The organism is Brevibacillus sp. 1238 (assembly GCF_029892995.1).
GTDB lineage: Bacteria > Bacillota > Bacilli > Brevibacillales > Brevibacillaceae > Brevibacillus > Brevibacillus parabrevis.
This window is the reverse complement of the sequence record NZ_JARXWC010000018.1, coordinates 1-110219: the sequence shown is the minus strand read 5'-3', so window position 1 is coordinate 110219 and position 110219 is coordinate 1. Positions and strand designations below refer to the sequence as shown.

The window sequence follows — 110219 nt, the reverse complement described above, 5'->3', positions numbered from 1 at the left end:
GTCAACTGCTGCGCGCGGCAAAATTCGCGGAGCGCAGACGCTTGCTCGTCCGTCCACACAAACCGCCTCAGGTCGCCAGCAAAATGCTTGATCGGCGGACGGCGGTAATCGGTTGGCAAATCGAGCGTTTCGTAGCCGTCCCTGTACTGCTGCAGCCAGAAGTCCGCTTCCTTTTGCCAATCGGCTGCGTCCCGGCTTTGTTGCCAGACAGCGAAGTCTTTATACTGCCGCTTCGGCTCCGCCAGCGTCTGCCCGTCATAGTAAGCGAGGAAATCGCTGACCAGCCGTTCAATCGACAGTCCGTCGGAAATAATGTGGTGCATGTCGATCAGCATGACGTGGCGGTCGGGCGCAATGCTCACCAGGCGAATCCGCAGCAAAGGCGCTTCGTGCAGCGAGAACGGACGAATGAAGCCTTCCATCGCTTCTTCCACGCTCGCGCCCAGCATCTCCCGCCATTCAAGCGCAAAGGACGAAGCAACCGCAACAATCCTCTGCACCAACTCCTGCCCGTCCAGCTCAAAATAAGTCCGCAACGCCTCATGCCGTTGCAGCACCCCCTCACACGCAGCCTGCATCCGCTCCCGGTCGACCGTCCCGTGCAGCAAAAATACGCCCGGAATGTTGTACGCCGTGCTCGTTTCGTCAAACTGCTGCAACGCATACAGCCGTTTTTGCTGGGACGAAGCCGGATAGTACGGCGCTTCTGCCGCTTTCGGAATCACGACAGCCGCCTGCGGCGCTTTTTGCCGAATGAGCGGCACCAGCTCGCGGATCGTCGGATGCGCGAACACCTCGTGCATCGTCAGTTGCACCTGGAACGCATCCACAAGCTTGGAAATAAACGATACAACCTTGAGCGAGTCAAATCCCGCTTCAAACAAGTCCTCGTCTTCCCCTACATTCGGACCGCCGATGATCTCCCCTACTAACCGCGAGATCACGCTTCCCTCTTCGCTTGCAAACGTATGAACGACTGGAGCGGATTCGGCCACCTGTCCAGACAGTCGCTCCTGCGAATGCGCAGGCGAAAACGAGAGCGACGCCGCGGACTGTAGCGCTGCGCTTGCCAAGCGCTTGCCTTTCGCCCGTTTGCCAAACTGGCTGGTGTCAAAACGAAACGCATGGTTCCAGTAACGCTTTTTCGCAAACGGGTATCCCGGCAAAGAAATTCTTCTGCGCCGTTCGCCGTCGTAAAACCGTTTCCAGTCCAGGTCGACCCCATACAGCCACAATTGCGCCACCGTCTTCAAAAGCTGTTCGTCGTCCGCCACTTGCTTTCGCTCCACCCGGATCGTATCGAGCAGCTTTTGGTTGCGCTCAGGGCGCAAAAACCGCTGGGCGAGCATGCAAAGATTTCGTCCCGGCCCAATCTCGATAAATAACGTATGCTCCTGCTGCGCCAGCTTTTGCAGCCCTGCCACAAAGCGGACAGGCTCGCGCAAATGCCGCACCCAGTAGCCCGGATCGACCGCTTCCTCTCGCGTAATCGGATTGCCCGTCAAGCTGGACACAAACGGCAGCACAGGCGGCTGGAACGAAACGCGCTGTACGTATTCGCCAAATTCTGCCAGCATCGAATCCAGCATGTTAGAATGACCCGCGTGGGAAATAGCGAGCCGCATGCTGATGACCTTTTGCTCCTTCAACGCGGCTTCGAATCGGCTGATGTCCTCCTTGCTTCCAGCGACAATACACGATTCCTCGTTCACGGCTGCAATCGACAGCTCATGCGGCAAGATGGAAAGCAAAGCTTCCTCCGCCAAAGGAACCGTCAGCATGACGCCTTCCGGGAGCTTTTCCATGAGCCTGCCTCTGTGATAAGTCAAAATCAGGGCGTCTTCCAGCGAGAAAACTCCGGCTATGCACGCCGCGACGTACTCGCCGATGCTGTATCCGATCATGTTCGACGGGGCAGCGCCCCACTCCATCAGCATCCAGGCCAACGAATACTCGATGGCAAAATGAAGCGGCTGGGAAACGCTCTGCCTGTGTATCTCCCGCGCTCCCTGATCATCAGGCTGGTCGGGGTACAAATAGTCCTGATAGCGGACACCCGAGATGTTTTGCAAAATCGCGAAGCATTCATCCAGCTTCTCGCGGAAAAGCGGCTCGTGACGGTAAAGGTCCAAGGCCATATTCACATATTCCGCACCTTGCCCCGAAAACATGAACACAAGCGCAGGAGTTTGCTCGGAAGCGACAAAATCCCATGATTTCCGGGAGTTTTTCTCCGTCAAAACTTCAATCGCTTCCCGCACTTCTGTGCAAAGCAAGACAGAGCGGTGCGAAAAACGTTTGCGCCCTACCTTCAGCGTATAGGCGGCATCGGCCAGCTGGATGCTGTCGTCGCGCTTGAACCGCTCGCCAATCCGTCCCTTCATCTCTTTCAACGCTGCTTCGCTGTGAGCGGACAACGCGATCATTTGGTACCGCCTTTTCGCTGGCGTCTCGATCGCTGGCGGCGCTTCCTCCAAAATCACATGAGCGTTGCTGCCTCCTTGCCCGAATGAACTGACGCCTGCCCGCAGCGGAAACATGTCTTCGTTTTGCAAATCGAGCAGCTGCGTATTGAGGTAAAACGGGGAATTTTCGAAATCGATCTGTCCATTGACCTCTTCGCAATTGATCGTCGGCGGGATCATCCGGTTTTTGAGCGCGAGCGATGTTTTCATCAGTCCGGCAATCCCTGCCGCCGCTTCCAGATGCCCGATATTCGTCTTGACGGAGCCGAGCCCGCAGTAATTTTTCTTGTCCGTGTCGAAGGCCAGTTTGAGCCCTTCCACTTCAACAGGATCGCCCAATGCCGTTCCCGTTCCATGCGCTTCGACATAGTGAATCTGCGCCGCTTCGATCCCGGACCGTTCGATCGCTTTTTGAATCACGGCCGCTTGTCCTTCCGCACTTGGAGCCGAATAGCCCACTTTGCGGTTTCCGTCATTATTGACAGCCGTGGACTTCAAAACAGAGTAAATATGATCTCCATCTGCCAGCGCATCTTTGAGACGTTTTAAGACGACTAGCCCAACCCCGTTTCCGGTGACAGTCCCGGTCGCTTTCTTGTCAAAGGCGCGGCAATGTCCGTCTTTGGATAAAACCATCCCCTCCTGATGGACATATCCGGCTTCATCCAGCAAAGTAACCGCAGCCGCCCCTGCAACGGCGATGTCGCAGTCTCCAAAAAGCAAGTCCTTGTAAGCCCGATCAACTGCCACGAGCGAAGTCGAGCAGGCTGCCTGGACAGTGATCGCTGGCCCGCGCAAATTCATCCGGTAAGCAATCAGCGTCGCGAACGAATTGCTGTTGACGTGATAAATTTGGTATTGCTCAGAAGCGTAAAGCGATGGAGAGAACGTCTCCGGCACCCAATAAATATTGTAGGCAGAGCCGACGTACAAACCGATAGAGCCTGGATACGCTTCCGGCTCGTACCCCGCATCCTCCAGGGCATGCCACGCGCACTCATGCAGCAAGCGAATTTGCGGGTCCATCCACTCGGCTTCCGCTACGGTATAGCCAAAAAATTCGGCGTCAAAGCAATCGATATCGTCGAGCTTTCCTTTCGCCTTGACATAATGCGGATTGTTCCACAGTTCGCGATCGATGCCGAGCGCTTCCATTTCTTCATCGCTGTAAAACTTGATTGCCTCGTTGCCGCTGACGAGATTGCGCCAAAACTGCTCCTTGTCAGCCGCTCCCGGAAATCGGCCTGCCATTCCGATGATCGCAACATCGGTGTCTTGAATATCCACAGTGCGGGGCTTGGCCGCTTTGGGCTTTTCGGCTGAAGGCTTGGCCGTCCGGCTCTCCCCTGTTGCTTTTGCGTGGAAGTAGTTTGCCAATTCATGAATCGTCGGATAGGTGAAAATGGTCTGCACCGGAACGTCCGTGTTCATTTCCGCTTTCAACTCATTGCACAAGCGGATGACGTTGATCGAGTCGCCGCCGACATCAAAAAACCGATCGTGTATGCCCACCCGCTCGATTTCCAGCACGTTTTTCCACGTCTCAGCAATCTTCGCTTCCAGCTTGCTTTTCGGCTCGATCGTATGTTCCAACAAATGCAGCGGCTCTTTTTGCATTTGCACCAACGCTTTGCGATCCACTTTCAAATTGCGGGTGTACGGAATTTCCGGTATCCGGTAGCAAGCAGACGGAATGGCGTAATGAGGCAGCCTCGTTTTAAGAAACGCTTTGCAAGCTGTCCAGTTGAAACCGCTGTCGACCACCAAGTAGGCAGCCAGGGCTGACTCGTTCTTTTCTTTTATTTCGATGACGACGACATCTTTGACCGGGGAAAAATCCTTCAAGGCGCTTTCCACCTCGGCCATCTCTATGCGGTGCCCGCGGATTTTGACCTGATGGTCTTTTCTCCCGACAAACTGCAAGGAGCCATCCGGCAGCCAATAGGCGTAGTCGCCCGTACAATATAACCGCTCGCCCGGCTGAAACGGGTTGGCTATGAACTTTTCCGCAGTGAGCAGCGGCTGGTTCAAGTACCCCTTCCCCAGACCTTTCCCGAAGATGCACACTTCTCCCGGATAGCCAAGCGGGCGCAGCGTTCTCTCATTCGACAAAAGATAGATGCCTACATTGGCAATCGGCTTGCCGACAGAAATCGTTTCTTCAAGCCGCTGGATCGTAGACCATACTGTCGTTTCCGTCGGGCCGTACACATTGTAGATAGACTGCTTTGTAATCGCGCGCAACGATTTGTACAAATCTTCCGATAACGCTTCTCCGCCGATCAAAATCTTTTGCATCTGCTGCAGACTGCTCGCTCGCGCCGATTGCACAAGCAGCTTCATCCGCGATGGCGTCGCCTGGAGAATCGTCACCGACTCAGCTTCGATCAGCTTCATGATTTCATCCGGGTCCTTGAGCACCGCATCGCTCGCCAGTGTCATTTTCATTCCCCAGCAGAGCGGCGCCAATGACTCCAGGACAAAAATATCAAACGAGTAGGCAGCGAGCGCCAGAACGGTATGTTCGGGTTCAAAACCGATTTCCCGTTCCATTGCGTACAGAAAATTCACGACGTTTTCATGCGAGATCATGACTCCCTTGGGCACTCCGGTCGATCCAGAAGTATAGATCACGTATGCCAAATCATCGGAAGTCGCTTGAGGGACTGTTACCGCCACTTCCCGAGCGTATTGCTGCAAGTCGCGCAGACTGTACTCTGCTTCGCTTTCTGCCTGATCCATGCACACAACGGTTTGGAGTAGCGGACACTTGGTTTTAAGCCCAGCCAACACATCCGTGAATTTCTGGACGGACACCACCACATTGGCACAAGCGTCGGAAAGCATCGTCGCGCAGCGTTCCAGCGGCAGCGTCGGCTCCAACGGCAAATAAGCGCCACCGGATTTCAAAATACCGAGCAGCGCGATCACCAGCTCCGGCCGCCTATCCATGAACAAGCCCACGACCTGGTTCGGTTGAACGCCCGCGTCCTGTAATAAATTCGCCAACTGGTTCGCCTGCTCATTCATTTGCCGATACGTAAAAGAACGGCCTTCGTATGTCAGGGCGATGCGCTCAGGCGTTTTGTCCACTTGCTCTTCGAATAGCTGATGGATCGTTTTCCCCGTGGGCAGAGCCACTTTCGTATTGACCCATTCGCCCAGCAGCTTCTGTTTCTCTTCGGGAAACAGAAAGTCAACCGTGCGAATCGTTTCCAGTGGCTGCTCCACCAGATACGTCAAAATCATTTTGTAGCGCGCACAAAGCTCCTGCACGAACGCTTCGCTGTAGACGCGGCAGTCGTAGTCGACAACAAGCTCGATCGTCTCCCACAACGTAATAAAGATCGTGAGCGGATAATTGGTTTCTTCTCTATATGAAAAGGAATCGATGACGAAATTCCGATTTTTCGAATGCGGTTGAAGCGGATAATTTTCAATGACGAGCACCGTATCAAACAGCTCTTTTTCAAAAGGCAGTCCACTGTATTTTTTAATATCCCGCAACGGTGTGGAGCCATAATGCTTGCGGGCATTCATGGAAGCAAACACCCGCTCCAAAAATGCCTGGAGGGATTCGTCCGGGTCGATCGCCAATCGCAGCGGCAACGTATTGATGAACAAGCCCACCATCTTGTCTATGCCATCGAGAGACTCCTCCCTCCCCGAGACGGTCGTGCCAAAAACCACGTCTTTGCTGTCTGCATAAAAATAGTGGAGCAACGCCCATGCCCCGTACAGGTAGCAGCTGATCGCATGCTTTCCTTGGCGTTTGATTTCAGCATGAAGCGACTGCGGGATGTCCAGCCGGGCCTGTTTTTTCTCCGTGGTGTGCTTGCTTGCACGAGACTGATTGGCCGGGATAATCTCTTGCAACCAGAGCGGATTTACTTCTTGCAGATAAGTTTTCCAGAACGTTTCTTGCTCTGCCTTGTCTTTTTGCTGGACCGACTTGATAAAGTCTTTGAATTTTCGCTTCGCTGCAACGGTCGGCTGGCGCTGCTCCAGCAACTGCTGATACGTCTCCATGAACTCAGCCAAAAGAATGCCCGTGCTCCACCCGTCGAACAAAATATGGTGGTGACTCAGGATCAGCTGATAGTCCTCGTCTTTCAATTTGTACAAACTGACGCGAAACGCACCTTCCCGCAGATCAAACTTGTTTGCCCGATCTTCGTCCAGCAGGTTAGCCACAAACGTGTCGCGGTCCGCGGTCACCTGTGCCGATACATCCACATAGCGCAAAAAGTCCGGCAGCTCTTTGAGGATGATGAGAAGAGGCGCTTTGACCCCTTCCCATCGAAAAACGGCACGCAGCATCTCGTTGACGGAGACGACGTGCCGCCATGCCTGTTGAAATGCAGCGATATGGACAGCCGAGGAAACATGCAAGCTGATTTGCTCAAAATAGAGGGAGCTGTCCGGTTCTTTCAAGTAATGAAACAGCATCCCTTCTTGCATCGGACTGAGAGAAATGATGTCGCTGACTTGATTGGCATCTAATTTTTTCATACTTCCGTAATCCTTTTTGGCTGATAGTAGCGGTTCGCGCCGTGCATGGCGATGATTTGCTGCTGAATTTGCGAAGACCCTTCAATGATCTCCAAAATTTTCGCCTCCCGGAAAAGACGTTCGACTGGATACAGGTTGCAGCAGCCGTTCGCGCCGAGCACCTGAACGGCATCGGAGGCAACCTTGTTGGCTACTACCGAGGAAAAGTATTTCGCCATCGTCGTTTGCACAATCGCGTCCGGATGATTGTCGGCGCGCATGCGAGCGGCTTCCCGGCAGAGCGAGCGAGCAGCATGAACGTTCGTCACGGCGTCTCCGATGATGCCTTTGATCAGTTGAAAGTTGAAAATTTTCTGCCCGGACTGGTTTCTTTTGCGCGCATACGTAACCATCACTTCCAGGGCTTCCTGCGCCAGTCCGACGCCCATCCAGGCGACGTTAAACCGCCCCTGGTCGAGCGCGAAGTTGGCAATGCCCGTGAAGCCCATTCCTTCCTTGCCGATCAGCTTGTATGCGTCCACTTCCACATCGTGCAGCTCGATATCGGCAAGCTGGGAAGCTGCGCAGGAAAGCAGCCCTTCGATTTTGCGAATGTGGACACCCTCTTGCTCGCGGTCGACGAGGAAAGCGCTGATCGCGTTCGTCGTCGGATCGGAAGCAATGACGATAAAAAAGTCGGCGATCTCCCCAAACGAGATCCATTTTTTGCGCCCGGTAATCCGATACTTGTCGCCCGCTTTTTCGTAGGAGGTTTTCACATCTTTGGCGCCGCTTCCTACTCCCGGTTCGGTTAAAGCAAAAGCCCCGACCTTCTCGCCCCTTGCGATGGGCAGCACGTACTGTGCTTTTTGGTAGTCGCTGCCCCAACGGATGAGCGTTTCGCCTACCAGCCCGGTCGTAACCGTCAGCAGCATCGCGGCAGACAGAGCGCCTTTTCCGATCTCTTCAACCAGGTTCCCGTATTCGAGGGGGTGCAGTTGCAAGCCCCCGTACTGTGCTGGAAAGCTTGCAGCCAAGTAGCGCTTTTCCCCCATTTTTTTGATCAGCTCGCGTGAAAGCGCTTTTTGTTGTTCAAATTCGGCAGCAAACGGTCTGATTTCTTCTTCTGCAAACTGTTTTACTTCTTCCAGAATGCTGTGTGGGCTTGTTATTGTCATATTTATTCAATCCCCATCATTCAAAATGTGCTTCTGTCTACGATTTGCTTATTTGCATAAAATCGTCAAAAAATCGTAGACATAGCCCTGACTGACTTCTGCGCGAATCGGCTGCAAACCACTGGCTCTGAGCTGCTCCAAAGCGATTTTTTTGGTCAGCAGCTCCCGGTATCCCAGGTTGATTTCTGGGTGAACTTCGTAATAAGCACGCGTCAAAAAGCTATCCATCGGAACGATCAAAATCAAATATCCATCTTCCTTGCAAAACTGTTTGTGGATGGACAAGATTTCGGCCTTCTCTTTAAAATGTTCAATCAAACCAAAACTGCAAACAAGATCAAACGTTTCTGTCAGCTTCAGCGTGAACAAGTCTTCGAGCAAGTACGTAATGCGATCCGCATGGTTATGCGCGACTTGGTTATAGGCGTCGAAGGAGGTTTGGCAATTATCGACCAAAACCCCGCTTCCTTGGTACATCGTCAGCAAAAGCCGCGTCAAAAATCCGGTGCCTGCGCCAAGCTCCAGCACTCTCGGCTCGGGCTTGACCGGAACGTCTCGCAACAGCTTTCGAAGCACGTCGCCAAGCACCAAGCCGAGCAAGTGAGCATTTTCGCGCAAAAGTTCCCGGACGTTTTGAAAATATAGGTTTGCATCGACACCGGGTGTCTCTCCGCTGTTAAGCGTGGTAAAATACTCCGTCCAATTGAAATCAGCACTTGTATTTTTCGTCGTGTAAATCATCTGCTTCACTTATTTGTACACCGATTTGGACTGGATAAAGTTCACGATGTTGTTGATCGTATTGAAGTTGGAAATTTCCATTTCGTCGCTTTCAATCGTCAGCTGAAATTCGCTTTCGATAAACGTGACCAGCTTCATCGCGAACAAGGAATTGACGAAGCCCAGTTCAAAAATATTGTCGTCATCGCTAAATTCCACTTCATCGTCGAATACAACCAGATTGGCCAGAATAAAGTTGCGAATTTGTTCTTGAAGTTGCATGTGTAAACTCTCCTTTTTTGGGTTGGATAGTCATTCCTACGAAACGAGCACATCGATATAAGGCGGGAATTTTTGAATCTGGGTCAAATCGTTTTCCAAGATGACAAAGCCATCTTCTTCTTTGGAAACTTCCTTAAAGTTGGAAAAACGATAGGAAACGTACATCATTTTGTTTCTTTCCGTATTTTTAAAGTCGGCCAGCAATCGTTTGCCGGCTTGCTTGGCCTGCTGCATGATGTGTGCCAGCAATACGGTGCCAACGCCTCTGGAAATCACCCGGCAAGACATGATGAGCAATTTGATATGCCAGTGCGTCTCGTTCATTTCGACCAGGGCGATACCGATTTTTCCGTACGAGCCGTATTTATCGGTCAGCTCGCACACGAACAGCTTGTGGTCGGGCGAATGGCGGAAATAATTCAGCTCGTCGTAGCTGTATATCCGCCCCGTCGAGTTCAGCTGATTCGTGCGGACCGTAAGCTCCTCCGCGCGTTTCAGGCAATCTTCCTGCGCCTCGCTGATTATGAACTTCATGTCCAATGTTTTCAAAAACTCTTCGCTCGTGCCTGTGAAAGACTCTTCCTCCTGCTGACGCTCCATGTCTTGCAAATACATTAACCGCCGTTTTTTCGAGTCCTCCGTAATAAAAGCCGGAATCAGCGAAGGGTGTGTCAGCAGCTCGGTATAGCGCTCGGCGTGCAGGCAGTTGATCGAATCGTGCACGCTTTTCACTTCGTCCAGTTCAAAAGGCTGGTCATCGACGAACAACAGCGTGTCCATCCCGATGTTGATCGCCTGCTGGATCGCCCCGATGGATTTGGACTTCGGCTCCCAATGAATTTGCGGGTACAAAAAATAGTGGTCAATCTCAAACTCTTTCAGCTTGCGCATCGCGTCAGCGTAATTGTTTTTGCTTGCCACCGACTGCAAAATGCCGCGCTGATCGAGTTGTTCCATGATTTCCTTGATTTGCGGATAGAGGGCAACATCGTCTCCTTCCGACAAAACGCCCTTCCAGACCGTGTTGTCCAAATCCCAGACGACACATTTAATCCCGTTTTTCAGCTCCATTTGCATGTTCCTTTACATGAAATTTTGATCGGCTTCGTCCGGCACACGGCTTATCTGGCACTGTGCGCCAATGGAGACGCCGCCGTATAATCGAAAAACCCTTTCCCGCTTTTCTTGCCAAGCAGTCCGGCGTCGACCATTTTGACCAGCAGCGGGCACGGGCGATACTTAGGATCGTTGAAGCTCTCGTACAACACTTCAATCGAGTGCAAAATCGTATCGAGCCCGATCAAGTCCGCGGTTGCCAACGGACCCATTTTATGGCTGAACCCTAAGCGGAATATTTTGTCGAGGTCCTGCGGCGTCGCTACTTGGTCGTGAATCGCCCAAATACATTCATTAATCATCAGCATCAGCACGCGGTTTGTGACAAAGCCGGGCGAGTCGTTGACCAGCACAGGCTTTTTGTCGACTGACTTCAGGAAGCTTTTGATTTTCTCGATCGTTTGCTCGGACGTGTAGTAGCCACGGATGATCTCCACCATCTGCTTGAGCGGCACCGGATTCATGAAGTGCATCCCGATGACATTTTCCGGCTTGGGCAGCAGCGAGCCGACCTTCGTGATGGAGATGCAGCTTGTATTGACGCCATAAATCGTGTCTTCTGGGCAGTATTGTTTCAGCTCAAGGTAGACCTGCTTCTTGGCCTCCCAATTTTCGGTGATGTTTTCAATTACGAACGGCACGGCAGAAAAATTATCGTAAGTCGTGGTGAACAATACGTTGGCGAGCACTTGCTCTATGTCTTTTACCGGAATCTCTTTTTTCATCAGCTTGACCAGCTTGAAGTCTTCGCGCATCTTCTGCTTCGCTTTTTCCAAAATGTCGGGATGCAAATCTTTCAAAATGACGCGATATCCGTGACTAGCCAGGTCCAAAGCCAAATCCGAGCCCATTATCCCGGCTCCGACAATCCCAATCGATTCGAATGTTTTCATTTTCAGCAATCATCCTTTTCTCATAGTAGACAGCGTAACGAACTCATCCTATCCTGTGGCTTCTCTCATTTTGCGCTCTGCCGCCTCCCCTCCTCTCCCGCATTACCCAGAGATTCTCATGCATGTTGTTTCACATGTTCATGAGCGATCTGCCCGACTTCCATTTTCAAAAGCTGATCGGCTACATGGAAATACCTGTCGTCATGCGTAATCGCAATGACGCACTTGCCTTTTTGCTTCATCTCAGGCAGAAGTGTGTTGTAAAAATATTCTCTAAACTCAGGGTCCTGATCGGCAGCCCATTCGTCAAAGAAATAGATCGGTCGATCCTCCATGCAACTGACTAACAAGGCCAACCGTTTTCTTTGGCCCGTAGACAGATTGACCGTGCTGAAGCCGCCATTCTGGATGTGCAGCTTATGGTCGATGCCGAGTTTCAGCAAATATTCTTGTATTTCTTGTTCTTTTTGATTGACGTTGATGCCGTACAACTTCTCGAACAAGTGAAAATCGCTGAAAATGGCGGCAAAATGTTGCCCCAGCTCTTCCTGGCGCTGACCGTTCACCAACAGTTCACCCCGGTCGGGCTTGTACAATCCCACCAGCAGCTTGCCTAATGTCGATTTCCCGCTCCCGTTCCCGCCCGTAATGAAAGTGACCTGACCGGAATGGAAGCTCAGGTTGACCGGACCGACAGTAAACTGCTCGCCCTCGGCGTTTTTATAATGATATTCAACAGCTCTGGCCTCCAAATGAATGTCTTCGCCAGATGGAAGTGCCTCTGTCTTTTGCCCCTCCTGTTTGTCCTCACCGACTTCCAGCTGTCTCGATAGTTCATTCAACCGATTCCAGCTAATCCGCACGCGAATAAAATTCGGAATCGCATCCAAAACGCCGTGCACAGGGCCTGTCATATACAGAAACACAAAAATGTAGGCTCGCAAGGAACTGCTGGCAATATCCGTAAAGACGACAGGGAAAATGAACGCAACGACCCCGATCACGAAGGTGAACAGCAGCTCGCCCATCACAAACACGTTGGCGAAACTTAAATCCCCCTGAATCCGCTTGATCCGGTACGTATCGCAGCTTTGTTGCAACTCATGCTGGAATTGCCCTTTCTTTCCTTTGTGGATGCTCAGTTCCTTGAAACCGCCAATCATGTGATTGATGAACTTGAAAAAGGCATTTTGTATGTCCCTCGTCTCTTCCCACACGCGATTGGCATACCGACCTGCGAGAAAATAAAGCCCGGCGGCGACCAAAATCACGACAATGGAAATGAGCAGGCCATACAGATTGACCATGCCTAAGTAAATGAAGCAACACAGCAAAGTAACCAGACTGGTGACCCCGAAAATCAAGATGTTGGACACGCCGCTGATCGTTTCCGTATCGTTGTTCAACACGGAGTAGATGCGCTCTTTTTCGATGGCTTCAATGTTTTGGTACGGAGAGTTGAGAATTTTGTCGATCAACTCTGTTCTTTTTTGGAACACCATCTCGTTTGTGATCGTAATCAGTTTGGCCCTGACCAACCTTTGTCCGCACACGTAGATGAGGATGCCCATGATAAAAAAGGAAAACAAGCCGCCCTGAAAACGGTCAGTATGGTTGAGCGCCTCGTTGATGATAAAAATAATCAGCGCATTGCCCAATCCACTGACGGTACTGAGGACGATGATCGGAAAAAAGGTCCGGTCATTCGCTTTTGGAAACACAACCGTCATCCAGTAATAGACGGAAAACAGCACAATCCCCACAAACAAACTAAGGATGGCGACCACAAAGCTTGCAGGCGCCCAGACGTCGACGAAGCTCCAGGACAGCCCGTCAAACAAGACGGAAGGAATTTGCCAAAAACAGTATCCGCACAGCCCTAAACAGACGAGCAGCACGGCAAAGCGATACGCGTTTTTCACAAACCCTGCGGATGGACGCCGCTGTTTTCGGGCGATTTCGCCGAGCGCCTTGGCGGCAAACCAGGCGGTAACCGCAATCAACGGGATCGCGATGCACAAAATGACAACCGCCACCTTGTCGACACTGCTGTAAAGGTCGGAAACGTTTTCCGGCGGTTGCTTGCCTTGCAAAATTTCCATGATTCCCTGACCCATCGCCTGTGTGTGAGCCGAGTTGATATTGGTTAATACCGCTACTCCCAGCTGCTCGCCCGGGCGAATGACGACCGAGGAAGAGTAATTCGGGTTGCTTCCGCCGTGGGACAGCTCGCCGCTGCCTTTTTGGTAGACGAACCAGCCCGCAGCATACGAGGAGCCGTCGCCGCCCGGAAAAACAGAGCGATCCGGCTGATGGGACCGTCTAATCAGCTCGCTGCTCACCTGTTCGTTTGCTCCCGAACCGAGCTGCTTTTTCAGCCAAATCGCCATATCCTCGCTATTGGAAATGATGTATCCGGCTGGCGTATTGCCCCGATACACAGGAGCCTCGTATTCTCGCGCTCCCAAAAAGCCGATTTTATAGCCTTTGGCCATTTCATGCTGCTCGGCTTCCTGACGGAACAGGTAGGAATGCTGCATGCCGAGCGGCGTCAGCACGTTGTCTTTTGCCACTTGTTCAAAAGACTTCCCCGTCACTTTTTCTACGACCAATCCGAGGACATCGTAGTTGATCGACGCATACAGGAAGTGTTCTCCCGGAGAAAAATCGAGCGTCTGTCCTGCGGCTGCCCTGACTGTCCGCTCCAGCGCGTCTGCCTCTTCGCCTGCCGGAATCTCGCCAATCGAGCGGAACGGGATTCCGCTAGTATGGTGGAGCAATTGTTCCAGCGTAATAGGCGGCGTATTTCCTCTGGCATCCTTCATCTGAAACCACGGGAGATACTTTTGCACCGGGTCTTGTAAGCTGAGCAGTCCTTGTTCTTCCAGCGCCAGTATGATCAGGCCAGTAAACGCTTTGCTCGTAGAACCAAGCTCAAACAGCGTTTGTGTCGTCACCGGGCGTTGCGCGGCCACGTCCGCATAGCCAAACCCGCGGTTGTAGATCGTCTCTTCGCCTTTGACAATGACGACAGATACCCCCGGTATTTTGCCGTCCTGCATTTTTTCCTCGATCCAAGCTTCGATGGCTGCGATTTTTTGTTCGTCCAAACTGGTTGTTGCCGCTGTTTCTGCCTGTAATTTCCAGGGAAAAGTCATGGTGAGCAAAAGCAGGACAAGCCATGCCGCGATTCCTTTTCTCATACACTTAACCTCTCATCCCGAATTTTCCGCCGTCAAATGAACAAATTGTCCAACTCTTCTTGCGTAAGCTCTACCGTGTCAAAATCAGAAGGGGTAAACTCCTTCGCTCCGTGCTGGCTGCCATGCAGAATGATCTCGCCCAGATGGCGCTGGAAGTTGCCCAAAAAGCGCTGCATGCTGCTTTCCGTAAACTTGTTCCGGCTAAAGGCAAGCCGTATTTGCAACTGACCATCCAGAACAAAGCAGTTCACATCGATCAGGCAAGTGAGCGGGTTGTCCGGGCTGGTGTTTTGCTGAAAAGCGCCGCCGAGCAGTTTCACGTAGCCGCCGTCAAACGTTTGGGCAAACTCGCCCAAGTAATTAAACCTGACCGTCTGGGGGGCGTAGTCCGGGACAGTCTTTGCCAAATAGCGCAAAATGCCGTAACCAACTCCGTTGTTTGGTACGTTTCTTCGCGTCTCCTTGACATGCTTGATCTGCTCGGACAAAGCTCCGTCTGTGAGCGAGAGGCCAAACGGGTAGAGACTCGTGAACCATCCGACCGTCCTGCCGATATCCAGCTTTTCCGCAAGCTGTTCTCGCCCATGCCCCTCCGTCTCGATTACGATATCCGTCTGTCCTGTATGTTCGCGGATCGCGATGAATAAAGCCGTCAACAGCAGATCGACAGGCTCCGTATTGTAGGAAGCATTGGCTTCGGTCAAAAGTGCCAGCGTTTCCTGCTTGCCCAGCTCGGCAGAAAGGGTGCAGCTGACAGCCAAACGGTCTGCGCCGTAATCATGGTCAGTCGGAAACGGCACAAACTTTTGCAAGACCGCTTCCCAGTACTCTTTTTCTTTTTCTGCCCCCGCCTCTCTCTCGCTGCGCCAGTAGCCAGCCAAAGACTCTGCCCATTTTTGATAGGAATGCGTCTTCAAAGGAAGTTCCACCGCTTGTCCGAGACAAATTTGCTTGAGCAGCGCGTTCAAATCTTCCAGGATGATTCGCCAGGAGACGCCATCTACTAGCAGATGATGGGCAGACAGCAGCAAATGACGCGTGCTTCCGAGATGAATCAGGCAAGCTTTCAGCAAAAGGTCGCGGGACAAGTCTGTGCGCTCCGCCAGTTCATGCGCCACCTGCTCTAGCCTGTCATAGCGCTCGGAATGAGCAATGTCCGTAAACTCGCGCTGTTCGATTGGATACGGGGCCAGCAAGTGGTCATTGTTGTAGAACAAATCGCCGTGAGCAGCTCTGACGTTCATGCGCAAGCTGTCGTGGTGCTCCACAAGCTTGAACAACGCTCGTTCCAGCATTTCTACCGTAACGGCCGGGCTGATTTCCACGAAAACAGTCTGATGATAATGCTGCGGGCTGGGGAATGACCGGGCAAAAAACCAGGCAACGATCGGCGTAGGCAAAATGCTGCCCTCCGCCAGCCCTTGCTCGACAACAGTCAGCTGAACTTCTTCGACAAGCATGGCCATCTCCTCCATGATGGGGGTGGACAGCATCTCCTTGACCTTGATCTGGTAGCCTTTTCCACTCAGCCTGGAAGCGATCTGAATAGCTTTGATCGAGTCTCCGCCCATATGGTAAAAGTTGTGCTTGCGACCGATCTGCCGGACGCCAAGAACTTCTTCCACTGTCTGAATGAACTGCTTTTCTTTTTCGCTCGAATAAGCGTCATATTCGATGTGTTCCGTGCTTGGCAACTCGATCTCAGCCAAGGAGCGCGTGTCGACCTTGCCGTTGGCTGTGAGCGGGATTTCCTTTACCTCGATGAAATGATGAGGGACAAGGTAATCCGGCAGCTGCCGTGCCAAATGCTGTTTCAGCTCAAAACTGGCGATCTCGCCCGCCGCGACGTAATAGGCGCACAGCATCACGGTTTGCTGTTTGTCTTCCCTGTCGAGGACAACCGCCTTTTTTACAAGCGGGTGCTGGAGCAACTGGTTTTCGATTTCGCCCAATTCAACCCGGTAGCCTCTGATCTTGACTTGCTGGTCGCCCCTGCCCAAATACTCCAGCTTGCCATCCGGCAAAAACCTGCCAAGGTCTCCCGTCTTGTACATCCGCTCGCCAGGAACGAACGGGTCGTCGATAAATTTCTCTCTGGTCAGCTCCTCATTGCGAAAGTACCCTCTCGCCACTCCGTCGCCCGCAATATACATTTCCCCGACAGCGTAGGTCGGGACAGGAGCCAACTGTTTGTCCAGTACGTATATGCGGACATTGTCGGCCGGCTTCCCGATGGGCACAGCGGCTCTTGTGTCCGTCACGGGATCAAAAGCGTGAATCATGCACCCGACCACCGTCTCGGTTGGGCCGTACTCGTTGAGAATCTCGATGTTTCCTCCGAAGCTGTCATAGACGCTTTTGGCAAGGCTGACCTTCAGATTTTCACCGCCTACGATGAACCTTTTCACCGAGCTATTCCGATTGTCACGATCTGTTAACAAAGATAAATGCGATGGCGTAAGCTTGACGATTGTCGCTTTGTTCTCACGCAAAATGCGAAACAGCACATACTCGTCTTCTGTGTGGCTGTAGACCATGATCGTGCCGCCGCTAATCAGCGGAGTAAACACGGAGGTAATCGTCAGGTCGAACGCCAAAGACGAATAGAGCGGGAACACCTCGTCATCCTGCTTGACATACATTTTTTTCGCCCAGCAAATGTAATTGACCAGCCCGCGGTGTTCCACCATCGTGCCCTTCGGCCTGCCCGTAGAACCGGATGTATAAATCATGTAGACCATATCCGCAGGCGCGCTTTCAGCCTGCAAGTTAGTGGATGCATACGCTGTGCAGTCGACGTCCGGCAGGCGGATGATCTGTCCAGTGAAGCCCCACTCGTCCGCTGTGTCCACATTCGTCAGCAAAAGCTGGGTGCCGGAGTTTTGCAGCAAATAGCGAGTTCGCTCGGCTGGATTGTCAGGATCGATCGGCATGAAGGCGCCGCCCGCTTTTCCGATGGCAATCAGCCCGATCACGGTTTCCAAAGAGTGCGTGGTCAACAAGCCTACGATCGTTTCTCGTCCAACCCCTTGTTCTTTTAAATATCTGGCAAGCTGGTTGGCTTTCTCGTTCAATTGCTGGTAGGTCAAAAACTTTTCGCCATATTGGACGGCGAGCTTGTCCGGCGTTTTTGCTGCCTGCGCTTCAAAAAGCTGATAGATCGTTTGGTCGCGCGGATAAAAGGCATCTGTCCCGTTATACTCCACTACCAGTTTTTGCTGCTCTTCCTCGGAGAAAAGCGTAAGCTGCTTGATCGGCTCGTCGGGCCGGGCCACGATTTTCCGGGTCAAAGCGGTCAGACGAGCAAACAAATCCTCGATCTGCTCTTCCGCGTAGTCGCTCGTTTTGTAGTCAAAACTGATGCTGATGCGACCGGAGTCCGACCATTCCTTGATGACGAGCTGCATCGAATAAATTTGGTGCCCGCTGTAAAACTCGACATTCTCGACCGCGCAGCCGTCCCAATCCGTCTGGAGCGCTGTGTTGTAGTAATTGATACACACATCAAACAGCTGATGGTAGCCTCTTTTTTTCAGCTCCACGTCCTGGATCAGCAAGTCATACGGATAGCGCTGATGGAAAAAGCAATCCAAAAGCTCCCTGTTGACCCGAGCCACCATGTCCGCGACAGAACAGCGATCATCGATAGTAAAACGAAACGGCATCGTGCTGGTAAACATGCCAAACATGCTCTTTTGCTGCTTCCCGGATCGATTGAGCACCGGCGTGCCAATCACGAGATCCTCGCGCCCGGTAAACTTGTGTACATACAGCAAGTACAGCGCCACAAAAATGGTATTCAGCGACCAGTTGTTTACTTTTGCCCACTCTTTTACTTGGTTGGAAAGCTCGGCGCTCCATTCATGCGTGATGCGGTTTCCCGGCAATGTGTCTGAGCTTTTTTCCACATACGCGTCAGGAAGATCGCGGAATTTCTCGTTCCAAAACGTCCGGTTTTTCCAGAAGCGCTCCGACGAAAGATAGTCCCGCTCGTGGTCGATGTAAGCCAGGTAGCTCGGAGCAGGCTGATGGTCAGAGACTTCCTCTCCGCGCACAAGCTTGCCGTAATGTTCTCGAATATGCTCGGTCATAATGTTGATCGACCAGCCATCGGCGATCATGTGATGCAACTTGACCAGGTAGCCATGTTCCTCGTCCGAGATGCGAAACAAGGCAAAATAAAAAAGCCTCTCGTTTTCGATGACGAACGGCTTTCTCGCTTCCGCTTGCACCCAATCGGCAAAATCTTTTCGCGGCTCTTTGCCTGTTGAGAAATCGATATAGTCCAGTGGGAACGGGGCAAACGGACTCACGTATTGCTGCGGCTCTCCGCTGCGGTTCAAAACTCGCAGCCGCAAAGCTTCATGTTTTTCCATAAGCAGATGAATCGCTTTTTCAAGCGCGGGCATCTGTACAGTGCCTTTTATCATTACGGTTCCGCCAATGTTGTGCAAAGGAGTGTCAGGATAAATCTGCTCGATTGACCAGATTCTTTTTTGCGGATGAGTCAGTGGATAGTACGTGATTTGCTCCATGTCTGGCGATTCCTCCATCATCTTTGAAACTTCTTTCGCTTTTGAATGGCAAACATACCAAAAACGGCAATGCTTCGCCCTTTCATGTATCAATCTGCCGATACACTCCACTGCGCTGCATTGCCGTATGACCCCTTCATTCCTCTAAAGTGCCTAAGCTTCAATAGATTCACTCAGGTTGCTGTGCTATTAGATTCAAACGGGGCTTTTTCGAACGAATACTTCCCTGACTTCTCATGATCGCATGTTTGCTAACGTCCGTAATTCCTTTAGAAAAATTTTAATCCATCCGCCAGTCAATTTCAATCTTTTTCCACTTTTTTATAGAAATGACAAACTTGTGACGAGAAAATGTCGTGGCAATCTCTCAGGCGTCCATTGCGATACAAGCTCTGGTCGTCTGTGAGTTCCTTCCAACCGCTACCGACCTCTCCACTGCAAAATCTCATCCACCGCTTGCCGATAACCGCCTGCTCGTTGAAACGATTCGCTGACCGTTGCAGCAGCTTTGCGGAAGGACGGCTGCTGAAGCACCTGCTCGGCGGCTTCGCGCAGTTCGCTTGCGGTCAAGTTTTGCATGTCCAAAGCAAGCCCTGCCCCCAGCTTGGCAACTTGTCCGGCAATGACGGGCTGATCCGCGCCTTGCGGGAGAACAACGAGCGGCACCCCGTAGTAAAGCCCCTCGCTCGCACTGTTCATCCCGCCATGCGTAATAAACAGTTTGGCATGCTGGAGCACATCGAGCTGGGGAACATAGCTTTTCACCAGAAAGTTTTCAGGGATGTCTCCCAGATCAGCAAGCTGCACTCTGTTCCCGATCGACATGACAACAGCATGCTCTGTATTGCCGAATGCCTGAAAGCAAAGCTGATAAAAGTCAATCGAATGATTCACGATGGTGCCCAATGAGATGTAAATCGGACGCTTCTCTTTGATTTGCGCTAGATCGAAGCGATCTTGCGAGTAGCGCGGAGCGATCGATGGGCCGACAAATTTGTATGTATGGTCGAACGCTTCTGCAAAAGGTTGAAACTCCCTTGATGTGTAAACAATGCTCAATGGTGCCGGATTGCAAAACACTTCGTAAGGCGAATGAATCTGTACCCCGTACTTTTCCTGCACGCTGGCTGTCAGGCGTTGAAATTCAGCTTCGCTCGCTTCCCTCAACTCTAGAGGCATTTCGCGCGAAAGCTGCTCCAGCGTCTCCTCGAAAGAAGCTTTCGTCTGGGCAAAAGAAGTACAAGAGCTAATCGCCGGAAGCTGGAGCATCTCGGCAAGCAATCGGCCGCAGCCAAACATGGAGTCGTGAATGATATAATCAAACTGCTCGCCTTTTATCTGCTCCAAAACGCTCGGGATGACGATATCCGCTGTAAGCAAAAGTCCGTTGACTCTCTGCAGCAAGTAATTTCTGCCCCCTGAGATGAACGCCTGGATGAATTTTTGTCCGTCAAAAGTTCGTACCGTAGCGCCCGCCTGCTCCAAGCGCTCCCGATAAGCTTCAATCGCAACGTACGCGACCTCTTCCCCGCGCGAAACAAGCTCTTGGACCACGCCGACTGTCGGGTTGACATGTCCTTCCGAGCCGCCGTTAACGAATAAGACACGAGCCATATGTACCAGTCCTCTCCACCAACAATTATGTTTATCATAGCGTCCCGTCAAGCGTAATGCCAGTGAAGCGCCTTTTTGCGAAAATGCTTGCATGACCGAAATATGATATATTATTATAAGACGATTTAAAATTTTTTGATCGGAGACAAAAGCGATGAAATTAAATAACGCGAGTCACAAGCCGCTCTACCTCCAACTCAAGGAAGTCATCAAAGAAGATATCAATCGTGGTGTATACAAGTCAGGTCAGCAGCTCCCGCCGGAAGGAGAACTGTGCGAAATGTACGGGGTGAGCCGGATTACGACCCGCCGAGCCATCACGGAGCTGGTCGAGGCTGGCATTTTGCAGCGCCAGCAAGGAAAAGGCACGTTCGTCACGGCTACCAAATTGAAGCGTGAGCTTATCGCAGTCAACGGCTTTTCCGAGTTTCTCACCCAGACCGGGCAGTTGCCGCAGCCGCAAATTATTTCAACCGCGCTGATCGAGGCGGACGAAGCGATCGCGTCCCCTTTGCAAATAGCCGTTGGGACGCCGATCCTGCAATTGAAGCGGCTGCACTACGTCAACGACGCCCCGCTTGTTTGGGAAACCGTCTACTATCCGCTGACGCGCTTCCCCCAACTGGAAAAGTATATTGCCGAGTCGATTTCGACCTATCAGGTGCTGAAAAAATACTACCAGGTCGAGCCTGCCTCCAACCTGAAAACGCTGAATGTGATCATGGCGACCCAGGAAGAAGCCGAACTGCTGCGCTGTTCCATCGGCACGCCGCTCTACCAGATCGACAAGGTAGCTTACGATAACACAGGCAGTCCCTTCCACTCTTCCAGCTCGCTGATCCCGACCGATCGCGTCACGTTTACCATCAATACCGGGCAAAACCGCAGCCAATGACACTGGACGAAGCATCCAGTGTTTTTGTTGTGGACGGCTTCTTAGTAAATTTTTCGAAAAATCAGTTGATTGTCTGTTTATAAGATGTTATATATTGTTATATAACCAATCCATTCATTTCAAGGAGGTCTTCTCATGTTACATCCTCACGTTCAGCAAGCTTTGGATGCAATCAGCTCCCGCCCGATCGAAAACGTCTTTCTCGTCGCTTGCGGCGGATCATCTGCCTTGATGTATCCAAGCAAATACTGGCTCGACCGCGAAGCAAAAACGATCTACTCGGACTTGTACAGCTCCAATGAATTTATTCACCGCAACCCCGCCACGCTCGGCGCGAAGTCGCTCGTCATCTTGTGCTCCCACTCCGGCAATACGCCTGAGACGGCCGAAGCAGCCAAATTTGCCCGCAGCAAAGGCGCCCTCACCGTTTCCTTGACCCACGAACCGTCCTCCCCATTGGCCGAAGCATCGGAGCACGTCATCACGTACAGCTATGGCCCGGACGCGCCCGCTTTTGAAACCAACTACTCGATCATGTATCAACTCGTGACAGGACTGCTCTACGTCAAAGAAGAAAACGCCAAATTCCACCGCTTCATCCAGTCCCTGCAAAGCTTGCAAACCGTGTATGATCGGGCGAAAAGTCAGTTTATGGACCGGGCAAAAGCGTTCGGGGAAGCCAACAAGGACGAAAACATCATCTACACCATCGCCAGCGGAGCCAATTTCGGCGTAGCCTACTCCTTCGCGATCTGCATCCTGATGGAAATGCAGTGGATTCACTCGCATGCGATCCACGCCGGAGAATATTTCCATGGTCCGTTCGAAATTCTCGACAAAAACGTGCCCGTCATTCAACTGCTTGGGCTGGACGAGACTCGCCCGCTGGAAGAGCGCGTGCAGACGTTCAATCAGCAGTACGGCGAAAAGCTGATCACATTGGATGCCAAAGAGTTCGACCTGTCCGAAATCGCCGACGATCTGCGCGGCTATATCGCTCCGCTCGTATTGAATTACGTTTTGCGCCAGTTTGCCAATGAACTCGCAGATGCCCGCAACCACCCGCTTTCGACCAGACGTTACATGTGGAAAGTCGCTTACTAAGACGCGGAGAACATTTGTTGTTTGACAATTCTTAATTTTATATCATAATATAATGTCATAATATGATATAAAATTTTCCTGCACGATTCCTACAAGATAAAAGGGGGCAATGTCTTGAAAAGGATACTTCGGTTCGCCACTGGTCTTTTGCTCATTTTCTCGCTCGCAACTGGCTGCTCGACTGCTGATACGCCCAAGCAAGCTTCTGCAGACCCTGGCGGAAATCAAGTCTCCCCCGCTGCGGATCAGCAGGTCACCTTGCGTTTTTTCCACCGCTGGCCCAGAGACCCTGACAAAACCTACTTCGAACAAGTCGTCAAAGCGTTTGAACAGGAAAATCCGAACATCAAGATTGAAACAGAGGCGGTGCTAAACGACGCCTACAAGGAAAAAATCAGCGTCCTGCTCGGCACGGACAATCCCCCTGACATTTACTTTTCGTGGAGCGGCGAATACGCCTACAAGTTTGTGCGAGGCGGCAAAGCGCTCGATTTGACCAGCTACGCCCAGGAAGACAAAGCCTGGCATGATCAGCTGATGGAATCCCAGCTCGTGCCGTTTACGCTGGACAACAAGCTGTACGGCGTGCCACTCACGATCGACGGCAAAACGTTTTTCTACAACAAAGACATTTTCGCCAAGCTGAATCTCGCCGTCCCAACCACCTGGTCAGAGTTCCTCTCCACCCTGCAAACGCTAAAGGACAACGGCTATACTCCGATCACCTTCGGCAACAAGGCGCCATGGGCATCTTCCCACTACATCGGCACGCTGAACCAGCGCATGGTCGATGAAAGCACGCGGGAAAAAGACTACAACCGCGCCACCGGAACGTTTGAAGACCCAGGCTATGTAGAAGCGCTGAAAAAAATGCAGGAGCTAATCCCCTATTTCAACAAAGATGTCAATGGCCTGGATCATGAGTTTGCCAGACAACTGTTCATCGACCAGAAAGCGGCGATTTTTTACGCCGAGACCGCAGAAGTGCGGCTGGTAGAACCGAAGACGAAGTTTCCATGGGGATTCCTCGACTTCCCGGCGATCGAAGGCGGCAAAGGCAATCCGAAATTTTTGACAGGCGCTCCCGAGGGCTTCATGATTTCGGCCACCACGAAGCATCCAAAAGAAGCCGTGAAGTTCCTGCAATTTTTGACCTCGAAAGCGCAAGCCGAAAAATTCGTCAAGGATGTCGGCAAGTATAGCGCCGTCAAAGGGGCTGTCAACGCAAATACCGCCACTCCGCTCGGCATCGAGGCTGTAGAGCGCGTGAACGCAGCAGAAGGCTTGGCTTTGTGGCTCGATACCGATCTCGATATCAAAATTGTCGACGCCTATCTCGCAGGCACGCAGCAAATGCTCAACGGGGAAAAATCGCCGGAGGAAATCATGCAAGATGTTCGCAAGGCAGCGCAGCAGGTGCGGGAACAGTCCAAGTAACAAGGTAAGCGCCCAAAAAGCACGGCAGTGGAGTCCCGAGCGGCTCCACTGTCTCTTCATACACTTAGGGGGGAACGATATGCTCCAGCGAAAATATGCGGGTTACTTGTATGTCCTTCCAGGCTTTTTGTTGATCCTCCTCTTTATTTACTTCCCGATTGTGCAAAACATCCAGTTCAGCTTGTTTGAATGGAGCGCTTTCTCCGCAGACAAAACGTTCGTCGGACTGGCCCAATACGCGAAGCTGTTTCACGACCCGATCTTTTACCAGGCGCTTGTGAACAACATCTACTACGCCGTCATTTCTCTCATCTTTCAAGTTTTTGGCGGGCTTGTCCTGGCGGCTGTTCTGGAAGACAAAGTGTTTCGCAAAATCTCCCCGCTCTTTCGCACGATTTACTTCACGCCTGTCATCATCTCGATCACCGTCATCGCTCTGCTGTTTGACTTCATCTACCATCCGCAAGTCGGCTTGCTGAACGGCTTTTTGTCCGCCATCGGACTGGAGAGCTGGACACGGGCGTGGGTTGGAGATTCTGCGACAGCCATCTTTGCGGCGATTGCCGTCTCCCAGTGGCAAAGCATCGGCTACATCATGATGCTGTTCATCGTCGCGATCCAGAAAATCCCGCAAGAGCTGTACGAAGCCGCCGAAATCGACGGCGCAAGCAAAATCCGGATGTTTTTTCACGTCACGGTTCCGCAAGTGCGGGAGATGACGTTTGTTACCTCCACGATTACGCTGGCTGGCGCCTTTACCGTTTTCAATGAAGTCTACATACTCACGGGCGGTGGTCCCGGTCACGCTTCCGAGGTGCTCGGCACCTACTTGTACCAGTCCGCCTTCGTTCACGACCAGATGGGCTACGCGTCGACGATCGCCAACGTCATTTTGGCTATCACGCTGTTGATTTCACTCGTGCAAATGAAGCTATCCAAGACTGGAGAGGAGTAATCGACATGCAGCAAAATATGGAAACGGTTTCACAGCAAAACGCAGCTCCCCTCCGGCCGACAGCGAAGAAACAGCGCAGCAGACGAGGCTTGACATGGGGCAGTTCCAGCCTTTTGGTCATTTTGCTGCTGTACTTTGTCGCCATCGCCTACCCGTTGTTCTGGATGGTGATGAACTCGCTCAAGGAATCTTCCGAGATTTTCAGCGACAGCTGGGCGCTTCCGACACAATGGCTGTTCGAAAATTACGTGACAGCCTGGGAGCAAGGGATTTCCGCCTACTTTTTAAACAGCGTCATCGTCACCAGCCTGACTTGCTTTTTGACCGTGCTGTTAAGCGCTCTCGGGGCGTATGGCCTAACCCGCTTTTCGTTTCGCGGCAAGCGGCTCGTGCTGATTTTGATTCTCGGCGGATTGATGCTCTCTCCGCAAGTCAGCCTGATTCCCCTTTACAAACTGATCCAGAGTCTCGGGCTGTTCAACACGTACTGGGCGTTGATCATCCCGTACGTCGCCTACCGGCTTCCTTTTACCGTGCTGTTGATCCGCGCGCACTTCCTGACGATCCCGAAAGAAATCGAGGAAGCGGCTTACATGGATGGCTGTAGCGGCTTCAGCGTGTTCACCCGCATTTTCTTGCCGCTCAGCACCCCGATCCTGCTGACGTCTGCGCTGTTGACGGCTTACTTTTCCTGGAACGAGTTTTTGTTTTCCATCATCTTCATTGACGATAACAAGCTGAAGACGATCCCTTCCGGCTTGATGGCGTTCCGGGACATGCTGCAAACCGATTGGGGCGTGCTGCTCGCTGGCTTGACCATCTCTGCGCTGCCGATCATCCTGCTCTTTTTGTTCATGCAAAAATACTTCGTCAGGGGCCTGACGAGCGGGGGCATAAAAGGATAAAAGAAGCTAGAAGATGTCTCTAGCTTCTTTTTTTTTGACCGATCAACCAACTTTGGGAACGCCGTATCCGAAAGCGCCGTAATGTCCGCACGTCTGGGCCGCCGCTACTGACGCCTGCCTCAGCGCCGCTTGCATGTCGCCGTCTGGATGGTACTTCATTAAAAACATGGCGATAAACGAGTCTCCCGCACCCAACGTGTCTACGACCTCGGTCGGAACAATTTCTTGGCGGTACAGCTTGCCTGCTTCGGAAAAAATCGCTCCTTGCGCGCCGCGCGTCACCCCGACGACTTTTGTTCCCAGATGATGCACTTGCTGGACGAGCTGGTGGCACTCGTCTTCTGTCAGGTCGCTCCCCGAGAAAAAGCCGTAGTCGACATAAGGGCATACTCGCTCCAAATAGGCAGGCGTCCAGCGCGTCGAAAAGTCGAAGGAAATGCGGATCGCTTTGTGCAATTCGGGCAACTCGTGCTCCAGATTGCTGTAAATGCTCGTGTGCAGCAGCTCATGCCTGGCTATGTACGCCTTGTCGTCATCGGTCAGCCTTAGCCCCATGTACGCTTGCACACCGCCTTTGTTGGAACCGACGAACACGCGATCACCGTCGGCGTTGAGGGAAACGATCGCTTCTCCATTCGGGCCGATCGCTTGACGCAAGCGGGAAATATCGATCTTTTCCAAAAGCAGAGTCTGTCTGACATGATCAGCCGCCTGGTCGTTGCCGATGATGCCAATGTACGAGGACACATCTGCCTGATACCGTTTGCCCAGCACCGCTACGTTCAGCGCATTGCCCCCGGGAAAAATTTCGCCGCGGTCTTTGTAGTAATCCACCACATTATCGCCAATCGCAATCAGTTTCATCACGTTTCCCCCTGTGAGTTAATTAGTACGTCTTATAACATTATATAATAAACAGAAAAGGCAGTCTATTTATTCTGCAAAATGACTCCGTGAAACATTCGCGAAAAACCGTCGTCCTACAGGTGAAGCTTTTCAAAAACAGCCGAGGTGATAATCATGAAAGCCACTCGCAAACTGCTCGCCTTTTCTACTTTTGCCTTACTGACACTGTCTATGGCCCAACAAGGCTTTGCCGCCTCCGCTCCGTTTACCGATTTGCAAAATGTAGCGGCTAAAGATAAAATCATGGCGTTGCAACAACAAGGAATTTTACGGGGCGTGGACGATCATCGCTTTATGCCGGATGCGACGATTACGGCTGCCCAAGGCATCCAGTTGATCGTCAGTGCGTTCCGTCTCAACATCGACAACATTCGCTTTATCAAAGAGCCGAAAGCAACCGACTATTTTGCCAAGGCCGATAACGATGCCTGGTACTCCAACGTGTTGATCATCGCCGCAAACAACGGACTCGATCTGCCAGCCGACCTTGAACCGGAGCAGATTTGGACGAAAGAACAGTTTATTCATCAGCTCATGCTGGCGATGGAAACACACTACGATTTGCCGATGATCAAAATCGCTCCCCGCGACTTCGCCGATCTGGAGCAACTGAACCCAAGCTACCAGGGCACGATTCAGCGGGCGCTCGTTCTCGGAATCGCCAAGCTGGATGACGGGCAAAAAATGCACCCGCGCGATGCGATTACGCGCCAAGAAGCAGCGGAAATCATCTACAATGCGCTGGAGTACGTCAAAGCACATCCAGGGCCTGCCGAAAGCACGCCAGCCAAATAAGCCAAGCAAAAGCCGCTCCTTCGCAGGAAAAGAGCGGCTTTTTTGTTGCGGTTGTGAAGCATCTGCGTCTGCAATCGCTATCGCGCCAGTAAGCCTGTCAATGAGACTGCTGTTGTACTGCCGTAGGTTTCGCCACTAACAGGAAATGCAAGCAAATCACGACGGCCATGCCGAGAAAAATCAGGCTGTAGTTGCCCGTTTTCTCAAAAAGTCTGCTCGCTGCCGCCGGACCAAAGGCCATCCCGACGAAGTTCAGCAAGTTGTAAAAGCCTAGCCCTACGCCGATTTTGCTTGGCAGCAATGTTCGCGGAACGAGATTGTTCAGCGAAACTTGAATCGCGGAGTAGCTCATCATGGTCAGCAGTAACAAGATCGTGACGACGATGATATCTGGCCGCGGAATCACTCCCATCGCGAGGAAGCCTGTCATCATCATCACGGTCGCCGCGAAAATGATTTTTCCCCCTCCGACTCGCGGCAGCAGCTTTCCGCTGGCAAAGCTGGACAAAACGCCCGAAATGCCCCCGAGGAACAACAGCAAACCGACAACAAACGGCGAAAGCTTGTGCACATGGATCAAATAGAGCGGCGCAAGGAACATGTTGGCCATCGCGCCGACATTCATCAAAAAGCCGATTCCGATCAATCGCAAGTAAGCCTGGTTGGCAAACAAGTCGCGTTCCACGAATGGCGCAGAAGTCCTGGGCAGCCACCATTTGAAGCCAAAAGCGAACGCGAGCGCCAAAAGAAAGAACAGTCCGTTCAGATTGACCGCAAACAAAACGGAAACGATGACGCCAAACAACAGCCCTGCTCCGGCAAAATCAAACGGAAGCGACGTTGACGACTGCTGCTCCTCTTTTGGCATGAACTTGAACAAAAGAGCGATGGCAACGATAGCGATGACCATGAGCAAAAACAAGTACCGCCATCCCAGCGTGTGCGTAACGGCTCCCCCAACCAGTGGGCCGATCCCCGCCGCCAGCGCAATCGTCGCACTGAACATCGCCAAAGCGCCAGGCCGCTTCTCCGGCTGCAAAAATCTCGCTACCGAGATCATCGACAAGGAAATAAACGCGGAGCCGCCGCTTGCCTGAATGATCCGCCCGATGATGACCGCTGCAAAGGAAGAAAAACCAAAACCGATCAGCGAGCCGGCAAGAAACAAGACGAGAGCGAAGATCAGCAGGCTTTTGACGCGAAAGCGATCCGCCAGTTTGCCATACGTAATCGAACCGATCGCGACCATCATCGAGTATCCGACCACAATCCAGCTGACCTGCGACGGACCGATTGACAATTCTCCGGAAATATCCGCGAGTGCGACATTAAACAGGACGGTATTGATCACGGCCAGCATGATCACAAAGCATAAGGTCAAAACGAGCCAAGTCGAATACAAGCTTTTCTTTTGTTCAAGCATCATGGACACCCCAAAGATTTTATAGTATTAAAACTTTCGAACTAAATAGCCGACGAACAGACAATGCGCACGCATTTTCGTGTTTTGCGATAGTTCTAAAACTCTTTAACTATTGCTCGAAAAAAATGGTTATCCGGCACTACAGCGTGTCCAAATAACCCGGCAAAAACGCTTGAAATGTCTCCTCCCTCAATTGAATTAATTTAAATTGCCCGTCGCGGATAATGTCAATCAGCTCGGCATCATGCAAAATTTTCAGATGGTACGTCGTGTTGGACTTGTTCAACCCGTGCGTATTCCCGATGTGACCGCACGTATGCATTGCTTTTGCGCGATACAAAAATCGAACAATCTCAATCCGCTTCACATCCGCCAACGCTTTGAAGATTTTGACGCGCTTTTCATCCTCGTTCGATTGTTTGATAGTCATAAAACTATACTAAAGCGGTGATTCCTGTTTGTCAATGACAGGAAACAGCTACTCGAAAATGGACACCCGCTGGCCAATCGCGTTCAGCCCCGTGTGTGTCCTCGTATCAAACTGATCGACGCACAGCACTTCGGAAACCATCAGAGGCTGGTCGCGAATCAGCTCCTGAATTTGCCCATCGCTGTAAAATTCATACGCAAACCGATGCAAGAAGCGTATCCGCCATATTTTTTCCCCTTGCACAGATGTGAACAGCTGCTGCAGATGTCCGCACAGCTCTTGTCCGGGCGCGAAGACATGGCGGCAAGTCAGACAATAATATTCCACGTGCGTCCCCCCTGTCGAATCGAAAAATGTTTCCGAATACAAAACGGCTCCCGCGCGCTTGAACAAAACAGACGCGGGAGCCTTCAGTGGACTGATCGGCCGAATGGATTGATGTGATGGAGTGGTTTTCTATAGTTTCAGTTTAAAACACATAAATACTATTTGTAAAGTATGAATTGGTCGACAGTTGCGAAAAAGAGCTTTTTCCTCTTGCCGTGGACTTCGAATGGAGAGAATGCTCCGCTTCCGTCCAAGGAAAAAAGGCAAGCCAGGCGTAGCCGATTACTTTTTCGCAGACGTGGCAGCAGGCAGCTCGACTCGCCACTGGGAATCACTGTGCTGAACCGGCTCTAAGCGGATCGTCAGCGCCGCTTTTTTGGGCAAGGCGGTCATTCCTTTGGCAAAGTATTGATTGTCGCATTGCTCTACATAGACGCCATCCGACCCTTTGCTCGCGCTGCATTCCCCTTCGCCATCGCGATTTTCCACCAGCTCATACGCCTGGCCCTTGTCGTCTGTCAAATACCACTTCCATATGCGCAAGTTGGTGGATTGCTCCTTCATTCGCAGAGCGACCTCTTTTTGTCCCGTTGCGGGATTTTGTTGCACAGACAAGTCGGTAACGGTGACGGCATGGTTTCCCTTCGTGCCAGAGACAGGCTTTGTTTTCAAAGTTGCCAGATCGAGTGCAAGGCGGAAATCGTTTGGTTCAAACGTCGACACGCCAGTCAGCACAAAGGTCAACGGTTTCTCAGTCTGACCGGAGAAAAAGACGTATTCATGGATCGTTTTTTCTGTGCTGCCTTCTTTTACGATTTTCTGGCTTGCGTACACGGTCGGCGCTGGAGAATCCCCCTCGCTTACAACCAGCAGATCGTCAAGCTTCACCATGTCTTTTCCATTTTGATCGAGAATCCGGAAAACCAGGCTTTGATGATGCAGCAGCTCACGCTCTTGCGCAGTTGCTCCCACGCTTTTTGCAGTTCGCTCGATTCTCTCCCGCGCCGCTTTTGTCCAGCTTGTCTCAAACGTAAGTCTTGTCGCACTTGGCGAATATACAATAGATTTAGCCGCAACGGTGATTCCCTGCGGGGTGGTGTATGTCTGATTCAAAGAGACAGTTGTGGTTGCCGCCATGCTCTGCTCGATGTCGATCGGCACAGTCAGCTTCCATGAGCCTTCCTTGTATTGGTTGCCGCTGAGACGGATTCGTTTCACGTCCATTCGCAGCTGCATCTTTTTGGAGACAGCATCGTTTAAAACAAACTGGAAATACCCGATATCTCCTTCTTTATAATACGATTGGATGTCGTCTGCGATCACGTTGCCGTTCTCATCTGTCACAAACAGCTTGTTCTCGTTCGCGGCGATATCGGGATCAGGGAAAATAAACTCTCCCTGCGCATTTTTCATCGAAATGGCGACGATCAGCCGGGCGGGGTCGGCGATCACTTCAGATGTTTCAATTGTAATGCCCTGGTCTGTCACACTCGCCTTCGCCAGCTTGGCGTACCCTTTGTTCACGGCTTCCTGGACACCCGGGTCAATCTTCTTCGTCCACAAAGACGAGATGTAGCTGGCAAAAGTCGGTGACACGGCCACACTTCCCGAAAATCCGATTGCCAGAACAGCAGCACTCACAAGCGCTATTTTTTTCAACGTCCACCCATCCCCTTTACGGGACAGTCCCTCCCTTTCGGCCTTCTGTATTTTTTGGTTCAACCTCTTTTTGAAAGCTTCCATGTCCACTGAATGTGACTCATATTGATGTTTCGCATTTTTCAACTGCTTTTCCATGGCTACCCTCCTTCACCATGGTCCGGTAAAGCTTCTCTCTGCCCCGGGCCAAACGGGATTTGACAGTGCCTTTGCTTACGCTGAGGATGTCACTGATTTGTTCAATGGACAAATCTTCAAAATAGTAGAGGATGATAGGCGTGCGAAATGGTTCCACCAGGTCTAGCACAAACTGGTAGCAGAGCGCTGCATCCAGCTTTTCCATCGTGATGATCTCGGCGCTTTTGCTCATGCGGGGCGGAAAAATTTCTGTCACGACTTCGCGCCACGTTCTTCGCCAGGACATCTTGCATTCGTTGATCGTAATGCGGGCCAGCCAAGGAAACGGGTCTTTTCCGGGCTGAAATTGGTGGTATTGGCAGTACGCTTTGAGAAACGCATCTTGCACCCGATCCTCGGCAAGCGCCCAATCGCGCACATATGTATAGGCAAGCCGCACAAGCCGGTCCGTGTACGCCTCCACCCACGCTTCTAATTGACTCTCATCCAGTTGAACCACCTCCTTTGTTTTCTGCCTGTATTATGCAAAACAGAAAGCCCTGGTTCCCGGGAAAATGACAAAAACATACAGATCGTCCATTTTGCCAGCTCCTCGTTGCGGTTGCTGCGAAGCGACTGTTCTATCACTGCGATAAATAATATCATTCCGATCGGGTTTTATACTATAAGAGTTTATTATGTGGAAAGACGGAGCTAACGAGCAATCAAAAAAGAAGGAGCGCTGAATGCTCCTTCTTTTCTTGCTGGTCTTTGTATTTACATGCTTGGTTCCTTTTCGGCAAACGCTTGCAGCATTGCTCTGATTTGCTCCACCAATTGCGCTGGCGCTTTCTGCGGTGAACCTGTGTCAAACGGCGGCTTGGGATCGTATTCCAAAATCAGCTGTACAGCTTGTCCCATCTGTTCGCCCAATTCCCATGCGACCAATTGGAGGGCCATGTCGATCCCGGAGGAAACGCCCGCTGCTGTGACGATTTTCTCCTGGCGAACGACTCTCTCTTCCGTCGGGATGGCGCCAAGTGATGCGAGCAAATCGAACGACCCCCAATGGCTGGTGGCAACGACGCCTTTCAGCAGCCCTGCGGCACTTAAAATCAGGGAGCCGTTGCACACCGACGTCGTCCATTTGCTCGTCTCGTGGATGCGGCGAATCCACGCCAACGTTTCTTCGTCATTCATCGGCGTTTTATAGTGAGGCGGGCTGCATCCGGGCACAACCAGGATGTCGGCGGAAGTCACTTCGGAAAAATCGTAATCCGCGTGCAGGTAGCCCATGTTCGAGTCCAGTTTGACCAATCCTTTTTGCTTGGCGACAAACTTCACTTCCCACTGCAAGGTAGCAGCAAAAACGTCGTATGGGCCGATCGCATCCAGCGCGGTGATTCCATCGAAAAGCATGATCGCAACTTTCATGATGACCTCTCCTTTCAAGTAGGAACGACTTCTCCCTGAAAACATATTACTCTACCTATGTAGGGTATTTATGTGAAAGTGGTGTAAACAGTGTGCTCCGCTCCGTCGTTGGGCGCGTCATTTTCCGTGTAGCTAGACTATGCGTCATTCCCGAACACGAAAAGAAAGAACCCCCGAACGAGTAGTGAACGCTCGTTTGGGGGTTCGGGGCAGTTTCATGCTTTCTGAGTGAGGTTTTTGAAATTTCGCTGGCATTTCCGGCTTTGCCGTTTTACCATTTTACCGGAACGTTGTCGCAAACCTTGCTATTTGCCTGGTTTTGTCCCAAGCAGCTTCTCCGTTGCGTCTTGCAAAATCAGGCGATTGGCAATCGGGCCGAAGCCTTGGAACCACAAGTCGTAGTCGACTTCGTATACGTGGTTGTTTTTCACAGCGGCAAGCCCGTTCCAAATCGCGGTTTCCCGCAAGGACGACACGCGGTCGCCGCCCTCGTGCAAGTGGAAAATGTGGTCCGGGTTGACCTCTGGAAGCTTCTCGATCGAGAGCGGTTGAAAGCTTTTGGAAGCATCTGGGATATTCGCCGGTTTCGCCAGTCCGAGATCATCGTACAAAACTTCAAACAGCTTCGGACTGTAGTAGCGCAGCTCTTTGTCCGTGACGCGCAGGAACATGGCCGTTTGCTCGCCAATCGCCGCTTTCACTTGGGTGCGGTATTTTTCTGCCTCAGTATTGTATTCCGCGATCTTCTGCTGGGCAAGTTCTTCTTTTTTCAGCATGCTCGCCAGGCGCAAGAACGTGTCGCGCATTTTGCGCACGCCCTTTTCATCCTCTACCGGCTCGATGAAAATAGTCGGGGCGATTTTGGACAGTTGTTCATTCAGTTCGCCGAAGTTTTGATTGCCGACGATCAAATCGGGGCTGCTCTGGACGATTAGCTCCAGATTCGGTTTGGGAATTTGCCAGCCCAGGTTGACCGAATCTTTTAACCCGTCCTGCAAGTACCAAGTGAACTCCGTCGCTTTCGGCCCCGAGCTTGGCGAAGCGGACGGCGTCGTATCCATCGAGAGCAAAAAGTCGCTGATCCACGGATGAAGCGACAAGATTTTTTTCGGCTCCCCTTTTACGACTGTTTTTCCCAAGTCATGCTCGATTGTCTGCTCTTGTGCAGGTGCAGGGGCTGGTGCCGCTCCGGTCTGTTCTCCTTGTGGAGCCGGGCTTGTCCCGCAGCCTGCTGCCGTCAGCGCAAACAGGCAGATCGCTCCAGACAGCACTTTTTTCACCCTTTGCAAAAATATCATGATGAACCCCCTGTTGTTATTGATAATCATTTTCACTCTAGTGATTATAGGATAGCCCCTCGCACACGACAATTGACAAAATCTTGTTCCTGTAAGGACAAAATCTTGCCGCTCTCCACGAAAAAAGCCACTTGCTAACGAAGTGGCTTACATGACAATGGCCTCCCATTGTGGCTGCTGACGTGCGGCCAGATGGCTGATCGCGACATCGACGGACAGACTGTGTTTGATCGGAGCGTGCCCGTTCAGCCAGCTCTCCACCTCGTACACCTGGTTTTTCTGTACCGCCCGCAAGCTAGACCACGCCTTGGTCTGCTGGAGGGTTTGGATTTGCTCTTTGCTCGGATTGGAATTGTTCGTCGATAAAAAAATGTGGTCAGGATTCATCGCCTGGAGTTGTTCGAGTGTCACGCAGACGTAGTGCGTTTTTGTCTTGATTCCCGGTGGAGGGGTCAGGCGCAAGTCCTCGTACAACACTTTGCCAAACTGTCTTTTGCCGCCGTGCGCAAAAGACTCAGTACACTTCCTCCAGCTGATAGCCCCAAGCTATGATTTCCACGACAATATCTTGAAAAGGGAAAATGTAATGATGCGCTTTCTCCAGGAAAGTAGCATGCGGGTCGATCAACCTCAGTTCATCCTGTAACGCTTTTATCCATTGGGAATCCGTCACTTCCAGCAAATAGCGCTGGAAATATCCGTTCTCGTCAATCGCCTCGTCGATGACCAGATTGGAAAACGGGTAGCAATCGATTGTCGTCGTTTGGATCGCCTGGTAAGGTTTAAACGTCAGTTTCCACCTTTTTTCATCTGCGTCATCAAATGTAACCGCAATGGTATTGGTGTCAAAGTGGATTTCTTCCAGCGGTGTTTCATGAATCACTACGCTGTCCAAAGCTATTTTTAACGTCATGTTTGTTCCTCTCCATTCCCTTTTGAAAAGCTTTTGCGCATAAAATTCCCTTTATTATCCACCCTATAATGGACAAATTCAAGAGGTGATGTAGATGGAAAAGCAGGCGTATTCACCGTCTGAGATAACGGATTTCCAAACGAAATCCGAACATTTTTTTCCGGTGGCATGGTACAAGAAAATGCTTGCAGAGCAGCCCGTTTTTTATCATGCGGGCACGAATACGTGGAATGTGTTCCGCTATGAAGATGTGAAGCGGGTGCTGACCGACTATGCTTTGTTTTCGAGCGTACGCCAACGGACGCTTGTCAATGTCGGGGCTGGTACTAAGGAAGGCTCTTTTCCAGAACGTCTCAATATCCACGACAGTGATCCTCCCGAACATCGCAAGGCGCGCTCCTTGTTTTCGGCTGCTTTCACGCCGCGCAGCCTAAAAGAGTGGGAGCCGCGTGTCGAACAAGTCGTGAACGAGCTGATTCGCGAAATGGAAGCAAAAACGGAAGTGGATATCGTCCAAGATTTTACCACTCCGCTGCCTATCATCATCATGGCCGAGCTGCTTGGCGTGCCGCATCAGGACAAATGGCTGTTCAAAAAATGGGTCGATCTTTTGTTCATGCCGATTCAAAAGGAAAAGAACGAGGAAGTTCATCAACAGAAGGAACAGGCGGCAAAAGAGTTTTTTGCTTACTTGCACCCTTTCGTGGTCGATAAAAGAACGCACCTTGCAGACGACATCATTTCTGATCTGATTCAGGCAGAATACGAGGGAGACAAGTTGACGGATGAAGATATTGTTACCATCACGATGTTTATTTTGGGGGCGGGCATCGAGACAACCAGCCTCCTGTTGGCCAACTCGTTTTATTCCTTGCTGTACGACAATCCGAACCTTTACGCTGAACTGAGAAGCGACCTCGACCTCGTCCCGCTTTTTGTCGAGGAGATGCTGCGCTATCGTTTTCACATTAGCAAAATGGATCGCACGGTGAAGGAAGATAACGATGTCTTGGGTGTTGAGTTGAAAAAAGGAGATGTCGTGATTGCCTGGATGAGCGCAGCCAATTTTGATCAGGCTGTGTTTGAAGACCCTTTTGCTTTGAACATCCACCGGAAAAACAACAATCGGCATCAATCGTTCAGCAATGGACCGCATATCTGTCTCGGTGCCCCCTTGGCGAGAATGGAAGCAAACAAAGCTTTTCACCACTTCATCAAGGCGTTCTCGCGCATTGAACCTGTTCCGGGCTTCGATCTGGAGGCGAATTTGCAACCTTCCGCTGCTGGTCAAGCCCTGGTGAGGCTGCCTGTGAGGGTTTGGCGTTAGGGATTTATGAGCAAATCCTTATCTTGTTCCACTTCGAACTTCATTGTTAGGTTGAAAACTCTTGAATAAGCTTTTTGGGTATTTACTTTGTATCCTTGAAGAATGGCTGTTTTTGTTTCGGGCTTAAACATGTTCACACACCTGTCTTCATGAAACAGGAATACTATAAATTTTCACCTTGCTTCTTTAGGAAAAATTAAAGAACCCCAAACGAGCGTAAATTACTCGTTTGGGATACCTTGATTAAGAATTAGCCATCAATTTATACTCGATACCGATCTTAGTTAAAACTCCTGACTCTTCTAAATCAAATGCAAAGTGAACACCTTTGTCCGATACATAATTAGCTTGATATTGATCGGACAATACACTATCTAGTGTCCACGACACACCATTCTCGCTTAATAGTCCCTTAATGAAATCAATTGTTAGTTCATTTCCTCCATTGAAGTTTTTGATTTCAATACTATTAGGCATGTTTATAGTGCCATTATTAAGAGTAATCACTACTGTTTCTATCTTATTTTTACGGAGTCGAAATTCCAAGTCCCCATAAATAACAAAAGCGGGATATGACTTCCTTTCGGGTGTATAAATTTCAGGTTGTCCAATCAAATTTATGATTTCTTCTTCCGTTTCTCCTCCTGTAAAGTTTCCTAGGCTACCTGTTGTTAGTAATTTCATAAAGTCAATTGTTATCCTCACTTCATATCCTCCAATGCTTTTATCAGGAAATTAAACTCTGCTCCTTTCCCTGGTTTTCCCGATTTAGATAACTCCAATCCTCTTTGAGCATGTTTCAATAACCATTCTCTAAATTCTGGATGTTGAATAGCTTCTTCTGCTTGTTTAAGAGCAGAATTATATTGACTAGGATTTTTTGCTGCCATCCCTGGATGAGTCGGTTTAAAAGCAATACCTCCTTGATTTGTAGGAACAACAGTTATTTCGATTTTTCCTACATTAAAATGGACTCCCTTATCTAAAATGTCAGGTGCAATCTTCTGGGATTTCATCATATCGCGAATACTTTGCGGTAATCCTTTTGAACTCTTAAATGCATTTACTGCAGTTTTAGTTCCTGCTTTAGTGGTTTTAAGCAACTTCCCTACAGGAACAATATTAATGGCAACACTACCAGCTGCAAAGGCATCATCTGAATCCCAGTTCCCGTTTGAAAGTGTGTTAACATTTTCTACTCCTACATATTCGACTCCTGCTTTTTTCAAAGCCCCTGGTAATTCGTCACCAGCTTTGGTCATTCCAAGCCAAACTGCTCGTAAAGAAATCTCAGCATGTCCAGTAGGATCAATAAAAATCAATGGATTGTTAAGAACATACGTATACCGATTCAACGACAACGGATTATCCACCGCACCCTTATACGTATCCTCCGAAATAAACCTCCCGACCCTCGGATCATAATACCGGGCACGCAAATAGTAAAAGCCGCTCTTCTCGTCGTAGATTTCTCCGCTGTACTGAAACGGGTTGGACATTCCCTCTGTCTTGGAGATGACATTGCCCCACGTGTCGTACTCGTATTTGTTTTGTTCTTGTCCTGATTCGTCCAAAATCGAGACGACATCCCCATGGCTGTTATACGCGTAATATCCGCCTTTATCGGTGAGGAAGTCTTTGCGGAACAGCAGTTCATTGCCCCAAACATTGCGGGCAATCGCATAGCCGTTCGCATCCAGCTCCTCCAAGACGTTTCCGTCCATGTACACGTATTTTGTTTGCACACCATTTTCCGTCTTGGTGGCACGCAGTCCGTTCCCGAAATACGTGTAGGTCGCATCCAATCCGGTCGTATGGTTGGTCGCACTTCGCAGTCGATTCCGTTCGTCAAACGTATAGGTGGTCACACCTTTGTCGGCAGGTCGTTTTCCTGCAAAAGCGGAGCGATTCCCGTGGCCGTCATACGTATACTGGTTCGTGGTTCCTGGAACAACTTCTTTGGTCAGACGATCGACTTTGTCATAATCGTATCGGTACAGCGTTCCACTTTTTTCGCTGGAAACGACATTGCCGAACGAATACTCGTTGTTTTCACTCCACACGGGACTTTCTTTTCGATGCGTCATTTTTTCTACTTGCCCAAACGAGTCCAAATCCCGTTCTACTTTGAAACCATTCGGATACGCAAGCTGATAGCTTTCCCCCCTGGCTTTCATATGGTAGTCGTACTGAATTTTTCCTGTCAGCGGGCTGTTTACTTCCTGTAACCGCCCTGCCGGATCATATTTATAGTTGACTACGGTTCCGTCTGGATACGTTAGCGAGTCTTTCGCATCGTCATTGTCCGTATATCCCAATTGATACGTGCGGCCAAATACCGTTTGGCTTTTCAAGCGCTGGAAGGCATCGTAGCTGTACGTGATCTCCCGATAATTGTTGGCCGTCGGGGTGATGTCCGCCCCATTGCTGTTTGTTTCCTTCTGGACCAGTGACGTGTTCGGGACGTAGTCTCTGGTTTCCAAGTTGGTCACGGAACCGGAAGCATTGCGGGTCATCAAGCTTGCCAGCTCGTTAAACGGCGTATATCGATAAGCGTGGCGATTTCCTGTCTTGTCGGTAAAGGTGTTCAGCGTGCCATTTTGATTAAAAGAATAAGATTCAGTTGCTCCCGATGGCACATCCTGTTCGCTAAGCTTCCAGGATAGAGCATTGTAATGATTTTTGGTTGTCTGCATCTGATTTTCAGTGACGGTCAACAAATTTCCGAGCGCATCGTATTCGTACTGATAGCTGTTTTGTTCCGGGTCCAGCAAATAGGTAAGGTTGCCGTCATTGGTGTAGCGGTACTCCCAAACGCGTGTCTTGCCTGACTGGTCTTTTTCTGTCTTCTGCTTCACTTGATCAAACGAGTTTCGGACAAGCTCGGCGGTCAGGTTTTTGGCTCCGTCTCCTGCTCGCTGAATTTCTTTTTCGAGCTGGCCTTGTCGGTCGTGATATTGAACTGTTTGCAACCCGTTTGGCGCAAGTGTCATACGGGTGAGTGCGGGTGCGAAGCTGGTACCATCGCTGATCGAATTGGCAGTCAAGTATACGGTGGTGCCAACAGGGTCTTTTTTCTGCCAGATACTTCCGTCTGTATTGTAGACATACGTGGTCGCACGTTCTTGATCGGCGTATGGCGCACTGGACAAAAGATGGTTGCCGTCTAGCGTGTAGGTATTGTACAGCAAAGGACGCGAAGTTCCGTTTGCTGCAACTTGCTCTTTATATTCGATTTCTCCGAATGGCGTGAACTGAGTGACCAGCTTGGTGCCGTTCGGGAGTACCATTGTGACCTTGCGCGCCGTATCGTCATAGGCGTAGGTAGTTGTCCTGGTTTGTTCCTTGCTCGTTACGCTTTCTTTCGTTCGACGGCCTAGCAAATCATATTCGTACAAGACAGCCATATCATCCGGGTAAACACGATTTGTCAGTCGGCCCATTCCATCGTAGGCGAAGCCGTGGTGCAAAGTTTGCATTTGCCCAGTCGACACTTCGACTCGCAGGTTGATGTCAACAGGATACAGCCCCAGCGGATCGTACCCGGTAATATTTTGCGTCACTGTCTTCGCGTCTGGTCCCGTACTCGTTTCCGTTGCGGAGGTCAGCTGTTTGTTATCGTTATACGTATAAGCTCTGTCTACCTGCATGACCTTTGCTGATCCGCCATCCGGATAAGAATCGATGATTTTTTCCGTTGCCAAAAGCCCTTTGGAATTATACGTATACGTTTCCTTGTGGTAGTGCTCCGGATTGTCTGCGGCCGTCTTCGTTATACTGGCAGGCATACGCAGCGCAGAAAGGAGAAGCGGATTTACATATTCTCTCGTTGTGATGTTGCCTTTCGGATCTATCTCTTTGGTGACATCGCCGTAAGCGTTGTAATTGTATTGTATCGTTTGCGCGTAGCGATCCAAACGTGCTTGCACCTTCGATAATCGATTAAGGCTGGGCGACAAAAGAAACGCATACACATCTGCATCGGCGGTCATGGAGGCTGGACGCCCTAAGAAGCTGTAGACGTAAGACGGTTTTGTATCCCGTTCCTTGTACAAATAGCTCGTGTAACTAACCGGGTTGTAGCGATAGGTCTTGCCCTCTTCCGTGAAGGAAAGCTCTCCCGGAATCGTCTCGTTGTCTCCTCCGTTGCCCACGTAGTTTTTTACCGATTGCAGCACGAAATTGCGATCCAGGTTAGGGGTGTAGCTTTTATCTTCACTTGGCAGCCCGTCCTGCAACGTTCTGGACACGACCAATGCCCCGTCTCTGGCAAGCGACTGCTTGGCAAACCGAACCGATTGCGCTTTGGGCGACTTCCAGATTTCTTTTGTAATGTGCGGATAATACTTCGTATACGAATACCATTCTGTGCCAGGCTGATCGGGATGCGGCGTTTTCGCAAAACGGAAATTGACCGCTGTGACAGGCAAATAGCTGGTGTACGTCAGCGCTTCCTTGTCGTGATAAATCCGGGTCACGCCCCGGTCGAGGAACCCTGGAGCATCCGGCTGGTACAAGCTGTACGTATAGGTCATGGACAAACCTTCGACCGGATAGTTGACTTGCTTGAGCAGCTTGTATTCGACGGTGTTTCTTCTCTCCTTGTCGAGATTCGTATACGCGGTAGATTCCAGGCCGCCGTCGTTGAAGTCGATCACGCCATTCGGCGCAGGGAAGCCATATCCGGCATGCAGATCGAACTCGGCGTTCCCGTATGTTTTCGGATCGAGATAGCTATACTCGGCGACGACCTTGCTCTCTCCCCCCGTGACGCTATGCTCGACAACCCGATCTGTGTTGGTAGCGTAATCTGAGTCGTATTCGAGATGTTTCAGCAGCTTTGTCTCGCTGGCATCCTGATAAACCTTGAGATTGACACCCCCGCCTCGTTCCATGACGATCAGGCGGCCGACACTGTCTGTTATTTCAATCGGCAATCGGTAGTCCTCAGGAATGCGGTAGCGGATGGTATCTCCGTAGGCATTCGTCTTTTTGACCAGGAAAATCCGATACAGCTCATCATTGCGATATTTATGATCCTCGCCAAATTCATACGTGTTGCCATCTACGGACAGCGTCACAATATGTTTCTCGCCAAACTCCCCGGAAGGCTGGCGGTAGGATAACATGCCGGCATTTGGCTTGTACGGCGTATTCACCCATTCCCCTTTGATAGAAGAAGACTCAAGAATCGTCCCGTCTTCCAACGTAAAAATGTAGCGCTTTCCCTCACTTACCGCACCGCATGTATATTTGGAATCATCCGACCGGAACGTGCACTTCGCGTTTTCTTTGGACACTTCCTGAAACTGCGGAAAATTAAAGCTCCACCCTTCCGGCAAACCATCGTTGTTTCCTTGCAGCGGAGCTGTTTTGTTTTTGCCTGATGTGGAAAAGTAAATCCTTTCCGTCATCGCATCCAGCGACGAGTAGCGGCGCTCGACCGTCAAGTCCATGCCGTGCTTGCCTTCCAGCTGCACATCCACTTCCTGCACGTTTGCCGCCCGGTACAGCTCGTCCACCGGATTGTCCGTATTGGTGCGCTGGTATTTGTAGGTCAAGCCTTCCGTTTCGAACATGGCGTCTTCTGGAAGCGTGGTCGCTTGTGCAGCCAAAGCTCTGGCTTGCGGAACGGCTGCTTGTTCGTTGCGACGCTCCTGATACGTCTTGATTGCTGGAAGGAGTGTTGATAGTTTCGTCATTTGTGCTTTTGTCAGCTTGTCCAACTTTTGATTGACGGTATCATCCGACCATCCATATTTCTCTACTTGCTCGTGATGGGACAAAAAGCGATCGAATTGAGGATAGAAATAGGCTGCAAGCTGCAACACGCTTCTATCCTTCCATTGATAGAGCTTCCAAGCATCTTCGGGGCGGATCGAGTCCCACTCTTTACTCGTCACTTGTTCTTGCGTAAAAATCGGTTGCTCGTCCGGATTTTGCTGTTTGGGTGCGTTGCCTTGCTGCTTTGCGTTTTGATAGGCTGCAAGCCATTTTTTGGTCGCCGCCTTCTGATTCTCATCTTGTTGTGCCGCTTCCGGATTGGCTTGAACGGCCTCTGTCTTCGCCAATGCCAGATTGGGGGTCAGCAAAGAAAGCCCCAACAAGATTGTGATCATTTTTGACCACCCGTACCTGATTCTCATAGCGCCAATGCTCCTCTTCACTTAATAGTCCGTTTTCTTGCTGAGATTTCCGTTGCTGTCATACGTAAACTCGGAGAGGACTTGTCCATTTTGCCTGATTTGAGTCAGTTGTCCTTTGGCGTTATACACGTATTCGACCCCCGTATAGCGGGCGAGCAAACGTGCGTGAACGGCATTGTTGTCAGCGGAAGAGACGACAACATAGTAATCCCGGCCTTTTTCCATGGATACAATCGCTTTGGAAAATGGCGGGTGATCCCCGTCGTCATTGGCGGCAAGCAGCCTGGTCTCTCCGAAGTCTTCATAGATTGCCAGCTTGGTATTGCTTGGCCCGCTCCCTTCCACTCCCCCAAAATAGGTGGTTGAGAGTTCAAAATCTCCAGAGGAAGGCGCCGTAAATTTGTAGATTTTTTTGGAGCCTTTGGCAAGATCGAGATCGGGTGGTGCTGCGATTGTGAACGAGTCTGTGTCTGTAAATTCCAATGCAAACGTGTCTGTGACGACATCTGCATCTGCACCAGCTATTTTTGCCTTCGGGATCGTCACAAACAGATTCGTTGCGCGGTGTTTCTGCTCGTGTTCAACCGCTTTTCCCGTAAATTGAATGCTTAACTGCGTGCTGTTGACACGGGTAACAAGCGGCTGCAAACCAGTTGCGACGTTGTGTACTGTCACAAAAGAGGCTGCATCGGAAGTAAAGGTGCCATTTTTTAAGACGACAGTCTGCGTTTCTGTCAGCGTCCCATCGTTTGCAGAAGACTCGTGAAGCGCAGCGGAAACGACACTGGCACTGGCATCCAAAGCAGCTGTCAACCGGGCGTGAAGTCCTTTTGTCGAATCAAAAGAAGTAGCCAGAACAAAATAGGTCACGCCTGCGTCCAGTGGCACTTTAATTTCGGAAAAGAGAGAACCATCGACTGCCTCATCATTAAACTTCAGGGCTTGCTGCAACTGCTCGTCACGAAACACGGACAAAACCGTATCAAACGGGGCGCCAAATCCTCCGTATGGACTTGTATAAAAACGGTAAGTACCAGTTACAGGAGCCGTAAAGCGGTAGCCAGGGGTTTCCCCCGTAGGAAGACTGATATCAATAGGTTGAGCCAGATTGAGTACAGTCGTAATCTTACTGAATGACAATAAATAGGAGGTCGTTTCACTAAAATCGCGGCTCATGCTAAATACAGAGAAATAATAGGTCGTATTCGGTTGCACCTGAAAAGTGACGTTTTCCGTTCCCCCAACTCCTCCTCGCGTACTCATGCCCACTACTTTGTTCGGCGCTTGCATGACTGCCAGGTCGAAGTTTTTATCTTCGGGAACGCGCAATGTCACCGTAAGCTCGCCAGATTGCGCCCCTGAATCAAAACGGTACATATCGAGATCTTTAGCTGTAGACAGCTTCGAATTGTAAAAGTTTCCACTTGTTACAGGGTAACTTGTGTCTACATCGTCGTTCGGTTCAAACGGATCCAAGACAGGAGCAGCAGCAGCAAAAGCGGTTGCGGTTCTGCTTGCCAACTGAGGTTGAAGCTCCTGTTCCTGCGGCTTTTGCTTCAGCGAAAGTTCGGGGATCAACTGTTCCCAATATTTATCAACTTGTTCTTCCAGTTGTTTTTGCAGGGAGTAAATGTGTGCTGCTTGTTTTTGCAAAGACTTGTTAATTTTCTCTTGGCGGATTTGCCTGTTGGAATCAATCGGTGTCTGATGCAGCTTGAGGTTCTTCTGTGAAAAGGCAGCTGATTGTTTTTCGATTTTTTTCGCGAGCTTCTTGTCGCCTTTTTGCAGGGCAAGCTCTTGAAAGAAAGTCAATGTGTTCAGCAAACCGTAAATCTCTTGATCCATCTGAGGAATCGCTGTCGCGGGATTCTCTTCGGCAGAAGCTCTCGCTAGAGGAACGAAAACGAGAAAAAAGAGAAGGAAAAGAAGGATTGCACTTGTGCTTTTCATGATCTTGCTGGACATTTCTTGCTCACTACTTTCCTTGAACTTAAACGAAATGAATGAAGGGCATATTTGGGTCAGCGACGTGCTATTTTACGAAAAAGATTATGTATTCCATCACCTCAGCTATATCTGTCAGCTATCAAAAACAACATACGATAGTATATCAATCTGTTCAGCTATTGCCTTGGCTTAAATATTGGTTGCATTAACAATAAAAGCCTTACTTGTTCGCACACAAAAAAAACCGCCAGAACATTTCTCTGACGGTCTTCCAGCTTGCAAAAAAGCCAATTAAACTCTCACAAACATACAGCCTAGTTGCCCAACTGAATCGGAACCTCCATATCCACATCGCGGTACTGGCGCTCCTGGATCGCGTAGGAGATCGTCAGTTCTTTCGGCTGTTTTTCCAACCCGTTGATGTAAAGAGCGCTTTTGATCCGCACCCGTCCGTCTTGATCGCGGACGTACTCTCCATCGCCGTTGTCCATGCTCACTCTGTATGTTTTCCCTGTCTCGTCTGTTGCACTCCATTCCGTGATGTAGATGATGTCTTTTGGCAGCAGTGCTTCAAATTCAATGATCCCGCCTTTGTTTCTCACTTCGTACCGTCCGGCGATCTTCTCCTGCTGATCGTTCGTTTTCAGATGAAACTTGTGGAAGGTAAAACGGCTGCCGCTGCTTTCTACCGTGACGGGTTGTTTGCTCAACGCATCCAGCGAAAGCTTGCCCTGGAAAGTTGCCAATTCATTCATGTAGATCGAGTGGAGCTTGAAGGTCACCTTTTTTTGATCGGCAAATGGCGTAAATCCGTCCCACCACCTCCACATCATCGCACCGCTCTCGCTGTCTCCTTCGCCTTTTGTGGTAATCGTTACCGCATTTTTGCGAATGCCGTTCAGCGAATCGAGCACGGTGTCATCCCGACCGGCAAGCAGCTTTCCGTTCTCGTCAAAAATTTCGTATGCCAAACTGTGACGGTTCAAATAGTCGCCCAGCTCACCAGAAGCGTTTTCCGCCATGCTTTGATACTCCTTTTTGCGCTGCTCGTTCCAACTGGTCGTAAGCGACAATAAGCTGTTGCTTGGAACGTTCGTCAGTTTATCCAGCTTGACCACGACTCCTTGAGGTGACGTGTACTCGCGATTGATTGCGACGGTCTTCGCGACTTCCTTTGCTTTTTTCATGTCGATAGGAACATCCAGCTTCCAAGAACCGCCCTTCCCTTTAATATCGTTGAACTGGACTCCGACCGTCAGTGTGTCCGGGGATTTCTGTGCGGTGTTGAACAGTTCGATCACTTCCTGTTCGACCAAAATGTAGCCCCCGTATTCTCCCAATGTCCAGCCGTCTCCCTCCGGATTCAAGTCTTGGCCGGTTTCGTCTGTCAGCGTGAAGTCCACATCGATGTCATCCAGGGTGCAATCGAGCTTTTTCCCGTCCTTGTCGACAAAATCAAAAATCAGAGCGATCCGCGTTGGATCGGCGAGTGCTTCTTTTTCGCCCGATGCAGTCTCATCTGCACCGTCGTCGTTGGCAGCACTAACATCTCGCTGATCTCTTTGTAGCTGAGCTGATCGATGTAGCGCAGGACAACGACCGCGCGATATTCCTCTTCCAGCCCCATGATGTGACGAAGCAGAACTTGCTGCTGCTCTTTTTGCAGGAAAGCTTCCTCCGGTGTCTCTGACCCGATCAGTTCCACCTCTTCGTCCGACGTCTTGACGCTTCGCTTCCGTTTCCTCAGTTCATCCAGGCAATGGTTGATGGCAATCCGGTAGAGCCATGCGGAAAAATTACCGTCCGGCTCAAGCTTTTCCAACTGGAAATACGCTTTTGTAAAAACCTCCTGGGCGAGATCTTGGGCATCCTGTTTCTGTCCAATCATCCGGTACAGGCGGGCAAAGATTTTTCCTTTATACTTGTCGACAAGTCGTGCATAGGCTTGCTGATTTCCGCCCTGCACCAGACGAACGAGCTCGTTATCGTCTTGCATCTTCCCTCTGTTCCTCCCATGTAAAAGGCTTGCTGCGCAGCTTGTGCCTTTTTGGTCCAAACACGTCTGTCTGTTTTTTCACCAGACTCTCCCACTGCTCGGCTGGTTGCAGGTTGCCAATTTTCCCAGACTTTTGACATGTTCACCAAGTATAACGAACATCCCGCGATTTTCTTTCCCATTTTCCCTAAAAAAGTGATAAAACTTTCCAACCCCTGAGCAAACCGACGTATGCTCGCAGTTGTCGATCAACACAAAAAAACCGCCAAGACACCGAAGTGACTGGCGGTTCGATACGGCCCGAAGGCACATGGATGAAAGTTTACGACAAAGCAGGTCGCTTGTCGCCGTACAACTGCACGTACAGTTCCTCGATTTCTTCTCCGGTCAGGTCGCCTCGCTTCAACAGCTCCTCCGCGATGGCGTGCACGAAATCGGCGTATTGGCGCACCAATTGCTTCACCTGTTTCATTTGCTCATGCAGCAGTTCGTTGATTTTCGGTCGAAGTGTTTTGAGCGCCTCCTGCCGGGCACCTGTAGCGAGCCAGCTGAACAACTCGTCGCCCATGCCGACCATGCCGAGATAAGCGCCTGCCAGCTCGGTCGCTTGCTGCAAATCAGAGGTGACTCCGTTCAATTTTTTGCCGAGAAACTCTTCTTCGACGGCTCTGGCAGCGAGGCACACCTGAATCGCGGCCAAAATTTCGCTGTCGCTGCGATTGTACCGCTCATGCGTCGGTTTGGTGGCGGCAAGGCCAAGAGCGCCGCCGCGGCGAATGATCGTCACCTTCCAGACCCGTTCGTGCGGCTTGAGCAAATATTGCGCGACGGCATGACCTGCCTCGTGGTACGCTACGTTTCGTTTTTCGTCCTCACTCATGGAGCGCAGCGGCTGTTTCAATCCCCACTCGTACGTTTCCATGGCGACCCGGAAGTCGTCGTAGCTGGCGCTTTGCGCTCCACGCTGGTGGGCGATGACGACCGATTCATTGACGATATGCTTGATCTGGGCAGGACTGTAGCCAATTGTATCCAATGCAGCACGTTCCGGGCTGAGAGATTCGTCGTGCTTCACCTTTTCCAAATAATATTCGAAAATATCGATCCGTCCATTGTAGTCCGGAGTGTCGACCCACAGTTGTCTGTCAAAACGGCCGGGCCGCAACAGCGCGGAATCGAGCACGTCCGGCAAGTTTGTGGCGGCAATCGTCATGACGGCGGGGCGCTCAGCCTTTTTGCGGCGCAGACCGAGGGAGCGCAAAAATTTGGCGATTTTCGAGCTGTCGAGGTTGGGCGGGTCCATTTGCAAAAGCAGCTCATTCAACAAGCCTGTGCCGCCCATCCCCAGCATCCCGCCTCCGCCCATTCCCCCTTGGCGCTGCATGCCGATCGCGTCGATCTCGTCGATGAAGATGATGCAGGCGCCGTACTCCCTGGCGCGTTTGCGCGCTTTTCTGTACAATCCCATGACTTTCAGGTTGCCGACACCGAAAAACATGTTTTGAAAACTGGGGGCCGAGGCGTAGGCAAACGGAACCTGGGCCTCGTTGGCAATGACCTGCGCGAGATACGATTTGCCCGTACCCGGTGGGCCGCACAGCAAAAGACCGCGGATCGCTTCGCCCCCCATTTCCTTAAATTCCTTCACACCCTTTAGCAAGGTAACGATTCGCTCAGCATTTTCCACAATTTCCGGATTGCCGCGATAGTCATTCCACGTCGCTCCTGTTTCCCCTGGCAAAATCCAATACGTCCGCCCACGCGCCAAAAACCAGAACAGGGCAACGAACTGGATGATGATGAACATAACGGCAAACAGCAATTGAAACAGCAAGCCAAGGATGCCCAATGCGATTGACCAGTAAGTCGGCCCTCCTGTGTACAACACGATCGTTAAAAAGGCGATGGCTGCTACCCAGAGGAGGACTTTCCGCCACTTGATCCATTGATAGTTTCTCATGGACCTACTTCCTTTACGGAAAATTTTGAATTTTTGTTAGAAAGTCGCAAGGAGGTCTATCCAGCCAGAAGGAAACCGATCGTACTCTTTGACGCTCCTCTTCTCTCACTATCAAGGTCGTGTTTCAAAAAGAACGAACAGCCCACCGGGATGGAAGGCCAACCTGTTGCTTATGCAAATCGTTTGATAATGTCAAGCAGGTACTTCACAATGACAGCCAAGCCGCAGATGAAGTACCAAACGACAAGAATATACCCGGTCGGGTCGATGACAATCATGGAAACGATAATGTTTAATGGCAATACATAATAAAGAATGTCCTTCAAATAGCCCAAGACAAAGGACGGGTTGACCGAGCCTGCCCAGAACGAACGGAACAGGACGATGAGAAAATCGATCATCATGAGTCCAAAAATGGCCCATATCGTATAAATCATCCAGTCAGCAAATGTAAAGGTCATCATGCCTCACCTCCTTGCTACATACTATGCCTTGGTTACGCTCGGGTGAGGGGGCCTCTGCCATAAATTTGCAGCCTTGTTGACTGGATTCAGCCACTATTTTTGTCTCATTTAACGGCTGCGGTGGACACGCGGGTAGCAAGCGAGCGGAATGCGTGTGACTTTGCTGGTCATGCTGTCCAGAGCGGCCAAATCCTCGATGCTCACCTGACGAAACGACGTTTTGCCGAGGGCGAGGGTCGCGATCCACATTTCATCGATAAAAGAACGGAAAAAGTTCTCCAAATACTTGGCTCCTTCTTGCACGTTGAACTCCTTTTGAAAGCGGCCGGAATAAAAGAGCAGCTGGGTAGGCGGCTCCCACGGAACGACTTTTATCACTTGATCGTGCGTCATCGCCCAGAGCAGCGCGGTTCCGAAGTAAACCCCGTCGACCCCCAATGCCATCGCTTTGAGGCACTCCCCCGGCGTAGCGTAACCGCCTCCGCTCAATAGCGTGATTTTGTCCTTGACCTTGCGCTGTTGCAAGTAGCGAACCGCACGCGTCACGGCATAAATCGTCGGCAAGCCAACATCATCCTGAAGGATCGGCGCATTTCCCTTGTATCCGGCTTGTCCTCCGTCGAGACTGATAAAATCCACCCCGGCGGAAATCGCGACTTCCAGGTCGGCTTCCATTTTGGCGCTGGTGCACATCTTCACCCCGATCGGTACGCCTTCCGTCAAGGAACGCAGCTGGTCGACAAGTTTGCGCAAGTCTTGTGGCTGCTGAACCTCCTTATGCTTGGACGGAATGACGGCATATTCTACATCCGGAAGCTCCATGATTTGACTGGCCTTGCCTTTCAGCTCCCAACTGGGGATAAACGTAGCCGCTCCAGCCGTAGCGCCTTGGCCCATCCGAATTTCAATGGCATCCGCTTGCCGAAGAATCTCCGGGCTTTTCGACCACGTCGCCGAGTGATATTGATAGATCAAATATTTTGCGTTTTCTCTTTCTTCGGGTAAGAATCCGCCTTCTCCCGTATTGGTCACCGTCCCTACCGCAGCCGTGCCCTTGGCGATGGCGATTTTCGCCTTTTCCGAGACGCCAACCCCGTATCCCAAACCGCCAGACAAAAGCGGGATTTGCAAGGTCAACGGCTTCTTTGCCATCGGGCCGATCGTAAGCTGCGTATCGACTTGTGCATCCTCGTGAGCAGGCAGGACAGCCAATTGCGCCGGAGAAAAAACGAGACCGTCGTAATTCAGAAACTTTCGCGGGCTGCCGAACGGCCTTTCGATGGCGATTCCTTCCGATGCGCGCAAACTGTTTTCCAGCACTTTCGCGGGAGAGATTTTGGTCAGCGCGGAAACGATTTCCCAAATGTTTTCCGGGTAGCGATCGTTCATCAGCCTTTTCGTAAAGCGGCCGACTACCCAGCTGATCACCGTTCTCGAACAGGCAAACGCGACCACCGCCAACAAAACGAGGGCGAGGAACGCTCCCATGCTTGCCCCGATGCCAATCGTCATCCATTTCTCCATTGTGGTCACCCCCTCTGTTCCGCTAGTCGAAAAAACCGTTTCTTCCTTAGTCTGCTTTAGGATTGGAAAACATATACTTTTGACCCTCGCAAAAGTAGACGGGAGTGTCACTCTCAGCCTGGCAGCTGGCTTGTTGAGCTGTTCCAAGCGGGGGAAACCCATGAATAGCAGCAAAAAACCTCCCCGCCCGTTGCTGAGCGAAGGAGGTTGTCTTCCCCTATTTTTTGTTGACCATATGGATGGCGTGCCCGAGGACGGCTTCTGCTGCTTCCAGCCACACCTCGCTCAAAGTCGGATGCGGGTGAATCGTTAAAGCCAAATCCTCGACTCGCGCTGCCAGCTCTAGCGCCAGGACGCCTTCCCCGATCAGATTGGGCGCATCGGCCCCTACTACGTGCATCCCCAACAACAAATGCGTGTCTTCCTCGACGATCACCTCTGCAAAGCCTTCTCGTTCCCCCAAAGTCAGCGCCTTGCCGTTTGCCCGATACGGGAAGGAAGCAGCCTTGACACGATGGCCCAATCCTTCCGCCTCTGCTCGCGTCAAGCCTACGCCTGCAATCGGCGGGTCTGTAAAAATGACATACGGGACGTACGGCGAATCCATGCTGCTTGGCAAGTCCGCGATCACCTCGGCAGCGACGATGCCTTGTTTGGACGCGCGATGCGCCAAAGCAGGCCCAGGAGTTACATCGCCGATGGCAAAAATGTGCGGCTGGTTCGTCCGGCAAAAAGCATCGACGGGAATATGGCCTCTTTCGTCGACGTTGACGCCTGCCTGTCCAAGCCCGATTTCGCCCGTATTAGGCACTCGTCCGATGGTGACGCCTGCTTTGTCGACGGTCAGTTCTTCGCGACCGTTTGCTTCCGAGAAAAGCGCTACGGTCACACCACCATCTCCGCGCGACATGCTCTCGACTTTTGTCGCCGTTTTCAAGGTGATTCCCAACTGTTTCGCTTGTTTGCGCACTTCCTGGGTCAGATGCGAAGCCGTTTGTGGCAAAATGCTGTTGGCGGCTTCCACGACTGTTACTTTTGTTCCCAGTTTGGCATACGCCATGCCCAGCTCCATCCCGATGTAGCCGCCGCCGATGATCGCAAGCGTCCCGGGCAATTCCTGCAAGTTCAACAGGTCGCTGGAATCGAGGATCGACTCGTGATCTGTGGCCAAAGACTGCGGTACAAACGGCCGTGATCCTGTCGCGATGATCGCCTGCCGGAATTTGTACGTCTCGAAGTCTCCCCCCGTCTCGACGCCGATCCGATCCGCTGAGAGAAAAGTCGCGGAGCCTTTGACGACAGTCACTCCGTTCGCTTTGCAAAGCTGCTCCACACCCTGGCTCAATTGAGAAACGACAGACTCTTTCCATGTATGCCAGTCAGCCAACTGAAACGAAGCGTTTCCTTCCGGCAGCCTGATGCCCAACTTTCCCAACCCAGCCAGCTTATGAAATTCGCTTGCGGCGTGAATCAGTGCTTTCGAGGGAATGCAGCCCCGGTTCAGGCACACCCCGCCCAACGCTTCTTTTTCAATCAACACGACCGATTGCCCCAACTGACCCAGGCGAATAGCAGCTGCATACCCGCCCGGTCCGCCTCCGATCACGACTACGTCTGTTTCGATTGCGATTTCTCCGACTACCATCTAGACCATCTCCGCAAACAACAAATTTGGGTCTTCGAGCAACTCCTTGATCCGGTTCGTGAAGCGAACGGCTGTCACTCCATCGATCAGGCGATGGTCAAAAGACAGCGACATGTTCATCATCTGGCGAATCACGCCTTCATCCTCGCGCACGACCCAGCGCTTCTCCATTTTGTGCAAGGCCAAAATCGCCACTTCCGGATGATTGATAATCGGCGTTGCCTGCAGCCCGCCTACAGGTCCGACATTGCTGATCGTAAACGTTCCGCCTGTAATTTGCGCAAGCGTCAGTTTGCCTTCCCGGGCGAGTTCGGCGAGGTGTTTGATTTCTTTTGCCAGTTGAAAAATCGACTTCTTGTCCGCGTCCTTGATCACAGGCACGATCAGTCCGTCCGGCGTATCGGTAGCGATGCCGATATGGTAAAAGCGCTTCAGCAAAATTTCGTTCGTGGCATCGTCGATGGAAGCATTCATCACCGGATATTCTTTGAGCGCAATGACCAGTGCCTTGATAAAAAACGGCAGGAACGTCAGCTTGACTTCTTTTTTCTCCGCGTGCGGTTTCAGCTTTTCCCGCAGAGCCAGCAACTGATCCATTTCCAGTTCATCGACGGAAGTGACGTGTGGAATGATCGTGACCGATTTGACCATGTGCTCGGCAATTTTTTTGCGAATGCCTTTGAGCGGGATTCGCTCGATGCTGTTTGCGCTTTCTCCCGGCATCGCGGCAAAAGCTTCCTTGCTCCCCAGTGCAGTCCCTTTTTCCGCTGCTGGTGCTGTATCGGTAGTGCTAGTGCTGGCAGTCGCCACAACTTCCGCCTCGCGAGCTGTTGATCCCTTGGGAGTCGACACTGCAAACGACGTCGCAGACACTTCCTGCAAGGCACGCTTTTGCCCGGCACTGGCGAACAAGCGCAAATCTTCTTCCGTTACGCGCCCCGCCGGACCTGTGCCGACTACTTGTTCGATGTCGATTTTCATTTCTCTCGCCAACTGCCGCACATATGGCGTAGCCAAGGAACGACGTGCGCTATGCCGGGATGGTACGACCGGGGTTGCAGCTTGTTCCGGCGCGGCTGGCGCATTTCCGGTCGACTCCTGCTTCACTTCCCCCGCAGCAATGCCTGTATCGATGACGAGGAGCACCGTTCCCACCTCAACCGTATCGCCCTCCGCAATGCGAATTTCCTGGACGACTCCGGTTGCCGGAGCGGACAGCTCTGCGTTGACTTTATCCGTTTGCACTTCAATGACAGGCTGATCCTGCACCACAGAGTCGCCAGCGCGCACCAGCACTTTCAAAATTTCGCCTTCATGCATGCCTTCTCCCACATCCGGGAGCTTAAACTCCACCATGTCCCTCGCTCCTTTACGCTAAAACGTAAGCGTTTCCACAATACCGCTCTTGACGCGCGCTGGCGTCGGCAAATAATCGTCCTCGATGCTGAACTGCGGAACAGGCACGTCAAAGCCGGTAATCCGCTTCACAGGCGCTTTCAAATAAATTAGCGCTTCATCGTTGATGATCGAAATGATCTCTGCCCCCATGCCCGCTGTCTTGTGCGCCTCATGGACGACGACGGCACGCCCGGTCTTTTTCAGCGAGGCGACGATCGCATCCCGATCCAGCGGGTAAATGGTTCGCAGGTCGACGACTTCACAGCTCGCTCCTTGCTCCCGTTCGAGCTGTTTGGCTGCTTCCTCCGCTACGCGCAGCATGGCTCCCCAGGCAAAAATCGAGATATCTGTCCCTTCGTGCACCACTTTCGCTTTGCCGATTGGCACGCGGTACATTTCTTCCGGCACTTCTTCTTTAAACGCCCGGTACAGCTTGGTCGGCTCCAAAAAAATAACCGGGTCGGGATCTTCGATGGCAGCGATCAAAAGTCCTTTTGCATCATACGGCGTGCTCGGCGCAACGACTTTCAGACCCGGTACGTGGGCAAAAAAAGTCTCGACGCTTTCCGAGTGCAGCTCGGGGCCGCGAATGCCTGCTCCGTACGGGGTGCGAATCACCATCGGGACATGATACTGTCCGCGCGTCCGGTAACGCATGCGGGCAGCGTGGGAGACGATTTGCTCAAAACCCGGATAAATAAAAGCCAAAAACTGAATCTCGACAATCGGAATCAATCCGTTCATCGCCATCCCGATCGCCGCCCCGATAATGCCAGCTTCCGACAGCGGCGTGTCCACGACCCGATTGGCTCCATACTTGTGAATCAAATCTTCCGTCGCGCGAAAAACGCCGCCATTCACGCCGACATCCTCGCCAAGCAGCATGACGCGTGAGTCTTCCGCGAGCTTTTGGTCCATCGCTTCGGTAATCGCTTGAATCATCGTCAATTTGCGAATCATGCCGGGATGTCCTCCTTTTTCGCTGGCTTCACAAGCTCGCCCTCCTGCTCTTCCGCCATCCATGTCGGCTCTGCGTACACGTGCTTGAACATGTCTTCCGGCCGCGATTTCGGGTAGCTCTCTGCTTCCACCAATGCTGCATCGATCTGCTCATTCGCCCGGGCGACCAGCTGTGCCTCCTGTGCATCGCTCCACAGTCCGCGCTGGACGAGGAACGTACGCAAACGCTGGATCGGATCGCGCTCCGTGCGCCACTCCTCCGCCAATTTTTCCTGATCGCGGTATTTTTTCGGATCGTCTGCAGTCGTGTGAGCGCCGTAACGGTACGTGATCGCTTCGATCAACGTCGGTCCTTCGCCGTTCAGGGCGCGTTCCATCGCTTCTTTCATCGTCAGCCAGACGGCGAACACATCGTTGCCGTCGATGCGCACGCCGGGAATATCGTAAGCGGCGGCACGCTGGGCGATCGTTTTCGAAGCCGATTGCTGGGAAAAAGGCACGCTGATCGCATAGCCGTTGTTTTGGCAGAAAAAGATCGTCGGCGTTTTGAAAACACCCGCGAAGTTCAACGCCTCATGGAAGTCGCCTTCCGAAGTCGCTCCATCGCCAAAGTAAGCGAGGCTGACATGCTGCTCGTTTTGCAGCTTGCTCGCCCACGCCGTTCCGACCGCATGAATCATTTGCGTGGCGATTGGGACACAGGGCGGCATGACGTTCAAGCCTTGTGGACTGATGCTGCCTTCCATATGACCCATCCAGTACAAAAACACGCGCGCCATCGATTGCCCGTGCACGATTGCTGCCGCATGATCGCGATAAGTAGGAAACAGCCAGTCGCCCGGTGTAAGTGCCAACGCGCTTCCGACCTGTGAAGCTTCTTGTCCTTCAAAAGGGGCGTACGTCCCCATCCGGCCCTGGCGCTGCAAATTGATCGACTTGCGGTCAAACAAGCGCACCAGCACCATATTTTCATACATCTTTATCATCACGGATTCATCCAGTCGCCCTTCGATGTCTTGCGTCAACTCTCCCGTAGGAGCCAATACCTGATATAATGAAGTCATGCAAACATCCCTCACTTTCTGCATCGTTCACCATCATGTATAAGCAAGTTGCGTGCCAAGTGACTGAAAGCGGTTTCATCAGACCGAAAGATGCCGATGATCATTTTTGCATATGCATTTTTGCGCAAAGATGATCAATTCTGATTATTTCGTATACAAGCCGTAAGCACCGCCCAAGGGGGAACACCATCACCATGTATCAGACCAAATTTTTTCAGGGAAGCGACAACACAGAGCTTGTCCAGCTGATCACCACGATTTTCAAAACGTCTCATGACGGCTTGGCGATATGCGACCGCAACGGCTACGTGCTGCTGTACAATGACGCGTATTTGAACATCACCGGCATTCCCGCTGACATCCTGAACAACTTCAGCTATATCGAGCAAAAAGAAATGCACATGGTGCCGGACTCTTCAGCCGCCAGAGCGATCTCAACCAAGCAGACGCACAGCGTCGTCATCCACTACGGAAATGGGCGCACCGCCATCAACACGGCGACGCCGCTGCTCGATCAAAATCAGGAGCTGCTGTTCGTCGTCGGCAATGTCCGCGATATTACCGAGCTGAACATGCTGCAACAGGAGCTGGAGGAAACGCGGCAAATCAACTCTTCCTTTCAGCGCGCCCTGGAGCAGATTCAGAGCGATCTCGACTCTGGCGGGCAAATCATTTACCGCAGCAGCATGATGCATCGGATTGTCTCGCTCGCCAATCGGTTTGCGGCGAACGATTCTCCTGTTCTGTTGCTCGGCGAGTCTGGCGTCGGCAAAGATGTGCTGGCGAATTACATTCATGCGGAGAGCGGACGTCCGGGAGAGTTTATCAAGATCAACTGCGGAGCCATTCCCGATCATTTGCTGGAATCAGAGTTGTTTGGATATGAAAAAGGAGCGTTCACCGGGGCGAGCCAAGCGAAGGAAGGTTTGTTCGAACTGGCGCACAGCGGCACGATTTTTCTCGACGAGGTCGGGGATTTGCCGTTTCCCTTGCAAGTCAAGCTGCTCAACGTGTTGCAGGACGGCAAAATCAGGAGACTTGGAGGGAAAACACAGCGGCAGGTCAATATGCGGATCATCGCGGCGACCAACAGCGATCTGGAGGCGATGGTCGAGCAGAAGACGTTTCGCCAAGATTTGTATTACCGGCTGAACGTGCTGTCGCTGACCATCCCTCCCCTGCGGGAACGGCGAGAGGATATACCCGCCCTCATTTTCTACTATTTAAAAAAGCTGGAGTGGAAATACCAACTGGAAATTCGTCTGGAAACAGATGCGCTCGAAGCGCTGGTCGATTACGACTGGCCAGGAAACGTCCGGGAGCTGAAAAACGTAGTCGAGCGTTCCTACCATATGTGTGAAAACGGACGGATTACGTACGACCAGCTTCCCGCCTCGATCCGCAGCGCGCAGCATAGCACGCTCCCCTTGCATCTCGCCAAAATGGAAGAAGCTCTTCCGCTCAAAGAAGCGGTCGAACGGTTTGAGCGGGAGTACATCCAGCGAATTTTGCATGAATCCAGTACGATGCAAGAATGTGCCGATAAGCTGGGCGTGAACATCTCTACGCTTGTCCGCAAAAAACGCGGGCTGGGAATCAAATAGCGGTAGGTACAACAGGGCACTTTGCCGAAATGAGTAAAGAACACAACATGGATGGAGGAATCCGAGTGAAGGTTTATCCGATCAAACATACCGAACTGCACGCATCCAGCATGATCATGGGCAACATGCGGCTGACGCAGCTTTCCCTCCCCGATGCGGAAAAGTTGATCCACACAGCGCTTGAAGAAGGCATCAATATTTTTGACCACGCAGATATTTACGGACAAGGCCGCTGCGAGGAGCATTTTGCCGAAGCGATCCAGATGAACCCGTCGATCCGCGAGAACATGATTTTGCAGAGCAAATGCGGCATCCGTTCCAAAGAAAATTACTACGATTTTTCCAAGGAGCATATTCTTGCGTCCGTCGACGGCATTTTGCGTCGATTGAAAACGGAATATTTGGATATCCTCCTCCTCCATCGTCCTGATCCGCTCATGGAGCCGGAAGAAGTCGCAGAAGCGTTTGAGCAGTTGCAAACCCAGGGAAAAGTAAGACACTTCGGAGTGTCCAACCACAATCCTGCGCAAATTCAACTGTTGCAAAAGTACATACCGCAAAAGCTGGTCGTCAACCAGATTCAGTTCAGCATCGTGCACACGCCTTTGATTGATTCGGGCATCTCCCTGAATATGAAGACAGACCAATCGCTTAACCGCGACAGCAGCATTCTTGAATACTGCCGCTTGCACGACATGACGATGCAAGCGTGGTCGCCGTTCCAGCACGGGATGTTCGACGGTCCGTTTCTCGGCGATCTGATCCGGTTCCCTGAACTGAACAAAGTAATCGACAACATTGCAGAAAAATACGAGGTGACAAATACCGCTGTCGCCGTAGCGTGGATTACGCGCCATCCGGCCAAGATTCAGGTAGTGCTCGGAACGACCAATGTCCAAAGGCTGAAAGATGCGTGCAAAGGCGCAGACTTGACCTTGACCAGAGAAGAATGGTACCGCATCTACAAAGCAGCGGGCAATCTCATTCCGTAAAGCACGAGAAAAACACAAGAAAAGCATGAAAACCGCACGATCAAAAAGGCACTCCGCATAGAGTGCCTTTTCGCTTCCTTTCGCCTTGCTATCGCAACAAAATGGACTACCGCTGTTCGCTTTTTCAACAACTAGCCTCTTTGTTCGATCGGTTCTTCCCAGCGGTTGACGCCAGGCAAATGCGGATGACGATCCGGACAAGCTTCGGTGGGCAAGCGCACTTTGTTTGCTACCACGCATCCGCATAAACTACATATTTTTTCTTCTGCTTGCTTGGTGCCGGAAAAGACTTTGTAGACGATTTGCTCCGTTTGATCCTGGAGGTTCGGGCATTGCATGCAGGTGTTGTACCGCTTTTGCAACACAGCTTCATCGACCGTGGAAAAGCCGGTCTTGGCCCATTTCCACATAGCCTCCGATGCTTTCTTGACCAGTTGCAGCGAAGTCTTCGCTTCCACCTCCTGCTGCTTGGGCACAGCAGGAGGATTGGCTAGCAAGTATTGCAAAAAGGCAGCGTTCCGTCGAGTCGCCAGCAAGTTGTGGGCATACGATGAGTCGTGTAGCGCAGCTTGCAAAACTAGCTCGGAAACCGGCTCGGACAGTCCGAGCAGTTCGCCCATTTCCCGGCACTTGTCCGCTACTGTTCCCTGGTGCTCACGGAGTTCCTCGATTGCTCCCATAATTCCTCTCCTCCGTCTTCTTTCATTCTCGATGCCGGGTTAAGCCAGAGTGAATGTCGCCGTTTTCTTGTCTGGGTTCAGTGTAGAGCCATTATCCGATTTGAGAATCCGTGGAACCGTAATCGTGTACTCCACCTCTTTTTGCAAGGAAGCGGAGATCAGCAGTGTGTTTGTATCCTCGCCCAAACGGACGAATTTCACTTTGGCTTCCGGGCTGATCAAAAACGCCTTCGGATCGAATGCCGTTCCGGTAGACAGCGGCAAGTTGAACGTAACGGAAACCGTCGACGTCGCATGCAGCAAAATGTAGCGGACTTCTTCCGTCAACAATCGTTTCAAACCTTCCGACTGCTCGCTGAACAAAGCGGACAAATCCGTGTCGACCGATACTTCGGCTGTCAGCTCGCCTTCTTCGCTGAGCACCTTGGCCGCAACAAGCGACTGATACACCTCTTCGGCCATCTCCTCGGAGATGTCATCCGTAACGAAGTGACGCGGTGTCAAAACAGGCAGTACCGCAGTTGCCGCCGTGACTTCCAGTCCTTCGAGAACAGGGCCGCCTGCTTCTTCCGGCGGGAAATTCATCGTATTTCCGGCTGTGATGGAATCGATCCGCACTTCGCGGGTAGGCGCGAACGGATCTCCCTCGTATGCGTCATTTTCTTCATCGATGCTGTCGAGCACCAGCTCGGCGATTTGCTTGATTCCGCTCTCGAAAGTCGTCACGTACATGTTGCCGAAGAAGACGTTGCGCAGCACGCTGGTGCTGTAGTAATCCGCCATCGCGACAGACGTGTAGCCCAGCTCGTCTTGCGGCTGGATTTTTTGCAGACGGGCGATCATGTGCGCGAGAATCGTAACGATTCCTTCCAGCCCAAACCCCTTGATTCTCGTCATTCCGCCTGTGATGACAACCACTTGTTTGCCGTACTGTTCGAAAGCATACGCGTTTGTTTCCATGCGGCCCACATCGTGATGGAAGACGATGTCCGGATAGAAACCTTGGAACAGCTTCAAGGCATAGGAGACAGTCGCATAGCCAATGCCCACTTCCGAGAAGTCGTACTTCGGTGCATGATTGCCGACGTCTACTGCTTGCGCCTGGCTCAAATACGATGCCGCGTCATTCGGGATGACTGTCGTATGTTTGCCGTGTACATAAAACTTGCGGGTATGCGGAACGATTTTTTTCTCGTCATCGTCACCAGCCATGAGCAGGAAGCTCGTGTACTCGTCGCTCAACAGCTCTGTGTTCGTTTGCTCGTATTCCGGTTGGCCAATCGTTGGAAGCTCGTCGTGATCGTCCACGAAAAAGGCTTCTTTCAAGGCGGCCGCGTGAATTTGCAAGTTGAAATCGCCGGAAACGATACCTTCCGAGATCAGCAGGTGACCGCTGATTTCTCCGCTAAACTCCTTGTCTGTCGCGATGTGGTGGACGCCTCCGCGGTACTCTCCCAGGCTGACTTCGTTGATTTCCACAGGCACGCCTTCCGCGGAAACGAGGAAATCAACTCCCGGCACCAGTCGGTTCGCGCGTTTCAGCTTTCCGTTTGGCATCAAGAACAGATGGTCAGGCGTCACGATGATCGAGCCTGCGCCGCCGTGGCGGATGAATACCATCGTCGGCTGATAGCCGTCCGGCCCGGTTCCGCTGCTGAACGACACCGTTGCCGGAGTCCAGCTCAGATTCACGCCGTCACCATGAGCCGTTACGTTTGCCGTCAGCACCTGATCGCCGATGCTGAACTGCTCGATTGCCTTGGAGCCTTCCGGGATGCCGATTTGTGTGCCGTACGCAAAGCACGAGCAGCAGCAATAGCACGTCAGCTGATACCAGCTATCTCCTTGCTTCGTGCAAGAACGTCCGCTTTTGGAGTTAAATTCTTTTGTCTCGATGTTCACGCACACGGACGCGTTGAACGGATACAAAAAGCTTGGCGGTTTGCAATCCGGCAACGGCTTGCCATTGATGTCCTTGCACTGGCACAAAGCGTGCTCCTGAGGAGTCTGGTTGACGTTCTCCGTGCAATGGCGGCCCTGGCAGGCGAGATAGTACGGATCGCCTTTTTTAAAGCCGTCGTTGTCCAAAGCATCTTGATTGACCTGTTTCCAATCGATCGTATCCATGTCCAAAACTTGTTTCGGAGCCAGTGATACCCGCAAATTTTCCAGACAATTTTCCCATGCCATCTGTTTGTTTCCTCCTTTTTCATCGCAAAAACACCTTGTTACGCTCGCTTACTTCGTTGCAAAAACATTGGACTGGTACGTAAAAATCACGACGATGCCGAGCAAGCTGTTTCGATCCACCTCCCTTTCTCCGCTCGCCGCATCGGTAGTAACAAGGCCATCCGGCAGCTCAGCGAGGTGGAATTGAAGTTGGGCAGAAGACGCCGACAGCGGAACATCGGACAGATCGACTGAACCGTAATTGTTCGCGATTGGAATCGGCTTCGCAGCTTCGTCGCCGATTTGCAATTGCAAGAAATGCGTCGAACTATCCTTGTCCGCGATCAGCTTGCCGTCTGGCGTTTGCAAAAAGACAGCCGCCGATAAAAAGCGCACATCTTTCAAGTTCGGCAAAATAACGGCATCGGCGAGCGCAAAACGGATGCTCTTGACGCCCGCTTGCGGCGGACTTGTCCAAAAACGCGACCAGTCACCCGGGAAAGCTTGCTTCAAATCGATAATCTTGGCTGGCGTATACGGGTAAGGCGGCTGCTGGCTCGCAAGCATGCTCTTCACCTGGTTGGCAAAGTCTTGACCGCCGTCCTTGGCTGTGTATTGGATTTTCAGCAAAATGTCGGAAATGCTGCCGAAATCAATCCGGTTCGTCTCGGGCGGCAAGCTCAGCGTCCAATTGGATACGGCTCCGGTGCCTTCGAAAGGCAAGTACCGCTCATCCCGCCAGTCAAGCATGAACAAGCCTGGATCGTTCATCCCCCGCGACAGGGCGATTCGCTGATAGGGCGACGTGCCGAAAATAAGCGAGCCGTCGGTTGGCGCAGGCTGGTTCGGATCGATCAAGTGCTGGACGGCACCTGGCTTCGCATCGCGGACAATTTGGTAGCTGTTTTGAGTCAAAGTGGCGTTCACATTTTGGTACGGACCGACAATCGCCGGAATCGTCACGGAAATCGATTTGATTTTGCGGCTGTAGTGGCCGGGGAAGTCGAAATCAAACAGCTTTTCCGACAGCGTAAAAGTCAGCTCGCCTTTCTTGCCGCCTTTCGAGCCATCCTTGAAGGCCAAAAACGCTTCCGGATCGAGATGGAGCAACGAAATCGTCTTTTCGATCTCGTAATCGCGCGAGTTTTGCTCCATATACGCCTTTTCCATTTGCGCAAGCGAGAGCTGCAAGCCTTCGCCTGCGGTCAAGCCCCGGTGCAGGCTGTCCCAATAATCAAACTGCAAAAACTGGTCGTTGCGATTCAATTCGTACTGGAACGACTTTTGGGCAGAGATCGCCATATCGAGCGCGATGCGATACGTTTGGAAATAGACCGAGGACAGGCGTCCCACCATCCATTGGTACAGCTCTTCGTTGGTGAATTTCGCCTTCAAGTAATCCTCGTAATCTTTGGCCTGCTCGATTCCTTTTTGGTGAATCTCCAGTTCCCGGCGGAGCATGTCCTGGCGAATTTTCGAGCCTGCGATTTGCTTGTCCATCTGGGCGATTTCGTAGGATGCCACATCGCGCTGCAACGCCCACTCTTCCCTGCGCCGCATGTATTGCGCGCCCGTGCTCATCAAGCCTGCCATATGGTCGAGAATTTGCGCCGTTCCGTCCGCCACTTGCGCCCCCGCATTGATCGCATCCCCAAACTGCATGTTGCCGTTCGCCAGTCCGAAAATTTTCGGAGCGAGGAAGCCGGGAATACTCAAGCCTTTCAGGGCAACTCCGGCGATTTGCTGGTAAATCGCTGTGCTGCGCAGTGTCAGGTCGGTTACTTCCAGGGCGTTCAGGTTTTCATTAAACAGTCGCGAGTAATGATCGAACCGGGTTTTCGCTCCTTCTTTGCTCTGTTCAAGCGAAGCGATGATTTCGCTCAGCTCCTCGATCTGCTTCTCTTTGATCATCGTGGTCAGATTGAGCAGTTGCTTTTCCTGGGCAGAGCGCAACAGCGCGAGCGATTCGGCGTCTTTTTTCTCCAGCGTCGACAGCAAGGTACTCCCCAGCTGAATCAGCGTGGAAGTCATGCTTTTCGCTCTCTCTAGCAGATAGCTGAAGCGGTAAAACGGAATTTCCGCCCGGGACTGCGTCAAAGCGCTGAGCACATCCTGTCCGGCACTGGCCGCACGCACGAGCTGCATCGGATCAAGCGGCGGTTCAAACAGGGCGAGCGGCTGCGGAATGCCTTGCAGATTAAGCCCGTGGCGAATTTTGTACAAACGATCCTCCACCAAGTCCCAATACCCGCTGAATTGTTTGTTTTCCGGCACGCAGAAATACGTGTCCAGCGCATTGATCGGCGCAAAAGCAAACAGCGAATCCGTCTTGTCCTGATCGTGCTCCAGCTCAATCAAAAACTGCGGAATGTTTTCCTGGTAACGACTGTAGATTTCCGCAAAGGTAAGCGGCGCGGCATCCGGGCATTTCCCGAGATTTTGCGGTCTTTCTCCGAGCAGGTTGTAGGCGTACACGTAATGCATCGTAGCTGCAATGATCGATTCCCACGTGTACTGGGCAAACTGCGAGTCTCCCCACTGCAACAAGTTGTCGATGTATTGCATGACCACCGCTTTTTCATAGGCGCCGTTGCGCAGTCGGGCAATCGCATGCGGATCAAACGGATCATCATTGTACGCCTTGATTTCGTTCGGATTGCCGAGCTGCTCGCGCAAAGCTTCCAGTGTGCGGTTGCGGAACGGCTGGAACTGCCAGAAGCGGGCGACGAGACTGCTCAACTGGTGGTTGCACAAGATGTTTTTGACCGTCGTCACCTGGCTGTCTTTTAAAAACGGCAAAATTTTGGCGAGATTGGTCTTGCGGTTGTACGTCGCACTGACTTGCCCATCTGCCGTAATGATTTTTTGATCGACTAACACCCGGTAAATGCGCTGCGAATCGCGCAATCCCAACGTAGAGCTTTGGAACGAGTCGGTTTGCAGCGGCTGCACGGGAACGGTCGGATTGAAAATGAATTGATACCATTTCGCCGCTTCCTGGAACTGCTGGTTCGTCTTCAGCAAATTGGCGATGTACAAAGGCGCGTGGAAGAACAGCTCCCAATAATACGGACCGTATGCCCCGGAAAAGTCCACTTGCGCGCCGTCGAGCGCTTCCGGTGCCGCGACCCAGCTTTCCGAAAACTGGAAGCGTTCAAAAGGCAGCTCTTGCTCCAGCGGAATTTGCTGGGAAGACAGACTCAACAAGGCGTCGACTCCTCCCGTAAACAGCCTGCTGCTCAACCGATGCACGGCAGCTGTCGTCAGGCGGATCGCTTCGAACCGGAAGCGGTATATGCCGCCGATAGCCGGATCGGTATTGAGATACCCGACCGTCGTCGGAAAAGAACGCTGATACAGCGTATCGACCACATAGCGGGTTTTTTTGTCCGGATTGAGCTGGCCTTGAAAAATATCTGCGACGCTCTCTTCCAGCTCGTAAAAATCCGTATCGGCATCCAGGCGGCCTGTCTTGTCCAAATACCCGGCGGCGATCAGCTGCTGGAAAATCAGCTCTGAACCGCTTTGCTGGATATCGATGGGAGCAGCGGCGATGAAGTCGTCTTTGCTGAAAACCGGGCGGTGCATCAGGATGTTGCGCACGGCGTACATCTGATCTTCAATAGCCAATTGCGTCTGCAAAAATTCGGTCAAGTCCTCAAGCTCTGTCTGTTCATCCAGGCGACCGCGCGCATCCAGGAAACCGGATGTAATCAATGCTTGATAGATCGCTTGTGCCCCTGTTTTCTCAATGCCCACTGCTGCCGAGACAAAGGAATCAGGCGTAAACAGCGTATCGTTGTTCAAGAGAGAGCGATTGATGGCACTCGTTTGCTGCTCGCCGTCCAACAGCAGGATAAATTCTTTGTCTCCGCGGAACACAAAGGCAGACGGGTGATTTTTGACCGGGAACAAGCCGTAATCTTTGTTTCGCATCGCGGTAGACAGCCATGGCGTGCCCACTGCCCTGCCGACGACTTTGATGCAAGCCGACAGCTTGTCTTCTTTGCCAGGCTGCCCGTCCAGTATTTGCTCCAGTGACGAAGCGACGTCATCAAACGGAATCGACAGATCGATCGAGCCGTCTTTTGTCACGTAACCCTCTGCCACCAACTGGTTGAAAATCGCGGTGGAGCCTGCGCTTTCAATACCGACCTCGCTGGACACGAACGAATTTGCCGTCAGGCGCACAGGACGAAGCACAGGCGAAGGAACGGTTATTTGCTCGGCCAAATCGTTGTCATACACAAGCTGGTTCGTCTGGATCAGATTGAGCCGTCCCGCGCTGCGATCAATTTCGGTCCGCACTTGTGGCGTGCTTTGGTCCGAATCTTTGGCAAACAGCAGGAACTCGTTCGGATTGGCCAAAAAGCCGACCTGCAAGTCGTCGTTGATCACGATCGGCTTCTGCAACGGAAGCAAGCCGTCGTAAGAGAGCGATTTTGCCTGAGAGAAGTAGCGCAGCGTCTGGTACAGTTCACTCTCAAACTGCTGGGTCGTTTCATCGGAACGGTCAGGTGCATCGACCTTGTTCAGAGCAGGACTGGCTTCCAAATCGAGCATCGGCCCGTAAAGCAGGATGACTTTTTCAAACGAATTTGTCCCCGCGCCCGGTACCCAGAACTGATCCTTCTGAATCGTGAGCGGGTACACTTTTTGCCAGGCGATCTGGTTGGGCGCAAACAACGATCCGGGCAGCAAGCTCTCATACTTTTTCTGATAGGCGCTGCCTTCTACGTTGATGATGATGTCGTCGGCGAGCGTCTGGGGTTGGACCCATTTGCCGCTGAAGTTGTAAAAACTGTACTTGATTGCGGCCTTTGTCGCTTTTTTCGCCGATTCATTGCCGTTGTTTTTGTCAAACTTCTTCTGCTCGACCCAAAAGACGAACAGTCGGTTGAACGCGTGGACGAGCGTGACCGTCTCTGCGCTGATCGTGACATCCATCTCCTGCCACTCTGACCAGGTCGTATCCTGATTGCGAATAAGGTAGTAATACTTGTACGGCTGCGTTTCGGTTCGCGCCACGAGGAACAGTTGGTTCGACTCGGTCTTGTCTGCCCCGACGATATGTCCGTAATACGCATCGACGTACTTCAGCTTGGCCAGTTCGGCAAAGCGATCCAAGTATTTCGTAAAAGCCTGCTCGACGGTTTGCGCGTTCACCTCGCCCTGCTTGAGCGTATTTTCCAGCTCTTCAAACAGGCTCGTTTTGCTTTTGCGATAAGCCGGATCGAGGTAATTTTCGGGATAGAGGAAAATTTTGCGGTTCGCTTCCCATGTCCGATAGTTCAGCAGCCACTCCCACCACGGGTCGGGGATGTTCCAGTGGACAATGCCCGGCTCCAGCAGCTCGCGGCAACGACTCAAATACAGCTGCGCTGCATTCAGCGCCTCTTTGATGTAGGAGATGCGTGTCGTCCCGCCCATCTCCACGTCGATCAGCAAATACTCGTACAGCCTGCGCGAATTGGTAATCCAGGCACGCTCCGGCGTTTTCGGAAGCTCCACCAATGCCGTTGCGATCAGCACGGTGCGTTTCTGCTCCTGGATTTCCCCGTCGATCTGGGCGAAGCATTCGTCCCAGTTGGCAACCGCCAGTCGCGCTCGCACCAGCGCAAGCAGGTCATCTGCTGTCTTTTCATAATCGTCCCATGCTTCGTCCACACCTTTTGTGCAAACACTTTGCAGGTGCAAAAGAAACTCAGGGTCTGCGCCTGTTGCTCCCAAAAGGTCGATGGCGCGGCTCGTTGCTACCAATTGGTCAACCCGGTTGCCTGCCGCAGCAAACAAACCGAGAAGGCGGGAAATCTGTCCCAACGGCCGTCCCGTCAGATCAGCCAGCGCGCTTGCCCGTTGTTCATCACTCGCAGCGCTCATGAAGGCAAACAGATTGCCAGTCGTATCCGCAAAGCTTGCTCGAAGCTCTTTCCATCTGCCCAGATCGAGTATGTTTTTCAGCGTTAATGCGCTGACATCGGCAATGCCATACGCCGCTTTGGCGTCACCGAGATTGTCCAGCTCGTCGTTGGTCAGTCGCAGTTTTCGCGTCAGCAACAGCCAGCGAGACAGCAGCTGCAACAGTTGCACAGCTTCCTTTTTGTTTTTCTCGCTCAGGAAAAGATCGGCTACCTCTTGGCGCCCGGCCAGATGCAGCAAGTGATCGATCTGCTCCGTTCGCGCACCGAGGAAAGAAGCGATTTGCTGCCTGATTTTTTCTTCCTGCTCTTTCTTTTGCTGGTCGGCATCTTCCGCCGTGCTCGCCGTCAGAGCAGGCAGATTTTTCAGCCACGGGTCGACATCTTTGTCCTGATACGCAACTTGCACAAACGGGCTTGTGACCCCGTTCATAACGTAGTCCAGCTCGTACACTTGCAGATTCATCCGGCGCAGCTGGTTGGCTTGACCAAGCAAATCAGAAATTTGTGCGGCTGATTGCCGTTCCGCGAAAGAAGTGCCTGTCAGCTGGCGGAACTTGATGTACTGGGCTACAGGCAGCTTCAGCAGCGCCGCGAGCTTGACGTGCTGGTACAGCTTGGACAGATTGGCGACGGTCAGGCTTACTTCCGCGCTTGCTCCAAACAAAGCTTCTGCCAGTGCGCTGAGATCGTCCTGCTGAAGCCCCAAACCGCCCGCAATCCGCCCCGCCTGCTTGCGATTTGCTTCGTCCGTCGCCCCGATTTTCCATACCGCTGCGTCTTGTTTGTACAGTTGGTTCCAGCGATAGTTTTCACTGCCTGCATCTTTTGGATGGTAGACGCTCATTCCGCTCCCGTTGTAAACCTGATCAAATAAAGCATCGCCGTATGTCTTCAAGTCGTAGAGCAGAGCGCATGCTGCCAGGACAGACAAGCCCGTGTCTCTGCTCAGCTTCTCGATGGCAGCGATCCCGATCAAGGCCGCCTCATCGAGCGCCACCGTATCCGGGTTGAGCACATGCAAAACCCAATCCAGCTCAGCGTAGCTCCACCCCAGCTTGCGTGTCAGGCGCAAAAAGCGATGAATGCGGTCCAGCGCCTTTGGAACGAGGTTTTGCAGTTGCGAGGAATCTTCGGCGAGCACCAGGGCAACAGGTGCTGCGAGATCGCGGTTAATAAAAAAGTTATTGGCAATCCCGGCTTTCTGTTCGTCTGCCGAGAGGTCTTGTTCCAGCAACTGCCGCAGGTCGGTCACTTTCAATCCGGTCTTTTTGCAAAAAACCGAAGCGTCTGTCAACTGAGCCAAATCGCTGACACCAAAGTACGTCTGGAGCTTTTGCACGTCGCTTTCGCTTGTAGCAATCAGCTGCCACTCTTCTGGCGACAAGCCCAGCGTATGGGCTGCGACATCTTTTGGCTGGGAAGGCAAAGTGCGATACACAGCTTCCAGTTGAACGGACAATCGCTGCAAGTAAATCCGGATTTTCGCCAGCGGCAAATGGAAAGGCAGCGCGGACGGATAGCTCGCCTTCGCCAGTGACGGGTACAGTTTGTCCTGACCTCCCCACGCCTCTTGTACCGCTTCCTCCAGACGCTCGTTGACGATCGTCAAGTACGGCATCGTCTTGTTCGTGTTCTCGCACGTCAGCTCGATCTTTGCCAAATCGGCTCGACGTTCCAGCAGGGACATCCCCTTGTCGATCTCTTTTGCATTCGGCTTGGTCACGTACTGTTCGATCACCCGCATCAAATCGACGAAGTAGGCGGCAGGCCCAAAAATCGATTGGCAATCCTGGCACTCGCAATAGTTCAAGCTGCCGAACAGCTCGTCGTAACTCGGCAGGGAGGTGTAATGGTCCAAAATATCGGGAGAGGTCGCGTTCACGGAAAGCGCTTGATAGTGCGGCGCTTGCAACTGAACCAGATTCGCCCACACGTGCATCGTCTGATTGCGGATATGCGCCGCGTTATCGTAGATTTCTCCCGCTTTTTGCGGGCCGGACTCGCCCAGTTGCGGCCCGACTTTGGCGAGAAAATGCTCCCGGCTGAGCGAAGTGATCTTGTGCGCAGAATCAAATCGCTCGGAGCGGGCCGAAGCAGCCGCGGCGCTTTTTAGCAGGACGGGTGGCGGCGCATCCGTGACATCTGTTTGCAGCAACAGTTTCGCCACCTGTGGATCTGGGTAAATTTGCAGCAGCCGCTGATAGGCACGGAGTTCCGGAATGGCTTCCTGCCGGTCGATCCCCTCCCAGTTCAGCTGCGCGACAGCCTCTTCTTTATGAAAGGGAAAAGTCGCTACGTGTATATCCGGGTTTTGTGCAAAAAAGCGTGCGAGAGAAGGACTGTCAATGGGGGAAAACGATTGGTCATTCATACGATTCTCCTCATTCCCTGTTTTTTAATTCTTCGGAATAGCCCGCAACGACCAGACCACATCCAGACGTTCCTCATCGGTCATCGTGCTGTTCGGATCGCTTGCCTCCGTCACCTTCTCGATATAGCTCAAGGCGAAGGAAGTTTGTTCTTTGGTGCCGCTTCCTTTATTCAAATCAACGCCCGTCGATACTTTGGTCTCATGCAAGATTCTGCTCAGTTGAATCACATCTGTCGCTTCGTCAATCCGCTTGTGCACGAACTTGCGCACCGAATCGGCATAGTCCTTGATTGGCGTGCCGCCGTCGCTGAGCTTGAAGCCCGTCTTCATGATCGTTTTCACTTCGTCCAAAGTCGGGATGGACTCCGAAAAAGCTTTCCCCAGTCTTTCCTCTACGAGAAGCGCCTGTTCCCGCACTTTTTCGATCGCCTGGTTTTCGTGAGCGTTTTCTGGATTCAGGTTGCCTGGCGTACTGTTCAGCTTGGTTAAACCAAAAGTCAAATGCTTCTCCACTGGTGCGGATTCCTTGGGAGCGCGGGTGATTTTATATTTTTGATAGCGTTTCATCTGCCACTTGATGAACTTCTCTTTCCCTGCATTTTTGATCACCAGGTTGATGATGCGCTCGTAGGACGGTCTGATCACATCGTCGTAGCCAATGACGTGGCGGCGATCCTGTTCCTTTTTCAGCTTGATCTTTTTCCCCGCCGAGTCGAAATCGGGCCGCCCGGAAAAGCGGAAGTATTTGTCGGTGTCCCGTTTGACCGAAAGCTTTTTCTTTTTCGGTTTCGATTTGCCGCCGTTTGCATTCTTTTTGGCCTGTTTGATCGACACGTAGCCCCCTGCATCGCGGAAGACCAACGGGTTGTTTTGGGCGAATACGAACAAATTCAAGCCGTCGACTTCCCCCGCCGGATCGGGATTGATCCACCTGCCCAGCCACGGCGCAAAGTAGCGGGCGCCGTAGTAATAAAAGCCAGTGAGTGAATCTCTTTCTTTTCCGCCGTAGCGATACAGCTTCCGCTTTACTTCTTGCAGGCTGGTGCCTGCGATGAGTGACGTGCCGCCGTACGGGTAATATTCTTCCAGGCTGATGATTTTGCCGGATGCATCCGTCTCCAGCACGGCCGAGCCTAAATGATTTTCCAGTTGGAAGCGGATTTGCGGATTGCTGGTCACGTCGGATGGAAGACCTTCTGTCCAGGAGAGGCAGACAGCGATGCAATGCTGCCCGTCCATGATTTTTTGCGTGTGCTTTTCTTCTTTTAGCTGGCTTCCTTGCAGCGTGCGCCTGATTTCAAAAGTTCCCATGTATATCGTTTCTTCTCTGTGCACGACTGTGCTGTTGTTCGCATAGCGCTCTGTCACTTTGCGAATGCGGGTTCCGCCGCTGTCATACACGTAATACTCGCTGTCCGAAAAGCCGGATTCCCGCGCGATGACCGTCACCTGGCGAATGTTGTTCCGTTCGTTCCAGGCGATCTCGTCGATCCCGACCATGCGGATGGCATTGCCGTTTCGGTCGAAAAAGTCATCGATTTGCTCGGCTGTCAGCGGAAGCCCAGTCGCACTGGCGGACAACAGTTCGGTTTCGACTGCCCGATTGGAGCGTTCCGAAACAGTCATTTGCCGTGTCCACGAGCCAGAATCAGTCCCGGTCAGATGCTTGGTCAAGAACAAGTTTCCGGCAGCGTCGTACGTGAAGCGGCGAGTGTAGTTGCGCAGTTGCTGCTGGTCGTTCAGCGGTACGTTTGACAGCGGGACAAAGCCGCTATCGGCAAAAGCCCCGGCAGACTCCGCTTGCGGCGACATGCCCGGATGTTCACGGCCTGTCCCTTCGATCAAGCGGTAGAGAGCGTCGTACGTGTAGACAGACTGCGGTTTTACCACTTGCTGATTGGCAAAAACAGTGGACAGCGCCTGATCCGTTACGCATGCGATATTGCCAACGGGATCATACGTGTAGACAATGTCCTGCATCAGCTTGCGGTCCGCCTGCCGCGTGCTGATCGCGCGAAGCAAACGGAATGTCGCAGGCTCGTACTCGTATTTGGTCACTACATCGTTTCCGTATTGAATGCGGGTGCGCTGGCCTTTTGCGTCGTAGGAAATGCCTGCCACATACGGCTCGGCTGGCGATTCTGGAGTTTGTTTGACCAGCAGCTTGTCCAACAGCCCCGACAAATGGTATTCGTATTGCTGCGCAAGCCCGTTGGGAGCGGTAGCGACAGTCAAACGCGCCAACGCATCGTACTCGTAGGAAGTCGTGTACACGGTTGGTTCCAAAAGCGTGCTCGGCTCCTGCCCGCTTCCCCAGTCGGTCTGCTCGCGATAGCTGGTGCACAGCTGTCTGCTTGCCCGAAGCATGGAGCCGCCCAGATCGTACACGTGATGCGTAACCAATCCTGCCTGGTCGTACTGCTGGTAAATTTGCCCGCGCAGGTTGAACTTCGCCGGATCTTCCCCTGCTAAAGCCTGCTGGGCTGCTGGGCTGTCTCCGTACACGATCCGTTCCAGGACAAAAGACTTCCCTTCATCCTGGCGAATCGTTTCGCTCAGCCGCCCTAGCGCATCGTATTTGTAGCGCAAAAGCTGATTGTTCGCATCTCGCGTCAAAATGACGTGCCCGAACATGTTTGAAAGCTGCCAGCGTTCCCCGGCGTCTGCGCTCTTTTTGTACAAAATGTTGCCCGCCAGGTCGTATTGCGTGAAGAAGTTGCGCTCGCCGGACTTGGCCAGGCGCGGGTCAGCGCCGCTGATCTGGTTCCCCCGGACGTCCCATTCGTAGCAAGCCGCAAGCTCTGCGCCTGTCTTTTGAACGGACGACAGCTTGCTGATCACAGCCGCTTCCTGTGAAGCGTATGGAGCGCTGAGTCCGAGGGTGAAGCCTGCCCGTTCAGGTTGGAACAAATAAGTCAAAGCCCCGCGAAAATCGACGAATTGCTTTGTTTGCAGCTCCTGGAACAATTCTTTTGCCTGGCTGATCGACAAGCCCAGCGCAGTAAAATCGTCAGGAGCAACTATTCCTTCTGCTTTTTGAATCAAGCGGATCGTTTTGCCGTCGCAGTTGAGCTGTTTTTCGACTGGAGTCCCGGCGAACAGGCTTGCTTTTTGCAGCGCCAGCCTGTCCTGTTGAAAAGCAGGGTCCTCGTCGTCCACATGCTGTTGGTAATAGCGGGATTCGAGGATCGTATCGTTTTCGTCTTCGTGCCATTCGGACCATGCGGTAAAGCGAACCCGCGTAAAAAAGCCTTTGGCCGTATCGACCCGGATGACGCGCCCGAGCGGATCGTAGGTGAGCGTGGAAGAAACTCCGAACGTCCGCAGCACCGGATCGTCGACGTAGACGTACGAGGACGAATAGTAAGGCTCGTACTCTTTTACCGGCTTGCCCTTGTTGTTGTAGAGAGTACGTCCCGTCGCCAGCCATCGCGGCTCTACCGGGTCAGGCAAAAGTTTTCCGTCCGGGCCGTACGCCGCTCCCGGCTCGACCTTCACCATCTGCTGGTGCTCGCGGCCAAATCCGTCGAGGTACGTCAACTGGGTAAAAGCAGGTCGAGATTCGCTCGATGCATAATCTTGCGCGTTGAGCTGGATCGAAACGATCGGTTGTTTGCGCTCTGCCCAGGCGAAGTCGTCGTAAGCAAAGAAGCACGCCGCTCCCTGCACATAAAAGCGACCGCCATCCGGGCTGTGCAAAAGGCGATCCAGATCGGGACGTCCGCGCTCCACATAGGCGGACAGCGGCTGGAAGCCTGTCGCCACTCCCCCTTCAGTCCCGTAGTACGACATCGCGATCACACGTCCGAACGGGTCGAACAACACTTCTGTGCAGTTGCCGTTTGGATCGAGGACTTGCGCAGGCTTCATCGTCTGATAATCCAGCTTTTGCACGCTCGTCGCGTTTCCGAGCGCATCTGTCGTCTGCTCGATGAACAAGTAGGACGAGTCGTAGCGATATGTCGTCCGATTGCCGAACGGGTCTACGGCGAATTGCGGCAAATAAAATCCTGCCGCCTCCAAATGAACTTCCAGCAAACCGGGATTCCACCAAAAATCACCGTCCGAGAAAAGGCCGCCCTCTTGTTGCAGCAACTCGTTCAGTTGCGACGCTGGCAGTACCTCGGCAAATCGCTCCACGATCTGCTGTTCCGTTACAACGGCTGTCTCTGTTTGGCAAAGCAGCTTTTGCGCGGATACTTCCCCCAGCGGATAGCGTTCCTGGCGAATCGGGTCCCAGTAATAATGCCGTTCCCATCCGATGAGCGGCGTAGCCTCAGACGGACGAATGGAGGCAATCGCGCTGAGCAGCTCGTTTTTGGCAACATAGGGCCGCTCTTGGGAGAGCGTCACATTTTTCAGGTGGAACACTTTATGCTCGACGGGAACTCCCGGCAGGTACACGTTTTGTCCGATGCTGTTTAGCACCGTCGCTTCCTCGTACACGACTTTTCCCGTCAATTGCTCGGGAAAAGTGTGGGCGCCCTGTCTTCGTCCATACGAAACCGCGCACGACTTGAGGACATTTCCATACGGATCGACTTCCAGAACGAAGCTGTGCTCGATGCGCGGATCGGCACACTTGCGCTCGTAATGGTACGAGATCGATTCTTGCGGTTCGATCGCAAACACGCCATACTCGCTTCGCTCGGGCAATTGAAGCATACGGACGCAGTAGCTCATCTCCTCCACGGTGTACGGCGCAGCCGGGTCCTGATCGTCAAAGGCGACCGCAGCAGCAGGCGCGTACACTTCCCTGCGCAGAAGCTGGCCTTTCAACGAGCGGCTGGCCTGCCGGAATGTCTCGCCATCAATCACATCGCGAGGGGGCTGTCCTGCTGCTGTCGCCTGTACGAGTGTGCTGTCCGGAAACGGATAAGCTTGCAGGTCGCCCTGGTAGTATTCGCGGGCAAACTGCCGGGACAATTCGCCGGATTCGGCAACCGCTCCCGTGTGATACCAGCTTTTGCTCCAGACAGGGGGCACATCCGTTGGTTCCGCCTCTGCCGAAAGTGTCTCGGCGTCTGTCCGTTCCACCATGCCAAAGCCGCGAAACTCCCGCTCCACGCTGTCGTAGTAGCCGTGGTGATACGCGTACCGCGTGCACATCGTCGCCTGGGATATCCAGTCGATGCTCTCCACCTTCTCGACGACCTGAACGGGAAAAGGCAAATGCTGCTGCCAGAAAAACTCATTCTCTTTGTCTTTCATGTAAAAATAAGTGGAGGAGCGGTAGGAAATGCGCGTCTCTGCTCCGCACTGGTTTTCAATGCGGGTCAAAAGGTACGGCTTTTGGCGAGAGCAAAAATCGTAGCACCAGTGTCTGGTCGTGGGGTATTCTTCGCTGAAAACGAGCGAAGTCGTGCCGTTTCCATGCACGTCTGCAAACTGTAGCTGATTGATTCTGTCCCAGCTGGCTGGCAACGGGACACTGAACGGTTCGCGAAAGGAATGGCCGCTCTGGTTCAAGTAAACATCAATCCGATCGGGATAGGCGTAGATCAAATCCGCTGTACCTGAACCGTCCACATCGACGAGAAACAACCGGGATTCGTCCAGTCCGTCGGCAAAATACGGGGCATTTTCCATGCTTACAGGCTCACCGAAGCGTCCGTAGCCCAAATTCGGCCAGCATTGGACACTGCCGTTGGCAACCTTGACAAGATGCTGCATCCCGCTGCCGAACATGTCGGCAAACTTGACTGCCTCTGTCTTCGTTTCCTGTCGGGGCAGAGGCAAATCGCTTCTTCGCCATACACGCACCGGCTCGCCAAAGCCTTCCGCTCCCTTGCTCGGGTAGTACGTAATCGTCTCCTGATCGATGTGCACCAAGTCAGCCAGTCCGTCTCCGGTCAAATCAACGAGCGCGTGTCCATCCTGAAAAAAAGCGTTCGTAAACGAAGCAAACGGCTTCCATGGACGCCACGTTTTGCTTGGCCCGCTGGCAAAGTACCCCGCTTCCGAAAGTGTCGCAACGACCAGTGCCAACTCCCCGTTTCCAGCCAAATCCATCAGCTGCTGACTGGACGACGGTACATGATTCGCCGCAGGGAAAGTCGGCAGTTCTTTCGGACGCGCATACGCGACGATATCGCTTCCCTGTTCGTCCTGCGCCAATATCGGCTCCAGATAGAGGGCGGAAACCTCATCCTGATACAAAATACCGGGGATTCCTTCGCCGTACAGATCGATCAGCTCTGCGGAAGAATCGTGTCCCATTGCGGGAAGAGCAGCCAGGTCGAGCGCGCGCAGCGGCTGGAACGTTTGCGCTGTCGGCTCAAAGCGGGAATAGTTCAACAGAAGCGGCGGCAAGCTTTCTTGCGCATACTCGCCATTCGCCCAGCGAAAACCCGTCAGCTCGACACTGGACAACAGCGATACAGTCGATGCTTGCTCATACGAAAAGGTGTAGGATTGAACGGGAAGCGGATTGCGGTCCAAGGCTTCGAAATGATGGAACAGCCACATTTTGCGGCACAGGCGGCTTGTCCGAACTTCAAATCCGGCGTGGTACTGGGAAAAGGAATCGCTTCGGTACGCAACGGGCGGTCTGTTTGCAAACGAAGTCAGAGGGCGTGCATCTGCGGAAGAGCTGTAGTCAAAGACAACTTCGAAATGATAGACGTCAGGTAGCGACTCCCCTTCCTGATAAGGGACTTTGTTTCCGTAACGTATGCGGCTGATATACTTGTTGGCTGATGGGATACGTTTCTCGTCTTGGTGCGCGGGGGTTTTGGAGGAGACGATGTCGGACTCGTAGTCATAGGAAATGTGGTTGCCTTTTGGGTCGAATGCTTCTTCCAGCAGCCACTGGTAAATGCGGGCAGGGTCATCGGGATCACTGATTCTTGCTTGTTCGGTTTTTCCAAACAGCTGGACGAACTGTTCGCGATCGGTCACTCGCCAATGCGTGCTTCCTGTCGCTATATTTACCCAGCGCTCGATTTTGTCATAGGCGTCGACCACGCGGGGGCGGTACTTCGTAACTTGATACGTGTCTTCTCCTGCGCGGACCGTGTGCCGCTCGCCTTGTTCAGGCTGGCGAACCAGGTCATCTGCATGGGAGAGCTGAAAAATGTCTGAATCGTCATAGCGCGGGATGCCTTTTGCTGTCTTTCGTGATATTGTGGGGAGGGAAAGATGGAAACCAAGGCCAAAAATGCCGTTGCCTTCCCCTGAACTGTAGGAAAGATGCAGTTCGGGCGAACAATCCCGGCTGGGAGTAAGCCTGAGCGGGATGCTGAACGAAAAGGTTCCGGTAAACTCATTTTGCTGAAATTTTTCGCCCATTCCCGAAATGGCGCCTCCCCCTTTCGGAAGCGATATTTGATTCGTTTTGATGGTGCTCGACATAGCTTGTATCGCGGCTGCATCGATTGGATGATGTGGTGGCGCCGCGCTCCCTTCCCGTCAGATTTGATTTTCGTCGAAACGAGGCAAAACCAACAGCGAATCGTGAGGAAAGTTTGTACGCAAAGTGTATTTTAGTCAAATTTTCCACAAATTTCAACATTCTTTTTTCCGTATCAGCTACTTTTGTACTAACTTGTCATGTCTTCCTGTCACGGACTGCTTCATTTTTGGCTCCACTTCTCGCCTGCCGCTTCGTGGGAACCCCTTTTCCACGCCAAAAAAGCCCGATTCTTTTCGGATCGGACCCCTTCCTGTGCTGCTCTGCCGTCCTGCTTACGCTTTTGTCCGCAGCTCATCCGGCACGCGGATTTTCTCGCCTGTTTTGGCGCAGATAGCGACAAACGTCACCTCGGCATCCAGCACCTGCTCTTCCCGCTGGTTGTACATCCGTTGGGAAAGGACAAAGCTCGTGTTTCCCACTCGCTCTACCTCCGTATGAATGACGAGGACGTCGCCGAAAAACGCTTCCTGCTTGTAGTCCGCTTGCAGCTTGGCGACAAAAGAGCGGAAGCCCAGGTGCAAAAAATAGTCATACCACGGCTGGCGGGCTTGCTCCAAAAACTCCATGTACTTGACGTTGTTCACATGCCCCTCGCGGATCGCTTCCGCTTGCACGCGAATTTCAACTGGCGACAAATTCATCGGACTCCCCCTCATTCCTTGCTGTCAGGCGTTTGATTTCGCCCCGGCGCGGGAGATATCCTGCCAGCAACGTGTACGAAGGGCGCTCGCTTGGCTTTTGGCGGCGTATTTTCGCAGCGCTTATTCTTTCACCGCCCCGGAGGTCAAACCGGAAATAATTCGTCGCTGGAAAATCAGCACCATGACGACGAGCGGCACGGTAACGATAATCGAGGCGGCCGATATCTCTCCCCACGGAATCGTGAACATCCCTTGAAACATGACGATCCCTACAGGCACAGTCTTCATCGCTTCCTGCGTATTGAGCGTCAGCGCGAACAAAAATTCGTTCCAGGCGGCGATAAAAACGAGAATCGCGGTCGTGAATACTCCCGGCATGGCCAGCGGAAAAAACACTCGCGTCATCGTCTGCCAAATGCTCGCTCCGTCCACTTTGGCAGCTTCGCCCAAATCGCTCGGGATTTTGCGGAAGAAGATCGTCAAATTCCAGATGGCAAGCGGCAAGGCGAAAGTCGTGTACGGAATGATCAGGCCGAGATAGCTGTTGGTCAGCCCCATCGATTGCATGAACATGAAGATCGGAGAAATCGTGGCGATCTGCGGAAACATCGAAACGGCCAGCACGATGCCGAGAATGATCGTTTTGCCGCGAAAAGACAGCCAGGCGATCGCATAGGCAGCAAAAGACGCAATCGTGATGGAGTACAGAGTCGTCAGCGTCGCAACCACGGTGGAGTTCCATAAATATCTGGCAAACGGACGCTCCGTGAATACCCGGACGAAGTTGTCCAAGGTCGGATTTTGAATGATGAACTGAAAGGCCCTCTCCCCGAACAGCTCCCCTGGCGGCTTCAGCGCGGCGAGGAGAATCCATAAGAACGGGAACATCACGACGAAGACAAACAGCAGCAATCCGATGTAAAACAAAGGACCCGCCTTTTTTTGCATGACATTTTCCTCCTTATTTTCCGTTTCCCTCACCGAGGAGGTCAGCCCCCAAAATTTTGATGTAGCCGATCGAGATGAGCGCGACGCACAAGAACACAAGGACTGCGAGCGCCGAGCCTTCACCAAAGCTCATCTGCGCAAACATCGTTTTATAGGCGTAAATCGAGATCGTTTCCGTGGAGTTGGCAGGTCCGCCGCCAGTCAGCGCGTAGATCAGATCGAATACGCGAAACGCATCGAGCGTACGGAACAACAGCGCCACGAGAATCGTCGACTTGAGCATCGGCAGCGTAATGCGGAAAAATTGCTGCATGCGGTTCGCTCCATCGACGGAAGCCGCTTCGTACAAGCTGTGCGGGATGGTCTGCAAGCCAGCGAAAAGCAGCAGAGCCATAAACGGAGTCGTTTTCCAGACGTCCGCCAAAATGACGGAAAACATCGCGCCAGCCTTTGTCGAAAGCAGCACGCCCATATCCGATACCAGCCCCGTCACTTCGAACAGATGAGCCACGATCCCGTTTTGGCCGTCGTACAAAAATTTCCACATCATCGCGGAAATAACGGTCGGGATCGCCCATGGAATCAGCACCGTTGCCCGCACCAGCCCCCGGCCGCGAAACGGACGGTTGATCAGCAGGGCGATGGCTATGCCAAGCACAAGCTCGATGACCACGGAGACGACCGTAAAAAAGAATGTATTATACAAGGCGGCCCACATGCGGCTGTCGGTCAAAAAATGCTGGTAATAAGCAAAACCTACATAGTTCGGCTCGATGATCGCGGACGTGATCCCGGCCATCACCCCGACGGCTCCTTCCGGCTTCGCCAGTTGTTTGTTTGCCCCCATTTCCAGCAGGGTAGATTCCGTCTGCGCCAAGGTTGTCCGGATCGCGTCTGTCGCTTCCCCTGTCAACGTCACGTATTTGAGTTCGTTCGGAATCGGCTTGAACTCCAGCAGCAACTGGTCGATGGCTTCGTAACGGCTCGCGATCTCGCCTGATTGCTGGAGCGCTTGATTCATTTGCTCGATCTCTTGCCGAATCGCCTCCAGTTTGTCTTTTGCAGGTCCCTGGGCGGCCTCCGCTTCTTTTTTCACATAGCGCAGCAGGTTGGGAAAGGTACTGACGTAGCGCTCCATATCCAGCCCATACGAGGAATGAACTTCGGTCTTTGTCGGGTCATTCAGCCGAATATCGTGCAGACTGATCCAGAATGAGCGCATGACAGGCCAAATCGCGATGATGAGGATAATCAGCAGTGCGGGTAAAATCAGCAAATAGCCCATTTGCTTTTCCGAAAGAGAGCCTTTGTTTTGTCGATTCATCCGTTCACCACCTTCTTTCCTGATTGAAAATCACAAGAGCATCTTCTGTTTGCCGCGGCCCATTCGCTTCCGGAAGAGACAGTCCCCCTCTCCCGGAAGCCGCCTGGACCTGTTGGCGCGTGTCGCTATGTCGCTGGACCCGCGTTACTTTTTCATCAGTTCGTTCATTTTTGCTTCCATGTTTTGTACGGCTTGCTCTGCGGATTGTTGTCCGGCCAGCGCTTTGGACACTTCAATCTGGATGACTTCGGAGATTTTCGGATAGATCGGCGTAGTCGGACGGGACACGGCAGCGCTCACGCCATCGACGAAGTCTTTGTTCGCGAACAGCGGGCTTGCTTTTTGCACATCGGCGTCTTCATACACAGGCAGCAAGGTTGGAGCCAAACCGCCGTGCACGGCCGAAATTTTTTGTCCTTCGGCTCCGGTCATGAACTTGAGGAACTCCCACGATTCTTTCGGATGCTTGCTGAATTTGTTGATGCCGCCCATCCAGCCGCCGAGTGCTGCGGCAGAGCCTGCATCCCCTGCCGGGAGCGGAGCGATCGCCACTTTGTCGACGATTTTCGATTGCGCCTGATCTTGCGCGAGGGCGAACTGATACGGCCAGTTGCGGATGAAGGCCGATTGTCCTTCGAGGAATGCGGTATGCGATTCGGTTTCCATAAAGGTAGTGATGTTGCTTGGGACGATGTCGGATTTGACGATCTCGATCATTTTTTGCAACCCTTTGATCGTCGCAGGGTTGTTGATCGCCACGTTGCCTTGCTCGTCGAGAATTTTTCCGCCGTAGGCAGCGCTAAATTCAACGAAGTTGCACACCAGTCCCTCGTACTGCTTGGCTTGCATCAAGTAGCCGAACTTCGTGCCGCCCTGACCTTTTGTGGCTTTTGCTTGCGCGATCAAGTCATCCCATGTTTTTGGCGGTTCTTTGACCAAATCTTTGCGGTAAAAGAGCAGTCCGGCATCGATGAATTTGGGCATCGTCCATTGCTGACCGCCGAAATTTCCGGCGTCCATCGCGCCTTTGATATATTTGCCCGTCTCGATTCCGTCTTGTTCCATCAAGCGGTCGAGCGGAAGCAGATAGCCTGCCTGGGCAAATTCAGCCGGCCAGATTACATCCAGGTCGAACACGTCGATCTCGGACGATTGCGCGCTGAACATGGTGACGTACTGATCGTGGCTTTGTCCGGTGTCGGATGGCATCTCGCGGATTTCTACCTCGATGTTCGGGTGAGCGTTCTGAAAAGCTTCCACGAGCTTTTTCGTGGAATCGGTAGCGTCTTTGCCGCGAGCGTAGACGAGCTTGACTTTTTCGGCGGCTGGCTGCGGAGCTGGCTCTGTTTTCGGCGCTTCTGGTGATGCAGGTTGTCCTTGTGCGGGTGCGGATTGCTGCGGAGTGGAGGAGCATGCTGCCAGCGATAGTGCCACGGTCAAGGTAAGTCCCATTGATGTAAGCCTTTTCATAACTTTCATGCCATTAACCCCCTATGCTCTTTTGGTGAATGCTGAAGCCTGCTTTCGCAGGCACTTCAACCGTTTACGAAAAGCGGACAGCCTCCCCGGTGCGAGCCGACTGATAGATCGCTTCAATCAGACGGGTAATGTACAAAGCTTGCTCCGGCGTGCACAGCGCCTCGGCTTTCCCTTCGATGGCATCGAGGAAGTTGGACAAGAGCGCGACCCGTTCCTGACACGGTTTGGGCGATAGCTCAGTCGTTGCCATGACGCCGCCCCATTCGTGGTAAAGGGCGAGCTGCTCATCCAGCAAGCCAAGCGATACGCCCCCTTCTTGCCCGTACAGTTGCAGGAAAACGTTTTCTTTTTCGATGTGAGACGCCCAACTTGCATCAAGCGTGAGCGAAAAGCCGTTTTCAAACGTAATCATCGCAACCGCCATGTCTTCCACGTCAAACACGCCGTTCTCATCGATCCGGCCCCACTCGGACAGCCCGCGCTTTTTCGGGCCGAACTCTGCGTACGTCTGGCCGAGTACCGACACTGGCTTGGGATGACCAAGCAGCCACAAGGTCAAATCGAGCATATGTACCCCGATGTCAATCAGCGGACCTCCGCCTGCCAATTCTTTTTGCGTAAACCAGCTTCCCCAGCCGGGGATTCCGTTGCGGCGCACCCAGCCTGTTTTCGCGTGGTACACGTTGCCGAACTTCCCTTCATCCAGCCAGCTTTTGATCTGCTTGGCCTGGCTGCGGAAGCGGTTGTTTTGCGCGACCATCAAAATTTTGTCCGCTCGCTTCGCTGCTTCGATCATGGCTTCTGCCTGACCGCTGTTCATCGCCATCGGCTTTTCGCACAGCAGGTGCTTTCCCGCAGCCAATGCATCCAGCGCAGCTTGCGCGTGCAAATAGTTGGGCACGCAGACGATGACAGCGTCCAGTGCCGCTTCGGACAGCATCTGGCGGTAATCGGAAAAGACGTGCGGGATTTCGTACTGCTCAGCCTTTTCTGCGGCTGTTTCTTTCGACACATCTGCAATGGCAACGATCTCAGCTCTCGGCTCGCCTTTGGCTGCTTCCAGATGCGCCAGGGCAATACCGCCTGCTCCTATCAATCCGATCTTGCATGTGCTCATACAAGCTCCCTCCTTTTACACCCACCACATATTTTTGAGCGGCTCGCGCAAAATCACCTGCTGCAAATTTTGTACGGCGCGCTGGAAGCCTTCCTCGATCGACATGATGGCATCCTCGTGCTCGATGCTGATGACGTAATCGTATCCGCTCATGCGCAAGGCGCTCATCATGTCTGCCCACGTCTTCTGGTCGTGTCCGTAGCCGACTGTGCGGAAGTACCAGGCCCGCTCATTCAGATTCGCATAGGAGTTCATGTCCAACAGGCCGTACATGTTCACTTTTTCCTGATCGATAAAAGTGTCTTTGGCATGGAAATGGTAAATCGCTTGTTCTTTGCCCAATATTTTGATCGCCGCCACCGGATCGATGCCTTGCCACCACATATGGCTCGGATCAAAATTGGCTCCAATCGCCTCTCCCACCTGTTCGCGCAGCTTCAGCAGCGTCCCGGGCGTGTGGACGAGAAAGCCTCCGTGCAGCTCCAGCGCGACCTTTACCTGGTGATCGTGGGCGTATTGGCCCCATTCCTTCCAGTACGGCACCAGCTTTTCGTTCCACTGCCAGTTCAGCACATCCCGATATTCGTTCGGCCAGGGGGCAACAGGCCAGTTCGGATACTTCGCGCCCTCATGATCGCCTGCTGTGCCGGAAAAGCAGTTGACGACAGGGACTTCGAGCTGTTCGGCCAGTTGCACCGTTTTGACGAACGTCTCATGCGATTGCTGGGCAAATTCTTTGTCTGGCGACAGCGGGTTGCCGTGGCAGCTCAATGCGCTGATGACCAGCCCGCGTTCTTCTACGGCTTTGCGATACGCCTCGCGCTTCCCTGCACTTTCCAAAAGCTCATCCAGCTGGCAGTGCGCATTGCCTGGATAGCAACCTGTTCCGATTTCGACTGCCTCCAATCCTGCCTCTTTCACATGGTCGAGCATTTCCTCGAACGATTTGTCGCTGAACAACACAGTAAACACGCCGAGCTTCATGCGTTTCCCTCCTTTTTCGAGCCAAGCTCTCTGTTTGGATCACATCTATGGGCCATTCATGGTGTACGCTCGTAAATCACGCTTACACTTTGCCGGACGACGAGGTGGTGTGGAACGATGCTCATCCTCTCCACCGGCTCGTTTCTGATTTGCTTGAGCAATTGCTCCGCGGCAGCCTTCCCGTACATAAACGGGTCGTTGTGAACGGTAGTCAGCATCGGTCTGGTAAAGGAGGCCAGCTCCAGATTGTCAAAGCCCATGACCGAAATGTCTTCCGGGACGCGAATCCCGTGATCGTGCAAGTAATTGAGCACCCCGACGGCCATCAGGTCTGTCGCTACAAACACCGCCGTGGGACGCACCTTCTCCTCGCAGATGCGGCGCATCGCTTCATAGCCGCTTTTGGCAGTGAAATCCCCTTCGACGACAAAACCTTCATGAATCGGCAAATCGTGTGCGCGCATCGCTTTGCGGTACCCTCCCATGCGATCCAGTCCGCACGGCGGGTCCCACAAAGGCCCGGAGACACAGGCAATTTTTTGATGGCCCTGCGAGATGAGGTAAGCGGTCGCATCGTACGCAGCCTGTACGTTGTTGACGTTGACCGTGGGAATTTGGTAGCCGGGCAAATCATGGCCGGTTACGACCGTCGGCACTTGCATGTCGAGCAGCGTCTGGAAGTTGCTCTCCAAAAAATGCACGCTCGCGATGATGACGCCATCCAGCTGCTTTTCCTTGAACAGCCGCAAATACTTCAGCTCTTTGTCCACGATCTCGTCGGAAATAGCCAAAAACATGCTGTAGTCGTCCTCGCTAAGCACGCTGTCGATGCCGTAGGTGAGGTTGGAGTAAAAGTTGTTGTTGATGTCGGGGATCATAACTCCAATGATGCGGGTTTCCTTGCTGACGAGACTTCTGGCTATCGCATTCGGTTGAAAGCCCGTCTCCTGGACGATCCGCAGGACTCTTTCCCGCAGCTCCGGTCTGACTGGCTTGGAGTTGTTCAGGACACGCGAGACAGTGGCGATAGAAACGTTGGCGAGTTGGGCGATGTCTTTTATCGTGACAGAAATGGTTTCTCACTCACTTTCTCTCATTTCGGGTAAACGTTTTCCTAAACAAAAATTAACATCCCGTATCATCTTTGTCAATATTCTGTCTTTTTACTTTTTTCGCATGTTTTCTGCTGGTTTTTGTCGAAAAAACGGTTCTATTCACGCCGCTGCCCGCACCAAAAAACCCAGAGGCATCTCTTCTCCCCCGGGCTTTACACAAACGCTCATTCAAGAGGTTCACACACAGGCAAATGAATCTCCACCGTCGTCCCCTTGTTTCGCTGGCTATTAATTTTCATCGTTCCTTGGTGGGCTTGAATAATTTTGTAGCTAATCATCAGGCCAAGACCTGTGCCCTTTTCCTTGGTCGTATAAAAAGGTTCCCCAAGCTTCGGTATTCGCTCCTCGGCTATTCCCTCTCCCTGATCCAAAATCCGAATCGACAGAGCTTCTCCCTGCTGCTTGAGCTGAATAGTGATCTGCCCGCCATACGGCATGGCCTCGATCGCATTTTTTAAAATATTAATAAAGACCTGTTTTAACTGATTTTCCTCGCAATTGACCATCGTGGCGACCGGATCAATCTCCAGCACAATCTGGACATTGTTTAAAATCGCTTCGGTCTGCAAAAGCTCTACCACCTGATGCAGCAAAGGCGGCAGATTGCGCGGCGTAAAATGGATGACCTGCGGCTTGGCGAGCACCAAAAACTCGTTGACAACCGATTGAATCCGATCCAGCTCTGACAAGATCGTTTGAAAATACTCCTGCTTGTAATGGCCTTCCTGAATAAATTGAATGAAACCGCGAATGGAAGTCAGCGGATTGCGGATTTCGTGCGCGACTCCCGCAGCCAATTGACCGACGACAGACAGCTTTTCCGACTTGCGCAGCAGCTCTTCTGTCTTTTTCAGCTCCGTAATGTCCCGGCTGATCACGACCAAGCCCGTGCGTTTGCCCTCCGGGTCGAATAACGGAATTTTACTCACATCAAAAATTCGCACATCGCCGTAGTCCAGGTAAACGACTTCTTCCAGCCGGACGGGCTTGCCTTCTTCCCATGCCCGCTTGTCCGATTCGGCGCATTGCAGCAATGCCTCGCGATAATCCGGGGAAAGCAGAGCCAGCTCCCCGTCCGTTTTTCCCTGATACGGCACGTTCTCCAGGCGGAACACGCGCAAGCAGCAATCGTTCGCCTCGATCCAGCGGCCTTCGCTGTCTTTGAAGCAGACGGAATCCGGCATGGCGTTGATCAGCGTTCGCAGTTGCTTTTCGTTTTCAATCAAGGCCGCTTCCATCCGCTTATGCTCGGTTATGTCCCGTTGAATCGCCACGAAGGCGATGAGGTTCCCTTCTGAATCAGACAGCGGCGAAATGAAGGTGCTGACATCGAGCAGCGTCCCGTCTTTTCGCTGACGCAGCGCCTCATACGATGTCACGTGGCGATTTCGGACAATTTCCTGTTGCAGCAGCTGGAAATCCGCTTGCAAAAAGTCAGGGATCGTCGGCAGCTCGGCCCCGATGACTTCCTGTTCACTCCAGCCAAACATCTGCTCGAACGCCCGGTTGACTTTAACGATATGGAAGCCGACGTCGAGCACAACGACCGAATCGTCCGTATTGCGCAGGTACACATCAAGCTGTTCCTTCGTCGAACGCAAATCCGCCTCGATCTGCTTGTGGCGAGTCATGTCTTTGGCGATGGCGTAGAAGCCGCTGATCTCGTTGTCTACATACATCGGGAAGTTGTTGATGCTGACGTCGATGCTGTGTCCATTTTTATGTTTGACAGCGATTTCAAACTCCTGCGGTCGTCCCATTCCTTCCAGGCTGAACGGATGGAGCTTTTTTTCGGCGCAATCCAGCAAGATTAGTTGGATAATGTTGCTCGCTTGCAGTTCTTCTACGGTATAGCCGATCAATCTCTCGGCGGCCGGATTGGCCTCCAGTATGTTCCCTTGCAAGTCGTAACAGATGATCGCCGAAGGGTTGTCTTCGAACAGCGAACGGTAAAATCGCTCGCTGCGGATAAACGGTTTCGCCGTTTCGGCAAAGTCGGGTGCCAACGGCTCGCGTGCGGAGCCATCTGCCCCTCCGCTCCCTGCAAAAACAGGCTGCGCCGCCGTCGCTTCCCGCACGCCGTACTCGTCGTTCGGGGGAATTGCGTACACGACAGAGCCGATCGGCCTGCCGCCATATATATACGGAATAAGTTCAAAGCGCCATATTCCCCTCACATGTTCGGCCTCCCATTGCATTTTCGAGATAATGGCAAAAGCGGAAGGAGGCGCCCCGATCAAATTTTGCTGGCGATCAACCCACCCTTGCTCGTACAGGATACTGGACGCATTAATGACCTTCCCGCCGCGATCGAGTACCAGAAAAGGACTCGTCACAGCCGAAGAGACGAGATGCGAGAAACGCTCTGTCAAGCGGAAACGTTCCTGTTCCAGTTGACCGCGCAAATATTTTTCCACGATTTGCTTTGCCGAGGTAACAGCTGACAAAGAGTGCGGGTGGTTGACCCTCCACAAGCCTGTCAAATTGAACACGCCAATCATTTGCTGTGTGACAGGATCGCGAACAGGCGCGGCGGAGCACGTCCATTTTTGCACCTCCTGGCAAAAATGTTCGCCAGCAAACACCTGTACTGGTCGCCCCGTCACGAGCGAAGTTCCGATGGCGTTCGTCCCTGCCCGATGCTCCGCCCAGGAGGAGCCGACGACAAAATTCATGTCTTCTGCTTTCAGCATCAGCGACAAGTCACCGTCCAAATGCACGATGTCTCCTGCGGCATTGCAGAAGGTGACCAAATGGCCCGAGTCGAGCGAAGCGTCTTTCATTTTCAGCAAAAGCGGCTTGAGAATATGCTGGAGCGTATCTTCTTCCCAGTACGCCTCGATCTGCGCCCGGGACAGGCTGACCGTCGTTCTCGTGCGCAGAGGATGGATATTTTGCTCCTGACAGCGCTGCCAGGATTCGTACATCAGCGGTCGAATGGCCGGTCTTTCGTTCACTCCAGAAACAAATCGTTCCCACTCCTGTTCAAGTTTGACTCTTTCTTGTGAAAGATTCGCATATCTATCCAGAGCTATCCGCTGACTCATGATCTCCATCCTCCAGATATAAAAGTGAGGGAACAACAATTCGGATAAATATTTCGACAATTACCCCAATTTTCCTTTTTATGAAACATTTTTTAAGCACACTGGCCCCCAGAAAAAATGAACCAGTGTGTCTCTCGTCCTACTCAGAGACGCACTGGTTCATCTGTTCTATCTGAATTTCGTAATCACATTAAAGCCGAATGTGTTGTAGTTCGTCATGTCTTCCAAAATGCCCGACACGTCATCGAGAGCGACTTCCTTGGACACGAGCGAAGACGGGTTCAGCTTGCCTTGGGCGATCAGCGTAAGCAATCCTTCGTAAGCCGCATGCGGATTGCCGATGCTGCCGACGATCTCCAGTTCCATCGCGGTGATCGCATCGATCGGCAATCCGACCATGCCGCCCTCTTCCTTGGTAGTCAATCCGATCTGGACGTGCCTGCCGCCTTTTCTCAGACTCAAAACCGAATTGAGAATCGTATCGCGAATGCCGAGCGCATCGATGGAGGCGTGCGCCCCGCCCTTCGTAATTTCCTTGACCGCTTCCACGACATTTTCTTTTCTGGCATTGATGACGGCAACGGCGCCTTCTTCTTTTGCCTTGGCCAGCTTGGCGTCATCGACGTCTACAGCGATGACCATCGCCCCGACTGCGCTCGCCACCTGAACCGATGACAGTCCGACTCCTCCCGCGCCGTGCACGGCCAGCCAGCTGCCCGGCTGAACGTTTCCACGGATCACACCGTGATAACCCGTCATGTAACGGCAACCGATCGCGGCTGCTGTCAGCGAGTCTACCTCGTCTGGCAGGCGAATCAGATTGAAGTCGCCGTTTGGCACGCGGACGTATTCGGCGTAGGCGCCATCGTAGCTAAAGCCGAAAATCGCCAGGTTGTCGCAACGGTTGGAATGGCCGGAGAGGCAATTGGCGCAATGTGAGCACCCTTCATGAAAAGGCGTGGTCACGCGATCGCCCGGACGGAAATTTTTCACCTCTTTGCCGACTGCCTCGACGACACCTCCCAGTTCATGTCCCGGAATGATCGGCAGCTGCGGGCTGAGTCCGATCCAGTCCCAATCTCCCATCCAGGCGTGCCAGTCGCTTCGGCAAACCCCACACGCTTCGACCCGGACGATCACGTCTTTCGAACCTGGTGTCGGATCGGGCACCTCTCCAATACGCAAAGGTTTACGCTGCTCCAAAATTTGCGCCGCTCTCATGCTTGATTCCCCCTTGTTTTCTCTGTTTTTTGCCCTTGCCCTAATCGAGGTTGACCCAGACCGCCTTCACCTGCGTATACAAGTCCAGGGCGTACGAACCCATCTCCCGGCCGTATCCGGATTGCTTGTAGCCGCCAAACGGCACGGCAGCGTCGAGCGCATTGTAGCAGTTGACCCAGACAGTGCCTGCTTCCAAGGCGTGCGCGACTTTGTGCGCTTTGCGCAGATCGGTCGTCCACACCCCTGCTGCCAGCCCGTATTCCGTATCATTCGCCCGCCGGATGACATCTGCGACTTGCTCCTCGTCGTCAAAAGGCATCGCTGCGACAACCGGGCCAAAAATTTCTTCCCGGGCAATCGTCATGCGCTCATTGACATCGGCAAAAATCGTAGGCGGAACGAAATAGCCCGGCCCTTCCAACGGTACGCCGCCTGTCAATGAAGTCGCGCCTTCCTCATGCCCTTTTTGCAAGTAGCCTGTCACCCGCTCAAATTGCTCGCTCGATACGAGCGGCCCGATCTCTGTCGACTCGTCCAGGCCGTTGCCTTGCTTCATTTTGGCCGCATAGCTCGTCATGTCAGCCAGGACGTTGTCGTACACTTTTTTATGAACAAACAAGCGCGAGCCTGCGCAGCACACTTGGCCTTGATTGAAGAAAATGCCCATCAACGCGCCAGGAATCGCTCTGGAAAAGTCGGCGTCCGGGAAAATAATGTTCGGCGATTTGCCGCCCAGCTCCAGCGACACGCGCTTCAAATTGCCCGCCGCTTGCTGCATGATCAGCTTGCCGACCTCCGTCGATCCGGTAAAAGCCACTTTGCGAATGCGCGGATGGTTCGTAATCGCCGCTCCTGCTGTCGGCCCGTAGCCTGTAATAATGTTGACGACGCCATCGGGGAATCCCGCTTGCTGGATCAATTCCGCCAAATAGATCGCGGACAGTGGCGTTTGCTCGGCGCTTTTCAAAATCACGACGTTGCCTGTAGCGAGTGCCGCGCCCAGCTTCCACGCAGCCAACAAGAGCGGGAAGTTCCACGGAATGATCTGCCCGACCACGCCAATCGGCTCGCGGCGCGTGTAAGTCAGCATGTTGCGCCCGGCTGAATTGTTGATCACTTCGCCAGCCAGCTTCGTCGACCAGCCTGCATAGTAGCGGAAGTGATCAATCGCCAATGCTACGTCAGCGAAACGGGCGTGGGTGATCGGCTTGCCGTTGTCGATCGTCTCCAGCTGCGCGAGCGCCTCTGCATGCTCTTCCATCAAATCAGCCAGCTTCCAGAGCATCCGCCCGCGTTCGCTAGGCGTCACCTTGGCCCAATCTGTCGCAAAAGCTTTTTCTGCGGCTTGCACCGCGAGATCGACATCGATCGCATCGGCTTCATAAACAGACGTAATCACTTCACCAGTAGCCGGATCAATCGTGTCAAACGTTTTTCCCGATGCTGACGCTACAAACTCCCCACCAATGAACAGCTTTTTCGGACCGCCTGCCAAGAAAGCTTCGACACGCGGGTCCAATGTGATTTTTGCCGTTTGCGCCACGTAAGCCCCTCCTCGTTTTCGCTTATGTGCATTCGTCCTTTACTAGAAGCATGTTTTGTGCCAAATAGAAAACGCTTACAAACAGCGGCTTTTCTATGAATCTAGCAATCTTGCGTTGGAACAGTTGCTCCATTTTTGCGATACAATTGCTCCATCTCTGATTGTAGTTTGAAAATTGTGGTAATATAGAAAGGAAGGTCTTATTTTCTCTGCTAGAGGGGGAAATCGTTTGCTGGAACCCACCAATGCGTTGCTGAAAAAGTCGTGGGAGCGAAGCCGGATCAATGGGGTTAATGCGTTGACAGCAAAGGATGCCATACTGGAAGAAACCCAGTTTCGGCAATACAGGGAACAAAAAGAAGAGTTTATGAGAACGATGGACCCAACCATGGAGCGATTGGCTTATTGGCTGAAAAGCTCCTACTCGATCGTCGCCCTCTGCGATACGTCGGGCTACATCCTGGAGAGCAAAGGCGATCCTGTCTTCCTCAAGGACACGGAAAAAATCCAGGTCCATCACGGCGCCTGCTGGTCTGAGCAGGTGCGCGGAACCAACTCGGCGGGGACAGTCATTGTGGAACAAAAACCGCTGGCGGTCGTCGGAAAAGACCACTATCTTGACTCCAACCATATGTTGTATTGCGCCGCCTCCCCGATTTTCGGACCGCAGGGCGAGCTGGTAGCTGTGCTCGATATTAGCGGACATGCGGCGATGTACCACCCTTCCTTACTGGGCATGGTCGATGTGATGGCGCGTAAAGTGGAAGATTGGCTGCTCATCCATCGTCCCGATCGGCAGATGGTCATCTCGCTCTATCCGGAGAAAAACGCCAAGCACCACGCGCTGCTGGCCGTCAATCAGGACGGAATCGTCACGGGCGGCAACCGCGAAGCGCACCAACTGCTGCGCGGAAACAGACAGCGGCTGGGACAGGTGCATGTGACAGAGCTAGTAGCAGACATCGAGTCTTTGCTAGGCAGGCAAAAAGACATTTCCACTCCCCGTTCCCTCCCCTTGCTCACAAAAGGGGGCGGAGAACATCACTGGCAGGCTTCCGTTCTGCTTGATACGCGTCCACCGCAGATCGCTGCAAGCCCTCCATCCTCCAAACCGAAGGCGAGGCCGCTCCGGGCAAATCGGACAGGTCTCACCTCTTTTGATGACTTATACGGCACAGACGATGCCTTTCTCGCGGCCATTCGGCTTGCCAAGCGGGCAGCCAAAACGGAATATACGGTTATGCTGTTTGGCGAAAGCGGCTCAGGCAAAGACGTCGTCAGCCAGGCGATTCATCTGGCAAGCGAGCGTGCGGACAAGCCTTTTGTCGCGATCAACTGCGGGGCGATTCCGAAAAGTTTGCTAGAAAGCGAGCTGTTCGGCTACGAGCCGGGAGCGTTTACCGGAGCCAAACAGACCGGACAGCCGGGAAAATTCGAACAAGCTCACCAAGGGACACTGTTCCTCGACGAAATAGCCGAGATGCCGTCCGAGATGCAAGTGGCGCTTTTGCGCGTGCTGCAAGATTTCACCGTCTATCGGGTAGGCGGAACGAAGCCGATTCACGTCGATGTGCGGATCATTACGGCTACGCACACCGATTTGTGGCAAAAAGTGCAGGAAGGCAGCTTCCGCGCTGACTTGTTTTACCGACTGCAAGGCGTTCAGGTCACACTGCCGCCGTTGCGGGAGCGTGCAGATCGGCTACAGCTCGCCCAGTTGCTGCTGCACGGCATCGAAGCCCAGTTGGGCACAGGGCCGCTTGCGCTTGGAACCAGTGCCAAAAAGCTGATCGAGAGCTACAGTTGGCCGGGAAACGTGCGTCAGCTTGCGGCCGCCCTGCGCGAAGCGGCTTTTCTGTCGGAGGGAGGCAAAATTGAGCGGGAGCGCTTCCCTGCCTACATTTTGTCCAGCTTTTCTGCCAAACCCGCCGAGGGACAAATAAGCGATGCTCAAAAAGAACGAACCCAATCTGGCAAGAGCGACATGGTCGACGTATTTTTGCAGACGGGCGGCAACATCTCCGAGACGGCGCGCATTCTCGGAATTGGCAGGAATACCGTCTACCGCAAGCTGAAAAAGCTGATGGAAAAGGACGGGACGTAAGAGTCAGTCGAGACGGGAGTCCGCGTGTCCGGTTGTCCGACAGCAAAAAGCCCTGATCGAGTGGTCAGGGCTTTTTGCATGACATGTCACGCCAAGTACGGCTTCTTGTGCCGTCGCTTTGCGTCTTTGCGCTTGCTATGCTTCTGCCTGGATTCGCTTCGCCTCGGCATAAAGAACTTGAATAAATTTTTTCATGTTGATGCGAATGTCCGAAGCAGTGGCCGTTTTATTTTTCAGCTCGGCCATTTTTTTCCACACAAACGTAAAATCGAAAAACTGGGAAGCGTAATTTTCAAATTTCCAGTTCGACAGATCGGACAAGCCTAGCGATGCCAAATGATTCAAGGACTGATAGATCGCTCTTCTGACCCGCTGCTCGGACGCTTTGACGACTTTCATGACTTGTGTTTCATCCGCGGCAGTTCCCAGTCTGGCTTGGGCAACCGCGACAAAAATTTCTTTGAGCGCTGGAAAGCCGCTTTTCAGCGTATGCTTCTGCTCCCATTCGTTCAAGTAGTCGAGAATGTCAAGCAAATCGTTGCTGCCGTTCTCTCCGGCAATCCCCAGCTCGGACAAAAGGAATTGCCCCGCCTCGCGCAACTGTTTGCCGCTTTTGCTCGCCCGGTTCTGGCTGCCAAGCCCTTGATCCAGTTGCAAGACCGAATGCAGCGATTTTTGGATATCCTGAATCGATTTTTCCAGCCGGATTTTCTCGATGACTTTTTGCAATATCGTCACCACTTCGATCCGGTTAACTGGCTTAATAATGTAGTATTCGCTGCCGAGCGAGTAAGCCTGGGCGATCAAATCTTTTGACTCCATCTGCGAGATCATCACGATCTTGCCCTTGAAGACAGGCCGAATTTGGCGAATCGTTTCAATCCCGTCGCGCTCGGGCATGAGCAGATCAATCAGGACGATGTCGACATGTTTCATCGTCAGCATATGACCGTCAACGAGCGCTCCGTCCTCGGCCTCGCCGACCACTTCCCCCAAGTTCTCATCCTCGATAATTTCTGTCAGCATCAGGCGCACAGCTTCATCGTCATCGATTAAGTAAAAGTGCATCGTCTCCCTCTTTCTCCCTCACAAGATTGATCGGCAAGCGGATGACAAATTCCGTTCCTTTTCCCGCTGCGCCGTCTCCGACAACCAACTCTCCTTGCAGCTCGTCCACCATCTCTTTTACATAAGAAAGACCGATTCCCGTAGAAGGTGCTCCTTTGTCGTCGTATTTGGTCGTGAATCCAGGCTTGAACAGGAGCTTTTTGCGCCTGGGCGGAACACCCGGACCGTCGTCGGCAATTTTGATCTCGACAAACTCTTTGTCCCGGTTCACCTGGATCAAAATGCTTCCCGTATTCTGGATCGCCTCGACGGCATTGGCGACGATGTTGTTGATCAACGACATCAAGGTAAACACGTGATAGGGCGGGTGTTCTCCAGAAATCAGGCAAGTAAACTCGATGTTTTTCCCGAGCAGGCTCGCGTACTTCCGCTGGGAGCGCACGATGATGTCTGCCAACTGATGAATATCCATAAAATCCGTCCGGTTTTCGTGGGTAATCAGTTTTTGCAGCCCGGCAAAAATTCGCTGGTTGTCTTTTTTGATTTCATGCACTTCTCCTGCAATAATCAGCGCCTGTCGCGCAAACGAGTCGACGGAAGCTTGTTCAAGCCCGTCTTTTTGCGCTTGCAGGCGCTGGTACAGCTCGAACGACTTGACCGTGATGTTCTCGGCATTTTGCAGCGTCTTTTTCAGATGAATCGACTCTTCGTACAGATTGGAAATGAGCATCAACATATGCTCGTGCTGCGCGCGGGTTTGCTTCTCCCGCGCTTGCGTCTCGTACAGTCGGATCATATTCAGAAAGCTGAGCACGACGAAGCTGTGCGAGAGCGCAATCACGAACATCTCTTGCAGCGAACTCCAGGTCACGACGATGTGAAACAGCACATACTGCGATAGCAGCTCGACCAGATCGGCAACGACCTCAATGACCATCCCGATTCCGCCGATGATCAATGTCCGCTCGCGGAACCGCTCCATTCGGATCACATAAAAAAGCAGCGAATACGAAAAGTAGAAAAAAAAGCTCGAATAGTGCTCTTGCATCGAAGTAGCCAAATGAAACGGGCTGTGCGTGTACGAGTCAAGCAGCAAGCGAAAGCCGACGACAGACAGTCCGGTCAAAAACCCGGGCAACACCGCCGGAAGCCGCTGGAACAAAAGCAAGAAGAAGAAAAAGGTCGGCGCGCCGAAGCTGATCCGAAACGTCTCGTTGACCGGATAAAATTTCAGTTCGCCTGCCAGCGGAACCGTGATCAGCATGAGTGCCAGGATGTAGCCATCCTTTTTTAATGGGGAATGCATGCGCCACTTTCCCCTCCCTGTTGGATTGCTGTAGGGTTTGTCACTTTTTTCCCCTTACTATTCTTATCCATAAAACACGTAAACGACAAGTATAGAAAAAATATTTATATAAATGCGTGAAAGCTTTTGTTGGTTTTTGTTTGATTTTGTAGGTTGGTTTTAAAGTGTTCAATATACGATTTTTGCGTGGCGTGGAAGCGCTTTCGCTCCTTGACAAACAGGCTTACAGTACAGGATTTGGGGGGAACGGGGTTTGTTTCAAACAGCAACATCGACAAACAAATGGGAAGCACAGCAGGTGACAGAACATCTGCAACGGTGGGTCGCCTACCATCGCGAGCAAGCTTCAGAGGGTGCATGCGCCAGTTACATTCCCGCTTTGCGGCGAGCAGACCCGACACAGCTCGGCATTTGCATGGTCGGCCCTTCCGGAAACAAAGTGACGGCTGGTGACTGGGAAGTTCCTTTCACCATGCAGAGCATTTCCAAGGTCGTCAGCTTTATCGCAGCTTGCTGTCACCACGGCATGACTTACGTGCTCGATCGCGTGGACGTGGAGCCGACGGGAGATGCGTTCAACTCGATTATCCGTCTGGAGATGCACAAGCCAGGCAAGCCGTTCAACCCGATGATCAATGCGGGCGCCATTACCGTCTCCTCGCTTTTGCCAGGAAGTACGCCGGAACAAAAACTGCACTATTTATACGCAATTTTCCAAAATATTACAGATTCGGCTCCTGTCATTAACGAGGAAGTGTTCGTCTCGGAGTGGATGCATTCACACCGAAACCGTGCGCTGGCGCATTACCTGAAAGACACAGGGTATCTGGATTGCGAAGTCGAGGAAGCGCTGGAAGTGTATTTAAAACAGTGCTCCATTCAGGTCAATACGGAGCAGATCGCGCTGATCGGCCTGGTTTTGGCGCTGGACGGCTATCACCCGTTGCGCGGCGAGCAAGTTTTGCCCAAAGAAGTCGTGCGCTTGGCAAAAGCGTTGATGCTCACTTGCGGCATGTACGACGCTTCCGGCAAATTTGCTGCCTATGTGGGACTTCCGGCCAAAAGCGGCGTGTCTGGCGGAATTATGACACTCGTTCCTCCCAACCTGAGATCACAATCCCCTTTTCCCGGCGGCTGCGGCATCGGCATTTTTGGCCCGGCCATCGACTCATGCGGAAACAGCGTGGCAGGTGTATCCCTGTTGAAGCAGATCGTGCATGAGTGGGATATCAGCATTTTTTAATCCATCTATCCAATCGAGGTGACAACATGCAACAATTTCTGTTAGATGTAACAGCGTCCATCAACGATTTTTTCTGGTCTTATGTTCTGATCGTCATGCTGGTTGTGCTCGGTCTGTTCTTCTCGTTCAAAGGCCGTTTCCTGCAAGTCCGCATGATCAAAGACATGCTCCAAGCGATTCGCGAAGGGAAAAAAGGGTCTGCCGACAGCATCTCTCCTTTCCAAGCTTTCTGTATCAGTATGGCCGCGCGTGTCGGTACCGGAAACATTACGGGAATTGCCATCGCCGTAGCGCTCGGCGGTCCTGGCGCGGTTTTCTGGATGTGGGTCATTGCGATCATCGGTTCTGCCTCTGCCTTCGTGGAAAGCACGCTGGCGCAAGTGTATAAAATCAAAGACAAAGACGGTTTCCGCGGCGGTCCTGCCTACTACATGGAAAAAGGACTGAACAAGCGGTGGATGGGTGCCCTGTTTGCGGTATTGATCACCTTGTCTTTCGGTCTGGTGTTCAACGCGGTGCAGTCCAACACGATTACGCTCGCTTTTGAAAACTCGTTCGGAACAGATCGGCTGACGATCGGCCTGATCATGACCATCGCCTTTGCTGCGATCATTTTCGGCGGAGTGAAGCGCATCGCGAAAATGTCCGAGTATATCGTCATCGTGCTTGCGATTTTGTACATTGGCGTTGCCCTGTTTATCGTCATGATGAACATTACGAAAATGCCGGAAATGATTGCCCTGATTGTGAAAAGTGCCTTTGGCCTGGAGCAGGTTGCTGGCGGTACGCTGGGAGCTGCGCTCATGCACGGGGTCAAACGCGGTTTGTTCTCCAACGAAGCAGGTATGGGTAGCGCACCGAACGCCGCAGCTACGGCTACGACGAGCCACCCTGTCAAGCAAGGTCTGATTCAGGCGTTCGGCGTTCTGACAGACACGCTGATCATTTGCACAAGCACGGCTTTCATCATCTTGCTTTCCGGCGCGTACAAGCAGTCCGATCTGAGCGGCATCGAGCTTTCCCAAGCGGCTCTGTCCATCCATCTCGGCGATTGGGCGTCGGCTACTCTCGCTGTCATGGTCTTCCTGTTCGCTTTCAGTACGTTGATCGGGAACTACTACTACGGTGAAACGAACATCGAGTTTTTGAAAACGAGCAAATTGTGGCTCATGCTCTATCGTGTCAGCGTATTGGCAATGGTTTTGTTCGGAGCGGTCGCCAAAGTGCAACTCGTTTGGGACTTGGCTGACTTGTTCATGGGGCTGATGGTCGTGGTCAACCTGATTGCGATTTTCATGCTCTCCAAAGTCGCCTTTGCCGCCTTGCGCGATTATCAGGAGCAGAAAAAAGCAGGCAAAGACCCTGTGTTCTACAAAGACAGCATCCCTGGTCTGGAAAATGCGGACGCATGGGAAGCCGCTCCTGTTGCTAAGAAAAACGAGCACGCGAGCTAACCTCTTTTCCATTTTCCACTAACAAAAAGAAGCCTGATCATGTGACAGGCTTCTTTTTCATGTGTCCGGCTCTTTCTCGTTCAAGCTTTGTATCCGCTCAGGCAAATCCGCGAAACGGGCAAAACCAACTCTCCCTGTGATTCGCCCGCATGCCATGTCGTTGTCACAAAATGGAGGTCGCTCCTTCGTTGCTCAAAGGCGGACTTGCTTCTTTTCGTATGCGCCCTACCCCTACAGACGAGGGTCGATCTCTTTTTCCTGCGCGACTTCAAACAGCATCGTCGCCACGGTTTGCTGGTACGCTTTGTTCTCTGGTGAAATATCCGCCAGCTTGACGCGCAGCATGCTTTGGCCCAGCTCGTGCTCTTTTTGGGCGGTGCGCAGTTTTTGCCCGATGTGCTTCTGTTTCACCAACTTGCGATATTTGTGCGGGAAACGGTAATCGTAGCCGTAAATGATCGACAAATATTCGGGATTTCGCACCTTCATCGCCGGAACTGTCTTGCCGTTCGGCAGTTCGGGCTTGATGACGATCCCTTCCATTTGCTGCTCCAGTGTCGTCGTTTGGAAAAAACGGGCGGCTTGTTCATACGCCCTGTCTGCGTCGTCCAGATCAATCACGGCGCACTCATCTTCACTGACAAAGCGGTACCACTCAGAAGTTCGGCCATCGGGAAGCCGCTCTTCTCCGTTGGCATCAATCAGCTTGAGCACAGCAAACGGCTTGAAGGCAAGCTCGCCAGACTCTCCGTACAGGACGAGCTGCTTTTCATAAGTCGCATAGGCAGCCAGATGCTGATCGAGCGGAACCAAGCTGTCTTTGATTTCGCGGACGTGCTTGTAGTTTTGGTACAGCGTCGGGCCGTACTGGGCTGCCAACGCGTTTTTCGGGAGATGAAACTGTTCTTTTGCAAATCCGCTGGCGTCGTATTCCCCGATCAGCTTGTGGAGCGCCTGTTCAAAACCGTGCTCCTGCAAGTAAGTCAGCTCGCTTTGCAGAGCGGCACCGATCGGTTTGAACTGCTTTTCGATCAGCCCTTCGCCGATTGCCCTCCATGGCAGCAATTCGCCGTCGAGCAGCAGCATCTCTACCTGATTTTCTTCCATATACGCTGCGAATTTGGCAAGCAGCTGTTCATAAATCGGGGTTAAATCCACCTGCTTGATCTTGTAGCCGTTGCGGCTGACCGCGAAGCAATGCTCCATCGTCCGATGCAAATACACATTGCAGCGCGAGCCCATGTATTTAGGCTGAAGCACCACTTCTTTTACCCCGCGCTCGGCAAAATAGCGCAGTCCCGCTTGCAGCGACTCCAGCTCGCCTGTCGCTTCGTCCTTGTCTGCCGGGGGCATCGTCCCGGAAATGAAATTGATTTTATGTTGCAGGCAGTATTCGAGTCGACGAACTTCTTCGCTGGCAAGCTCGGCAAGTGACACCTCCCGCTTCGTCTGGAACAAGGTCGGCAATGCTTCGGCAATCGCCGCATGTGTGGAGCGCTCTGTTTTGTACTGCGGTCTGTGTGTGATCATGACGGAGGTCAGCGCATTTCCGTGCACGCATCCCGTGTCGAGATGAATTTTGTTTTTCAAACGAAACGCCTGCTTCGCCGCTACGTGTCCGAACAAGTGATACGGATGGTTGCTCACCGCTTCTTCGGCCAAAAAGGTCAGTTGTTGTTCGAGCGCATCCGTCCGGTCAATCCGGATGTTGCGCTGATTGCGAGCGGCAATTGTGTCGAGCTTGCCGATGTATTTGTTTGCGCATGGCGCATGTGTCACGTAATAGGACGGACCTGCAAGCGACTGGACGCGGTAAAACGGCTGCGAAATCGCGTACAACTGGTTGAACTTTTCGTGCAATCGCGGATCGGCGCGCAATACGGCGACAGAGTCGAAGTACGTCTCCAACAACGTCGGCTCCGCGCCCTTGATTTTTCCTTGCAAAAAGTGGTAGACAAAATGCTCGTGATTGCCCAGCACGAACAGAAAATGCTCCTGATTGTCGTACAAAAATTCGATGATCTCGCGAGTTTGCTTGCCTTTATCAATCCAGTCGCCAGCGAGTATCACCTGCGTGTCGCGGACTTTGTCTGTCGGAACAAGCCGATTGTCCTCCAGCTCGTATCCGTAGGCGACAAGCAGCCTTTTCAGTTCTTGGACACACTCATGCACATCGCCAACGATGATGTACTTTTTGTCTGGGGCAAGAATCGTAGCCAAATAGTCTGCCTTGTTTTCGATGTGCACCTCATAGGAAGTCGCGCCATTTGTCCCGTACTCTGCCGCAGCAAAATCTTTGGCCCGGATTCGGTGTATTTTGGCATACCCTTCTTTGGACAAGGCGCGCAGCACTTCTTTTTTCAGCCGCAGGATGTGGCTCGAAATCAGCTTTTTCGACCGCTCGGAGGCGTAATAATCCTCGCGCTTGTGGTAATCGAATAAGATGACTTCCACGTTGTAATGATTTTCCTTCGCGATCTCCCGGACACGCGCGCGAAAATCTTCGGCCAGGCCCGTCGTGTCGACGACCACGAAAGGCGCGTTAATCGGGAAAGACGTGACCAGCCGCAGCTTTTCGAACAGGAGGCGAAACGCTTGTTCACTCGCTTCCAGCATGACCTGATCGTACTTGTCGTACGCATACCCGAGCAGTTCCTGGCGCAATTGATCCGAAGAGATGTACGCCACATTGGCTTGCAGCCGTTTCCCCGCATCCGCGATTCCAAGCTGCGGGATCAGCACTTGCTGGGCAAATGTCGTCTTCCCGCATTCGGTCGGGCCGACGAGCATGAAAATCGTATGGACGTTCGTCGATATACGCATCGGTTACGCCCTCCTTTTTCTGAGAATGACACCTTGTGTCGTCGGCATTCCGTTGACCTGATCGCCGATTTTGACAAACTCGCCCTCGACACCAGCCGTTTGCATGATCTCGTTCATCCACGTCTGGAAAGCTTGCTCGCCCATCTCCCATTTGTGGTCGTCGTGCCGAAAACCGGACAATTCGTAGTACGGATTGAAATCCGCATTCGGTGTCGTGATGATAAAGCTTGCAAAATCGACCTCGCGGCAAAGCTGCAAAATCAGCGCTCTCGCCTCTTTCGTGCTCATGTGCTCGATCACTTCGGTCAAGATGATGTCGACCTGCTCGCCATTGTATTCGAGCAAAAACGAATCGACGGAAGGAAACAGGACGATATTGTCGACCTCTTTCGCCACGGCTTTCCGGTTGACCAGTTCCAGCCGCTCTTCATCAATATCGACCGCGTAATAGCAATGCGCCAGCTTCCCGGCAAAAGCAAGGGCGTAAAATCCTTCGCCGCAGCCGACATCCAAAATCGGGCGCGAAAAGGGCAGCTGTCCCGCAATAAAGTTTCTGCGCTGCATGCCCGTGTTGCCATACTCCAGATGTATCTCGTAACGATCCGTCTGTTCGAGAGCAGCCTTGTATTTGCGATAATGCTCCCGCTTGGGCAAAAAGTTTCGCGAGAACAGGCTGCGAATATAGAAAGGCGCGTCCATCGCCTGGATGCTCTTGATGTATTTGTCGAGCAAGCTGTCGGAAATATCGAGGTGCTCTTTGCCGAACGTCGCCAAAAACAGGCAGAGCACGCTGGTCACTTGCAGCAGGTCGTGCAAGCTTTTTTGCGTCCGAATGGTCAACGCGTAGCTTTTGTCGGCCCTGTGCTCGATTTCGAAGGAAAAGTCTTTGACGTGATTTTGAAAAAAGGCAATGTAGCGCACCAGCTCGATATGAACCATGTTGATGAAAAAAGTATGCGTGTAGCCTGCAACGTCCCGTTCATCGCGCGATTTCAACGGAGCCGAAAAGTATTCGCCAATCGCATGAAGCGGGAACAAAGGCGTGTTGTAACGCGATAGGTTCAAGTATTCAAAATGCTCGTGTTCATACTGTTTATAGGATATTTCGTTGTCGGCATCTTTAAAATAAACGTGGTAGCGGGAAGCATCCGAGTACCACCCGTAGGCGATTCCTTTGCGCACCGACCGCAGCGATAGTCCGGTCGCCGGATTTTTTTTGATCAGAAACGAAAAATCCGGATTGGTGGATTGCAATGATACGATAGCCATCTGTTCTCTCTCCTTCCAGCCAAGCTTGCTTTGTTGTATTTCCATCTTCTTCTATTTGGCTGGACGTGAACAGGGCAGAAGTATTACGATTCACCTTTCCTTTTAGCGATAGGCACAAAAAAAGAACCTGCTTGCACAGGTTCTTGCGTCGTTATTTCTTCGTCAAGGCGTTGACGACATCGTCATCCTTTTTGGTGTTGTTATTTCTTTTCCACCGCATGTCCGCCAAATTCGTTGCGCAGCGCAGCGACAACTTTGCCGTGGAAGGCATCCTCGTCCAGCGAGCGATAGCGCATGAGCAGCGACATCGCGATCACAGGAGTGGCTGCTTGCAGGTCGAGCGCCGTTTCCAGCGTCCATTTTCCTTCGCCGGAAGAGTGCATGACGCCGCGAATGTCATCGAGCTTGGCGTCTTTGCGGAAGGCACGCTCCGTCAAGTCCATCAGCCAGCCGCGGATGACAGAGCCGTTCGCCCACACGCGGGCCACTTCGGCGAAATCGTAGTTGTACTGGCTTTTTTCCAGCACCTCGAAGCCTTCCCCGATCGCTTGCATCATTCCGTACTCGATCCCGTTGTGAATCATTTTCAAAAAGTGACCGCTGCCCGCATCGCCCGTGTACAAGTAGCCCTTGTCCACGTTAATGTCGCGAATCATCGGTTCGATGTGGGCGAACGCTTCCCGATCCCCGCCGATCATCATACATGCCCCGTGGCGAGCGCCTTCCATTCCGCCGCTTGTGCCTGCATCGAGAAAATGAATGCCATTGGCTTTCAACCGTTCGTAGCGCTCTACAGATTGCTTGTAATGCGAGTTGCCACCGTCGATGACGATATCGCCGGGAGCGAGAATCATAGACAGCTGATCAACCAGCTGGTCGACAATCTCCCCTGCCGGAACCATCAGCCAGATGACGCGCGGCGCAACCAGATTCGCTACCGCATCCTCGACAGAAGCAGCCGGAATCGCTCCTTCGCGGCTCAGTTCTTCCGCACGGCTTTTATCTACGTCGTAAGCGACAACCTCATGCTGATGAGAAAGCAAATTGAGTGTCAGATTGTACCCCATTTTACCTAGACCGAGAATCGCAAGTTTCATTCGCGTACGTCACTCCTTTTGGGATGAACTCTGTTAGTTTGTATTATAAGACAAAAATTTTCATATTTCATCAGAAATGAAGAAAATTTTTTCGAAACTAGGAAACGACCGTCTGTTTCTCCTATACTAGCAAGTAGGAAATCATTGCATTTGCCCTGCACGAGCCTTTTTGGCAGTATCTTTTGCTGAAATATAGATGGCATTCCAGTACGATTCAATTCAATTCAGGAGGTCGCATTTCATGCCAGATACAACTTCGCACACGCCTGTCAGTGTGCTTGCGCAGCTGCGCGCCATTTACACACAGTTGAGCGGCAAAGAACAGCAGATTGCCGATTACATTTTGCAGCATGCCAATCAAATCGTTCATTTCTCCATTACCGAGCTGGCCGATCAGTGCCAGTGCGCGGACGCGACGGTCTTTCGGCTTTGTCGGCGGCTCGGTTTTCGCGGGTACCAGGCGTTTAAAATCGCGCTGGCCAGCGAAGTGACCAATCCAAAGCAAACGATCTACCAGGAGATCAATCTGGATGACGACGACATCGGCGCGATTGCCGAAAAAATTTTCACCGCGAATCTGGAAACATTGCGGGACACCCTGCAAATCATCAACAAGGATGAGCTGCTCAAAATCGTCTCCTGCCTGGAAAAAGCGACTCGTATTGAATTTTACGGCTCTGGCGGCTCGGCTGCGATCGCCCAGGACGCCTACCACAAATTCATGCGGACAGGCATTCCCTGTATTCATCACTCGGATGCCCACTATCAGGTCATGTCCGCTTCGCTGCTGACGGAAGGCGCGGTAGCCGTAGGTTTCTCCCACTCCGGCTCCAACAAAGATATTTTGGCAGCCCTGCGCGTAGCCAAGGAGCGCGGCGCCAAAACGATTGGCATTACGAGCTACGGCAAGTCTCCCCTCGTCCGTCTCGCCGACATGTGCTTGTACACGACTTCGCGGGAAACCGTTTTTCGCACGGAAGCTTTGTCTTCCCGCCTCGCCCAGCTCAGCCTGATCGATTTGCTGTACGTGGCGGTTTCCTTGCGCAGACAGGACGATACGATCTCCAACATTCAGCATATCCGAGAAGCTATCTCGCTCAAACGCCTGTGATCAGGCGTTTTTCTTTTTCCCTCCCAAACCATCAAACGGCTATTTTTGGTAATACTATCGATGTGAATATGAAAAATGAAATAATTTTTTTCTTTTATATTAACAAATGAAAAAAATTTCGCTATAATCTCGTTATCAACACGCCACTCGGTTGAAAGCGTATACAAATGATCGTGACTGTTTCCATTCTCTTCGGAGCCAAAAGAACAGGCGGCAAGCGGTCCGATCTTACTTTTAGGAAAACATCGAGACGTTTTTCGCGAAAAAAGGGTGAAAGCACATGAAGCAAAGCTACTTTATCGGTCTTGATATCGGGACAACCAGTACGAAAGCGATTGTCTTCACAGCATCTGGAGCCGTTCGCGGGACTGGCAATATCGACTATCCCCTGCTGGTGCCGAAAGCATCGTGGGCTGAGCAAGACCCGGAAACGATCTTCGCCGCTGTCGTTGCCGCATTGAAACAGGCGATTGAACAAGCGGACATCGGGCAGAACGAAATCGGCGGCATCGGCTTCTCCACCGCGATGCACAGCCTGATTGCCGTAGATGCGCACGGAAATCCCCTGACGAACAGCATCATCTGGGCGGATAACCGCAGCGCGGCACAGGCAGAGCGGCTCAAGGAGGAAGGTGTCGGCCATTCGATCTACCTGGCGACCGGAACGCCGATCCACCCCATGTCGCCGCTTCCCAAAATCATGTGGCTCAAAGAGAATCAGCCCGATATTTCCCAGAAGACAGCGAAGTACATTTCCATCAAGGAATATGTGATCTATCGACTGTTCGGTCAGTACGTGGTTGATTACTCCATCGCTTCGGCTACGGGACTGTTCAACTTGCGCAAACTGGACTGGGACGACGACGCGCTGCAGGTTGCCGGCATCACGAAGCAACACCTGAGCGAGCCAGTGCCGACTACCCATATCCTGCGGGGAATGAAGGTACGCTATGCGGAAGAGATCGGGCTTGATCCCGACACGCCTTTTGTGGTCGGAGCAAGTGATGGCGTGCTGGCCAATCTCGGCATCGGTGCCATCGACAACGGTCAGGTAGCCATTACGATCGGGACGAGCGGAGCTGTTCGGACAGTCGTGCCCGAGCCGATCACCGATCCGAAAGGCCGCACGTTCTGCTACTTGCTGACGGAGAATCATTGGGTCATCGGCGGCCCGTCCAACAATGGCGGGATCATGCTCCGCTGGTTCCGCGACGAGTTCAGCTGGCCGGAAGTCGAAAAAGCGAAGCAGCTGGGCGTCGATCCTTACGACGTCATGATTCAGGCAGCTGAGCATGTACGCCCCGGCGCAGATGGGTTGCTGTTCCTCCCCTTCTTGTCCGGCGAACGCGCGCCCTACTGGAATGCGCAGGCGAGAGGTTCTTTTTTCGGCATCGGCCTGCACCACAAACGGGAGCATTTCATCCGCGCCGTCCTCGAAGGCATTTTGTTCAGCGTATACAGCATTGGCATCGCGCTCCGCGATCTGGCTGGAGGCGCCAAGGAAATTCGCGCATCCGGCGGCTTCGCCCGTTCCAAGGAATGGCGGCAAATCATGTCCGATATGTTCGGCTACGAGGTGCTGATTCCTGAGAGTCACGAAAGCTCCAGCTTTGGCGCCGCCCTTTTAGCGATGCACGCGCTTGGAGCATTGGACAATTTGCATGATGTGAAAAAGATGATTCACATTTCGCACAGGCATGAGCCGGACCTGGAGCGATCCAGCATGTATCTGGAGTTGTTTTACATTTACGAGCGCGTTTACTACAACCTCCTGGAGGAGTACAAGCTAATCGCCAAGTTCCAAAAACAGTTGAACAACTAGACACATCAAACGGAGGGTTCTATCATGCCACTTCTCATTACGTTGATCTCGATTCTCTTCCTCCTCGTTCTCATCACGCGGTTCAAAGTCAACCCGTTTGTCGCGCTGTTGCTCGCGGCCGGGTTTGTCGGAATCGCTTCCGGGATGCCGCTCGTCAAAGTCGTCGACTCGATCAAAGACGGGATGGGCGGAACGCTCGGCTTTATTGCGATCGTGCTCGCGCTTGGCACCATGCTCGGAAAAATGATGGCGGAATCCGGCGGCGCAGAGCGAATCGCCCGCACCTTGATCCGGCTGTTCGGTGAAAAAAACGTTCACTGGGCCATGATGTTCGTCGCCTTTATCGTAGGGATTCCGGTCTTCTTTCAAGTAGGCTTCGTTCTGTTGATTCCGCTCGTCATTACGATTGCCAGACAAACGGGCGTCTCTTTGCTGAAAATCGGGATTCCGCTCATCGCCGGATTGTCCATCGTGCATGGCATCGTGCCTCCGCACCCTGCTGCCATGGCAGCGGTCGATCTGTTCCAGGCCGATGTCGGCAAGACGATTTTGCTGTCCATCATCGTAGCCCTGCCTGCTGCAATCATCGCCGGGCCGCTCTACGGCAGCTGGATTGGCAAGCGCATCCAGACGAGCATCTCGCCTGAGCTTGCAGCGCAAATGGCGGAGCCAAAGGACGAGCGCGAATTGCCTGGCTTCGGAATCACTGTCTTTACCGTGCTTTTGCCTGTGTTTTTGATGTTGCTCGCGACTGTCGCCGATGTAACATTGCCGAAGGAAGACGCCTTGCGCCAATGGGCTGATTTTATCGGCAGCCCGATCACGTCCCTGTTGATTGCCGTCATCATTTCGTTCTGGACACTCGGCTTCAATCGCGGCTTTACCAAAGACGACATTCTCAAATTCACAAACGACTGCCTCGCTCCTACCGCGACAATCCTGTTGGTCATCGGTGCGGGTGGCGCGTTCAACAAAGTTCTGCTGAACAGCGGCGTCGGCGATTACATCGCCGAATTGGCCAAAGCCTCCGCGATTTCGCCCATCCTGTTGGGCTGGCTGATCGCTGCCTTGATCCGCGTAGCTACCGGGTCCGCTACCGTCTCCATGATGACGGCAGCAGGAATTGTCGGGCCTATCGCCCTGCAAGTTCCCGGAACCAGCCCGGAACTGTTGGTACTGGCAACAGGCTCCGGCTCGCTGATCCTGTCTCATGTGAACGATTCCGGCTTCTGGTTGATCAAGGAATATTTCAACATGTCGGTGCAAGATACGCTGAAGTCGTGGACGGTGATGGAGACGATTTTGTCGGTAGTGGCGATTATTTTGATTATGGCATTGAGTTTGGTTGTGTAGGATGGAGGTAGTACAGATGTAATGGAGCAGGGCATTCTTTCTGTGGGATTGGGGGAGTGTCCTGTTTTTGTTTGTGTTGGTTGTTTGGTTTTGTGTTTATGGTTTGGTTTATGAACGGATTTATTAGTTCTTGCTCGATATTATGTGTAATATGTCAACCCCGCCTATTTTTCTTGGCTTTTTTGTTGGTTTATTTAGCACTGGATGGAGTTTTTACAAATTTAAAACAACCTTTATCTTGTCAATATGTAGATTCACTTGGTCTTTTTGTTCCGGGTTATCCCTAATAAATTCCACACATGTTTCTTTCAAGCAATCATAGAAATCTATATTTTTCATAATGATTTCGTTATACGAAGAAGTGTTAATGAAGATCATTATGCCTTCTTTAAATTCAATCTCCTCAGAATGCTCTGGAAGTTCATATCCCATCATATGATCTTGCCACGGCTCTCCATTGGATAAACACTCTGGCACATCAAGTAAATCGCTCTTCAAAAAGGAAAAAAATCTTGAATGACTGGCTGTTTATCTATCAACATAAACCCTCCTAATTACCATAATTTCTTCCCTCTAATACAGAGTGTACTCTTTCTATTTCTCCAGTAGTTGGATTTTTCCATCCTTCAAACAAACTTATACAAGCTTTTGACGTCATCGCCTCCCAAAACACCCGTTGCAACCAGGTCGCCCGCGTCTACCGCCGCGCCCCACAAACCAGCCAGCGTATCCCCAAAAGCCGAAAACTTCCCTTCCACCTCGGCGATCTGGTTATCCAAGGTGCGCTTCGTCATGACAGCGAGAATCCCGTTGGCCGCTACATCTTGCTCAAACGCACTTAACAGTTGCGGAAAAGAATGCCGGGCACTCGCTTCCAGCTGAATGTTTTCACTGCTCGCATTTGCTTCTTCGATTAGCTCCAAGGCATCTCCTGCCGTTTTGACCGTCAATCCTTCTGTGCCGGACAAATGAACAGCCGCCCAGCGTAAACTCTTTGCCTTGAGGGTTGCCAAACGATTGGTCTCCTGGGTCCTGCATTTTTTTCGCTTGCTTCTGGACGGTTTCGTCGCCTTGCGGGGTGTTGCGCACGGAGTTCATGACCATGCCGTCGTCTTCGTCGCCAGGGAAGTATAGCTTGAGTTCGGCATGAAGTGTATAATATCTGATTATTCATCGTTTTCTACATGCCAAAAAGCTCATTCCTACTCGTAATTCAAGTGGAAAGAGCTCTTGAAAGTTTATCAAGTGTTTGCATTGCTTAGCATTTGTTTGTAGGTTGTATTGTACGATCTTGTTATTGGAGTTGTAACCGGGTTTACACAAAATTTTAAACAAGGCCTTAGCATGTGATATCAGAAAAAAGAAGCTACATCGCGAAGTAATATGCATTTGTTGGAATTATTTACAGATCACTACATACTCATTCGCTTATTCGCATTTTTCTAACATCCATTCCCTTGCTTTTTCTGATTCCAACAATATTGGTTTCTCCGATGTACCAATATTTATACTCTCAATAAAGGCTTCTTCTATACCTTTAATATTTTTTAATGTTACTCCGTTTAACAATGTTTCTTTAAATGTCGAAACACTTATATCTACATTTTCTAGTCTTGCCCAACTAAAATCCGTTAAGTAGAACGATGCATTAATCAAATTACAATCTACTAAATATGCATTTCTAAATATTGCTTCCCAACAATCACCTTTACTAAATCTACTGTTTTTAATGACACAGTTAGAAAAATCTGTATATCTAAGATCTGATTTATAAAAATCGCATTTATCTAAATATGCATTTTTAAATGTTGACGAGGCTAATAATGATGTGTAAAAATCGATATTTTCCAGTTTGAGATCATCAAAAGTACACTCTATTAAATATGCTTGTTCAAGAAATGTATCGGATAAATCAAAACTTCTTAAGTCCACTTCATCTAACTTTAACATCTCACCTTCTTTACCAATTGTCTCAACCCACTTTTTATGCAAATCAAACATATTAAGAATATTTCTTTCTTCCATTTTCTCACTCCTTAAGGGTACCACAATATTCTATCTGCTATTCCTGCTTCATCAATTGCTTTCATCAGTTGTTCAATATGCTCAGGCACCATTTTTTTGTATCAATAATTATGTTATATCATGGTGGTATCTGACCATAATCAACCTGTTCAATGTAACGCTAGTACGTTATTTAGGGTATGAAATTAAAGCATTTGATGTGCGTACAAATGAAATTGCGAAATCTTCATACGGGCATTACATAGGTTAGATGTGTTATTGGTTAAATGATGAGCTCATCCGGCACTAGGTGGCCCCACGGATTTATTCACATATACATCTCAGTTTGACAATTCTTTTTCAATATAAGGACGATCAAGTAAACTAAGTAGACTTGTGGTTAAATACTTCGCTTGATACTGGTCTAAAGCGTTATTGACAAATAGCTGACCATTCTCAATTCTAAGCAACTGAGCTGAACCATCTTCTAGAAATAATAGATTTCCATCAATATGTCTTATAAGCTTTCCCATAACTTTAAACAAAAGCTCTAGTCCTTGATAAAATGTATTACCAAACAATTGAATTCTGATGCATACATTAACATCTAAGTTATAATGCTTTCTAACAAAAACGATATCAGAGACATCTTCAATTTCAAGAGCCAATGAAAATAGCTCAGACCCGATAACTATTTCCTCATCGTTACAACTAAATGATGCCTTCTTGTTCGCAAACTCGGTAGTAAATCTTTCTAGCATCTCTCCTAATGAATTATTACCTACATTAGATCGTAAAAACAATTCATAGTCCATTCATTTCTATCCCCCAAATACCCTTGTAATTTCCCCATCTTTCACAATAAATAGTTCTTTTAAGTTCTTTAAATCACCGTTTGGATTTGCTTTTCTTAAAATCCCTTGAATAATTTCGGTCACTTTTTCAGAAGGGAATTGATCTAAATTAAGAACTATTCTTTCTGCTTGTGTTTTAGTCTTTTTGGTTATGTTTCTAAGAATGTTATCAACATTTGTTTCTATTGTTGGTGCATAACAATCAAATACTTTACCTTCAATAACGAAATCTGGATTTGACGACTCTTTTATTCCGTATCCATTACCACCGTTTACTTCATCTAGCATTTCAATGTCATATCCTTGATCTGCCATTAGATTGGCTGTTTCGCTCTCTTTCTTAATACCGTGTGAGTCACCTTTGGTATAGTTTCCTTTAGGTTTTCCACCTTTAGGTAGAGACGGTTCTGTTAGATTAACATCACCCGTCCCCTCAGTCCTCCTCGTCTCCCCTCCCTTATCTTTACTACCCCCACGCCCTCTTTGATCCGCCTCAAAGAAAACATGGTACCCTCCAACTCCGCCTATCCCGTCTGCGCTGGTCTGCCCAATTACAATTCGACCATCAAGCTTCCTGTTCATTTTTAGGATAAGCAAATCAATCACATCTTGCAA

Annotated in this window: 70 protein-coding genes; 15 read left to right on the top strand and 55 right to left on the bottom strand. The window is 52.0% G+C overall.

The window, feature by feature from the left end:
• The 9 genes from M2298_RS26125 to M2298_RS26085 all read right to left on the bottom strand — a co-directional run.
• Positions 1-6977, bottom strand: a 6977-nt coding sequence (locus M2298_RS26125) for a hybrid non-ribosomal peptide synthetase/type I polyketide synthase (protein ID WP_280649275.1), incomplete at its 3' end; no start/stop codon positions are given.
• Positions 6974-8134, bottom strand: a complete 1161-nt coding sequence (locus M2298_RS26120) for an acyl-CoA dehydrogenase family protein (protein WP_280649274.1) — start codon at positions 8132-8134, stop codon at positions 6974-6976. The genes M2298_RS26125 and M2298_RS26120, both read right to left, overlap by 4 nt.
• Positions 8135-8182: 48 nt before the next feature.
• Positions 8183-8875: an SAM-dependent methyltransferase gene (locus M2298_RS26115; RefSeq protein ID WP_229049952.1), complete on the bottom strand. Its 693-nt coding sequence runs from the start codon at positions 8873-8875 to the stop codon at positions 8183-8185.
• A gap of 9 nt (positions 8876-8884) precedes the next feature.
• On the bottom strand, positions 8885-9136 hold the full coding sequence (locus M2298_RS26110; protein ID WP_122966456.1) for an acyl carrier protein: 252 nt from the start codon (positions 9134-9136) through the stop codon (positions 8885-8887).
• Positions 9137-9172: 36 nt separating this feature from the next.
• Complete coding sequence (locus M2298_RS26105) at positions 9173-10201, bottom strand: HAD-IIIC family phosphatase (RefSeq protein ID WP_173598188.1); 1029 nt, start codon at positions 10199-10201, stop codon at positions 9173-9175.
• Between the two features lie 56 nt (positions 10202-10257).
• Positions 10258-11145 (bottom strand): 3-hydroxyacyl-CoA dehydrogenase family protein, encoded by an 888-nt coding sequence (locus M2298_RS26100; RefSeq protein ID WP_280649273.1) that lies wholly within the window; start codon positions 11143-11145, stop codon positions 10258-10260.
• 116 nt (positions 11146-11261) lie between these two features.
• Positions 11262-14348: a cyclic peptide export ABC transporter gene (locus M2298_RS26095; protein ID WP_280649272.1), complete on the bottom strand. Its 3087-nt coding sequence runs from the start codon at positions 14346-14348 to the stop codon at positions 11262-11264.
• Between the two features lie 32 nt (positions 14349-14380).
• Complete coding sequence (locus tag M2298_RS26090; RefSeq protein WP_280649271.1) at positions 14381-18904, bottom strand: non-ribosomal peptide synthetase; 4524 nt, start codon at positions 18902-18904, stop codon at positions 14381-14383.
• 399 nt (positions 18905-19303) lie between these two features.
• On the bottom strand, positions 19304-20497 hold the full coding sequence (locus M2298_RS26085) for a macrolide family glycosyltransferase (RefSeq protein WP_280649270.1): 1194 nt from the start codon (positions 20495-20497) through the stop codon (positions 19304-19306).
• Between the two features lie 154 nt (positions 20498-20651).
• On the opposite strand from M2298_RS26085, the gene M2298_RS26080 reads away from it, so the two are divergent.
• The 5 genes from M2298_RS26080 (at position 20652) to M2298_RS26060 (ending at position 25793) form a co-directional block, all read left to right on the top strand.
• A complete protein-coding gene (locus M2298_RS26080; RefSeq protein ID WP_122966451.1) occupies positions 20652-21392 on the top strand; it encodes a GntR family transcriptional regulator in 741 nt (246 codons plus the stop codon).
• A gap of 135 nt (positions 21393-21527) precedes the next feature.
• Positions 21528-22496 carry an SIS domain-containing protein gene (locus M2298_RS26075; protein ID WP_173598181.1) on the top strand — a complete coding sequence of 323 codons (969 nt, stop codon included), beginning with the start codon at positions 21528-21530 and terminating at the stop codon, positions 22494-22496.
• Between the two features lie 114 nt (positions 22497-22610).
• Entirely contained in the window at positions 22611-23933 is a 1323-nt protein-coding gene (locus M2298_RS26070) for an ABC transporter substrate-binding protein (protein ID WP_280649269.1), read from the top strand.
• Between the two features lie 79 nt (positions 23934-24012).
• A complete protein-coding gene (locus M2298_RS26065) occupies positions 24013-24888 on the top strand; it encodes a carbohydrate ABC transporter permease (protein WP_122966448.1) in 876 nt (291 codons plus the stop codon).
• A gap of 5 nt (positions 24889-24893) precedes the next feature.
• Complete coding sequence (locus tag M2298_RS26060; RefSeq protein ID WP_481752864.1) at positions 24894-25793, top strand: carbohydrate ABC transporter permease; 900 nt, start codon at positions 24894-24896, stop codon at positions 25791-25793.
• 42 nt (positions 25794-25835) lie between these two features.
• Here the strand turns inward: M2298_RS26060 and M2298_RS26055 are convergent, their stop codons facing one another.
• The gene (locus M2298_RS26055) at positions 25836-26657 is read right to left on the bottom strand and encodes a PfkB family carbohydrate kinase (protein WP_280649268.1); all 822 of its coding nucleotides are present in this window, start codon (positions 26655-26657) and stop codon (positions 25836-25838) included.
• Positions 26658-26813: 156 nt separating this feature from the next.
• On the opposite strand from M2298_RS26055, the gene M2298_RS26050 reads away from it, so the two are divergent.
• On the top strand, positions 26814-27494 hold the full coding sequence (locus M2298_RS26050) for an S-layer homology domain-containing protein (RefSeq protein ID WP_122966446.1): 681 nt from the start codon (positions 26814-26816) through the stop codon (positions 27492-27494).
• Between the two features lie 97 nt (positions 27495-27591).
• Here M2298_RS26050 and M2298_RS26045 read toward each other — a convergent pair whose 3' ends face one another.
• From M2298_RS26045 to M2298_RS26005, 9 genes are all read right to left on the bottom strand, one after another.
• On the bottom strand, positions 27592-28917 hold the full coding sequence (locus M2298_RS26045; RefSeq protein WP_280649267.1) for an MFS transporter: 1326 nt from the start codon (positions 28915-28917) through the stop codon (positions 27592-27594).
• Between the two features lie 139 nt (positions 28918-29056).
• The gene (locus tag M2298_RS26040) at positions 29057-29347 is read right to left on the bottom strand and encodes an ArsR/SmtB family transcription factor (protein ID WP_063228204.1); all 291 of its coding nucleotides are present in this window, start codon (positions 29345-29347) and stop codon (positions 29057-29059) included.
• Between the two features lie 48 nt (positions 29348-29395).
• A complete protein-coding gene (locus M2298_RS26035; RefSeq protein WP_229049688.1) occupies positions 29396-29674 on the bottom strand; it encodes a hypothetical protein in 279 nt (92 codons plus the stop codon).
• 282 nt (positions 29675-29956) lie between these two features.
• Positions 29957-31333: a DUF4179 domain-containing protein gene (locus tag M2298_RS26030; RefSeq protein WP_280649266.1), complete on the bottom strand. Its 1377-nt coding sequence runs from the start codon at positions 31331-31333 to the stop codon at positions 29957-29959.
• Positions 31334-31433: 100 nt separating this feature from the next.
• The gene (locus M2298_RS26025) at positions 31434-31970 is read right to left on the bottom strand and encodes an RNA polymerase sigma factor (protein ID WP_122966442.1); all 537 of its coding nucleotides are present in this window, start codon (positions 31968-31970) and stop codon (positions 31434-31436) included.
• Positions 31971-32227: 257 nt separating this feature from the next.
• The gene (locus M2298_RS26020; RefSeq protein WP_173598177.1) at positions 32228-32884 is read right to left on the bottom strand and encodes a DJ-1/PfpI family protein; all 657 of its coding nucleotides are present in this window, start codon (positions 32882-32884) and stop codon (positions 32228-32230) included.
• Between the two features lie 305 nt (positions 32885-33189).
• The gene (locus M2298_RS26015) at positions 33190-34182 is read right to left on the bottom strand and encodes an ABC transporter substrate-binding protein (RefSeq protein ID WP_280649265.1); all 993 of its coding nucleotides are present in this window, start codon (positions 34180-34182) and stop codon (positions 33190-33192) included.
• 147 nt (positions 34183-34329) lie between these two features.
• Positions 34330-34659, bottom strand: coding sequence for an ABC transporter substrate-binding protein (locus M2298_RS26010; RefSeq protein ID WP_280649264.1), 330 nt, complete (start codon positions 34657-34659; stop codon positions 34330-34332).
• Positions 34660-34696: 37 nt separating this feature from the next.
• Positions 34697-35095, bottom strand: a complete 399-nt coding sequence (locus M2298_RS26005) for a hypothetical protein (protein ID WP_122966440.1) — start codon at positions 35093-35095, stop codon at positions 34697-34699.
• Between the two features lie 94 nt (positions 35096-35189).
• Here M2298_RS26005 and M2298_RS26000 point away from each other — a divergent pair, with 94 nt between their 5' ends.
• Positions 35190-36422: a cytochrome P450 gene (locus tag M2298_RS26000; RefSeq protein ID WP_122966439.1), complete on the top strand. Its 1233-nt coding sequence runs from the start codon at positions 35190-35192 to the stop codon at positions 36420-36422.
• Here the strand turns inward: M2298_RS26000 and M2298_RS28325 are convergent.
• The 13 genes from M2298_RS28325 to pdhA form a co-directional block, all read right to left on the bottom strand.
• Positions 36419-36553 carry a phage lytic cycle repressor MrpR family protein gene (locus tag M2298_RS28325; RefSeq protein WP_373926309.1) on the bottom strand — a complete coding sequence of 45 codons (135 nt, stop codon included), beginning with the start codon at positions 36551-36553 and terminating at the stop codon, positions 36419-36421. The genes M2298_RS26000 and M2298_RS28325 overlap by 4 nt on opposite strands.
• Before the next feature lie 112 nt (positions 36554-36665).
• On the bottom strand, positions 36666-37127 hold the full coding sequence (locus M2298_RS25995) for a hypothetical protein (RefSeq protein WP_280649263.1): 462 nt from the start codon (positions 37125-37127) through the stop codon (positions 36666-36668).
• Positions 37124-42541, bottom strand: a complete 5418-nt coding sequence (locus tag M2298_RS25990) for an RHS repeat-associated core domain-containing protein (protein WP_280649262.1) — start codon at positions 42539-42541, stop codon at positions 37124-37126. The genes M2298_RS25995 and M2298_RS25990 overlap by 4 nt, the downstream gene beginning before the upstream one ends.
• A gap of 48 nt (positions 42542-42589) precedes the next feature.
• The gene (locus M2298_RS25985; protein ID WP_280649261.1) at positions 42590-44413 is read right to left on the bottom strand and encodes an RHS repeat domain-containing protein; all 1824 of its coding nucleotides are present in this window, start codon (positions 44411-44413) and stop codon (positions 42590-42592) included.
• 416 nt (positions 44414-44829) lie between these two features.
• Complete coding sequence (locus M2298_RS25980) at positions 44830-45918, bottom strand: hypothetical protein (RefSeq protein WP_280649260.1); 1089 nt, start codon at positions 45916-45918, stop codon at positions 44830-44832.
• 59 nt (positions 45919-45977) lie between these two features.
• A complete protein-coding gene (locus tag M2298_RS25975; RefSeq protein WP_122966434.1) occupies positions 45978-46511 on the bottom strand; it encodes an RNA polymerase sigma factor in 534 nt (177 codons plus the stop codon).
• A 322-nt stretch (positions 46512-46833) separates the two neighbouring features.
• Positions 46834-48471, bottom strand: coding sequence for an AAA family ATPase (locus M2298_RS25970; protein WP_280649259.1), 1638 nt, complete (start codon positions 48469-48471; stop codon positions 46834-46836).
• A gap of 170 nt (positions 48472-48641) precedes the next feature.
• Positions 48642-48935, bottom strand: a complete 294-nt coding sequence (locus M2298_RS25965; RefSeq protein WP_173599820.1) for a hypothetical protein — start codon at positions 48933-48935, stop codon at positions 48642-48644.
• 108 nt (positions 48936-49043) lie between these two features.
• Positions 49044-50459 carry an FMN-binding glutamate synthase family protein gene (locus M2298_RS25960; protein ID WP_280649258.1) on the bottom strand — a complete coding sequence of 472 codons (1416 nt, stop codon included), beginning with the start codon at positions 50457-50459 and terminating at the stop codon, positions 49044-49046.
• 217 nt (positions 50460-50676) lie between these two features.
• Entirely contained in the window at positions 50677-52104 is a 1428-nt protein-coding gene (gene lpdA / locus M2298_RS25955) for a dihydrolipoyl dehydrogenase (RefSeq protein WP_280649257.1), read from the bottom strand.
• Positions 52105-53460, bottom strand: coding sequence for a dihydrolipoamide acetyltransferase family protein (locus M2298_RS25950; protein ID WP_280649256.1), 1356 nt, complete (start codon positions 53458-53460; stop codon positions 52105-52107).
• Positions 53461-53478: 18 nt separating this feature from the next.
• Positions 53479-54462, bottom strand: coding sequence for an alpha-ketoacid dehydrogenase subunit beta (locus M2298_RS25945; protein ID WP_173598066.1), 984 nt, complete (start codon positions 54460-54462; stop codon positions 53479-53481).
• Entirely contained in the window at positions 54459-55526 is a 1068-nt protein-coding gene (pdhA, locus tag M2298_RS25940; protein WP_122966427.1) for a pyruvate dehydrogenase (acetyl-transferring) E1 component subunit alpha, read from the bottom strand. The genes M2298_RS25945 and pdhA overlap by 4 nt, the downstream gene beginning before the upstream one ends.
• Positions 55527-55720: 194 nt before the next feature.
• Here pdhA and M2298_RS25935 point away from each other — a divergent pair, with 194 nt between their 5' ends.
• Positions 55721-57130 carry a sigma-54 interaction domain-containing protein gene (locus tag M2298_RS25935; protein WP_122966426.1) on the top strand — a complete coding sequence of 470 codons (1410 nt, stop codon included), beginning with the start codon at positions 55721-55723 and terminating at the stop codon, positions 57128-57130.
• 65 nt (positions 57131-57195) lie between these two features.
• Positions 57196-58122, top strand: coding sequence for an aldo/keto reductase (locus M2298_RS25930; protein WP_167470382.1), 927 nt, complete (start codon positions 57196-57198; stop codon positions 58120-58122).
• A gap of 131 nt (positions 58123-58253) precedes the next feature.
• Here M2298_RS25930 and M2298_RS25925 read toward each other — a convergent pair whose 3' ends face one another.
• From M2298_RS25925 to M2298_RS25860, 14 genes are all read right to left on the bottom strand, one after another.
• Positions 58254-58802 carry a hypothetical protein gene (locus M2298_RS25925; RefSeq protein ID WP_122966424.1) on the bottom strand — a complete coding sequence of 183 codons (549 nt, stop codon included), beginning with the start codon at positions 58800-58802 and terminating at the stop codon, positions 58254-58256.
• Between the two features lie 39 nt (positions 58803-58841).
• Entirely contained in the window at positions 58842-60992 is a 2151-nt protein-coding gene (locus tag M2298_RS25920; RefSeq protein ID WP_122966423.1) for a Hint domain-containing protein, read from the bottom strand.
• A gap of 48 nt (positions 60993-61040) precedes the next feature.
• Complete coding sequence (locus tag M2298_RS25915) at positions 61041-69263, bottom strand: Tc toxin subunit A-related protein (protein ID WP_280649255.1); 8223 nt, start codon at positions 69261-69263, stop codon at positions 61041-61043.
• Positions 69264-69287: 24 nt separating this feature from the next.
• Positions 69288-76553 carry a SpvB/TcaC N-terminal domain-containing protein gene (locus tag M2298_RS25910; RefSeq protein ID WP_280649254.1) on the bottom strand — a complete coding sequence of 2422 codons (7266 nt, stop codon included), beginning with the start codon at positions 76551-76553 and terminating at the stop codon, positions 69288-69290.
• 396 nt (positions 76554-76949) lie between these two features.
• Positions 76950-77318, bottom strand: coding sequence for an acyl-CoA thioesterase (locus M2298_RS25905; RefSeq protein ID WP_173599811.1), 369 nt, complete (start codon positions 77316-77318; stop codon positions 76950-76952).
• A gap of 120 nt (positions 77319-77438) precedes the next feature.
• Positions 77439-78266 (bottom strand): carbohydrate ABC transporter permease, encoded by an 828-nt coding sequence (locus M2298_RS25900; protein WP_122966419.1) that lies wholly within the window; start codon positions 78264-78266, stop codon positions 77439-77441.
• 13 nt (positions 78267-78279) lie between these two features.
• Positions 78280-79590 carry a carbohydrate ABC transporter permease gene (locus M2298_RS25895; RefSeq protein WP_122966418.1) on the bottom strand — a complete coding sequence of 437 codons (1311 nt, stop codon included), beginning with the start codon at positions 79588-79590 and terminating at the stop codon, positions 78280-78282.
• 144 nt (positions 79591-79734) lie between these two features.
• Complete coding sequence (locus tag M2298_RS25890) at positions 79735-81069, bottom strand: ABC transporter substrate-binding protein (RefSeq protein ID WP_173598071.1); 1335 nt, start codon at positions 81067-81069, stop codon at positions 79735-79737.
• Positions 81070-81133: 64 nt separating this feature from the next.
• A complete protein-coding gene (locus M2298_RS25885) occupies positions 81134-82186 on the bottom strand; it encodes a Gfo/Idh/MocA family protein (protein WP_122966416.1) in 1053 nt (350 codons plus the stop codon).
• A 15-nt stretch (positions 82187-82201) separates the two neighbouring features.
• Complete coding sequence (locus M2298_RS25880; RefSeq protein WP_122966415.1) at positions 82202-83170, bottom strand: sugar phosphate isomerase/epimerase family protein; 969 nt, start codon at positions 83168-83170, stop codon at positions 82202-82204.
• Between the two features lie 56 nt (positions 83171-83226).
• Complete coding sequence (locus M2298_RS25875; protein ID WP_122966414.1) at positions 83227-84222, bottom strand: LacI family DNA-binding transcriptional regulator; 996 nt, start codon at positions 84220-84222, stop codon at positions 83227-83229.
• Positions 84223-84449: 227 nt separating this feature from the next.
• Positions 84450-87332, bottom strand: a complete 2883-nt coding sequence (locus M2298_RS25870) for a PAS domain S-box protein (RefSeq protein WP_173599810.1) — start codon at positions 87330-87332, stop codon at positions 84450-84452.
• 168 nt (positions 87333-87500) lie between these two features.
• Positions 87501-88553 carry a zinc-dependent alcohol dehydrogenase family protein gene (locus M2298_RS25865; protein WP_173599809.1) on the bottom strand — a complete coding sequence of 351 codons (1053 nt, stop codon included), beginning with the start codon at positions 88551-88553 and terminating at the stop codon, positions 87501-87503.
• 40 nt (positions 88554-88593) lie between these two features.
• Complete coding sequence (locus M2298_RS25860; RefSeq protein WP_280649253.1) at positions 88594-90096, bottom strand: aldehyde dehydrogenase family protein; 1503 nt, start codon at positions 90094-90096, stop codon at positions 88594-88596.
• Positions 90097-90325: 229 nt separating this feature from the next.
• Here M2298_RS25860 and M2298_RS25855 point away from each other — a divergent pair, with 229 nt between their 5' ends.
• On the top strand, positions 90326-92200 hold the full coding sequence (locus M2298_RS25855; protein WP_122966411.1) for a sigma-54-dependent Fis family transcriptional regulator: 1875 nt from the start codon (positions 90326-90328) through the stop codon (positions 92198-92200).
• A gap of 135 nt (positions 92201-92335) precedes the next feature.
• Here the strand turns inward: M2298_RS25855 and M2298_RS25850 are convergent, their stop codons facing one another.
• Together M2298_RS25850 and M2298_RS25845 are read right to left on the bottom strand one after the other, a co-directional pair.
• Complete coding sequence (locus M2298_RS25850; protein ID WP_122966518.1) at positions 92336-93268, bottom strand: response regulator; 933 nt, start codon at positions 93266-93268, stop codon at positions 92336-92338.
• Positions 93246-94574 carry a sensor histidine kinase gene (locus M2298_RS25845; protein WP_280649252.1) on the bottom strand — a complete coding sequence of 443 codons (1329 nt, stop codon included), beginning with the start codon at positions 94572-94574 and terminating at the stop codon, positions 93246-93248. The genes M2298_RS25850 and M2298_RS25845 overlap by 23 nt, the downstream gene beginning before the upstream one ends.
• Positions 94575-94872: 298 nt before the next feature.
• On the opposite strand from M2298_RS25845, the gene M2298_RS25840 reads away from it, so the two are divergent.
• Both M2298_RS25840 and M2298_RS25835 read left to right on the top strand, forming a co-directional pair.
• A complete protein-coding gene (locus M2298_RS25840) occupies positions 94873-95817 on the top strand; it encodes a glutaminase (RefSeq protein ID WP_173599825.1) in 945 nt (314 codons plus the stop codon).
• Between the two features lie 26 nt (positions 95818-95843).
• Complete coding sequence (locus M2298_RS25835; protein WP_122966408.1) at positions 95844-97271, top strand: alanine/glycine:cation symporter family protein; 1428 nt, start codon at positions 95844-95846, stop codon at positions 97269-97271.
• Positions 97272-97502: 231 nt separating this feature from the next.
• Here the strand turns inward: M2298_RS25835 and M2298_RS25830 are convergent, their stop codons facing one another.
• From M2298_RS25830 to gnd, 3 genes are all read right to left on the bottom strand, one after another.
• Positions 97503-100094: a metallophosphoesterase gene (locus M2298_RS25830; RefSeq protein ID WP_280649251.1), complete on the bottom strand. Its 2592-nt coding sequence runs from the start codon at positions 100092-100094 to the stop codon at positions 97503-97505.
• Between the two features lie 3 nt (positions 100095-100097).
• On the bottom strand, positions 100098-101363 hold the full coding sequence (locus M2298_RS25825) for a class I SAM-dependent methyltransferase (protein WP_280649250.1): 1266 nt from the start codon (positions 101361-101363) through the stop codon (positions 100098-100100).
• A 200-nt stretch (positions 101364-101563) separates the two neighbouring features.
• The gene (gene gnd, locus M2298_RS25820; RefSeq protein ID WP_173598078.1) at positions 101564-102460 is read right to left on the bottom strand and encodes a phosphogluconate dehydrogenase (NAD(+)-dependent, decarboxylating); all 897 of its coding nucleotides are present in this window, start codon (positions 102458-102460) and stop codon (positions 101564-101566) included.
• Positions 102461-102701: 241 nt separating this feature from the next.
• Here gnd and M2298_RS25815 point away from each other — a divergent pair, with 241 nt between their 5' ends.
• From M2298_RS25815 to M2298_RS25805, 3 genes are all read left to right on the top strand, one after another.
• Positions 102702-103571 carry a MurR/RpiR family transcriptional regulator gene (locus tag M2298_RS25815; protein ID WP_122966404.1) on the top strand — a complete coding sequence of 290 codons (870 nt, stop codon included), beginning with the start codon at positions 102702-102704 and terminating at the stop codon, positions 103569-103571.
• Positions 103572-103851: 280 nt separating this feature from the next.
• Positions 103852-105393 carry a gluconokinase gene (gene gntK / locus M2298_RS25810; protein WP_122966403.1) on the top strand — a complete coding sequence of 514 codons (1542 nt, stop codon included), beginning with the start codon at positions 103852-103854 and terminating at the stop codon, positions 105391-105393.
• A gap of 24 nt (positions 105394-105417) precedes the next feature.
• Positions 105418-106746 (top strand): GntP family permease, encoded by a 1329-nt coding sequence (locus M2298_RS25805; protein ID WP_122966402.1) that lies wholly within the window; start codon positions 105418-105420, stop codon positions 106744-106746.
• A gap of 626 nt (positions 106747-107372) precedes the next feature.
• Here the strand turns inward: M2298_RS25805 and M2298_RS25800 are convergent.
• From M2298_RS25800 to M2298_RS25785, 4 genes are all read right to left on the bottom strand, one after another.
• Positions 107373-107759, bottom strand: coding sequence for a hypothetical protein (locus M2298_RS25800; protein WP_280649249.1), 387 nt, complete (start codon positions 107757-107759; stop codon positions 107373-107375).
• Between the two features lie 415 nt (positions 107760-108174).
• Entirely contained in the window at positions 108175-108771 is a 597-nt protein-coding gene (locus tag M2298_RS25795) for a pentapeptide repeat-containing protein (RefSeq protein ID WP_122966400.1), read from the bottom strand.
• A gap of 320 nt (positions 108772-109091) precedes the next feature.
• On the bottom strand, positions 109092-109565 hold the full coding sequence (locus tag M2298_RS25790; RefSeq protein WP_173598081.1) for a hypothetical protein: 474 nt from the start codon (positions 109563-109565) through the stop codon (positions 109092-109094).
• 6 nt (positions 109566-109571) lie between these two features.
• The coding region (locus tag M2298_RS25785; RefSeq protein ID WP_481752863.1) for a CdiA C-terminal domain-containing protein at positions 109572-110219 on the bottom strand (648 nt) is incomplete at its 5' end.

Coding starts and splice junctions, on each gene's coding strand:
- M2298_RS25845 (WP_280649252.1), bottom strand. CDS start 94,574: ATGCATTCCCCATTAAAAAAGGATGGCTACATCCTGGCACTCATGCTG.
- M2298_RS26060 (WP_481752864.1), top strand. CDS start 24,894: ATGCAGCAAAATATGGAAACGGTTTCACAGCAAAACGCAGCTCCCCTC.
- M2298_RS26080 (WP_122966451.1), top strand. CDS start 20,652: ATGAAATTAAATAACGCGAGTCACAAGCCGCTCTACCTCCAACTCAAG.
- M2298_RS26065 (WP_122966448.1), top strand. CDS start 24,013: ATGCTCCAGCGAAAATATGCGGGTTACTTGTATGTCCTTCCAGGCTTT.
- M2298_RS25790 (WP_173598081.1), bottom strand. CDS start 109,565: ATGGACTATGAATTGTTTTTACGATCTAATGTAGGTAATAATTCATTA.
- M2298_RS25915 (WP_280649255.1), bottom strand. CDS start 69,263: ATGAATGACCAATCGTTTTCCCCCATTGACAGTCCTTCTCTCGCACGC.
- M2298_RS25825 (WP_280649250.1), bottom strand. CDS start 101,363: ATGGCTATCGTATCATTGCAATCCACCAATCCGGATTTTTCGTTTCTG.
- M2298_RS26120 (WP_280649274.1), bottom strand. CDS start 8,134: ATGACAATAACAAGCCCACACAGCATTCTGGAAGAAGTAAAACAGTTT.
- M2298_RS25795 (WP_122966400.1), bottom strand. CDS start 108,771: ATGGAAGAAAGAAATATTCTTAATATGTTTGATTTGCATAAAAAGTGG.
- M2298_RS26000 (WP_122966439.1), top strand. CDS start 35,190: ATGGAAAAGCAGGCGTATTCACCGTCTGAGATAACGGATTTCCAAACG.
- M2298_RS25925 (WP_122966424.1), bottom strand. CDS start 58,802: ATGGGAGCAATCGAGGAACTCCGTGAGCACCAGGGAACAGTAGCGGAC.
- M2298_RS25970 (WP_280649259.1), bottom strand. CDS start 48,471: ATGAGAAACTATCAATGGATCAAGTGGCGGAAAGTCCTCCTCTGGGTA.
- M2298_RS25910 (WP_280649254.1), bottom strand. CDS start 76,553: ATGGGCGAAAAATTTCAGCAAAATGAGTTTACCGGAACCTTTTCGTTC.
- M2298_RS25805 (WP_122966402.1), top strand. CDS start 105,418: ATGCCACTTCTCATTACGTTGATCTCGATTCTCTTCCTCCTCGTTCTC.
- M2298_RS26020 (WP_173598177.1), bottom strand. CDS start 32,884: ATGAAAGTTGCGATCATGCTTTTCGATGGAATCACCGCGCTGGATGCG.
- M2298_RS25905 (WP_173599811.1), bottom strand. CDS start 77,318: ATGAATTTGTCGCCAGTTGAAATTCGCGTGCAAGCGGAAGCGATCCGC.
- M2298_RS25900 (WP_122966419.1), bottom strand. CDS start 78,266: ATGCAAAAAAAGGCGGGTCCTTTGTTTTACATCGGATTGCTGCTGTTT.
- M2298_RS26015 (WP_280649265.1), bottom strand. CDS start 34,182: ATGATATTTTTGCAAAGGGTGAAAAAAGTGCTGTCTGGAGCGATCTGC.
- gntK (WP_122966403.1), top strand. CDS start 103,852: ATGAAGCAAAGCTACTTTATCGGTCTTGATATCGGGACAACCAGTACG.
- M2298_RS25935 (WP_122966426.1), top strand. CDS start 55,721: ATGTATCAGACCAAATTTTTTCAGGGAAGCGACAACACAGAGCTTGTC.
- M2298_RS25835 (WP_122966408.1), top strand. CDS start 95,844: ATGCAACAATTTCTGTTAGATGTAACAGCGTCCATCAACGATTTTTTC.
- M2298_RS25965 (WP_173599820.1), bottom strand. CDS start 48,935: ATGATGACCTTTACATTTGCTGACTGGATGATTTATACGATATGGGCC.
- M2298_RS25890 (WP_173598071.1), bottom strand. CDS start 81,069: ATGAAAGTTATGAAAAGGCTTACATCAATGGGACTTACCTTGACCGTG.
- M2298_RS26075 (WP_173598181.1), top strand. CDS start 21,528: ATGTTACATCCTCACGTTCAGCAAGCTTTGGATGCAATCAGCTCCCGC.
- M2298_RS26005 (WP_122966440.1), bottom strand. CDS start 35,095: ATGACGTTAAAAATAGCTTTGGACAGCGTAGTGATTCATGAAACACCG.
- M2298_RS25865 (WP_173599809.1), bottom strand. CDS start 88,553: ATGAGAGCGGCGCAAATTTTGGAGCAGCGTAAACCTTTGCGTATTGGA.
- M2298_RS25885 (WP_122966416.1), bottom strand. CDS start 82,186: ATGAGCACATGCAAGATCGGATTGATAGGAGCAGGCGGTATTGCCCTG.
- M2298_RS25895 (WP_122966418.1), bottom strand. CDS start 79,590: ATGAATCGACAAAACAAAGGCTCTCTTTCGGAAAAGCAAATGGGCTAT.
- gnd (WP_173598078.1), bottom strand. CDS start 102,460: ATGAAACTTGCGATTCTCGGTCTAGGTAAAATGGGGTACAATCTGACA.
- M2298_RS25950 (WP_280649256.1), bottom strand. CDS start 53,460: ATGGTGGAGTTTAAGCTCCCGGATGTGGGAGAAGGCATGCATGAAGGC.
- M2298_RS26095 (WP_280649272.1), bottom strand. CDS start 14,348: ATGAGAAAAGGAATCGCGGCATGGCTTGTCCTGCTTTTGCTCACCATG.
- M2298_RS26115 (WP_229049952.1), bottom strand. CDS start 8,875: ATGATTTACACGACGAAAAATACAAGTGCTGATTTCAATTGGACGGAG.
- pdhA (WP_122966427.1), bottom strand. CDS start 55,526: ATGACTTCATTATATCAGGTATTGGCTCCTACGGGAGAGTTGACGCAA.
- M2298_RS25990 (WP_280649262.1), bottom strand. CDS start 42,541: ATGATCACAATCTTGTTGGGGCTTTCTTTGCTGACCCCCAATCTGGCA.
- M2298_RS25870 (WP_173599810.1), bottom strand. CDS start 87,332: ATGAGTCAGCGGATAGCTCTGGATAGATATGCGAATCTTTCACAAGAA.
- M2298_RS26110 (WP_122966456.1), bottom strand. CDS start 9,136: ATGCAACTTCAAGAACAAATTCGCAACTTTATTCTGGCCAATCTGGTT.
- lpdA (WP_280649257.1), bottom strand. CDS start 52,104: ATGGTAGTCGGAGAAATCGCAATCGAAACAGACGTAGTCGTGATCGGA.
- M2298_RS25920 (WP_122966423.1), bottom strand. CDS start 60,992: ATGGCATGGGAAAATTGTCTGGAAAATTTGCGGGTATCACTGGCTCCG.
- M2298_RS26090 (WP_280649271.1), bottom strand. CDS start 18,904: ATGATGGAGGAATCGCCAGACATGGAGCAAATCACGTACTATCCACTG.
- M2298_RS26050 (WP_122966446.1), top strand. CDS start 26,814: ATGAAAGCCACTCGCAAACTGCTCGCCTTTTCTACTTTTGCCTTACTG.
- M2298_RS25850 (WP_122966518.1), bottom strand. CDS start 93,268: ATGCACTTTTACTTAATCGATGACGATGAAGCTGTGCGCCTGATGCTG.
- M2298_RS26045 (WP_280649267.1), bottom strand. CDS start 28,917: ATGCTTGAACAAAAGAAAAGCTTGTATTCGACTTGGCTCGTTTTGACC.
- M2298_RS25975 (WP_122966434.1), bottom strand. CDS start 46,511: ATGCAAGACGATAACGAGCTCGTTCGTCTGGTGCAGGGCGGAAATCAG.
- M2298_RS25880 (WP_122966415.1), bottom strand. CDS start 83,170: ATGAAGCTCGGCGTGTTTACTGTGTTGTTCAGCGACAAATCGTTCGAG.
- M2298_RS25985 (WP_280649261.1), bottom strand. CDS start 44,413: ATGGATCAAGAGATTTACGGTTTGCTGAACACATTGACTTTCTTTCAA.
- M2298_RS26085 (WP_280649270.1), bottom strand. CDS start 20,497: ATGGCTCGTGTCTTATTCGTTAACGGCGGCTCGGAAGGACATGTCAAC.
- M2298_RS25960 (WP_280649258.1), bottom strand. CDS start 50,459: ATGGAGAAATGGATGACGATTGGCATCGGGGCAAGCATGGGAGCGTTC.
- M2298_RS25815 (WP_122966404.1), top strand. CDS start 102,702: ATGCCAGATACAACTTCGCACACGCCTGTCAGTGTGCTTGCGCAGCTG.
- M2298_RS26055 (WP_280649268.1), bottom strand. CDS start 26,657: ATGAAACTGATTGCGATTGGCGATAATGTGGTGGATTACTACAAAGAC.
- M2298_RS26040 (WP_063228204.1), bottom strand. CDS start 29,347: ATGACTATCAAACAATCGAACGAGGATGAAAAGCGCGTCAAAATCTTC.
- M2298_RS25945 (WP_173598066.1), bottom strand. CDS start 54,462: ATGATTCGCAAATTGACGATGATTCAAGCGATTACCGAAGCGATGGAC.
- M2298_RS26100 (WP_280649273.1), bottom strand. CDS start 11,145: ATGAAAACATTCGAATCGATTGGGATTGTCGGAGCCGGGATAATGGGC.
- M2298_RS25830 (WP_280649251.1), bottom strand. CDS start 100,094: ATGCGTATATCGACGAACGTCCATACGATTTTCATGCTCGTCGGCCCG.
- M2298_RS28325 (WP_373926309.1), bottom strand. CDS start 36,553: ATGTTTAAGCCCGAAACAAAAACAGCCATTCTTCAAGGATACAAAGTA.